The 115,343-nt window shown below is 37.4% G+C and carries 99 protein-coding genes and 13 pseudogenes (1 of these 112 running past the window's edge); 60 read left to right on the top strand and 52 right to left on the bottom strand.

All coding sequences use genetic code 11. From position 1 onward, the window contains the following. The 5 genes in view from KZ793_RS17680 to KZ793_RS17660 are tightly spaced (at most 8 nt apart) and all read right to left on the bottom strand, a layout consistent with a single transcriptional unit that may run on beyond the window. A protein-coding gene (locus tag KZ793_RS17680) for a pyruvate kinase (protein WP_225816523.1) crosses the window boundary here: on the bottom strand, nucleotides 1-996 show its 5' portion. 66 nt of this gene lie to the left of the window's left edge; the window shows 996 of its 1,062 coding nt (coding positions 1-996); its start codon is at nucleotides 994-996; the stop codon falls past the left edge of the window. After that, the gene (locus tag KZ793_RS17675; RefSeq protein WP_225816522.1) at nucleotides 984-2,087 is read right to left on the bottom strand and encodes an NAD(P)-dependent oxidoreductase; all 1,104 of its coding nucleotides are present in this window, start codon (nucleotides 2,085-2,087) and stop codon (nucleotides 984-986) included. The genes KZ793_RS17680 and KZ793_RS17675 overlap by 13 nt, the downstream gene beginning before the upstream one ends. Nucleotides 2,088-2,095: 8 nt before the next feature. Next, a complete protein-coding gene (locus KZ793_RS17670) occupies nucleotides 2,096-2,920 on the bottom strand; it encodes a methyltransferase domain-containing protein (RefSeq protein ID WP_225816521.1) in 825 nt (274 codons plus the stop codon). 4 nt (nucleotides 2,921-2,924) lie between these two features. Continuing rightward, on the bottom strand, nucleotides 2,925-3,716 hold the full coding sequence (locus KZ793_RS17665; RefSeq protein ID WP_225816520.1) for a phytanoyl-CoA dioxygenase family protein: 792 nt from the start codon (nucleotides 3,714-3,716) through the stop codon (nucleotides 2,925-2,927). Then, complete coding sequence (locus KZ793_RS17660; RefSeq protein ID WP_225816519.1) at nucleotides 3,713-4,777, bottom strand: hypothetical protein; 1,065 nt, start codon at nucleotides 4,775-4,777, stop codon at nucleotides 3,713-3,715. The genes KZ793_RS17665 and KZ793_RS17660 overlap by 4 nt, the downstream gene beginning before the upstream one ends. Nucleotides 4,778-5,036: 259 nt before the next feature. Between KZ793_RS17660 and KZ793_RS17655 the strand changes: the two are divergent. Next, a pseudogene (locus KZ793_RS17655) lies at nucleotides 5,037-5,528 on the top strand (IS1 family transposase). A gap of 606 nt (nucleotides 5,529-6,134) precedes the next feature. On the opposite strand, the gene KZ793_RS17650 reads toward KZ793_RS17655, so the two are convergent. The 5 genes and pseudogenes from KZ793_RS17650 to KZ793_RS17630 form a co-directional block, all read right to left on the bottom strand. Next, nucleotides 6,135-7,109 (bottom strand): nucleotidyltransferase family protein, encoded by a 975-nt coding sequence (locus KZ793_RS17650; RefSeq protein ID WP_225816518.1) that lies wholly within the window; start codon nucleotides 7,107-7,109, stop codon nucleotides 6,135-6,137. Continuing rightward, nucleotides 7,109-7,888 carry a phytanoyl-CoA dioxygenase family protein gene (locus KZ793_RS17645; RefSeq protein WP_225816517.1) on the bottom strand — a complete coding sequence of 260 codons (780 nt, stop codon included), beginning with the start codon at nucleotides 7,886-7,888 and terminating at the stop codon, nucleotides 7,109-7,111. Before KZ793_RS17645 ends, KZ793_RS17650 begins: the two co-directional genes overlap by 1 nt. A 587-nt stretch (nucleotides 7,889-8,475) precedes the next feature. Then, nucleotides 8,476-9,063, bottom strand: a complete 588-nt coding sequence (locus KZ793_RS17640) for a non-canonical purine NTP pyrophosphatase (RefSeq protein ID WP_225816516.1) — start codon at nucleotides 9,061-9,063, stop codon at nucleotides 8,476-8,478. 413 nt (nucleotides 9,064-9,476) lie between these two features. Continuing rightward, a pseudogene (locus tag KZ793_RS17635) lies at nucleotides 9,477-9,779 on the bottom strand (transposase); the annotation flags it as partial. Between the two features lie 810 nt (nucleotides 9,780-10,589). Continuing rightward, complete coding sequence (locus tag KZ793_RS17630) at nucleotides 10,590-11,897, bottom strand: AMP-binding protein (RefSeq protein WP_225816515.1); 1,308 nt, start codon at nucleotides 11,895-11,897, stop codon at nucleotides 10,590-10,592. Between the two features lie 154 nt (nucleotides 11,898-12,051). Between KZ793_RS17630 and KZ793_RS17625 the strand changes: the two are divergent. Further along, nucleotides 12,052-12,363 (top strand): annotated as a pseudogene (locus KZ793_RS17625) (DDE-type integrase/transposase/recombinase); the annotation flags it as partial. A 54-nt stretch (nucleotides 12,364-12,417) separates the two neighbouring features. Here KZ793_RS17625 and KZ793_RS17620 read toward each other — a convergent pair. The 13 genes and pseudogenes from KZ793_RS17620 to KZ793_RS17565 all read right to left on the bottom strand — a co-directional run bounded on the left by KZ793_RS17620 (nucleotide 12,418) and on the right by KZ793_RS17565 (nucleotide 25,044). Then, nucleotides 12,418-13,113 (bottom strand): hypothetical protein, encoded by a 696-nt coding sequence (locus tag KZ793_RS17620; protein WP_225816514.1) that lies wholly within the window; start codon nucleotides 13,111-13,113, stop codon nucleotides 12,418-12,420. Then, nucleotides 13,103-13,957 (bottom strand): methyltransferase domain-containing protein, encoded by an 855-nt coding sequence (locus tag KZ793_RS17615; RefSeq protein ID WP_225816513.1) that lies wholly within the window; start codon nucleotides 13,955-13,957, stop codon nucleotides 13,103-13,105. The genes KZ793_RS17620 and KZ793_RS17615 overlap by 11 nt, the downstream gene beginning before the upstream one ends. Nucleotides 13,958-14,531: 574 nt before the next feature. After that, nucleotides 14,532-14,864 carry an isocitrate lyase/phosphoenolpyruvate mutase family protein gene (locus tag KZ793_RS17610; protein ID WP_255619421.1) on the bottom strand — a complete coding sequence of 111 codons (333 nt, stop codon included), beginning with the start codon at nucleotides 14,862-14,864 and terminating at the stop codon, nucleotides 14,532-14,534. 660 nt (nucleotides 14,865-15,524) lie between these two features. Continuing rightward, complete coding sequence (locus tag KZ793_RS17605; RefSeq protein WP_225816512.1) at nucleotides 15,525-15,758, bottom strand: phosphopantetheine-binding protein; 234 nt, start codon at nucleotides 15,756-15,758, stop codon at nucleotides 15,525-15,527. Nucleotides 15,759-15,945: 187 nt separating this feature from the next. Continuing rightward, nucleotides 15,946-16,377: pseudogene (locus tag KZ793_RS17600) on the bottom strand (IS1 family transposase); the annotation flags it as partial. A 267-nt stretch (nucleotides 16,378-16,644) separates the two neighbouring features. Further along, nucleotides 16,645-16,923: pseudogene (locus KZ793_RS17595) on the bottom strand (transposase); the annotation flags it as partial. A 396-nt stretch (nucleotides 16,924-17,319) separates the two neighbouring features. Beyond that, nucleotides 17,320-18,078, bottom strand: a complete 759-nt coding sequence (gene dhbA, locus KZ793_RS17590) for a 2,3-dihydro-2,3-dihydroxybenzoate dehydrogenase (protein WP_225816511.1) — start codon at nucleotides 18,076-18,078, stop codon at nucleotides 17,320-17,322. Continuing rightward, nucleotides 18,075-18,443, bottom strand: a pseudogene (locus KZ793_RS22590) (phosphopantetheine-binding protein); the annotation flags it as partial. The gene dhbA and the pseudogene KZ793_RS22590, both read right to left, overlap by 4 nt. A gap of 25 nt (nucleotides 18,444-18,468) precedes the next feature. Further along, nucleotides 18,469-19,719 (bottom strand): condensation domain-containing protein, encoded by a 1,251-nt coding sequence (locus KZ793_RS17585; RefSeq protein ID WP_255619416.1) that lies wholly within the window; start codon nucleotides 19,717-19,719, stop codon nucleotides 18,469-18,471. A gap of 35 nt (nucleotides 19,720-19,754) precedes the next feature. Then, nucleotides 19,755-21,596 (bottom strand): ABC transporter ATP-binding protein, encoded by a 1,842-nt coding sequence (locus tag KZ793_RS17580; protein ID WP_225816510.1) that lies wholly within the window; start codon nucleotides 21,594-21,596, stop codon nucleotides 19,755-19,757. A gap of 68 nt (nucleotides 21,597-21,664) precedes the next feature. Next, nucleotides 21,665-22,012, bottom strand: coding sequence for a hypothetical protein (locus KZ793_RS17575; protein ID WP_225816509.1), 348 nt, complete (start codon nucleotides 22,010-22,012; stop codon nucleotides 21,665-21,667). Nucleotides 22,013-22,226: 214 nt separating this feature from the next. After that, nucleotides 22,227-23,315 carry a type III PLP-dependent enzyme domain-containing protein gene (locus KZ793_RS17570; RefSeq protein ID WP_225816508.1) on the bottom strand — a complete coding sequence of 363 codons (1,089 nt, stop codon included), beginning with the start codon at nucleotides 23,313-23,315 and terminating at the stop codon, nucleotides 22,227-22,229. Nucleotides 23,316-23,956: 641 nt separating this feature from the next. Next, nucleotides 23,957-25,044: pseudogene (locus KZ793_RS17565) on the bottom strand (ISAs1 family transposase). 1,139 nt (nucleotides 25,045-26,183) lie between these two features. Between KZ793_RS17565 and speD the strand changes: the two are divergent. Beyond that, nucleotides 26,184-26,705 (top strand): adenosylmethionine decarboxylase, encoded by a 522-nt coding sequence (speD, locus tag KZ793_RS17560; protein WP_317987483.1) that lies wholly within the window; start codon nucleotides 26,184-26,186, stop codon nucleotides 26,703-26,705. 134 nt (nucleotides 26,706-26,839) lie between these two features. Then, nucleotides 26,840-27,097, top strand: a pseudogene (locus KZ793_RS17555) (ISKra4 family transposase); the annotation flags it as partial. A 197-nt stretch (nucleotides 27,098-27,294) separates the two neighbouring features. Here KZ793_RS17555 and KZ793_RS17550 read toward each other — a convergent pair. Continuing rightward, nucleotides 27,295-27,423: pseudogene (locus KZ793_RS17550) on the bottom strand (ogr/Delta-like zinc finger family protein); the annotation flags it as partial. A gap of 54 nt (nucleotides 27,424-27,477) precedes the next feature. After that, a complete protein-coding gene (locus tag KZ793_RS17545) occupies nucleotides 27,478-27,726 on the bottom strand; it encodes a hypothetical protein (RefSeq protein ID WP_225816507.1) in 249 nt (82 codons plus the stop codon). A gap of 123 nt (nucleotides 27,727-27,849) precedes the next feature. On the opposite strand from KZ793_RS17545, the pseudogene KZ793_RS17540 reads away from it, so the two are divergent. Next, nucleotides 27,850-28,236 (top strand): annotated as a pseudogene (locus KZ793_RS17540) (phage integrase); the annotation flags it as partial. A 217-nt stretch (nucleotides 28,237-28,453) separates the two neighbouring features. Here the strand turns inward: KZ793_RS17540 and cpxP are convergent. Further along, nucleotides 28,454-28,948 (bottom strand): cell-envelope stress modulator CpxP, encoded by a 495-nt coding sequence (cpxP, locus tag KZ793_RS17535; RefSeq protein WP_225816506.1) that lies wholly within the window; start codon nucleotides 28,946-28,948, stop codon nucleotides 28,454-28,456. A 157-nt stretch (nucleotides 28,949-29,105) separates the two neighbouring features. On the opposite strand from cpxP, the gene cpxR reads away from it, so the two are divergent. The 35 genes and pseudogenes from cpxR to KZ793_RS17355 all read left to right on the top strand — a co-directional run bounded on the left by cpxR (nucleotide 29,106) and on the right by KZ793_RS17355 (nucleotide 71,514). After that, nucleotides 29,106-29,801: an envelope stress response regulator transcription factor CpxR gene (cpxR, locus tag KZ793_RS17530; RefSeq protein WP_118986089.1), complete on the top strand. Its 696-nt coding sequence runs from the start codon at nucleotides 29,106-29,108 to the stop codon at nucleotides 29,799-29,801. Then, nucleotides 29,798-31,168: an envelope stress sensor histidine kinase CpxA gene (cpxA, locus tag KZ793_RS17525; protein ID WP_225816505.1), complete on the top strand. Its 1,371-nt coding sequence runs from the start codon at nucleotides 29,798-29,800 to the stop codon at nucleotides 31,166-31,168. The genes cpxR and cpxA overlap by 4 nt, the downstream gene beginning before the upstream one ends. Before the next feature lie 400 nt (nucleotides 31,169-31,568). Further along, nucleotides 31,569-32,879 carry a nucleotide sugar dehydrogenase gene (locus KZ793_RS17520; protein WP_225816504.1) on the top strand — a complete coding sequence of 437 codons (1,311 nt, stop codon included), beginning with the start codon at nucleotides 31,569-31,571 and terminating at the stop codon, nucleotides 32,877-32,879. A gap of 14 nt (nucleotides 32,880-32,893) precedes the next feature. After that, on the top strand, nucleotides 32,894-33,943 hold the full coding sequence (locus KZ793_RS17515; RefSeq protein ID WP_225816503.1) for a Gfo/Idh/MocA family protein: 1,050 nt from the start codon (nucleotides 32,894-32,896) through the stop codon (nucleotides 33,941-33,943). A gap of 18 nt (nucleotides 33,944-33,961) precedes the next feature. Continuing rightward, nucleotides 33,962-34,549: an acyltransferase gene (locus tag KZ793_RS17510; protein WP_225816502.1), complete on the top strand. Its 588-nt coding sequence runs from the start codon at nucleotides 33,962-33,964 to the stop codon at nucleotides 34,547-34,549. Nucleotides 34,550-34,564: 15 nt separating this feature from the next. Next, complete coding sequence (locus tag KZ793_RS17505) at nucleotides 34,565-35,635, top strand: DegT/DnrJ/EryC1/StrS family aminotransferase (RefSeq protein ID WP_225816501.1); 1,071 nt, start codon at nucleotides 34,565-34,567, stop codon at nucleotides 35,633-35,635. Nucleotides 35,636-35,640: 5 nt separating this feature from the next. Beyond that, nucleotides 35,641-36,864, top strand: a complete 1,224-nt coding sequence (locus tag KZ793_RS17500) for a lipopolysaccharide biosynthesis protein (protein WP_225816500.1) — start codon at nucleotides 35,641-35,643, stop codon at nucleotides 36,862-36,864. A 1-nt stretch (nucleotide 36,865) separates the two neighbouring features. Next, nucleotides 36,866-37,972, top strand: coding sequence for a D-glucuronyl C5-epimerase family protein (locus KZ793_RS17495; RefSeq protein ID WP_225816499.1), 1,107 nt, complete (start codon nucleotides 36,866-36,868; stop codon nucleotides 37,970-37,972). A gap of 1,230 nt (nucleotides 37,973-39,202) precedes the next feature. After that, on the top strand, nucleotides 39,203-40,291 hold the full coding sequence (locus KZ793_RS17490; protein WP_225816498.1) for a glycosyltransferase family 4 protein: 1,089 nt from the start codon (nucleotides 39,203-39,205) through the stop codon (nucleotides 40,289-40,291). 5 nt (nucleotides 40,292-40,296) lie between these two features. Beyond that, nucleotides 40,297-41,367 (top strand): non-hydrolyzing UDP-N-acetylglucosamine 2-epimerase, encoded by a 1,071-nt coding sequence (wecB, locus tag KZ793_RS17485; RefSeq protein ID WP_225816497.1) that lies wholly within the window; start codon nucleotides 40,297-40,299, stop codon nucleotides 41,365-41,367. Nucleotides 41,368-41,411: 44 nt separating this feature from the next. Continuing rightward, nucleotides 41,412-42,602 (top strand): glycosyltransferase family 4 protein, encoded by a 1,191-nt coding sequence (locus KZ793_RS17480; RefSeq protein ID WP_255619415.1) that lies wholly within the window; start codon nucleotides 41,412-41,414, stop codon nucleotides 42,600-42,602. Further along, nucleotides 42,595-43,752 carry a DegT/DnrJ/EryC1/StrS family aminotransferase gene (locus KZ793_RS17475; protein WP_225816495.1) on the top strand — a complete coding sequence of 386 codons (1,158 nt, stop codon included), beginning with the start codon at nucleotides 42,595-42,597 and terminating at the stop codon, nucleotides 43,750-43,752. The genes KZ793_RS17480 and KZ793_RS17475 overlap by 8 nt, the downstream gene beginning before the upstream one ends. Further along, nucleotides 43,753-44,364 carry a sugar transferase gene (locus KZ793_RS17470; RefSeq protein ID WP_225816494.1) on the top strand — a complete coding sequence of 204 codons (612 nt, stop codon included), beginning with the start codon at nucleotides 43,753-43,755 and terminating at the stop codon, nucleotides 44,362-44,364. 9 nt (nucleotides 44,365-44,373) lie between these two features. Then, a complete protein-coding gene (locus tag KZ793_RS17465) occupies nucleotides 44,374-46,248 on the top strand; it encodes a polysaccharide biosynthesis protein (protein ID WP_225816565.1) in 1,875 nt (624 codons plus the stop codon). 277 nt (nucleotides 46,249-46,525) lie between these two features. Further along, nucleotides 46,526-47,485, top strand: coding sequence for a DMT family transporter (locus tag KZ793_RS17460; protein ID WP_225816493.1), 960 nt, complete (start codon nucleotides 46,526-46,528; stop codon nucleotides 47,483-47,485). A 671-nt stretch (nucleotides 47,486-48,156) separates the two neighbouring features. Next, nucleotides 48,157-49,641 (top strand): murein biosynthesis integral membrane protein MurJ, encoded by a 1,485-nt coding sequence (gene murJ / locus KZ793_RS17455; protein WP_225816492.1) that lies wholly within the window; start codon nucleotides 48,157-48,159, stop codon nucleotides 49,639-49,641. Continuing rightward, nucleotides 49,638-50,483: an aldolase/citrate lyase family protein gene (locus KZ793_RS17450; protein WP_225816491.1), complete on the top strand. Its 846-nt coding sequence runs from the start codon at nucleotides 49,638-49,640 to the stop codon at nucleotides 50,481-50,483. Before murJ ends, KZ793_RS17450 begins: the two co-directional genes overlap by 4 nt. Next, nucleotides 50,467-51,021 (top strand): sugar transferase, encoded by a 555-nt coding sequence (locus KZ793_RS17445; protein ID WP_225816490.1) that lies wholly within the window; start codon nucleotides 50,467-50,469, stop codon nucleotides 51,019-51,021. The genes KZ793_RS17450 and KZ793_RS17445 overlap by 17 nt, the downstream gene beginning before the upstream one ends. A 2-nt stretch (nucleotides 51,022-51,023) precedes the next feature. Then, a complete protein-coding gene (gene asnB, locus KZ793_RS17440) occupies nucleotides 51,024-52,796 on the top strand; it encodes an asparagine synthase (glutamine-hydrolyzing) (protein ID WP_225816489.1) in 1,773 nt (590 codons plus the stop codon). Between the two features lie 1,035 nt (nucleotides 52,797-53,831). Next, nucleotides 53,832-55,046 (top strand): UDP-N-acetylglucosamine 2-epimerase, encoded by a 1,215-nt coding sequence (locus KZ793_RS17435; protein WP_225816488.1) that lies wholly within the window; start codon nucleotides 53,832-53,834, stop codon nucleotides 55,044-55,046. A 7-nt stretch (nucleotides 55,047-55,053) separates the two neighbouring features. Continuing rightward, nucleotides 55,054-56,013, top strand: a complete 960-nt coding sequence (locus KZ793_RS17430; RefSeq protein ID WP_225816487.1) for a Gfo/Idh/MocA family oxidoreductase — start codon at nucleotides 55,054-55,056, stop codon at nucleotides 56,011-56,013. Between the two features lie 45 nt (nucleotides 56,014-56,058). Continuing rightward, nucleotides 56,059-56,838, top strand: coding sequence for an oxidoreductase (locus KZ793_RS17425; protein ID WP_225816486.1), 780 nt, complete (start codon nucleotides 56,059-56,061; stop codon nucleotides 56,836-56,838). Between the two features lie 30 nt (nucleotides 56,839-56,868). Further along, a complete protein-coding gene (hisH, locus tag KZ793_RS17420; RefSeq protein ID WP_225816485.1) occupies nucleotides 56,869-57,528 on the top strand; it encodes an imidazole glycerol phosphate synthase subunit HisH in 660 nt (219 codons plus the stop codon). Next, a complete protein-coding gene (locus KZ793_RS17415; protein ID WP_225816484.1) occupies nucleotides 57,522-58,331 on the top strand; it encodes a HisA/HisF-related TIM barrel protein in 810 nt (269 codons plus the stop codon). The genes hisH and KZ793_RS17415 overlap by 7 nt, the downstream gene beginning before the upstream one ends. Nucleotides 58,332-58,352: 21 nt before the next feature. Further along, nucleotides 58,353-59,627 (top strand): N-acetyl sugar amidotransferase, encoded by a 1,275-nt coding sequence (locus KZ793_RS17410; protein WP_225816483.1) that lies wholly within the window; start codon nucleotides 58,353-58,355, stop codon nucleotides 59,625-59,627. 5 nt (nucleotides 59,628-59,632) lie between these two features. Then, a complete protein-coding gene (locus KZ793_RS17405; RefSeq protein WP_225816482.1) occupies nucleotides 59,633-60,745 on the top strand; it encodes an N-acetyl sugar amidotransferase in 1,113 nt (370 codons plus the stop codon). Between the two features lie 48 nt (nucleotides 60,746-60,793). After that, nucleotides 60,794-61,924, top strand: coding sequence for a UDP-N-acetylglucosamine 2-epimerase (neuC, locus tag KZ793_RS17400; protein WP_225816481.1), 1,131 nt, complete (start codon nucleotides 60,794-60,796; stop codon nucleotides 61,922-61,924). Further along, on the top strand, nucleotides 61,893-62,522 hold the full coding sequence (locus tag KZ793_RS17395; protein WP_225816480.1) for an acetyltransferase: 630 nt from the start codon (nucleotides 61,893-61,895) through the stop codon (nucleotides 62,520-62,522). Before neuC ends, KZ793_RS17395 begins: the two co-directional genes overlap by 32 nt. Before the next feature lie 11 nt (nucleotides 62,523-62,533). Beyond that, nucleotides 62,534-64,000, top strand: coding sequence for an aminotransferase class I/II-fold pyridoxal phosphate-dependent enzyme (locus KZ793_RS17385; RefSeq protein ID WP_317987482.1), 1,467 nt, complete (start codon nucleotides 62,534-62,536; stop codon nucleotides 63,998-64,000). Nucleotides 64,001-64,036: 36 nt separating this feature from the next. Next, nucleotides 64,037-65,116, top strand: a complete 1,080-nt coding sequence (neuB, locus tag KZ793_RS17380) for an N-acetylneuraminate synthase (RefSeq protein WP_225816479.1) — start codon at nucleotides 64,037-64,039, stop codon at nucleotides 65,114-65,116. Nucleotides 65,117-65,160: 44 nt separating this feature from the next. After that, the gene (locus tag KZ793_RS17375) at nucleotides 65,161-65,853 is read left to right on the top strand and encodes an acylneuraminate cytidylyltransferase family protein (RefSeq protein WP_225816478.1); all 693 of its coding nucleotides are present in this window, start codon (nucleotides 65,161-65,163) and stop codon (nucleotides 65,851-65,853) included. Nucleotides 65,854-66,030: 177 nt separating this feature from the next. Further along, on the top strand, nucleotides 66,031-67,947 hold the full coding sequence (locus tag KZ793_RS17370) for a polysaccharide biosynthesis protein (RefSeq protein WP_225816477.1): 1,917 nt from the start codon (nucleotides 66,031-66,033) through the stop codon (nucleotides 67,945-67,947). Nucleotides 67,948-68,220: 273 nt separating this feature from the next. Then, a pseudogene (locus tag KZ793_RS17365) lies at nucleotides 68,221-69,248 on the top strand (IS630 family transposase). A 291-nt stretch (nucleotides 69,249-69,539) separates the two neighbouring features. Then, nucleotides 69,540-70,697: a hypothetical protein gene (locus KZ793_RS17360; protein ID WP_225816476.1), complete on the top strand. Its 1,158-nt coding sequence runs from the start codon at nucleotides 69,540-69,542 to the stop codon at nucleotides 70,695-70,697. Then, nucleotides 70,627-71,514, top strand: a complete 888-nt coding sequence (locus tag KZ793_RS17355; RefSeq protein ID WP_225816475.1) for an NHL repeat-containing protein — start codon at nucleotides 70,627-70,629, stop codon at nucleotides 71,512-71,514. The genes KZ793_RS17360 and KZ793_RS17355 overlap by 71 nt, the downstream gene beginning before the upstream one ends. 213 nt (nucleotides 71,515-71,727) lie before the next feature. Here KZ793_RS17355 and KZ793_RS17350 read toward each other — a convergent pair whose 3' ends face one another. Then, nucleotides 71,728-72,825 carry an acyltransferase family protein gene (locus KZ793_RS17350; protein ID WP_225816474.1) on the bottom strand — a complete coding sequence of 366 codons (1,098 nt, stop codon included), beginning with the start codon at nucleotides 72,823-72,825 and terminating at the stop codon, nucleotides 71,728-71,730. A gap of 175 nt (nucleotides 72,826-73,000) precedes the next feature. On the opposite strand from KZ793_RS17350, the gene galE reads away from it, so the two are divergent. Then, entirely contained in the window at nucleotides 73,001-74,029 is a 1,029-nt protein-coding gene (gene galE, locus KZ793_RS17345; RefSeq protein WP_225816473.1) for a UDP-glucose 4-epimerase GalE, read from the top strand. Nucleotides 74,030-74,198: 169 nt separating this feature from the next. On the opposite strand, the gene KZ793_RS17340 is transcribed toward galE, so the two are convergent. Then, nucleotides 74,199-74,384 (bottom strand): hypothetical protein, encoded by a 186-nt coding sequence (locus KZ793_RS17340; protein WP_225816472.1) that lies wholly within the window; start codon nucleotides 74,382-74,384, stop codon nucleotides 74,199-74,201. 341 nt (nucleotides 74,385-74,725) lie between these two features. Between KZ793_RS17340 and KZ793_RS17335 the strand changes: the two genes are divergently transcribed. The 3 genes from KZ793_RS17335 to KZ793_RS17325 all read left to right on the top strand — a co-directional run bounded on the left by KZ793_RS17335 (nucleotide 74,726) and on the right by KZ793_RS17325 (nucleotide 77,474). After that, the gene (locus tag KZ793_RS17335) at nucleotides 74,726-75,424 is read left to right on the top strand and encodes a class I SAM-dependent methyltransferase (RefSeq protein WP_225816471.1); all 699 of its coding nucleotides are present in this window, start codon (nucleotides 74,726-74,728) and stop codon (nucleotides 75,422-75,424) included. 310 nt (nucleotides 75,425-75,734) lie between these two features. Beyond that, nucleotides 75,735-76,223 (top strand): tRNA (uridine(34)/cytosine(34)/5-carboxymethylaminomethyluridine(34)-2'-O)-methyltransferase TrmL, encoded by a 489-nt coding sequence (trmL, locus tag KZ793_RS17330; RefSeq protein WP_225816470.1) that lies wholly within the window; start codon nucleotides 75,735-75,737, stop codon nucleotides 76,221-76,223. Between the two features lie 552 nt (nucleotides 76,224-76,775). After that, nucleotides 76,776-77,474, top strand: a complete 699-nt coding sequence (locus KZ793_RS17325) for a class I SAM-dependent methyltransferase (RefSeq protein WP_225816469.1) — start codon at nucleotides 76,776-76,778, stop codon at nucleotides 77,472-77,474. 212 nt (nucleotides 77,475-77,686) lie between these two features. Here KZ793_RS17325 and cysE read toward each other — a convergent pair whose 3' ends face one another. From cysE to KZ793_RS17305, 4 genes are all read right to left on the bottom strand, one after another. Then, entirely contained in the window at nucleotides 77,687-78,508 is an 822-nt protein-coding gene (gene cysE / locus KZ793_RS17320; RefSeq protein ID WP_112877805.1) for a serine O-acetyltransferase, read from the bottom strand. A gap of 44 nt (nucleotides 78,509-78,552) precedes the next feature. Then, nucleotides 78,553-79,575, bottom strand: a complete 1,023-nt coding sequence (gene gpsA, locus KZ793_RS17315; RefSeq protein ID WP_225816468.1) for an NAD(P)H-dependent glycerol-3-phosphate dehydrogenase — start codon at nucleotides 79,573-79,575, stop codon at nucleotides 78,553-78,555. Next, on the bottom strand, nucleotides 79,575-80,051 hold the full coding sequence (secB, locus tag KZ793_RS17310) for a protein-export chaperone SecB (protein ID WP_118986057.1): 477 nt from the start codon (nucleotides 80,049-80,051) through the stop codon (nucleotides 79,575-79,577). Before secB ends, gpsA begins: the two co-directional genes overlap by 1 nt. A gap of 69 nt (nucleotides 80,052-80,120) precedes the next feature. After that, on the bottom strand, nucleotides 80,121-80,558 hold the full coding sequence (locus KZ793_RS17305) for a rhodanese-like domain-containing protein (RefSeq protein ID WP_225816467.1): 438 nt from the start codon (nucleotides 80,556-80,558) through the stop codon (nucleotides 80,121-80,123). Nucleotides 80,559-80,914: 356 nt separating this feature from the next. Between KZ793_RS17305 and envC the strand changes: the two genes are divergently transcribed. Together envC and KZ793_RS17295 are read left to right on the top strand one after the other, a co-directional pair. Continuing rightward, entirely contained in the window at nucleotides 80,915-82,222 is a 1,308-nt protein-coding gene (gene envC / locus KZ793_RS17300) for a murein hydrolase activator EnvC (protein ID WP_225816466.1), read from the top strand. Nucleotides 82,223-82,226: 4 nt separating this feature from the next. After that, the gene (locus KZ793_RS17295) at nucleotides 82,227-83,138 is read left to right on the top strand and encodes a divergent polysaccharide deacetylase family protein (RefSeq protein ID WP_225816465.1); all 912 of its coding nucleotides are present in this window, start codon (nucleotides 82,227-82,229) and stop codon (nucleotides 83,136-83,138) included. Nucleotides 83,139-83,274: 136 nt separating this feature from the next. Here KZ793_RS17295 and tdh read toward each other — a convergent pair whose 3' ends face one another. Both tdh and kbl read right to left on the bottom strand, forming a co-directional pair. Beyond that, a complete protein-coding gene (tdh, locus tag KZ793_RS17290) occupies nucleotides 83,275-84,300 on the bottom strand; it encodes an L-threonine 3-dehydrogenase (protein ID WP_225816464.1) in 1,026 nt (341 codons plus the stop codon). A 9-nt stretch (nucleotides 84,301-84,309) separates the two neighbouring features. Continuing rightward, nucleotides 84,310-85,506, bottom strand: coding sequence for a glycine C-acetyltransferase (gene kbl / locus KZ793_RS17285; protein WP_225816462.1), 1,197 nt, complete (start codon nucleotides 85,504-85,506; stop codon nucleotides 84,310-84,312). Nucleotides 85,507-85,739: 233 nt separating this feature from the next. On the opposite strand from kbl, the gene rfaD reads away from it, so the two are divergent. From rfaD to rfaC, 3 genes are read left to right on the top strand one after another with little or no spacing between them, the layout of a single operon-like run. Continuing rightward, nucleotides 85,740-86,678 carry an ADP-glyceromanno-heptose 6-epimerase gene (gene rfaD, locus KZ793_RS17280; RefSeq protein ID WP_225816461.1) on the top strand — a complete coding sequence of 313 codons (939 nt, stop codon included), beginning with the start codon at nucleotides 85,740-85,742 and terminating at the stop codon, nucleotides 86,676-86,678. Nucleotides 86,679-86,688: 10 nt separating this feature from the next. Next, nucleotides 86,689-87,738: an ADP-heptose--LPS heptosyltransferase RfaF gene (rfaF, locus tag KZ793_RS17275; protein WP_225816460.1), complete on the top strand. Its 1,050-nt coding sequence runs from the start codon at nucleotides 86,689-86,691 to the stop codon at nucleotides 87,736-87,738. Continuing rightward, complete coding sequence (gene rfaC, locus KZ793_RS17270; protein WP_225816459.1) at nucleotides 87,738-88,703, top strand: lipopolysaccharide heptosyltransferase RfaC; 966 nt, start codon at nucleotides 87,738-87,740, stop codon at nucleotides 88,701-88,703. Before rfaF ends, rfaC begins: the two co-directional genes overlap by 1 nt. Before the next feature lie 374 nt (nucleotides 88,704-89,077). On the opposite strand, the gene KZ793_RS17265 is transcribed toward rfaC, so the two are convergent. From KZ793_RS17265 to rfaQ, 4 genes are all read right to left on the bottom strand, one after another. Further along, nucleotides 89,078-90,037 carry a polysaccharide deacetylase family protein gene (locus KZ793_RS17265; protein ID WP_225816458.1) on the bottom strand — a complete coding sequence of 320 codons (960 nt, stop codon included), beginning with the start codon at nucleotides 90,035-90,037 and terminating at the stop codon, nucleotides 89,078-89,080. A gap of 266 nt (nucleotides 90,038-90,303) precedes the next feature. Beyond that, complete coding sequence (locus KZ793_RS17260) at nucleotides 90,304-91,407, bottom strand: glycosyltransferase (protein ID WP_225816457.1); 1,104 nt, start codon at nucleotides 91,405-91,407, stop codon at nucleotides 90,304-90,306. Beyond that, entirely contained in the window at nucleotides 91,404-92,534 is a 1,131-nt protein-coding gene (locus KZ793_RS17255; protein ID WP_225816456.1) for a glycosyltransferase family 4 protein, read from the bottom strand. Before KZ793_RS17255 ends, KZ793_RS17260 begins: the two co-directional genes overlap by 4 nt. Continuing rightward, nucleotides 92,531-93,595 (bottom strand): putative lipopolysaccharide heptosyltransferase III, encoded by a 1,065-nt coding sequence (gene rfaQ, locus KZ793_RS17250; RefSeq protein WP_225816455.1) that lies wholly within the window; start codon nucleotides 93,593-93,595, stop codon nucleotides 92,531-92,533. Before rfaQ ends, KZ793_RS17255 begins: the two co-directional genes overlap by 4 nt. Before the next feature lie 229 nt (nucleotides 93,596-93,824). On the opposite strand from rfaQ, the gene waaA reads away from it, so the two are divergent. Genes waaA through coaD form a run of 3 tightly spaced genes read left to right on the top strand, consistent with a single transcriptional unit; the run spans nucleotide 93,825 to nucleotide 96,358 of the window. Further along, nucleotides 93,825-95,102 carry a lipid IV(A) 3-deoxy-D-manno-octulosonic acid transferase gene (waaA, locus tag KZ793_RS17245; protein WP_225816454.1) on the top strand — a complete coding sequence of 426 codons (1,278 nt, stop codon included), beginning with the start codon at nucleotides 93,825-93,827 and terminating at the stop codon, nucleotides 95,100-95,102. Then, nucleotides 95,103-95,876 (top strand): glycosyltransferase family 2 protein, encoded by a 774-nt coding sequence (locus KZ793_RS17240; RefSeq protein WP_225816453.1) that lies wholly within the window; start codon nucleotides 95,103-95,105, stop codon nucleotides 95,874-95,876. It abuts the gene before it with no gap. Further along, the gene (gene coaD / locus KZ793_RS17235) at nucleotides 95,876-96,358 is read left to right on the top strand and encodes a pantetheine-phosphate adenylyltransferase (protein ID WP_225816451.1); all 483 of its coding nucleotides are present in this window, start codon (nucleotides 95,876-95,878) and stop codon (nucleotides 96,356-96,358) included. The genes KZ793_RS17240 and coaD overlap by 1 nt, the downstream gene beginning before the upstream one ends. A gap of 92 nt (nucleotides 96,359-96,450) precedes the next feature. Here the strand turns inward: coaD and mutM are convergent, their stop codons facing one another. Further along, nucleotides 96,451-97,260 carry a bifunctional DNA-formamidopyrimidine glycosylase/DNA-(apurinic or apyrimidinic site) lyase gene (gene mutM / locus KZ793_RS17230; protein ID WP_225816450.1) on the bottom strand — a complete coding sequence of 270 codons (810 nt, stop codon included), beginning with the start codon at nucleotides 97,258-97,260 and terminating at the stop codon, nucleotides 96,451-96,453. A gap of 119 nt (nucleotides 97,261-97,379) precedes the next feature. On the opposite strand from mutM, the gene rfaL reads away from it, so the two are divergent. Next, nucleotides 97,380-98,597 carry an O-antigen ligase RfaL gene (rfaL, locus tag KZ793_RS17225; protein ID WP_225816449.1) on the top strand — a complete coding sequence of 406 codons (1,218 nt, stop codon included), beginning with the start codon at nucleotides 97,380-97,382 and terminating at the stop codon, nucleotides 98,595-98,597. A gap of 33 nt (nucleotides 98,598-98,630) precedes the next feature. On the opposite strand, the gene KZ793_RS17220 is transcribed toward rfaL, so the two are convergent. From KZ793_RS17220 to radC, 7 genes are all read right to left on the bottom strand, one after another. After that, nucleotides 98,631-99,806, bottom strand: coding sequence for a glycosyltransferase family 4 protein (locus tag KZ793_RS17220; RefSeq protein ID WP_225816448.1), 1,176 nt, complete (start codon nucleotides 99,804-99,806; stop codon nucleotides 98,631-98,633). Beyond that, a complete protein-coding gene (locus KZ793_RS17215) occupies nucleotides 99,787-100,905 on the bottom strand; it encodes a glycosyltransferase family 4 protein (RefSeq protein ID WP_225816447.1) in 1,119 nt (372 codons plus the stop codon). The genes KZ793_RS17220 and KZ793_RS17215 overlap by 20 nt, the downstream gene beginning before the upstream one ends. Continuing rightward, nucleotides 100,886-101,908, bottom strand: coding sequence for a glycosyltransferase family 9 protein (locus KZ793_RS17210; protein WP_225816445.1), 1,023 nt, complete (start codon nucleotides 101,906-101,908; stop codon nucleotides 100,886-100,888). The genes KZ793_RS17215 and KZ793_RS17210 overlap by 20 nt, the downstream gene beginning before the upstream one ends. A gap of 187 nt (nucleotides 101,909-102,095) precedes the next feature. Further along, nucleotides 102,096-103,217: a glycosyltransferase family 4 protein gene (locus KZ793_RS17205; protein WP_225816444.1), complete on the bottom strand. Its 1,122-nt coding sequence runs from the start codon at nucleotides 103,215-103,217 to the stop codon at nucleotides 102,096-102,098. A gap of 172 nt (nucleotides 103,218-103,389) precedes the next feature. After that, nucleotides 103,390-103,557: a 50S ribosomal protein L33 gene (rpmG, locus tag KZ793_RS17200; RefSeq protein ID WP_010847629.1), complete on the bottom strand. Its 168-nt coding sequence runs from the start codon at nucleotides 103,555-103,557 to the stop codon at nucleotides 103,390-103,392. Between the two features lie 11 nt (nucleotides 103,558-103,568). Further along, nucleotides 103,569-103,805, bottom strand: coding sequence for a 50S ribosomal protein L28 (rpmB, locus tag KZ793_RS17195; protein ID WP_011148921.1), 237 nt, complete (start codon nucleotides 103,803-103,805; stop codon nucleotides 103,569-103,571). A gap of 239 nt (nucleotides 103,806-104,044) precedes the next feature. Further along, nucleotides 104,045-104,737, bottom strand: coding sequence for a RadC family protein (gene radC, locus KZ793_RS17190; protein ID WP_049584959.1), 693 nt, complete (start codon nucleotides 104,735-104,737; stop codon nucleotides 104,045-104,047). Between the two features lie 195 nt (nucleotides 104,738-104,932). On the opposite strand from radC, the gene coaBC reads away from it, so the two are divergent. From coaBC to slmA, 3 genes are all read left to right on the top strand, one after another. Further along, nucleotides 104,933-106,150, top strand: coding sequence for a bifunctional phosphopantothenoylcysteine decarboxylase/phosphopantothenate--cysteine ligase CoaBC (coaBC, locus tag KZ793_RS17185; RefSeq protein ID WP_225816443.1), 1,218 nt, complete (start codon nucleotides 104,933-104,935; stop codon nucleotides 106,148-106,150). Further along, on the top strand, nucleotides 106,128-106,586 hold the full coding sequence (gene dut / locus KZ793_RS17180; RefSeq protein ID WP_225816442.1) for a dUTP diphosphatase: 459 nt from the start codon (nucleotides 106,128-106,130) through the stop codon (nucleotides 106,584-106,586). Before coaBC ends, dut begins: the two co-directional genes overlap by 23 nt. Before the next feature lie 112 nt (nucleotides 106,587-106,698). Continuing rightward, the gene (gene slmA / locus KZ793_RS17175) at nucleotides 106,699-107,298 is read left to right on the top strand and encodes a nucleoid occlusion factor SlmA (RefSeq protein WP_112877832.1); all 600 of its coding nucleotides are present in this window, start codon (nucleotides 106,699-106,701) and stop codon (nucleotides 107,296-107,298) included. A gap of 60 nt (nucleotides 107,299-107,358) precedes the next feature. Here slmA and pyrE read toward each other — a convergent pair whose 3' ends face one another. Next, nucleotides 107,359-108,000 carry an orotate phosphoribosyltransferase gene (gene pyrE / locus KZ793_RS17170; RefSeq protein ID WP_225816441.1) on the bottom strand — a complete coding sequence of 214 codons (642 nt, stop codon included), beginning with the start codon at nucleotides 107,998-108,000 and terminating at the stop codon, nucleotides 107,359-107,361. 85 nt (nucleotides 108,001-108,085) lie between these two features. Next, nucleotides 108,086-108,814 carry a ribonuclease PH gene (gene rph / locus KZ793_RS17165; protein WP_225816440.1) on the bottom strand — a complete coding sequence of 243 codons (729 nt, stop codon included), beginning with the start codon at nucleotides 108,812-108,814 and terminating at the stop codon, nucleotides 108,086-108,088. Nucleotides 108,815-108,939: 125 nt separating this feature from the next. Here rph and KZ793_RS17160 point away from each other — a divergent pair, with 125 nt between their 5' ends. The 3 genes and pseudogenes from KZ793_RS17160 (at nucleotide 108,940) to KZ793_RS17150 (ending at nucleotide 110,517) form a co-directional block, all read left to right on the top strand. Then, nucleotides 108,940-109,803: a YicC/YloC family endoribonuclease gene (locus KZ793_RS17160; RefSeq protein ID WP_225816439.1), complete on the top strand. Its 864-nt coding sequence runs from the start codon at nucleotides 108,940-108,942 to the stop codon at nucleotides 109,801-109,803. Between the two features lie 308 nt (nucleotides 109,804-110,111). Next, nucleotides 110,112-110,323 (top strand): annotated as a pseudogene (locus tag KZ793_RS17155) (type II toxin-antitoxin system prevent-host-death family antitoxin). Then, nucleotides 110,320-110,517 carry a hypothetical protein gene (locus KZ793_RS17150; RefSeq protein WP_225816438.1) on the top strand — a complete coding sequence of 66 codons (198 nt, stop codon included), beginning with the start codon at nucleotides 110,320-110,322 and terminating at the stop codon, nucleotides 110,515-110,517. The pseudogene KZ793_RS17155 and the gene KZ793_RS17150 overlap by 4 nt, the downstream one beginning before the upstream one ends. A gap of 249 nt (nucleotides 110,518-110,766) precedes the next feature. Here KZ793_RS17150 and fic read toward each other — a convergent pair whose 3' ends face one another. Both fic and KZ793_RS17140 read right to left on the bottom strand, forming a co-directional pair. After that, nucleotides 110,767-111,876 carry a protein adenylyltransferase Fic gene (gene fic / locus KZ793_RS17145; RefSeq protein WP_225816437.1) on the bottom strand — a complete coding sequence of 370 codons (1,110 nt, stop codon included), beginning with the start codon at nucleotides 111,874-111,876 and terminating at the stop codon, nucleotides 110,767-110,769. Nucleotides 111,877-112,111: 235 nt separating this feature from the next. Beyond that, nucleotides 112,112-112,258 (bottom strand): hypothetical protein, encoded by a 147-nt coding sequence (locus KZ793_RS17140; RefSeq protein ID WP_225816571.1) that lies wholly within the window; start codon nucleotides 112,256-112,258, stop codon nucleotides 112,112-112,114. An 11-nt stretch (nucleotides 112,259-112,269) separates the two neighbouring features. Between KZ793_RS17140 and KZ793_RS17135 the strand changes: the two are divergent. After that, nucleotides 112,270-112,553, top strand: a pseudogene (locus tag KZ793_RS17135) (helix-turn-helix transcriptional regulator); the annotation flags it as partial. Nucleotides 112,554-112,581: 28 nt separating this feature from the next. On the opposite strand, the gene KZ793_RS17130 reads toward KZ793_RS17135, so the two are convergent. Beyond that, the gene (locus KZ793_RS17130; RefSeq protein ID WP_225816435.1) at nucleotides 112,582-113,799 is read right to left on the bottom strand and encodes an MFS transporter; all 1,218 of its coding nucleotides are present in this window, start codon (nucleotides 113,797-113,799) and stop codon (nucleotides 112,582-112,584) included. 47 nt (nucleotides 113,800-113,846) lie between these two features. Next, nucleotides 113,847-114,767, bottom strand: a complete 921-nt coding sequence (locus KZ793_RS17125; protein WP_225816434.1) for a carbohydrate kinase family protein — start codon at nucleotides 114,765-114,767, stop codon at nucleotides 113,847-113,849. Nucleotides 114,768-115,343 lie beyond the last annotated feature (576 nt).

Raw genomic sequence — 115,343 nt, 5'->3', positions numbered from 1 at the left:
ATTATTCAAACTGCTAGTTTCCTTAGCTAACATAATACCATTAATACCGTCAAGAATAGCATACGTTAGACCTGAGATTTCTGCTCTGGCCGGCACATACCACTCACAGCTACTTTCAAGAATTTGTGTTGATAAAATAACTGGCATTTTGGCTCTCTTACAAGCATCAGTAAGAAGTTTCTGGTTAATACCAAGTCTGAAGTAATCTGCGCTAACAGCAAGGTCACCACGTGCAATAATAACTGCGTCAACTAATTCGATAAATTGATGAATATTATCTACCCCTTGCTGTGTCTCTATTTTGATAACGAAAGAGGTGTTTAGTCGTGTAATCCCGTATCGGGACATTATTTCGAAAGACTTAGTTAACTGCCGAACATCATTGATAAATGAAAGAGCGATCCAGTCAGGCCGAGTTTCCGCTACAAAAGCCAACATTTCCTCATCTATTTCTGCTTCAACGATATGCCCAAAATTAACCGACTTCTGGCAAGGAATAAAACCATCATTCAGGACAACTGCATTGAAGCTGTCATCTGACAGTTGCTGTTTAACCTTAAGAGCCAGTTCCCCATCACCAATGCTAATATCTTTCCCCGGTTCGACAAAACGTGCAATATTAGGGTAATTAACCGGAATAAAATCATGAAAATTAATACTTTCTTTGCCAGTTTTGAAGGTCAAAATTTCACCTTTCTTCACTGCATGCTTTCTTTCAGGCAACATTCCAATCCTGATTTTTCTTCCGGGAAATGGCAAATCGAGCATAATCGCAACATTACCTGCCTTGCCAGCTTTAGATATCTCGTCACGCGCCAGTTTTATTCTTCGACAGTGTTCTAAATAGCCTAAATCAGCTGCAATATTGTATCGCAATACATTTACACCATTTCGCAGAAGTAAATCAATTCCGTCAGGTTCACAGCATGGCATCCCAACCGTAGCAATGATAAATGGTTCACATTCTTGTGTGAGGCTTTTCTTTAAAAATTCCATTGTAGTATTTCCTGATGATGTTTAATTACACTATGAGTAACTTCTCCATTTGCGGTAATCATACCGTTGCGAAAAGTTTCACTCATTATTCCGCTGGATTGAATGTGTTGAAAGCACTCGATAAGATAAGGCCTGTAAACCTTGTTAGCATATGCCACACTACTAATAGGGGCAGCGGCTGGAAGATTGTCGATCTTGATATGCATTACATCATGTAGATAAAAATAGGGGTCACTCAAGTTTGTATTATGCGCAAAGGTTTCTATATATCCGGGACCATAACCGGCAGTAGCATCAATTAAGATTGAACCTCGCTTCATACTAATAACCATATCTTTGGAGATCATTGTTGGCGTATCATAGGTTGATATCAGTATGGCGCCAATCACAATATCAGCTACTTTAAGCATCTCTGTTAGGCGCTTAGGCTCATTGATATAAGCATTAAAATCGAAGTCAAACATCTCAGTTTTTAATTTATCCAGAGATCGTTCTCCAGATACTAAGAAAGTCACCTCACATCCATTCTCAATGAAAGTTTTGGCCGCAGCTTTTGCGACATTGCCGCTACCAATTATCAGGGCATTTGTCACTGGGTTAATTGACTTATCATTACAGATAATCTTGCCAGCTCTACCGCTTGGTAATAACGAGTGATAGAGTGCGTATATAGCCGCAATTCGTCCTGCCATGGCTCCGCCAGCTTTGGCAAGGCAGAAACTATTACCATCATGACAGAATTCAAGAGAAACCGCAGTAACCTTTTTTTCTAATAAGATCCGGATAAGATCTTCATTGTTTTCTGCATGAAAAATCGCAAATATATGCTGATTTTCCTGAATTCTGTTGTACTCTTCTGGAATAGGCGCTTTGTATTTAATGATGTAATCGCAGTTATTCCAAATCGTCTCCGCATCACTAATGTTAGCTCCTGCTAACATATACTCTTGATCAGAAATATTTATGGCCTCACCTGCACCTCCCTCAACAATCACAACATAGCCCAAATCACATAAAGCTTTTACAGTTTCAGGGTTGGCAATAACGCGACGTTCGCTGGTGATAAGTTCTTTGAGAATACCAATCGACATATCTACTCTCATACATTTAAAGGTTGAAGATTGGCGACCTTTTTTAGCCCCCAAGGCATTGACTCATTATTAATATTTGAATTGGTTATCTGATCATTAAAAACCTGAACAGGCGCTTCAAAGTTATTGATGCTATTACTTACTTTTTTGGCACAGAAGTAGACTAATAGCATTTTTTCAGATATTAGTTTCTTCCTGGAAATACTCCAGTCCCAGTGCCAAAATGTTTGCTGAGAATGATTTGTTTTTCTGACAGACATCTCGGCCAGGTAACAGTGCTGTATTTGATACCCACGAGATGAATAAAAGTCATAATATAACTGAGGGCTGATTTGATAGTAGCCATGATCCAAAAAACCATGAGCAGGTGTTATATGAACGACAAGGCCACCTTTTACTAACATCGCATCAATATTATTAAGAGCAGTACGGATATCATAAATGTGTTCGATAGTACCTGCGTCCAGTATAAAAGAAAATTTCTGTTCATAGCTATTGCCGACCTTATAATTAAGATCCTGCCTAAAGTCGACATAGGATTCGTCAGTAATGTCCATTACTTTTGGTGAAACTCCAAATAAGGATGATATTACAGCTTTATCATTACAGTATTGCGAATATGGTTCAATAAATTTTAGGTGTTCAAAGTCTTGGGAAAATTCACAACTCTTATTTGCATTGCAATTTAGCATATCTTTTTCTTTTAGCACTCTGTTTAAAGTATCATAATCGAAAAATACCATCTGTTTTCCAAGAGTTAATATATTTCCTTTTATATCGTGATTTTTCTTAAGTTCGCAAAGATAATTTAATGTCGAAATACTGATGCTCATTAATTCAATCCTTATTCAGATGACGGCGAAGGGGTCTTTCTATCCAGCGTGGTGCAAAAGAGCGCCAAGGATCATCAAATAATGAATATAACTGAAACTCAATTGGTTTTAAATTATTTTTAATTGTTAATAAGTTGCTATTATTCCATTTCGGCTCTAACCACCTGGGACCATATTCCATAAATATCACTTGCCGTATAATATCACTATGATTAGGACCTCTGCCATGTAACATTCTCGGATCAAACATTATCACGTCGCCGGCTTCTATTTTCAAACTGTACGTTTCGTCATTATTGCTTTCTACTTCACGATATTGTGTACCAGGGATTACTATAAAGTTCCCACGATTTAACTCCATACCGTCTGTTAGCCACAGTGCAAACTTTACGCCAAGATCTGGGAACGGATAACCTAAATTTTCATACAATTCACCGCCATCTCTATGAATGGACATTCCATTTTTTTCGGGTTTCTGTTTTGGATTTATCTGGGCACCAAAATAATTAATCTGAATATCATCACCTTGCAACAAGGTAGCAAGCTTTAATAGGTGATCGTTGAGTGCCAACTTTCTGAAGGCTGGAGAAATAAGTAAGGTATCACCATGAAGCTCGAGTTTAGTATGTGGTTTCTTATAACCTTCCTTTTGGTAATAAGCTTGCCATTTATTTGTTAAATAATCCGACATTATTTTCAGATCAGTGCCATTTACACATTTTTTTATTATGTAAAAACCATCTCTTTTATAGCATTCAACAATTTTTGATAGAGAATAGTGTTCAAATGGATTCATAGTTTACTCATTATTTCATTTATGGGAAGCGCATGAAATAATCTCTCCGGCATTTCAACCCACTGAGCGGTTAGTATATACAAAGTCCAGAGATAGGATTCCATGCCTAAATCGTCCAGCTTGGTTATGTCTAGAAGAAATGGTGGTATATCGCTGCCATATCCTTTATTCATATATATAGATTTGGATAGCTTTAAACCATTATTGGTGATAACCACTGGAGTATAAATCTTTTTGGGTATGTACTTCGTAGAAATACCTAATTTGCAATATCCGGGTAATATCACATCATGAAACCAGTTTCCAGACCAGTCGCTACCATCAATCATAATTTCGAGCGTACCGTTGTCTATACTATTCTTTGCTAACGTATACTGCTTAGCTATGTCTCGTGGCGCTGTTCCGGTATCTAAGAAAACAGGTTTACTCGATTTAACTATGGTTTCATGCGTGCCATGTATAGGACATATTGCACTAAGCTTTACTTCTTTATTTTCATTAAGCACGACAGGAGAGGACGATGGGTCTTTTTCAATTATCCCACATTCCGGGCAAGGAGCTCTGATATGAACAGACCTTCCACCCGGATTGGTTATTTTATTGAAATAAATGTTTTCGACTAACATTTCATTTAAAGCATAGTAGAAATTCGAATTAAGACAAAAATCACTGTAATCGCGAATTTTATAATCGACAGCCGAAAATGATGATAAAATTTCTAGGCAGTTATTATAGATCTCTCTATTAACTTCAAATATATTCAACCCATTATTACTCTGCTTCAACATATACTGATAGTCAACGCCATTAACCATCTTTCTTTGGCCTGGAGCATTATCTAATAAGTCGATGATGATATTTATTTTCTTAGCATACTTTTTTTTAAAATAATTTGCAATGTTAAAAACATATGAAAAAGTAAGTAATGTTCCAACATGAGGAGCACTATTGGGTTGTGAAGATGTTGTTAACGTGATACTTTCGGCGCTGTAGATTTCATCTAAGTATAAGTCTTCTATTCTTTCAATAAGATGTGTAACACCTACCCGAGGGAATTTCATTCTACTTCCTTATTAAGTTATAAATAATTACGTTTGAATAGTTTTATCGCGGAGTTCGATCTCAATCAATAAACCCTGCATTATTTTACTTCGCAATCTTAATAAGATTTTCACGCGATACAAAACTATTATCCATATTTATTCTTCTGGAATATCCACTGGCGAACAGCTAGTTGCCACCAATCAAATTCTCATGTTTCGGTCACGTATTCAATCAGTTGATTATTGTATATAACCGCCATTTTTTTGGAGAAATTAAATGGCGGCGGTTGAAGTAAAATGTCGATTTTGTCAACAAACGGAATTCGTCAAAAAACACGATAAAGGCGATGCGGGGCATCAACGCTATCGTTGTTTATCCTGCAAACGAACATTTCAACTTGAATACGCCTATCGAGCATGCCAAACAGGAATCAAAGAATAAGTCGTTGAGCTTGCTATGAACAACTCAGGTATTCGTGATACTGCCCGTGCATTACATATCAGTATTAATGCTGTCATGCGGGTTTTAAAAAAATTATCACGATTCAATATTGCTTTTTGGTGTACAGATAAGTTTAAAGCTTACAATATGTTACCTAAAAATAAACACCTCTTCAGGAAAAGTTTCACTCAACGTATCGAACGAGAAAATCTCACACTTCGTAACAGAATTAAACGCTTGAACCGTAAAACACTCGGCTACTCAAAATCCCCCGAGATGCATGACAAAATTATCGGTACTTTTATCGAAAGAGAATACTATATTTAAGGCAGATCAACGGATTGAATGCGTGACCAATTTTTCATTAATGATTGTCAGCGCGTATCTGAAACAGTCATTAAACCGCGTGTAATTTCCACATAAGCTAAGCACTCCAAATGCAGTTATCAGATCAGCTTTTTCACCATTTTCCCAAGGTTGGAAAGCATCGATAATTATAATGATCCGACATTCCGCACCGCATTCGTAATTTGTTGTTTTAATTAAGAATTCACAAATGCATGAGTTTTATACAAACGATTTAAAATCAGTATATTACAGATATAGCTGTGGAATGACGGATGATACTTTATGATTGGCGATTATCTTCTGATAATCGTCGATACCATTTTAAATTACCGCTTAGTGGTAACCTTTCTGAATTTTACGATTAATAATATGTCCAAGGAAAAATTTAAGTCTCTCCATATTACATATATGATATCAATATCCTACCACAACTTAATAGTGGCATAGATCAATACCCTTGCACCTAAATTAATCCAATAGCGTGGGCTTTTATCACGTAATAATTGGAATGTCTCCTCAACGTCTTTTCCTTTGAGGTGCCAGAGGCTGTATCGCCCATTATAATAATCTTTATAATGTTTTTTATCATACGTTATTATAGCTTGCAAAATACCATATCGTTTTTGTTTTAACTTTGTTAAAAACGTCACCATAATTTTTATCCAACAGATGCTTATCTAGGATATCAATATCCAGAAAATCATCAAGTATTCTAGAAACTATATTAACTTCTGGAAATAGGCTATCATAATAGTGATAATCAATATTTTTTCGTATTAGGGCCAGGTCGAGCAATCCTGATGCTCTGAAAGTTTTGGATTTTTTAGATGATCCACTAAACATCTCTCGATATAAATGGAAAGCACATTCAAGATAGTGGCCCCCCGCCGTCATGATATGTGTTCCTCCGTTTCTTTTCTGTTCTAGGTTTAAAACTTCGGCCAACCTTTCTTTATTATCATAATTATTCCAAGCAAGTGTAAATGCTGCATCAAGTCGTATATCTGTTCCGTCTTCTAAAATTTTAGTGTAGTGTGGAAGGTGATCTGGGCTCATTTTATAATATAAAATATCTTCTCTGCTGTGTTTGATTACTTTCCCTTTTTCACTGTTATAGATACCGCATTCGAAACCAGATTCTAACATAGCATCTTCAAACTTTATTTTATCACATTCAGAGATTAACAAATCAATATCATTATAGGTTCGGTGTGATATTTCTTTGTAATATTTCGTGTATGACATCCCTTTTCTTAACGCCCAACGTATACCTTTTTTCTTTAATTTATCAACTACAAAAGCATGAAAATACTCTTCAACCACACGCTGTTTACATGCTTGATACCTGTTATAGTGAAATATCATTTCGATATTCCTAGAATTTAACTCTTTAGTTCTTGAAAAACGACGTAAATGCCACTCAACTATTGGTAATAATTTATTAATATTGGCATGTTGTAGGTCTATATTTTCTGCATTCTTAATCACAAAATCATGGTCATGAATGTAAGATTTTATTAGTCTCCGAGAAAAATATAGTCTTCCAATACTCTGATTCATTAATAGCCATCCTGTTTATATAATTCCCAACCTTTTTGTTCGTTGCTGAACAAGCTAATATCAATCTCGTCATCAGTCACTTTAAAGTTCATTATTTGCTTCCGTTTGAGCCATTTAACAGAGTACTCGATGAAAATAACCAACCTTTCTTCTGAAAGAGAGTTAGGGGTTCGCGTATGCAAAATACGGCGGTCAAAGAAAGTGATGTCTCCTGGACTTGCCGTGATTTTTTTTAATTTATATTCCTCATTTTTTTTGGGGAAATCACGGTGACTTCCTTCAAGAAGCAATAGATTACCTCCGCCATCTTTCACTTCACTCAGCCATACAGCACATTTTATGCTTAATTTTTTTTCTCTCAATACGTTGTCGAAATGTTCATTTAAAATACCGCCGTCTCGGTGCCATCCTAAAAAAGTATCACTTGAAAACCCTTCTGCAATATTGATTTCCTCGTATTCTTCCTGACCGCTGCAAGCGCCCTCTATCATGGATACCCTAAAAGTATCTCCCAAATATTTTGCTATGTTATTTATTATAATTTTTTCCTTACATAGTGCACGGATAATTTCTTCTTGTGGATCAAGAACCATTACTTTATGTTTTTTTCCATAGTAATAGTCTTCTTTGGCGATTTCTCTAATTTTAGCTTTAAGTTTATCTATAATATTCGGTTCTATCGCAGAAGTTACATGGCAGTACCCCAATGCCTCTGTTTGTTCAGCTATATCCATTACGATATCACTCTGCCTGTAAGATGGTAAATTTGATTCGATCATTGAGAATTCCTCCTCAGTTTTGAGCTACTCTCCACTTATCTAGTGTAGTTTGTTTCATTCTTTTAAATAACATTTCTCGTGATTTTTTAAAGTCATTTTCGTACAGAGTGTATTTTGCTCTTTCAATATTTGTTCCACTCTTGAATATTTTCTTTTTCAATCTTAGCATTCTAAATAGCTATTTATGGAGGGCTTTAATATTTTGTAATTAGTGGTTGTTCTTTGAATCTGGTCAAATAGCGTTTTTATTTTAGCTTTGATGAATTCTTTAGCATCAATATTTTCACAAACAATTACGCCTGTCTTTTCTAAAATTTTGGCGCAAAGATCTACAATCTTGCCGATTTATGAACCCGAAAACATATGGATTTGTAGTAGTCAATAAAAATTGGCCACGGTTGTAGAGTTTTTCTAATATAACCATTCGGATTCGTTGGGGGTCGGACCACTATTATATTGATACTACCTGAGTTGGCTATAATAACCAATGACATAACGAATGATTTATCGAGTTCCAGTGACGATGAGCGATGACCTGCGTCTGCAAAATCTGTTTTCAATGATATGGTGCTGAGTATTCAGCTGTTTCATAACGCTATTTCATAGAGGTGATTTCTGAGCAGTTGAAAAGCATCAGTATTATTATTCTGTTGATTGAAAAGATGCTTATGCGCTTCAGTTAACTGGTTGTAGAACTGCTCTCCATCTGTTACTTTTAAGATCTGCCAAAGGTCAGACCAGCCTTCTTTCTTACTGCACACTAACGGAGTATGGGAAATCGATAGCCCCCGTGTAGTGCCTGAAAAAAAGACCACCTCATTATTTTCCGTTCTAAGCGCTAGATGATTGATGAAATAACACTCACGGTTATCTTTTCCTGCTAACAGATTAATAATTCCCTGAACGCCTAATGAAGACAAAATGTATTTAGTATACAGGGAGGGAAAACCATTAAGAACATCTATATGGAATGAGCTATCCTCAATAAAAACATAGGAAGAATCGATGTGTGGGATTTGGTTTAATTTAAATAGTAGATTTTCCCGAGTGTCTTCAGTTTGTAATTCCTTAAAATCGAAGCTCTTATGAACCAAGTTTATGTCAGCATAGCTGGAAAAAACAGATTGAGCATAAGTATATTTCTTTGTGTTGGAAGTATAAAAAGAGAGGTTCATAATCAAGTCACAATTCATCTACTTTACGTTTAGCATGAAAACTATTTAATCTCGCAGAAGCGCAATAAACGCCCGCATTCCGGTAAGTTTTTTGACAATTTCAAGTCGTCCCTTTTCACAATGGTACAGCACACCTAAAAGTTCAAGAGCGGTACATGAATTGCCGTAAACTCGAAGTGTTAAAAAGCTTATATGAATGCCAACTCAATTCAAGTAGGTAACCTATTTTTTTAACAAAAGTAGTCGCAAACATATATTCGGCTTCCAAGAACCCTGGTGAAAATCCGCACTCTCTGCCCTCATCACCCAAACAGCCTTGGTAAGCTATGGTTTTTTCCAGGTTCACAGAAAGTCGGTGCTACCTGTCAGTATATCAAATTATGAACTTCCACTTTAACCACATGATTCACTTGTTATCGGGGTTTATAAACCATTTGGTGGTGAATCAGCGCCCACTCAATCCGGGCATTTTTATTCGCTAACGCAACCACGGCCTTATTGATTCCACTACGAGCTATCAAACCTTTTAGCCATCGTTGTAACCCATTACATCGTTCATCAGGCAACGTTTTAAGCCGATAAACGACAGAACGAGCGCGGTGGATCAATAGGCTTCGTAAGTAAACATCTCCTCGTTTACTGATACCAAGTTGTTTGACTTTTCCACCGCTGCTGTGTTCTTTTGGCACCAACCCTAGATAACTGGCAAAATGGCGACATTTTTAAATTCCCTACTGTCACCTAGCGCTATCATCGACCATGATTTCAGGTGTGAGAATCGTGAAATGTATCACTGTTGACTCACTCCTTTTAATACCCCGCCGATTGCACTTAATATGTTAACTCAGCTAAGACTTCCGTTTCTAATTGGCCGCAAGGCGCGACTAAATATCTTCCGAATTCAAAACATGATTCAATATCAGTGCGTATATTGTCTAATTTACTGGACGAGATAGCTGGAACTCCGGAATTCATAAATGGCCACTCTAATCCCCCACCGTAATTAATATACTTTAATTTTTATCCGAACAATATTATTTATTTCATTCACTGAGATCCTAAATTCAAATTCATTTATCTTGGTGCCACTATAAACGTGAATTCCATACACAGGATATGTGGAATTTGAAATGCAATTCTCAATCTCGGCGTAAGTGATACCAAACTGTGAGTTTGGTGTCATCATATTTAATTTTCCTTTTTGCCAGAAATATATAACCACAAGATCCAATTAAAGGATTTTTTTATTTCTTTCAACATAATCAAGCCGTTCAAGTTCTGTGATTGACTCAAGGCTAAAATAAATTATACCTAATAGATTTCGAGTTGCATCGCGACGGCAAGGGAGCGAATCCCCGGGAGCATAGAGAACTATGTGACCGGGGTGAGTGAGTGCAGCCAACAAAGAGGCAGCTTGAAAGATAACGGGTATATCCCTTTATCTACAGCGTTGGAAATATATTCATAATAGTACTGTTCTATTTCGCCAAGGCGATAAACAAATCTTGTTGAATTACATAGCATAGTTAATCAATTCTCTTTAACTTGTAGTTAGAGGTCATTTCTAAATTTTCTGATACAGTTATAACTAGCTTTGTAGCAATTTCACCCAGTCTCATCATCAATGACTGACGAATATACTTTACTGTTATATTTTTTTCAGTGATACATTGCAGATAACATCCAACCTTATCCGCAGATACTTTGCATGTGATAACGCCAGAGATAGATAACGCCTCATTTTCAATTTCAATAGTACTTGTTCTTAAACCTAATATTTTTATTTGAGAGTCTATTCTTCCTAATACATATAGAAATCCATTGCTGTCTAGGTAGCCAAGATCTCCTGTCGCCAGCTTTCCATTGAAGTCTTGACGGGTTATAATTTTAGACGGATTTAATGAGAGAGTACCAAGCGCAACATTCTTGCCAGAAACTAGAATCTCTCCTACTCCTAGTGCATCAGGATTTTTTATAAATATTTTTGAGCAAGAGATTGCTCGACCAACAGAATCCTTATTATCTGGCTCATCATCCGGCAACAATATGCTCACTCTTTTGCATTCGGTAAGACCATACATTGTATAAAATTCGGCATCACCCAATATGCTTTTAATCTGGTTAATTAATCCATTTGAAATGGCTTCTCCTGTAGAGGTTATTTTTTTTATTGACTTGCCATTAAACTTTCTTCCAAATAAAGAAATGATAGCCGTAACCATTGACGGTACCAGAGGTAAAATCGAAGCATTTACAGTATCAATTAAACTTACTGTAGCAATCAATAATCCCTGATCAATGAGAAAAAGTGTCGCACCGGAATTTTTAACCAGCAAGTATTGATAAAAACCATAATCAAACTCCATCGGCAAGAAATTTATTACACGGTCAGATTCGGAATATTTTAACCTTTCCTGTATGCTTGCAACTGCCGAACTGATATTTTCATCAGACAGAAAAACCAATTTTTTCTCACCTGAAGAACCTGAGGTAAAAAAACATAGTTTAGCCACAGATAACCAATCTGAAACATCAAACGATTTACTGTTTTTGAATTGGATAATTTCTTTCTCTTTATAAACAGCAACAGAGAATGGTAGGGTGTTTATTAATAACGTTACCTGATTGAATCCGACAGATGTTGATAACGGTATAAAAGGAATACCCATCAGTCTCGCGGCTTCATAACAAATAATGTAATCTATCTTTTCAGTTGACCAGCAACATAAAGCAGAGATTTTTGAATCAGTAAGAATAGATAACGCTAGAGCCTTACTTTTCTCATTTAAATGATACTTGTTTAACTCAGTACCATCATCGGTTATAATTTTCACAGATATTGCTCCATGTTTAAATAATATTTATTTATCACTTACTCTCAAAACTTTAAAACTCAATTTTCATCATGTTGGGTGATATTATGAACGCTTTTCCAGCCATGAATAAGATTGCGGGCAATCGACGTGGGATTCTCATATACTGTAAATTTCATACGACTATGCCATCACGCGTTTGCTCAAAGAAGGACAGCTCCGAAGTGGTGCTAAGCAACAGCTGGTTAAATACCTCAATAACAGGATAGAATCCGCTCATGCCCCAATCAAAAAGCTTGTTGAGGCGACCGATAGTTTCAAATGGTCAAATAGAGTGTGATCAATGTTTCAAGGATTTAAATCACTACGGTAGGTCAATAAAGATCGATTTTATTTTTGGTTACGCTGTGATGAATAGGCAACTCGGGTACGGGAAAGCTCCACTTTGATCAATCGTTTCTTTTGTGTTGAGAGTGCTTTATCATAAATATTTTATTATTTATCCTTGAGCTTTCATGAAACAAATATTCCCCCAAAGACCTTAAACTTTAATAAGTTCGTAGACCAACACACTTTTATAATCCTTATCATTTAACTCAACAATAGCTGAGTTGGACAAGTATAGGCCAAAGTTGTTCAACGCATCGAACAACTTTAGATCATTCAAGTAATTATTATTAATATTTATCTTTTCAGAGTAGCTTTCTGACAAGATCCAATTAGCTCCTATGATAGAACCTCCCTTTCGTAAATTCTTCTCTGCATATTGAAAACATTTTAAAAATGAACCTAAAGAGCCAGAAAGGCTAAAAACTCCGAAACAAGTGATTAAATCAAAATTCTCACTTTCTATTTCCCATTCAGAGAATGCATTTATTACATGATATTTTTCAATCGCATTCTTAGCATTACTATAACGCTCATCTGCATTGATTATTTTACAACTATCAGCTGCCTGAGAGTAACCTCTTGGAATAGGTAAAGTACTGAACTTTTTTTTATGTAGTTCTAAACTAACATTGGAAAAATCAGAAATACTCAAGGAAATTATTTTATCAATAGCTAACGCCCAAAATAAAGACACTCCACCAGAACCAAGATCTAACCAATTCACCGGTTTATCAATGTTTTTTAATAGGTCAAAAATCTCTTCGACTCCACAGTCGGGTATAAACCTCTCATAATAATTATTGTAAAAATAGTTATTATAATAACTTTCATTATAATCAATTTTCATTTCTCGTGGCCACCAATATTATGTTCGGTGATTTTGGGTTAAATAGTCCAAATTTGTAATCACCGAAACTGTATTCGATTTTAAATCCTGAAGCCTCTAACAATTCAAATAATTCATGATAATCTATACATTTCATACTTATTTTTGTATAGAAGAAATTTGATGAGGAGTAAACTTTCACTTCGTATTTGAATGAGATTTCAATTGTTTTTCGTTTTTCCAAAAATTTAGACTTACTATATCTACTAATGAATTTGTTCTCTAGTTTTCTTTCCCAGTTTAGTAAATAATTATCACTAAAATTTGATACATATGAAGGTAGATCATTAGATGAAAAATTAACTATATCTATAACTAAACTTCCACCTATTTTTAAGTTATGGTATGCACTTCTAAATGTTGCAAATAACTCATCATTTGTTTTCAACAGTTGAAGCGCACCTTGAGGAAACCAAATTAAATCCACACGGTTAGCCAATTTAACATTCTGCATATCTGAAATGTAAAAATATGTGTCGGTATGGTTACATTTTTTACACTTAGCTTGATTTAGCATTTCTTCTTCTATATCAACTAAATGTAATTCGCTACATAAGTTTGAAATAAGGGTAATATTTCTTCCTGTAGCACAAGGAATTTCACATATTGACTTTACATTCAATTTTGAGATGCATTGTACAATAAATTCTTCGTCATAATTATTGTTATACTCTATATCGTAAAATAAAGCTCGCTCTTTGTAGTTAATAAACTTATGACCCATAATAACCAACGTACTTTTGTCGTGGTCAATAAAAATTGACCATGGTTGTAGAGTTTTTCCAATATAACCGTTCAGATTCATTGGGGATCAGACCATCGTTATATTGATGTGGCCTGAGTTAGCTATAATAACCAATGATTTCCTACTGAGCTTCTGTAACCAACACCCATTCTGTTTTTAATCTTCTAAAAAAATCGCTCCATTTTGGCTATTGACGCTCCTATATCAAGAATTATTATGAAATCTATTTTAGGTCAGCCAAAATAAGTGGCTACCTTGATCGCTATAGAACATCAACTTGCTAGGCTTTCCTCTTGATTCAAAAGTCATCAATAGCACTTTACCTCTCAATTTGCTGACGGGAGTCAAAAACATCGTCCAACCAACTGGCTTTTGGGAAAATAGGCCAATCACTACAGTAAGATACATCTAGTGTTGTCTTGCCTATATGTAAGTTACATCGTCTCTCCATCCTTGATTCGGGGATATAGTGGCGAATTATTGAGCTAAATAATTCGAGATTTCAATATGTTCTTGTGTCATTGTACCGAGATCGATGTTTAGGTGGCTGACAACTCACTAAATCTAGTTGTTTCATCAGGTTAGGAGCCCGATAACGAGTTAATTTAATTCCCGGGGAATATCGGTGCGAATATTAATGAATAGGTTGGAGATTTTCCGCAATCATAATATTGCTAAGCTCTCTTATCTTGCTGGCAAAAGTTACTGCATCCTCAATCAACCTGACACCGTTAATAACTTTGCTGTCTTCCAGATTTATACCAACGACCCCAAGACGTGCAATGTATTTAAGATTAGCAGCGATCTCATTTGCTGTTTCACCAAATCCCGCCTCGATATCGACACTTAAAGGTAAATCACTGACTGACTTAATGCGTCTGGCAATAAATAGCAGCTCATCAAAAGGTACTAATCCACCGTCCTCGTAACCTAGCATAGCTGCTATTGCCGCACTTGAGGTTCCCAGAGCAAGATAGCCAGCTTGCTGTGCTACAATCGCGCTGTCAGCATCCTAGACATTAGCAATGAGTAAGGGGTTGTTTTGATGATGTAGTGTAGTGAAGTCCATAACTATCTCCAGTTGCGATGTACAGCAGGAATATAGAGTGTCTAGTCAAACTCTCACAATCGAAAAATAGACGGCCATTTTTGGTTTACTCATCTAAAATCCCTAGCGGTGATAAATTTAGGATGACGGAATTTTGGACGGTTTCAGCTAGGAACTCCATTTAGCAAACTTTCTATCACATTCTGTCCAATAAAACCATTGCCGCCAGTGACGTGTATTTTCATCAGCATGATCCTAAAAATGCGGTATCAAATACAATTCACACACTAACTGATTGATAATAATTGTTTATTGTTTACACCACTCTTAATTATATGTTTGTTTTTCGTGACTTTTATCACAAATATTAATTATGCTAGATTTTATAAATTTTTTTCCAATCCAACATTGGAACGTTATTCTATTGTCTCCTGAAAGATAGAACCTGCTGTTTTGATATAATAAAAATAACCGCCACAATGAGTTCAAGAAAAGACGAAAATGATGTTAAATACCGTGACAATATTAATATTTCACATAAATTATTTTTGGTAAAAATTACGGCTTTATATAGATTACTCACCCTTTACTCAAATTTAACGCATTAGTTATGCTTCGAGGTGTTTCAAATGTTTCCGGACCTAGCAGTGCATCAGGAAGAATTACATCAAATTCATCTTCAAGTTGCAAAACTAATCGTACTAATGTCATACTATCGATTCCACTTTCATCTAGCTTACCATCTGGATTAACAGTAACACCATGAGCAATCGCTGAAATTTGTGCGCAAACTTCTTCTACAGTAATCACCATATAACCTCTTATACAAAAAAATAATATATATTTAAAACAATCAAAAATAACAATTCCATTTTAAAAACGGCATAAATTGATTTATCTTAAAATCATTATATTTACCTAATCCAAACCGAAAAAATAAAACAACTTGTTACTTCCAAAATAGCCTCTAAGGGTCACGTATTCAATCCGTTGAACTGCCTTAAATGTAGTATTCTCTTTCGATAAAAGTACCGATAACTTTGTCGTGAATTTCAGGGGATTTTGAGTAGCCCAGTGTTTTACGGTTTAATCGCTTAATTCGATTACGTAGGGTAAGATTTTCACATTCGATACGTTGCGTGAAATTTTTCCCGACGAGGTGTCTATTTTCAGTTAACCTATTCTAGGCTTTAAATTTATCTGTACACCAAAAAGTGACATTGAATCGAGATAATTTTTTCAGAAGCTTTTTAAGCATTTTCTTGTTCCACCTTCCAAACGTATGAACAATGATACGCTTTAGCCGAGGCTCCCAAGCGTACCATAATCAGCATTGGCATTTTTTATTTCCGACAAACGACCACATTTCGTCAACTTCGCAAATAAGCTGAACTTCGACATTATCCAGAGGGAGTGTCGTCACGCCTCGCGGTTTAAGTTTTTTAAACATATATGGACACTGGTCAAAATCAAGTGGGTGAATAATCTGTTCTGACAAAAGTAGTCGCAAACATATATTCGGCTTCAAAGATCCCTCATGAAAATCCGTACTCACTGTCCTCATCACGGACACAGCCTTAACGACTAAGTTTTAAACCAGGTCCACGGTGAACCGGTACTACCTGTCAGTCATCACATTGCGCATTTCTATCACAAAATTGAGTTCCGTGTATATCATTCATCGAGCAACATAATTCAACTATTGATTGACTAAAACCCAAGCGATCCTCGCATTCTGATTTGCCAATGCAACAACCGCCTTATTCAGTCCACTACGGGCTATCAATCCTTTTAGCCAGCGTTGCAATTTATTACATTGTTCATCAGGCAATTTCCTCAATCTGTAGATGACTGAACGAGCACCATGAATAAGTATACTTCGTAAATATCCATCTCCGCGTTTTGTGATCCCCAGCAATCTGGCTTTTTCGCAGCTGCCGTGCTCTTTCGGCACCAGCCCCAGGTAACTGGCAAAATGGTGATTTTACACAATCATCGACGGATTGAATACGTAATCTACATTTTAATATTCAAGCCTAACCACCACTCTCAAAAATATAATTTAAATTATCCTATTTACTTAATTAACAGAATACACCAAAACGAAAAAAATATAATAAGTCAAGACTTTTATCCAGATATTAAAATTTGCAAATCATGATTAACTTGGTAATAAAATATACCCCATATAAAATATAAAAAACAATATCAATCAAGTTTTCTAGATAGTTAAATAGAGATCATTATGCTCCTACTCACTTGTGAGCGTCCACAGCCTCTTAATTAAATTTAGGTTGAGCTTATAAAGCAGTTGATCATACGACTAGATATTGAATATAAACACAACTGTATCGGCCAACTAATGCTAGGGAAATTATATTCCCAACGATGAGCCGCCATCAATCGCAATATCCTGTAATGTTATATGGCTAGCCTGTTCAGATGCCAAAAATAGAATAGTAATAGCTATTTCCTGAGGCTGTGCAATTTTGCCTAGAGGAATACCTAACTTAAACTTCTGAGCATCTCCCTTAATACGTTGCTGTTCTGCATCCGGTACCATCCATATCGCACGCTGCATATCTGTATTAGTTGATCCGGGAGAAACGATATTACACCGCACTCCATATCGTGCCAGTTCTAGTCCTACAGTTTGTGCTAGACTTTTTAATGCTGCTTTTGAAGCACCATAAGCGGACATACCAATTCGCGGTATATATGCTGCATCGGATGCAATTGTCACAATCGCGCCGCCACATTGATGTCTGAATAAAGGTATCGTTTGCTGAAAAAGATAAAACGCCCCACTGACGTTAACATCAAAGGTCTCTTGCCAATTTTTTATTGTCAGTTGTTCAGTTACATCCATGTGCAAAATACCAGCAGCATTAACTAGAACATCAAGACGTTGTGTTTCACGAATAAGGCGTTGGCAAACTTGGGTAACTTGTTGAGCATCAGAAATATTTATCGTTTCTATACGATAGGGATAGGTGTTATACGGAAATGCCCTATCCAAACCGATCACATATGCACCAGACTGATGGAATGCTAGTGCAGTGTGATAACCAATCCCCTTACCAGCTCCCGTTACCCACACATATTTATCACTGAAGTCATATCCAGTTTTCATACGATTTCTTCTCTAGAAAGCAACGACCACCAGGCACCTAAGGTCGGATTTTTCGCCAACATAACAAAGTCAACATCACTATAGACCCGGCGCCAACGTGTAGATAATGCCATTATGCGTACGGAATCCAAACCATAATCGATCAGGTTTTCATCACCCCTAGGGAAATCAGATTCATCCAGTAGCGACAGGATTAATTCACGTAGTTGTACTTTGTTCTGAAGCACAAATAATAATTCATTGATCATCACTATCTTCCCTGCACGTCCAACAATATATTTCAAGACCATTAGGTGATCTTCACGACTGAAGTCAGCCACACAATCAGCCACTATAAATGGCTTAATGTCCCGCATAGAGGCATCCAATAATTAGACAATCTTTTTTAATCTACAAACCCATATCAATCATTATCTGAGCTATTTGCTTTAAGTCCTCTTCTTTATGTGCCACAGAAGAATGTGCCCAATTCATGGTGATAATATTATTTTCAACATAAAAAATAATTGATATATGAGAATACGCTGAGTGATCAATAGGAATACATGAAGGTAATTTAATTATTCTTGATATTTTTTTTGGATTGCTGCGTTTTCCCGAAAAGTGGCCTAGAAAATCCACTTTAAACTGTGGAGTGGGAATACTTTCAAAAAGACGCCGTTCATGCTCATTCCTTCCTTTAAAACATCCTAGTAGATAACCATACTTAGGTGGTGCTGTTGCTCTTATTTGCGCTATTTTTTTTGCACTCTCAAACAGAGAACCTGAGGACTTATTAATAAGAATAGGCCAAAAAGAAGCATGTGGACCAACAGAATATCTATCTTTAAGAAAATTTCGTCCATTATCCCATAGATTAACAGATAAAGAGGAAGAAAAAGAAGAGGAAGACATAAATTCAGAAACAGCCAAATTAAGCTTAGCCAACAGAAGATCAATTAATGTAACAGAAGTTCCTATTAAAGAAAGAAGATATTGGCTAGCTGAATGTGAAAATTGGATTTTCCAGCTTTTTCTAGTTGCAGGCTCAGTTTCAATATACTTAAATACCGGAAGATGAACAGATTTATTCCAGTCAGTATTTAGCCAATAGGAAGTATCTTTATAAAAATCATTATGTAAATAGTGTTTAACTTCAGCTGTCCAATCTATAAAACGACAATTAGGCAAGGAGGACCTCTTATTATAGAGTAATTTCCATATACAGGACTCTATATTTCTTAGAGATATTTTGTCATAGACAAGATGATTTCCAAAAAAAAGAAGGTTATATTTCATATTTTTTTTGATTAATAAAAAACGAGCCAATGGACCCTCAGATATATTAAGATGTAAATCATAGTTACGAAAAACCCTATGAGCTACATCCATAACTTTCTCATTTTCATGACACTCTATTTCTGAAAAATATAGAGAAAAATCATTTATATTCAAATCGGCATTCCATTCTCCAGAGATTTTATTAAACCTAGACTTTAATATAGGGAAAATATCAAAAACACCTAATACTGCCATTTTAACTTGCAAATCGGAAACATCATTAGGTAATTCATAAATAATTCCTATATTATGCTGCCTAGCAAGAAAAACCTTCTCATTCTCAAGCAAACAATATTGCAAAGGTGCAATATTCATTGTCATTGCGATACCTCCTTTGATGAAATTAAATACTGAACTCAGCTATATCCACCGGACTGGATTTTCCATAATCTACTATATATTCCTTTTGAATTAATCAACTGCTCATGAGTTCCTTGTTCTACAATTTCACCTTTGCGTAAGACTATTAGTCTATCCATTGAAGTAATAGTAGAAAGACGATGAGCAATCATAATAACCGTCTTCCCTCCCATTTTAGACAATATTTCTTTCTGAATAGTAGCTTCTATTTCACTATCTAAAGCAGAGGAAGCTTCATCAAATAAGAAAATTGATGCATCTTTTAGCATTACTCGAGCTATGGCTATTCTCTGTCGTTGACCTCCAGAAAGCTTTACACCTTTTTCTCCAACAAAAGCATCAAGACCTTTACGCTTTTTTTTATCTTCAAGGCTTGAGATAAACTCATCGGCTTTAGCAAGTTTTATGGCCTTTTCAATATCATTCTGACTAATATCGTCCCTGCCTAAAATAAGATTGTCTCGGACAGAACGGTGAATCAGCCCACCTTCTTGTGTAACAGCAGCTACCCGCTCACGAAGAGATATTTGTGTAACTTTAGCAATATCCTGTCCATCAATCAGGATCCGACCAGTATTGGGCTCGTAAAGACGTAAAAGTAAGTTAAAAACTGTTGTCTTACCTGCCCCAGATGGGCCAACAATACCTATTTTCTCGCCAGGTTTGATTTCAAGATTAAAATTTTTTATTATGGTTTTATCTGAATTATAACCAAAAGAAACATTTTCAAAAACAATACTTCCTTTGAATGCTTCTAGTTCCGTTGCTTCATGGCTATCGGTTATTTCAAGCGGATTTGATACCAGCTTGGCGGAACTTTGAAGTCCACCAATATAGCGCATAAGATTATTCAATTGTGATAACAGACTAGAAAGCATTGTATTTAACCGCAATACTAAGCCCAGTGTAAACGCAATTGATCCAATTGTTAAAATGTTATCTGACCAACTGACAAATGACATCCAAGTTGTCATAGTTATCATTAAACCTGATAATAATGTTATTAAACTAGTGGAATTTGCAATACTGCTAGTAAGCTGTTTTGTATCCGAATAATACTTATCAAAGCTATTTTTGACAAACCCTAATCCTTGAGCATTAGAGCCAAAAAGTTTTAATGTAACTATATTAGCAAAATTATCTACAATTGCTCCTTTTACTTTGGAACCACTATTAGAATGTTGTACCGCGTACTTGCGGATTCTAGGGACATAAAAGAATGCAATAAAAAAATAAATAACAATCCAAATAAGTATTACACCTGCTATTGTTGGTTCGGTTTTTCCAATTAATAATACCGTGGTTAACGTGTATATAATAATAAACCATAGTGTTTGAATGAGTGTATTAATTAAATTTACGATAGAACCACCTGACTCCCAAACTTTGTGTTCTATAGAACCAGCTAACTTACTATTAAAGAAGTTTAAACTTTGTTGAATTACGTAGGTATAAGCCTGCCAGCGTACCATCATGCCAAAATCAAGTGTAAAAGTTAAATTTTGAATTAACGCTAGTAACCAAGTAAATAGTGTTCTTAAAAAGACTACTATAATAGCCATTATTAAAATCTCAGGGCCATATAGTGACATTAATGTAGATAAATTTTTGGGAGAAGCATCGAGTATATCGATTATTCTACCAACAAAATAAAACATACCAGCTTCTATTCCAGCAACAAAACCACTCAACAGCAGCATAAAAAAAATAGGTGATTTTGCCTGCCTTAGGTAATAAATAATAAATTTAGCAGGTGAACTGGGGGGCATATCCCCAATAGAGTCAAAAGGTTTAATCCAATCAGAAAACAACTCATTAATTTTAAATTTTTTAAACATAGTAAGTATTATCTATAGTTTTGATTATAAAAAAACACAATTATTTATATATTGAAAAATATATTTAACTATACCATTTTTAAAATCCATAAATCGAAAATATCATCATTAATCATCAGACTAGCAGATCTAGCATCTCGACAAAACATTTCAGCGCCAAATTCATCAAAAGGAGTAATTATATATTTTGAGCCTAATACATCTTCAATAAGATGTGATGACTTACGAATATTTTTTGAAACTTCTGTCTTTACAATATTTAGAGAAAATTTACGAGAAGTACCAGAGATGTTGTAACTTTTACATAAACAGTCTTGGATAATACATCTGTTATTATATTCTAAAGCAATAATCTGAGATAGCCGATTTCTAAATGGGGATAATTTATGGATTATATTTATTTGTTGATTATGCATAACCTAACCAATAGACGCAGAAATAGAATACTTCCCAATAATAGACGCTATACAACTAAATAAGTTGGCAAATTCATAATCAGTGATGAGGTGATAAAGTGCATTATTTTTTAACTTATTAAAATAATCACTAGGAAACACACTATTATAATCACAATCTTGAAAATATTTTAGTCCAAACTCTCTAAGAATAGACTCATGAAGAATCTGAATATTATTCAATGACTATCTCCTGAGCAGGTTCTCGAATCAGAAAATTTGAAAGACCTGTATTAGCGGCATAAGCTCCACAATTATAGATTCTTAGAATATTTCCTGGATATAATTGTGGTAATAATGTATTTAGCGTTAAATAATCAACTGGTGTACACAGAGGGCCATATATAGCTGTAGGCAACATTATATTATCACTTTTATTGTTGAAAGTGTGAAACTCCGGTTGTTGTCTAATTAACCTACCACTTGCAGAAATTCCATTCATAATATTGATGCCGGCACTTATGATCAATATTTGATAGCCATTTCTTTTCTTAATATCTAAAATTTCTGTTTCTAAAATACCACATGATGCAACTAAATATCTTCCAAATTCAAAACAAGACTCAATACCGGATAAAATACCTTCAACCTTATCAGGTGTAAGAATTGGTTTTCCTGAATGCATAAATGGCCATTCTAAGCCACCTCCATAGTTAACATATTTTAACTTATAGCCTATTATAGACTCTACCTCAGATACGATTTTATTTGTTTTAATGACAGATGCTCTAAATTCAGATTCTTTTATTTGGGTTCCACTATAAATATGAATTCCATATACACTGTAATCACTATTTTTTATATACTTCCTTACTTCGTCAAGTGTGATACCAAATTTAGAATTTGGCATCATCATATTTAATCTCCCGTTATTATCAGGTACAAATAAGCGCAGAATACAATTAAGCTTTTTTCCTATTTTTTTCTCAACAAAACAAACTCTCTCGAGTTCATATAGTGACTCTAAACTGAAATAAACAACACCTTTTTCTGTTGCAGAATATATATCTTTAATAGTTTTTCCAGGTCCACCATAAACAATATAGGCAGGTTTAAATCCTGCATTTATTGCAGCACTCAACTCTCCTAGAGACGATACTTCAGCCTCCAATCCTAGTTGCGATATAAACGTTAAGATTTTAGGATTAGGATTAGACTTAACAGAGTAATAAATTCTATGTGCAGAAATTGACGATGTTAATTCATCATATCGTGCTTTAATTTCACTAAGCTGATAAATAAATCTTGTAGTAGAACACCTCATATTCAATCCGGCCTTTTAGATTTGTAGTTAGAAGTAATATCTAGATTTGTCAATATAGTAATAGCGATATTAGTTGCAACTGTACCTAACTGTTCGATCAAAAAATGACGAATATATTGTACTGTAATAGCATTATCAGTAATACATTGCACATAACACCCAAAAGCATCAGATGATGCCTTACAGGTTATCACACCAGAAACTGACAACGTCGCATTTTCTATTTCCACTATACTTATTCTTTGTCCAAGAATTCAATTCGTGCATATTTTCTCTCCTCAACATACAAAGAACCTTGCTGCTAACAAATTTCAAGATCCCAGTATTTAAAACTCCATTAAAATCCTTACGAATGATTTCTCCAGAAGGAATAAAAGAAAGTGTTCCTAAATAGCTTATATGGACACCGACTCAATTCAAATGGATGAGTAAATTTTTCTGACAACGTAGTCGCAAACATATATTCGGCTTCAATGAGCCCTGATAAAAATCCGCATTCTCTGCCTAATACCGCTCACTTAAGCACTTTTTTGAATAACTATTCATAAAAATGCTGACAAAGAAAATTTGAAGATCCCAGAATCACTAGCATTTTCAAATTTAGAAAATGACAGTTGACACCAGGACAACCTCATGAATGATCAAATATCGCTCACACTAGAAAAGCCAGCCTGCAATATTTTATCCAGAAATTGGGTTTTCATCCAAGCCCGTTTACGTTTCATTTTTATACTTAATTTAGTCTCTGCCTATTTCAGCATATTCAAGGCAATTCGTCTTAATAGGGCAATATTTTCTGCCGCGTTTTCTCGATAAATCTGGCAATCATCTTCACGAAAAGTGACATCTAATACCCAATTAAGATTATTTTCGATATGCCAATGACTCCGAGCTGCCTGAGAAAACGTTTCTTCGGTCAACACGGCTGAACTGATGTAGTAACGATACTCAAGACTGGGGGATTTTCCTTTTTCTTGCCTGTACCCAATGGTGACACCCAGTGTTTTTAATTCCGGCCATTCCGGGAAGTCAGCTTTGAGTGAATCGGCACTGATAACATGACTTTTTCTCTTATTGAGGGCGTGATACGCTGCACTTCCAAGGCTTTTTGGACTGCGCGATGGAGACGTTTCTGATTATCTTTCACATTTAACAAATAATCGGCACCGGCATCAATGATTTCCTGAGCGATTTGGGTTTGACACCCCATTGTATCAATGGAAATCAGGGCGCCTTTTAGCGCTAATAGTTTAATCATTTCGGGGATTGCCGTGATTTCATTGGATTTCTTTTGCGTTCTGACCTGCCCAATTACCAGTTTATTCGCTGCGGCATAGTCACTAACCAGATGCAGTGTAGAACGGCGCTCTTCACGATTGTAAGAGACACGTAATATTTTACCCTCAAGCACCACTAATTCTCCCTGAGTGAGTTCATGAACTGAACGCATCCAATTGATAAAAAAGAGGTTAAATTGTTCCGGATTAATGCGTGAAATAATGCGGGCAATGGTGTCATCAACTGGAACGCCTTCTTTGAACATACCATGTTTAAGAAACCAGTCATGATGGCCTTCCGCATATTCCTGAATATCACTCCATCCCTCTGCACCCGCAATTACCGCACAAAGTGTTGCAAACAAGATATCAAACAAAGGATAGGCTATTTTGGCTGTTCGACGTGGATCTTGAATCTCTGAAAAATGTTCTGTAAAACTGTCGAGGTACATGGTATTCGCTCTCAAAAAGAGAGTAAGATCACAGCTATCCTTTCGAATCAATGGATTTATCTTTGAGCAAAAAACGTTCGTAATCTTGCCCTGGTATTCAGTACCATCCGGCTTCTTCTCTATCATGCACACGAATGCGTGAATGAGCTATCAAACATGGGATAAAAATTACCTATCGTTTAATTCGAAAGAATGCTACCGCCCTTGAGGTAGAGCCTCAAAGCCTAAGTAGTTTTTGTAAATTTTTTTAAACCATAAATTGAAAATTAATACTTTTGACATTAATAAAGAAGCGAAATTACTATAACAAGTCATCAGCCATCGACTATTCATCGGTAGATAAAGATTAACAGACTGAAAATTCAGATACGCATAGGCTAAACGATGCATCCATTATTTATTCTGAGATTGTCATTCAGATCTAGCTCAAAATAAAGGTTCATATGTCCGGCGTCCGACTTACTATTCGTCTATCAGCACTTTGTGTCTATTAAAATAACATTCAATCACATGTGATTTTTATTCATCTATAAGATGCTACTAACTCTTTTTGAGTTAAAAAGAGTTACTAATTTAAAAAGATTTATCGCTCCTCATTAAAAAATTTCCAACAAAAAATACCCTTAAATAAATTTTATTTCAATTTTTTTTATTAAAAAATTAACATTTTTTGCCATCCATCACAACTAAATTAAAAAATCAACACAAAATATAACTTTTCACCACATGAAAGGCGATTGTAAATTAACCAATTAATCTTTTTGGGATCCATTTGCACATTCCTGTGAGTTATTAGGGCATATTGACGTTTGATTAGAAGAAATTTGAACAGCGCAATATTCTAGTATCATTATTTTCGCGAAAAATTAATTACCTCAGGAATAATTAGATTCCTTATTAATATAGTATTCACGATAAATGAAAGTTCCAATCTCTTTGTCATGCATTAAGAAGCAACTTCACGTCCGATTGCGTGAGAGCCTGCGGGTAAGATCCGATCCCCTGGAGTTATTAGATCATTTACTTTATATTTTGACATTAGCAACTTACTATTATACGATAGATTTAGTAAAACATTATAACTAATAATTAAATTACACACTGATCAAGTGTAAGGATAAAAATAATGGAATAAGAAGTTGAATTTTTTTGAAATAGATATTAACTATTACGATCTGAAAATCTCTGTATATATAATATGTGAGGAAGGCCAGTCCTTGCTTATTTTCTATTACCCATTATCGATAGAGGCTTTCACGGTGGACGATCGTGGATTTCACAATATCTGGGATATTGTTTTGCATGATAATGAAATATTATCTGATGCCAATACATTGAATACTTTTTTTCTCGAGGCTATTAAAAAAGCTGGATTTAGAATAATAGGACATATCTATCATAAATTTGCCGATGAAGGAGAAGGTGTCACCGGATTATTCCTTCTTTCTGAATCTCACCTATCGTTTCACACATATCCCGAGACAAATTATATAAGCATTGATGTTTACACGTGCGGTAAACAAGCTATATGTATACATAATGATATAGAAAACTTTTTCAAGAATAGTAAGAGATTTACTGTTCGCGGCCTAGAAAGAGGAAGTAGGCTAAATAGTTCTGTAGCATTAACAGAGAAAATACGAATGAAGATGAGAGCATAAAAATCTATAGGGTATTTTTATGCTCTCGTCATCTTCTTTGAGCGGGCAGGTGCTACGTTGTGCTGTGAGCGTAGCTGTCTCGTCCTGCGAGCTGCCATCGCTGATGCAACATCAAAAATCTGCTGGAATTTGTCAATAATCTGGTAATGATCCTAAATTATGGAGAACCTATTTCTTCTACGTTCGTTGAATCCACGATCAATGAAGTCATATCTAAGCACATGGTGAAAAAACAGCAAATGCAATTGAACCAACGGGGCACACATTATTTACTACAGACTCGAACAAAGGTATTAAATGGTGATTTAAAAGCCAAATTTGAGCATTGATATCTAGGTATAAAATTAAGTGAAGAAAAGGGTAACTATTTTACAGAAACTGTTGCAGCATAAGCGCCCCACATTTAATGTGGTATTTACCTGACAAACTCTTTAGTAACGTTATTAAATACTATAATATCTTTAATAGCTAAATGATCACTGTTAGTATCGTTAGCACTATATGATTCTTGTTGAGTAAATTTTGACAAGAAAGCACTAAGAAATATTAAATATATCGTCAGCTACATTTCTAATAACTGACGGTTAACTTTATGATTAACAAACGTTGAGCCACAATTAATATTCTGGCACTGGTTATAACGTTCCTTGGTTTGGGGCGTGTGTTCAAAACTGCTACGGGTGTGGGCGGCATAACCGCATAAGGGGCATCTCATCATAACGCGAGTACCTTAACAAACAGGTTGCCATAGCTGAAACTGGCGCTAAAGCAACTACACCATATCTGAATCAGAAATTTTCACTTCCAATTGCAAAGATGACGTTAATCCTCTGTCATCCAAAGTATAAGTGACGGTAACCAGAGTCCAGTCTGCCACATCAATTTCGGGCTTGAAGCCGCTCACCCTGATTTTCATTTCAGGGAGCAGCTCTGGCCTTCCCTTCGCCAATCTAATAGAGAATGACGCCACACCGCGCTGAATTTTCTCCCATTCTGCTTTAGCTGAACGTTCGGCTAGCATAGATGTGTTTCATCACAAAAACGTTGCCCTCACTGCCAACCAGATAATAGTCCTGTTTTTTCTCTTCTTGCTGCGGATTGGTCTTACTTCGCTTGCGTTTGACAGTGATGTTCTCTTTTCGCAGAGAACAGCACTATAGAAAAACGACAACTGATGAAGACAATCAGGCAGTTAAATGATCCATCTATAAACCGTCTCAACAAGCATGTTTTACTGGAACACCGCAGTAATCGCCTAGCTGATGGGATCAAAGTGTCAACGATAAATCGGGATATGTATCGTCTATCAGGAATGATAACGACATTGCAAAAACTTGAAGTTTTTAGCGGTAGCAACACACGTTCTACGCCACACATTCGCGAGTCACTTTGTGATGAAAGGTGGAAACATTGTTGCACTGCAACAAATACTCGGTCATGCCAATATACAACAAACTATGGCGTATGCTCATCTGGCACCCGACTATTTGCAACCACGTTAAATCCACTAAATGGCGGCATAGAAATTTAGCAGTAACAAGCAACCATAGCACTCAAAAGTGTCCACACTTAAAAATTTCCGCGCTACTTACAGTTGCTTGTAAAACTTTATCTAGTTGATTTTAAAGTGAATCAATCTTAGCCAGATAAAAAAATCCCGCCAGAAGGCGGGGGAAAAGACAGGGATGGTGTCTATGGCAAGGAAAAATTCTCATTTGCTACTACGTTGCTGCTATGGGTATTACAAATCAGTTCGGTAACTGAGACATACGCTGTCGATAATGTTGCTCCAATTGTGCTTGTTGCTCAGGCGTCAGCAGTTGGTACATCTGATGATGAATACGGACCATTTCTAGCTGACGTTCCACATTACATCTGACCATCTTTTCAACCAGAGCTTTTACTGCCACTTCATCAAAATCCTTCGCAGTGACCAGCTTGCGCATCTCTTCTCGCTCTGCGCGGCTCATTAATATCGATGAATGCTGTTGATGATTCTGCCCTACCAAATCACGCATTTGTTGACGCTGCTGCTCAGTTAAAGTGATACCGTTAAACATATGGTTGTTATCACCAATATCGTTATTATTACGATAATGATAGCTTCCTACATTTTTATAATCACAAGGTGCACAATTATCAGGTACCGTAGCAGCGTGGATTGTACTTGCTGTTCCAGCTAAAGATGCTGTCGAGCTAAGAACAAACATTGACGCTAAAGCTAACGCTGCTATGTTACGCATTAAACAACTCCTCGTTTCCCCGAACGATGTTATTAGGTCCAATGTGGACAACTATACCTACGCGGCTGCAAACTAGCGTCAAAGGCTTGTAAAAGAACGTAAAGTCGTGGAATAGCAAAGTTTGTTATCGTATTTTTGCTCTTGGAGGAAGTAATCGATGCATAAAATCCTATTAGTTGATGATGACCGTGAACTGACATCACTATTAAAAGAATTACTTGAAATGGAAGGATTTAACGTTGTGATCGCTCATGACGGAGAGCAGGCATTAAAATTCCTTGACGATTCGATCGACTTATTACTACTCGATATTATGATGCCGCGTAAAAATGGCATTACGACATTAAAGGAGCTTCGTCTGCACCATCAAACTCCAGTCATTATGTTGACAGCGCGAGGAAGTGATTTGGATCGTGTTCTGGGACTAGAATTAGGGGCGGATGACTATCTTGCCAAACCATTTAATGATCGTGAGCTAGTGGCACGTATACGTGCTATTCTTCGCCGCTCAAACTGGAGTGAGCAACAACAAACAGACAACGGTCCCCCCACGCTTCAGGTCGATAACCTACAATTGAACCCTGGCCGACAGGAAGCCAGCTTTGCTAATCAGATTCTCGATTTAACGGGTACTGAATTTACCTTGCTCTATTTATTAGCTCAACATTTAGGTCAAGTTGTCTCCCGCGAACATTTGAGCCAGGAAGTATTAGGTAAGCGACTCACCCCGTTTGACCGAGCAATTGATATGCATATCTCTAACCTACGCCGTAAATTACCTGAACGGGAAGATGGACTCGCCTGGTTTAAGACTTTACGTGGCCGAGGATATTTAATGGTTTCCGCGACATGATAAACAGTTTAACAGCGCGCATCTTCGCAATTTTCTGGTTTACTCTGGCATTAGTCCTGATGTTGGTATTAATGGTGCCGAAACTGGATTCCAGACAACTGACCTCTCTGCTGGAAAATGAATACCGGCAGGGAGTTATGCTGGAACAACATATCGAAGCAGAATTAGCTCAAGATCCCGCTAACGATTTACTTTGGTGGCGCCGCTTATTTCGCGCAATTGAAAAATGGGCCCCCCCAAGTCAACGCCTGATACTGGTCACCAGCGAAGGGCGAGTTATTGGGGCACAAAGAAGTGAAATGCAAGTTGTCCGTAACTTTATTGGACAATCCGATAACGCGGATCATCCTAAAAAGAAAAAATATGGCCGCTCTGAAATGCTAGGGCCCTTTTCCATTCGAGATGGAGAAGATCACTATCAACTTTATTTAGTTCGTCCGGCGAATAGCCCGCAATCGGATTTTATTAATCTGATGTTTGACCGGCCACTATTATTATTAACCGCCACCATGTTAATCAGTGCGCCATTACTGTTATGGCTGGCATGGAGTTTGGCTAAACCTGCCCGTAAACTAAAAAATGCCGCAGACGATGTTGCTAAAGGTAATTTACGCCAGCATCCAGAACTGGAAGCCGGCCCACAAGAATTTCTGGCCGCCGGTAACAGTTTCAACCAAATGATCAGTGTATTGGAAAGAATGGTCACCGCACAACAACGGTTAATTTCCGATATCTCCCATGAACTACGCACGCCTCTCACCCGCCTACAGCTTGCAACAGCATTACTTCGCCGCCGTCATGGTGAAAATAAAGAGCTGGAAAGAATTGAGACAGAAGCCCAACGGCTAGATAGCATGATTAATGATCTGTTAGTACTCTCCCGCAGTCAGCATAAAAACGAACTGCTGAGAGAAAACATCAAAATGACAGATTTATGGGACGATATTCTTGACAATGCCCGCTTCGAAGCTGAACAGATGGATAAAACCCTTGAAGCAACCTTACCACCGAGTTCCTGGACAATTTACTGCAATCCATTAGCACTTGGCAGCGCTTTTGAAAATATCGTGCGTAATGCCTTACGCTACTCCCACCACCATATTGCGGTTGCATTTCACACCGATAATCAAGGGATCACCATTACCGTTGATGATGACGGCCCGGGCGTCAACCCGGAAGACCGCGAACACATATTCCGCCCTTTCTACCGTACAGACGAAGCCCGCGATCGGGAATCCGGCGGCACTGGCCTGGGCTTGGCAATTGTTGAAACCGCGATTAACCAGCACCGCGGTTGGGTTCGTGCTGAAGACAGCCCACTCGGCGGCCTACGTTTGGTTATTTGGCTACCACTTCATGGCCGGTAATACAAATTTCTGCTAACCTCATTCTACAAATTCATTAAATAAATAAATTTTATTTATGCTTGACCCAGCAAGTCCGACGGTTTAATCTCTCCTGCTATTCATTAAAAATTCTTACCTTTCATTGCTTTCCTATTACAGCAGACAAAAGCATTGAAAAATCAAAACAGTAGATAAAATCATAACATTCTATGGAGTTCTGGGAACCAATAACCTAGTGCGGTAGCTTTGTTATTACCTTATTTATTATTTCAGCAATATATCTTACACAACCTATTTAAAAAGCTTGTTAAAGTTTCACTTGCCAAATAAAACTTATGAAAATAGATAGCACCCTATTAAAAACCAAATGTAATTTATTTTCACAATTTCATTTTTAAGTCATCATCTTAAAAGGCAAAATATGTCCTCACTCAACATTCTCACCGAGAAATTTGATAATAAAACCGCCACCATTGCCATTGTTGGCCTGGGTTATGTTGGCTTACCGCTCATGCTCAGATATAACGATATCGGTTTTAAAGTCATTGGTTTCGATATTGATAAAGAAAAGACAGAGAAACTCAATCAAGGCCAAAGTTACATTGAACATATTCCCTCTGCCAAAATCAGTAAAGCGATAAATACCGGTTTTGAAGCCACGACGGATTTCACCAAAATCGCTCAATGCGATGCCATTATTCTTTGCGTCCCAACGCCGTTAAATAAATACCGTGAACCCGATATTAGTTTCGTAATTAACACCACCGATAGGGTAAAACCGTATTTAAGAGTCGGGCAAGTCCTCTCCTTAGAAAGTACCACTTATCCGGGCACCACCGAAGAAGAATTATTACCCAGAGTTGAAGAAAGCGGGTTAACCGTCGGCGAAGATATCTTTCTGGTCTATTCACCCGAACGAGAAGACCCCGGTAACCCTGATTTCGAAACCCGCACCATTCCTAAAGTCATCGGCGGCCACACGGAAAACTGCTTAAAAGCCGGTATCGCCGTTTATCAACACGCGATTGACCAGGTGGTTCCCGTCAGTTCAACCAAAGCCGCCGAAATGACAAAACTCCTGGAGAATATCCATCGGGCGGTCAATATTGGCTTAGTCAACGAAATGAAACTCGTGGCCGATAAAATGGGCATTGATATTCACGAAGTGATTAGAGCCGCGGCAACCAAACCTTTCGGCTTTGTTCCCTACTATCCCGGCCCCGGATTAGGCGGGCACTGTATTCCGATTGATCCCTTCTATTTAACCTGGAAAGCCCGAGAATATGGTATCAATACCCGTTTTATTGAACTCTCCGGTGAAGTCAATTCCTCCATGCCCGATTATGTGGTCACTAAAACCGTATTAGCACTGAACAAAGCGAATAAATCCATTAATGGCAGCCGCATTTTAATCCTCGGCATCGCCTATAAAAAGAATGTGGATGATATGCGAGAAAGTCCCTCAGTGCATATTATGGAAAAATTAAGAGAATTAGGGGCTAATATTGAATATGCCGATCCGCATGTCCCAGTCTTTCCGAAGATGCGTGAGCATCATTTTAATTTAATCAGCCAGCCTATCACTGAAAATAGTCTCAAAACCTTCGACTGCGTTATTTTAGCTACCGATCACGACAAATTTGATTATGAATTAATTATCAATCACGCAAAATTAGTTGTTGATACCCGTGGCAAATATTCACCTAATCACACAAACATTATCAAAGCTTAACTTTAGGATAAGATATGCTGAGTATTATCAAAGACAGAAAGATAAAATTTGCTTTAGTTGGTTGTGGGCGGATCGCTAAAAATCATTTCAATGCGCTGGAAATACATCAAGACGCGGCCGAATTAGTCGCTATCTGTGATAACGATCAAGACGCATTAAACGCGGCAGTAGAAAAAACCGGCGTCCCGGGTTTCAACGACTTAAATACCATGCTGGATAACATCACCGCGGATATCATTATCCTGACCACCCCCTCTGGCCTTCATCCCGCACAGGCGATGACCTGCTTTGATAAAGGCTTTCACGTCGTCACCGAAAAGCCAATGGCAACCCGGCTGGCTGATGGGGAAAACATGGTTAAAGCAGCTGATAAAGCCGGAAAACACCTTTTTGTCGTCAAACAGAACCGCTTAAATGCCACCCTGCAATTACTGAAACGGGCAGTCAGTGAAAAACGTTTTGGCAAAATCCACATGGTTCACCTCAATGTTTTCTGGACCCGCCCCCAAGCCTATTATGACCAGGCCGCCTGGCGGGGCACCTGGGAATTTGATGGTGGTGCCTTCATGAATCAGGCGAGCCACTATGTTGATTTAATTGAATGGCTAATCGGCCCGGTCAAAGATGTTCAGGCCATGACATCGACCCACTTAGATATCGAAACGGAAGATACCGGGGTACTCAATATCCGCTGGCGGGATGGCACATTAGGCTCAATGGCCGTCACCATGTGCACTTATCCGCAAAATCTCGAAGGTTCAATCACCATCCTAGGAGAAAAAGGCACAGTCAGAGTGGGGGGGTTAGCCGTCAATGAAATCCAGGAATGGCATTTCGCTGACGAAAAAGAGTATGACCAACAAGTCAAAGCCGCCAATTACGAAACCACGTCGGTGTACGGATTTGGTCATCCGCTTTATTATAAAAATGTCATTGAGGTGATGAAAGGCGAAGCTCAACCGATAACGGATGGCCGGGAAGGCTTAAAATCCTTAGAGCTGCTTATCGCCGCCTATTTGTCAGCCAGAGATAACAAAACCATTTCTTTGCCTTTAACCTATTAAATCCTTGGAACCGGTCTCATGTCAGCAGAACACGTAATGATACATCCCAGTGCCATCGTTGATGACGGGGCCCAAATCGGCAAAAACAGCCGTATCTGGCATTTCACCCATGTCTGCTCTGGGGCTCAAATTGGCGAAGGCTGTTCTCTAGGCCAAAATGTCTTTATTGGCAATAAAGTCACTATCGGCAACCTCTGCAAAATACAAAATAATGTTTCTGTTTATGACAATGTTCATCTGGAAGAGGGGGTATTTTGTGGCCCAAGCATGGTTTTTACTAACGTTTATAATCCCCGCTCATTGATTGAAAGAAAAAGTGAATATCAAAACACACGGGTAAAAAAAGGCGCCACCTTAGGCGCCAACTGTACCATTGTTTGTGGCACCACCATTGGCGCTTATGCTTTTATTGGCGCTGGCGCAGTAGTGAATAAAGATGTCCCTGATTATGCCCTGATGGTGGGTGTGCCGGCCAAACACATTGGCTGGATGAGTGAATTTGGTGAACAATTAGACTTACCGCTACACGGGCAAGCCACTGCCACCTGTCCTCATACTCACCATATTTATCAGCTAGAGAATAATCGTGTCGTGCGAATAAAGTAATTAAAGGATAAAGGCATGCAATTTACCGATTTAGCAGCACAGCAACTGAGAATTAAAGATAAAATTGACGCGAATATCCAGAAAGTCCTCACACATGGAAAATATATTTTAGGGCCCGAAGTGGCCGAATTAGAAGAAAAGCTGATTGAATACACCGGGGCGCCATATTGTATTACCTGCGCCAATGGCACCGACGCCTTGCAAATTGCCTTAATGGCGATTGGCATTAAACCCGGCGACGAAGTAATTACCCCCGGCTTTACCTACATTGCCACCGCTGAAACCGTTGCACTACTCGGCGGGGTTCCGGTTTATATTGATATCAAGCCCACCACGTATAACTTAGATCCGGCGCAACTCGAAGCGGCGATTACCCTGAAAACCAAAGCGATCATTCCAGTTTCCTTATTCGGCCAATGTGCCGATTTTGACGAAATTAATGCCATCGCAGCAAAATATAACCTGACCGTCATAGAAGACGCGGCCCAAAGTTTTGGCGCGACTTATAAAGGTAAACGTTCCTGTAACCTCACCACCATCTCCTGTACCAGCTTCTTCCCCAGCAAACCGTTGGGGTGTTACGGTGATGGCGGCGCTATTTTCACCCACGATGAAGCGCTGGCGAAAATTATTCGTCAAATTGCCCGTCATGGACAAGACAGACGATATCATCATGTCAGAGTCGGGGTTAACAGCCGTTTAGATACCCTGCAAGCGGCCATTCTGCTGCCCAAACTGGAGATATTTGATGAAGAAATGGCACTACGTCAGACAGTGGCAAAAAACTATAATCAGGCGTTGAATGACATCGGCATCATGACCACCCCGTATATTGAGCCACATAATCTCTCCGCTTATGCGCAATATACTATCCGGGTTAAAAACCGTGATGAATTACAGCACAAATTAAAAGAACAAGGCATTCCAACCGCCGTGCATTACCCTATTCCTCTGAATAAACAACCGGCGGTAGCCAGCAATAGTGTTCTGCCTGCTGGAGACGACATTGCACAAGAGGTTATTAGTTTGCCGATGCATCCCTATTTATCCATAGATTTAATTAATAAAATTGCCAGTTCAATTTAAAATCTATGAATTATAAATTATTGAGGAATATATCTGGCTTATTACTCTCATCATTATTCAGCCAGATATTATTATTACTATCAACGCCTGTATTAACAAGATTATTTTCACCGGAAGAATTAGGTATTTATGCCTCATTTTCATCACTTTTAAGTGTTTTTGCCGTAGGCGCTTGTCTCCGTTATGAATTTTCAATAAGTTCATCAGAAAAAAATCGTGAAATTAATTCATTAGTCACATTATCTTGCATTCTTCCAATAGCCATTAGCCTAATAGTTATCACTGTTTTTGCAATATCTAACATTTCAGAAAAAATAATTATAGGAAACTATATATACTATATCCCACTAGGTATTATCACTTATGGGTTTTATCGGGCAGTAAGTTTCAAGAGTATAAGAGAAAAACAATACCATGCACTCTCTATCACTAAAATAACGCAAACCGTTGCCATGATTAGCACCCAAATCATTGGCGGCATTGCCCATTTAGGAGCAAGCAGTCTCATCTTAGGCCAAATATTAGGTCAATCATTAGGTGTCCTATTTTTAAGTAAAAGATCCAAATATCGTTTAATTACAGGCAAACATGAATTTAGAAAAATAAAACTGCTGACTCATAAATATTATAAATTTCCCGTTTATGATTTCCCTGCGGCTCTCATTAACACATTGAGTAATGAGTTACCTCAATTATTTATCATGTCCACCTATGGGCTAAAATCCGCAGGGTTTTATTTAATTGCCTCTAGAATATCAGGCGCTCCAATTACACTATTAACCCAAACCGTTTCGTCTATATTACAAGGATATTTGAAAGACACGACTGTATCCCCTTTCTTCAAGATAAAAAAAACATTTTATTACCTAACATTTATTGCTCTTTTATTTGCTATCGTGACCTACTTTGCGGGCATACCCATCATCACCTTTATTTTCGGTGAAGAATGGCATGAATCAGGTAAATATCTATTATGTTTAATACCACATTTATGCGGACAAATAATATACTCATCGTTATCGATATATTTATCCATTTATGAACATCAGAAAAGCAATTTATTTATTCAGACAACATCGATTATATTAAGACTAATAGCCCTCCTTACTGGATATCTATTAGGCGATATTTATCTGACCCTTTTATTATTTTCACTCACAAGTTTTGCTCTTTATCTGACGAGTACGGCTTATATTTTAAAATTATCTTTCATGCGTAAAGAAGGTTAACATGAAGAAAATCATAATAAAAATAATCCCCTATATCATTATCGTGATGATTGTCAGCTATGCATTCAATAAATATGCTTATGAGTTAGATGAATTCAATGGCAATGTGAGAAACTTAGTCATGAAAGGGAAATTCACGCAACGCGAATTTAATAGCAATGGCTTTCCATTATCGCATTCACCTCATATTCCCGAACCATTCTTATCCCCATTTTATGTTGTTCACTATGGCCTGATATACTCTTCTTTAGGCTTAAATAACGATAACGTCAATATATTATGGCGAACCGATTCCGCCTTACCCGGATGGAATGTACCACCACCTCAATTCAATCAAGACGAATTGATTAATAATTTTAAATTTTCAGCAGATTGGTTATTAAATAATATAAAATTATTTCATGGTGAAAGTCATTACTTATATGATTTTGATTGGTCATATAAAGGCTACAAAAACAATAAACTCTCTGCTCCCTGGTGGTCAGGATTAACAGATGCCTATGCCATTATTCTGTTATTAAGAGCTTATGACCATTTTGGCGATGATAAATATCTGCTAACGTCGAAATTACTATACCAATCATCACTAGCACCTATCCATAAAGGCGGCAGTTTAACCACATTAGACAATATGCTGTGGATTGAAGAATATGTTGATCCTCAAGCCAATTCAGACCAATTGGCTTTTGTATTAAACGGCATGATCTATTCTACTTACGGTATTGAGTCATTTGAAAATTATTTAAATACAGATGAAAATACCAGAATAGCCGATAAACTATATCAATCAATCAGCCATAATATATTTAAGTTCGACATAAAGAATGAATGGTCCAGCTATGATTTAATTGGCAACCCAAGTAATATTAAATATCATAAAATCCATACCCTTCTTTTAAAAGATCTGATAGAAAGAAATCAAAACTTTAAAAATAAAGAAATAATAGATTTATATAATAACTGGAATAAATCCGCCGCTAATAGCGGATATTATTACATAAAACATGGCCCTACGAGTTGGGCATACTATCAATTTATCACTATGTATCTCCTGTCTATCTTAGTATTATCACTCATTTACTTCTTTACCCGCAAAAATGCAAAATAATATTAAAATAATCCTGAAAATATTTATCTATCAGGTTATTATTTACCTGAATTCAGTGCTTATATTAGACACATTCCATGAGGTAAGAGGCTATGATATTTCCCCACAAGGTTATTTAAGTATTTTTTTCTGTTGGATATCATTTTTACCGCTCATTTTACTCAACAACCAGAAAAATCCCGTGATGGTTTTTTTATGGTTAATCTATATCACTTACATTATACCGGTATCCATTATATTCCCACTTATTAATTCAGCTTCTGTCTATTCAATCATTTTCGTATGCACAATAAACATATTATTTTTCTCATCGATATTATTTTTTCGGATAATAGATAGAATAACCATGCCGAAACTAAAAATCCCGTGGGACTTATATAAAATACTGATAATAGGCTGTGGTATTATTGTACTGTTATTCGTCATAAGTAATCCTGGATTAAGTTTAATACCTCCTAATATATTTAAAGTTTATTCCGTGAGACAGCACTTTAAAGACAACACACCGCTACTCACGATGTACATCATCACCAATGGGGGATATGTTATCTCACCATTACTCCTATTAGCTTCACTCTATCTCAGAGGTCCGATTAGATATATCCTCATTACAATAAGCATTTTGATTTCCTATTTAATCTACAGCTCTTCAGGATTAAAAAGCATAGCATTTATGAATCTCGCCGTTATTATTCTATACTTCTATATAAAAGGAACAAAATCGATAAGTAATTCGGTGATAAATATCATTCTCTATTTATTCCTTACCGCCGGAGTATTATATTTTATTTTCGATTTTTATGATCCACTGATACATTGGCTACGTAGAGTATTCTTCACACCGACATTAAATACCTATTACTTTTATGATTACATCTACAACAACAATAGTGAATTTACGACAGAGGCACCTCAAATCGTTTCTCAAATCTATTATGGTACCTCAGGATCGGCTAATACCGGCTTTATTGGCGACGGTATCGCCAGATACGGCACACTGGGTTTACTCATAAACTTTTTTATATTTAATATATTAATCTTTGCAATGAACCTGAGCTCAAAAAAGGTTCCATTTGAATTTTCAACGACACTCTATTTACCCTTTGTATACACGATATCAAACTCAGCGATTACAGCACTACTACTGACCTATGGGCTGCTGGCATTAAGCATATTATTATTTTTATTCCCTACGAAAACTAACAAAATATCCTTATGAAAATCACACATATGACCTCGGTACATTCGCGTTTCGACATCCGTATTTTCCTAAAAGAATGTTCTGCCTTACAACAAGAATGTGAGGTCTCCCTTATTGTCGCAGATGGTAAAGGTAATGAAGTCAAGAATAACATTGCTATCATTGATGTCGGCACATTACCCGGTCGATTAAATAGAATCTTTAAAACAACCGATAAAGTTTATAAAAAAGCATTAGAATTAAACTCTGATTTATATCATTTCCATGATCCGGAACTCATCCCTATCGGATTAAAACTCAAAAAGAGAGGTAAAATAGTCATTTTTGATGCCCATGAAGATGTCCCTAAGCAAATTTTCAGCAAGCCCTATTTAAATAAATTCACTAAAATTATTGTCTCTAAATTATTCGCCCTCTACGAGAAATATGCGGCGGCTAAATTTGATGGCATTATTACGGCCACCCCATCAATAAGAGACAAATTTTTAAAACTCAATAACAATACCATAGACATTAATAATTATCCCATATTAGGTGAATTACATAATAAGAACGCCAACTGGCATGAAAAAGAAAAACAGGTCTGCTATGTCGGCGGCATTTCCGACATCAGAGGTATAACCGAGATGGTTGAATCCCTCTCTCACCTCACGACGAATACAACAATGAAATTAGCGGGCAATTTTTCAGATAAAGATTTAGAGAATAAAACAAAGAGCATGAAAAATTGGCACAAAATAGACGCACTGGGATTTTTGAATCGCATAGAAACCAAGGAGCTTTTATCTAAATCTATTGCGGGTATCGTTCTATACCACCCACTACCCAATCATATTGATGCCCAACCCAATAAAATATTCGAATATATGAGTGCCGGCATCCCCGTTATCGCTTCAAATTTTACATTATGGAAAGATATTGTTGTCAAAAATCATTGTGGTATTTGTGTCGATCCATTAAACCCTAAAGAAATCGCTGATGCGATAGATTACTTATCAAATAACCCTGATATAGCAGAAGAAATGGGTAATAATGGGCTTCTGGCAGTCAATGAAAAATACAACTGGGATATTGAACAAAATAAACTAACTAAATTTTATCAACAAATTGGACGTTAATCGATATGAAAAAAATCATTACCGTATTAGGCGCCAGACCGCAATTCATTAAAGCAAGCCCAGTATCTCGCGCGTTAAAAAATCATAATAAATTTAAAGAAATTATCATTCATACTGGCCAACATTTTGATACTAATATGTCTGATATATTTTTTAATGAATTAGCCATTCCCAAACCGGATTACACACTCAATATTCATGGTGGCTCGCACGGTGAAATGACCGGAAAGATGCTAATTGAAGTTGAAAAAGTCCTTATTACAGAAAAACCGGATACCGTCATGGTATATGGTGATACAAACTCGACTTTAGCTGGCGCATTAGCCGCATCTAAATTACATATTCCGATTATCCATGTTGAAGCCGGTTTACGTAGTTTTAATATGAGGATGCCCGAAGAGATCAACAGAATATTAACCGATAATATCAGCTCAATTCTTTTCTGCCCAACAGACGCCGCCGTCAATAACCTGCAAGAAGAAGGCTTCAATTCAAAGCCGGTTCATATCAGAAAAGTCGGTGATGTAATGGAAGATGCCGCTTTATATTTCAGCCAAACAGCAAAAAAACCTGATGGGCTGGATTCTATACAAAACTTCATATTAACCACACTCCATCGTGCTGAAAATACCGATAATCAGGCACGTTTAACTGAAATAGTGAACGCATTGAATGACATACATAGAAGAATTGCTACTGTTATCATACCGATTCACCCAAGAACTAAAAAAATGTTAGCGCAATACGGCTTACATTTAGATGTCCATTTGATTGAGCCAGTGGGATATTTAGAGATGATCTGGCTACTCAAAAATACCGCCCTGATTATTACCGATAGCGGCGGACTTCAAAAAGAGGCTTTCTTCTTCCGAAAACCTTGTATCACCGTGAGAGATCAAACTGAATGGGTAGAATTAATTGCAGCAGGCGTCAACAAACTCTCAGAGGCTGAAAGTAACAAAATAACCCAATCAGTTCATGACATGATGGGTATTGATATAGGCTCGGTTCAATCCATGTATGGCGGCGGTATCGCTGCAACAAGAATTGCTGACGAATTAGAAACATTACTATGAATATCGTCTATATAAACCATTATGCCGGGTCGCCGGACCTGGGTATGGAATTTCGTCCATATCATTTAGGGCAAGAATGGATTAAATCGGGACATAATATTACGATACTCTCAGCCTCTTATTCTCATGTACGGACAAAACAACCCAAACTGATAGGCAATAAAAAAACCACCGAAAATATTAATGGATTAGAATATATCTGGTATCCCACCCCGAGTTATAATGGAAATGGATTATCCAGAGTCAAAAATATTTTCTCTTTTTTACGACAAATTTGGTTTGATAGCCATAACTTAGTCAAAAAATATCGACCTGATGTTGTCATTGCTTCAAGTACATATCCGATGGATATATGGATTGCAAAACGTCTCGCCAAAAAAGCTAATGCCAAACTGGTCTTTGAAATCCATGATTTATGGCCTCTTTCCCCCATAGAATTAGGAGGAATGTCACCTAAACATCCATTTATTCAATTATGTCAACTCGCGGAAAACGCGGCTTATAAATATCCTGATGTGGTCATTTCCATGCTGCCTAATGTACAAGAACATACGAAAGCACATGGATTAGAGCTCAGCAAATTACATATTATCCCTAATGGCGTGGTTGTAGAAGATTGGATAAATCAACTTACTCCGTTAAACAGTTCACTAGAAGAAATTATTGCAACCGAAAAAAATAAAGGGCATAAAATTGTATGCTATAGCGGAGCTCACGGGCATCCAAATGCGCTAGAAAAACTACTCAAAACCGCTTCACTGCTTCATGATAAACCGATGACATTCTTATTAGTCGGCACTGGCCTTGAAAAGGATAACTTAATAAATGAATCTCAATCACTGGGAACAAATAACGTTATATTCTTTGATCCGATCCCCAAAACTCAAATACCCACATTACTCAATAAAATTGACATTGCTTATATAGGACTACAAAAACAATCATTATTCAGATTTGGCATCAGTCCGAATAAACTTATTGATTATATGATGGCTGGAAAACCCATTTTATGTGCGATTGATGCAGGTAATGATCCCGTTTCTGACGTGAATTGCGGTATTACAGTTAAATCAGGCAAACCAAAAGACATTGCTCATGCCCTATTAAAACTCAGTGAGTTATCAACTGACGAATTAAACCAAATGGGGCAAAAAGGTAAAATTTACGCTTTAGAAAATCACGCTTATTCCGTATTAGCAGAAAATTTCATAAAGGCAATCATCAATCATGAATAATAAATTCCTTCCTTTTGCATTACCTGAAATTGGACAATCTGAAATTGATGAAGTTATTGACTCACTTAAAACCGGTTGGATAACCACCGGGCCTAAAACCAGAAGATTTGAACAAGATTTTGCCCAATATTTAGGGTCTGATGTTGAAGCCATTGCGGTAAATTCAGCAACGGCGGGATTGCATTTAGCGTTGGAAGCCATTGGTATTCAGCCGGGTGATGAAATCATCGTCCCAACCTATACATTTACGGCGACAGCAGAAGTTGTCCGTTATCTGGGGGCTCATCCCATTTTTGTTGATTCCTTACCTGATAGCCTGAATATTGATCCAATAGCAATAGAAAAAGCCATAACCGCCAAAACTAAAGCGATTATACCGGTGCATTTTGCAGGTTTATCCTGTGATATGGATGCCATCATTGCGATAGCTAAAAAATTTAATCTACGAATAGTTGAGGATGCCGCCCATTCATTTCCGACTTTATATAAAGGAAAGAAAATTGGCACGCTAGACACCGACGTCACTGTATTCAGCTTCTATGCGAATAAAACCATGACAACAGCAGAAGGTGGCATGCTAGTTTCCAGACATCCAGATATCATAAAAAGAGCAAAAATAATGCGTCTCCACGGCATTAGCAAAGACGCCTTTGATAGATATCAATCTAAAATACCTGCCTGGTATTATGAAGTAATTGAGCCAGGCTATAAATATAACATGCCAGATATTTGTGCATCCATCGGCATCCACCAATTACAGAAAATAGACACTTTTCACAAGAAAAGAGAGGAAATGGCTAAACTCTATGATGATGAATTAAAAGATCTACCCATTACCTTACCCACTAAACCTAAAGAGCCTAATAGCCAACACGCCTGGCATCTATATACCATTAGATTAAATAATGAAGTCAAAATATCCAGAGATGACTTTATCATAAAAATGGCAGAAAAAAATATCGGCTGCTCTGTCCATTTTATACCACTGCATAAACAACCCATCTGGAAAAATACCTATTCTCTTAATGAAAACAACTTTCCAGTCGCAGAAGAAAATTTTAAAAGAATTATCTCCATTCCTTTATATACCAAAATGACAAAAGAAGACCAAATCTACGTTATCAAAACAATTAAAGAGATCTTGGCATAAATGATGACATATTATTTAGCGATAAAAAGGCTTTTTGATTTTTTTTCTTCTCTCATTGGACTCATCCTATTACTCCCTATTTTAATAACTATTGCCGTCTGGATAAAAATGGATTCGAAAGGACCCATTTTTTTCCGACAAAAACGAGTGGGCCAATATAATCACGATTTTTATATTCACAAATTTAGGAGCATGAGCACTGGATCAGAGCAAAAAGGACAACTCACTATCGGTAATGATCTCCGTATTACCAACTCTGGAAAATTTATACGCAAATATAAAATTGATGAACTAGCTCAACTCATTGATGTTGTTCGAGGCAAAATGAGCTTAGTCGGGCCAAGACCCGAAGTCCCACAATTTATAGACAAATATCCAGATGATGTCAGAAACAAAATATTATCGGTAAAGCCGGGCATAACAGATTTGGCTTCCATAGAAATGATCGATGAAAATCAGATATTAAGCCAATATAAAGATCCTCATCAAGCCTATATTGACATTATTATGCCGATAAAAGCTAAGTACTACTTAGAATATATAGATAAAAAGTCATTTTTCTATGACCTGAAGATTATTTTTAAAACCATTTACAAAGTAGTTTTTAGGTAATTAACCATGATGAACAAGAGAATGTTTTTCAATCAAGATAGATTAATCAAAACCATCGTTCTTCTGATTGTAGATATATTTATCATCATTATTTCATACTGGCTAAGTATGTGGCTACGCCTTGATAGAGAAGTACCTATCTACAGCTTACAACATTGGTTAACGATTATATTCACCATACCTTTCACGCTATTCATTTTCTTAAGAATTGGCTTTTATCGGTCGATATTAAAATATGTCAACATGAGTATATTGAAATGGGCCATTGTTGGTTCATTTCTATCTACTCTACTATTAACCGCAATTTCCTTATATCAACAAGCATTTTTACCCAGAACGGTACCGATTATCTATTTTTCTTTCTTAGTGATCTCGCTCTGCGGCACAAGATTTGTCTATAGAACGCTACGTAATTTAATAAAATATAAAGGCGCTCCGGTTATCATATATGGGGCAGGAGAATCTGGCCGGCAACTCTTACCCATATTAAGAGAACATAGAGAATTCAACCCAATTGCTTTTGTTGATGATAATCATAAATTACATCATTTATCGATTCATGGGGTTTATGTCTTCCCGCCAGAGAAGATAACGATTTTAGTGGAAAAATATCATATAAAGAAAATATTATTAGCCATACCCAGTGCATCAATATCTAATAGAAAAAAAATACTTGAAAGACTGCAAAAAGAACATTGTGAAATCCTCACCATTCCAAGCTTCAATGATCTGGTTGAAGGCAAAGCGCAAATAAACTCACTGAAACGCGTTTCCATTAATGATCTATTAGGAAGAGAACAAGTTGATCCATTACAAAGCCTACTCAGTCAAAACATCAAAAATAAAAATGTTCTTATTACCGGTGCTGGCGGTTCAATCGGATCAGAGTTATGCAGACAAATCATCACTCAATCTCCATCTCATTTAGTCTTATTTGAATTAACCGAATACTGCCTTTATTCAATAGAAAAAGAGTTACAAAAGATAAATTCAGATAGAGATCTGAATATAACGATTATTGCAATTTTAGGTGATATAAAAGATTCAGACAAAATAAATAGAATAATCAATAAATTTAACATTAATACCATATACCACGCTGCGGCATATAAACATGTTCCACTGGTAGAAATGAATACCATAGAGGGCATTAATAACAATATCTTTGGCACCCTCTCACTAGCCAAAGCAGCAATCAATCAAAAAGTTGACAAATTTGTATTAATCTCTACCGACAAAGCTGTCCGCCCGACAAATACAATGGGCGCAACAAAAAGATTTGCAGAACTGATATTACAAGCCTTTGCTAAAGAGAACAGCCATACAAAATTCTCAATGGTTCGCTTTGGCAACGTCCTTGGCTCATCCGGTTCCGTTGTCCCCCTGTTCGAGAAACAAATAAAAAGTGGCGGACCAATCACCCTCACTCACAAAGAGATTACCCGTTACTTCATGACGATCCCAGAAGCTGCCCAATTAGTTATCCAAGCAGGAGCATTGGGCAATAATGGTGATGTTTTTGTTCTGGACATGGGAGAATCAGTAAAAATTTATGATCTCGCCCGGAAAATGATTCATCTTTCAGGACTGACAGTGAAAGATGAAACCAATCCTCATGGCGATATTGAAATCAAAATTACCGGATTAAGGCCCGGTGAAAAACTTTATGAAGAGTTATTAATTGGTGATAATGTCTCTGGCACTAATCACCCAAGAATCATGACAGCTAATGAAGTTTTTCTGACCTGGGATAAATTAAATCCGTTATTAAATGACCTAAAAACATCTTGTGAAAATTACGATTTTGAGAACATTAGGCAGATCCTTATCAATGCTCCTATTGATTTTCATCCTAAAGATTATATTTACGATCTTTTAAAATAGTATCTAAGCTTTCTAACAAGCTAAATAGAAAAGTTATATTGCCGACATTGGCCTTCTTGATAAACAATAATCCTATGAAATTTTTAACACACGAGAAATTAAAAGCCATATAATTCAGTAAATCAAATAACAAGCCAACAAAAACCTCATTATTAGATATATCATATGCATTATACTTCCTTCATTTATTCCTTCAACAAAGGAGAATGATTAAACATCTGTAATTATTGAGCTAGCCTCTCAGCATGAGTCCATAAATTTATGAAACAGTACCCAAATGGCTATATTCATCAACCGTAAAATAACAGCCAATGCCTATGGACTCTCCTCTGGAGTCTTCTGGGGGCTAAGTGGAGTACTTTTCGCATTATTACTAAAAAACACCGCACTTTCCTCTTATTTTTTTATTCCCATCGTACTTGCTTTCCTGAATGATATGATTTCATGCGGATATATGTTTATATATCTTTTAATTAAAGGAAAGTACCAAGAGATATGCCTTATCCCCAAGAACAAGAAAAACGGAATAATCGTACTGGCGGCCATATTTGGTGGCCCAATGGGCATGTCTTGCTATATCTTAGCTATTCAATACATTGGCATTAGCTACACAGCAACTATTTCAGCCACTTACCCTGCTATTGGCGCGTTAATTTCTTTTTTTCTACTTAAAGATCGTATCCACCTTATCGGCATATTGGGATTAATATTAGCTGTTGTGTGTACTATGATACTAGGTTACTCAGCATTAACTCAGACAATATCTGGTTGGATAGGCTTTCTTTTCGCTTTTATATGCGCACTAGGCTGGAGTTCCGAAGTTGTTATCAGCTCTTATGGCATGAATAAAGATATACCTGCTGATATTGCTTATTTTATAAGGCAATTATCATCCTCGGTGGGCTACTTAATCATTATCATATTATTCGTTCACTCTTTTCCTGAAGTTACACATATTTTTTCAAATATAGAATTATACTCCTTATTATTCTTCACTTCTCTGGTCGCCACGCTATCGTACCTCTTCTACTACAAAGCAATCAGCATACTTCAACCCATCCGAGCTATGAGTTTAAACATCACTTACGCTATCTGGGCGGTGATTTTTGCTTGTTTGCTGGTAGATGAACCCATCTCTATAAAACTGTTGCTCCTATGTGTAGGAGTCTCTGCTGGCTCATTCCTGACTGCTGTCAATCCACTGAATATTAAGAAATTGATTTTGACACTTAAATGAATGCGATTCTATTCGTAGCAAACTTAAGTTCGTTTTAATGCTATCGTTAAAGAAAAGCACTAAAGCTCTGCTGGCCGTCAATAATATATTGCCAAGTATTCTCGAACCTACACCAACCACTCTCCCCTCTTCTCTGACCTTTTAGATAACAATCACCACTGGGTTTACCTATACCTTCAAAGATTTTAGGTTGAAGAATAAGAACACCGTTATCTCACCAATCACAATGCTAAATAAGCATGATGTCACAATTAATCATTACTACCGAATGGATATCACGGAAATACTGCCGCATCCCAAGGCGAATAGAATAGATAGAAGGAAACCTGTTGAAAAACAAGGCATCATAGTACGTTGTTGGTAAGATCTAACCGCCATTCCATGAGCAGTAATACAGATTTCAACTAACTGTATTCTACCAATTAGTTAAACAAGTTGGCTGTTAAGCTTGACCCAGGTAAGTTTACAGTCTAATCTCCCCCCAACTAGTTACAAAATCTTATCCCCCATTACTTTTTGTTAAGACAGACAAAAGTATTGAAAAATCAGTGCAATAGATAAGATTTCCGAATATTACAGGCACTCTGGGGGCCCATAACCTAGTGCGGTAGCTTTGTTCATATCTATCATATAAGAATTTATGGCATCTAAATCAAAGATGAATATTATTAATGAATAAATTAGTTTTATCTGGAGTAATCGTATCTTTTGGTCTTTTTATCGGTAGAATCTCTGGTTTTTTTAGAGAAACTTTCATTGCATCTCACTATGGTGCTTCAGAACTAACAGATCTAACTATTTTACTATTAACAACGCCTGATATTTTAGTTAATTTATTAGTCGGTGGGGCGTTAGGTATGGCATTAATACCTGAGTTTAAACGGATTACAGAAAATGAGGCAAAAATACTTTATAAGCAAGTAATGTTATTATTATTGCTCTCCTTCAGCTTACTAACAATTACCCTAATTATTTTTTCAAGAAAAATAATGTTATCATTAGCTCCTGGAATATCGGAAAATATGATAAACATTAGTTTACATTATTTTAAAATAAGCCTAATTTCTATTCCATTAACTGTCGCTGCTGGTATAACAACAGCATATCTTAACTATAAAGGGCATTTTGGGTTGCCAGCTTATGGCACCCTAATTTTCAATATAATAATTATTATATTTTTACATACATCTACAACAGAAAATACGATACATACTCTACAAGTACTTTCATCAGGGATCATTGTTGCTTCACTATTTCGTTGGTTAATATTAGTTTTTTATAGTAAAACATCATTAATAAGCTCAAACTGCTTCAAATCCTTATACATAAATAGAGAACTCCTAAGAAGATATTTATATGGAGTTATCAATGGTGGAATCATATTTTTAATTCCTGTGCTTGTTCGTGCAATAGCCTCAAATTCAGGAGAAGGTATACTATCTCTAGCAAATTATTCATTAAAACTTATTGATTTTCCATTAGGAGTTGTATTAACTGTATTTTCGATAGTGTTTTTTCCTAAATTATCAGAAAGTTATACTAATGAAAACAAAGAAGAATTCGATGAAATTCTAAGAAAAATACTTATTGCAGTAATAACTATATCAATAGGAATTTTTATTCCTCTTTACTTCCTATCTGAAAATTTTATATCATTAATATATGATTGGGGAAATTTAAATCATGAACAACTAGCTATTATTGATAATATATTTAAAGCGGCTCTTATTTATCTTCCATTTCAAGGAATTAATGTATTATTTATAACTGCTTTTGCAGCAAGACGAGATACTCTGACCCCACTTCTCATATCAAGTATAGTTGTCATAATTTTCTTTTTATTTAATTTAACATATGAGAATGACATTTATACTGTTATTAACAGTATGGTATTAAGCTATATACTAATGACAACATTCTTATCGTTATTATTAAGGTTCAAACAGAAAGTTTTTATCTTTAATAAACGATTAATTATAGAGATAACCAAAATATCATTATTAACATTGCCTTATGGCTTAATAATTTCAAGTAATATCCTAAGTAATCTCAGCACATTACTTACTCTTATGATAACAACATTAATAGGTATTATCTTTATTTTCCTATGTTTCCTAATAAGTAAAGATTTTAAGCAGGCAATGAAATTCCAATGAAAAGTAATAATTTTAATTTAATTTTTATTACCAATAATGAAGAGCTTGTAAGATATGCCAGTAAATCTGGTGTAAATAGAATTTTCATTGATCTAGAAATTAACGGGAAATACGAGAGACAAGGACATTTGGATACTTTAATAAGTAAGCATTCAATAGATGATATTAAACCCATTCGTAATGCTATTACTAACTCTGAATTATTAGTGAGAATTAATCCTGTATTTTCAGGAACAGAGAAAGAAATAAATGATGTAATCTATTCTGGAGCAGATATTATTATGCTTCCCATGTATAAAACAGCAGAAGAAGTGGAATTTTGCGCTAAAATCATTAATAATCGGGTTAAATTTATACCCTTACTCGAAACAAAAGCAGCAAGCCAATGTTTAGAAAAAGTAGTAAAAATTCCAGGAGTTAGTGAAATTTATATCGGTTTAAATGATCTACATAGAGACTTAGGCCTTAATTTCATGTTCGAACCATTAGCAAATGGCACAATCGACCATCTAGCATCGATAATCAAAACCGCAAATTTACCTTTCGGATTTGGTGGAATAGCCCGCCTCGGTGAAGGAATACTACCTGCAGAACTCATTTTAGCCGAACATGCCCGTCTAGGCTCAAGTAGTGTTATTTTATCACGCACGTTCCACCGTCGTAGTGAATCATTAAGTGAGTTAGAAGCATTAATGTCTCTAGATAAAGAAGTTAATAAGATCCTTATTAAAAGGGATGAACTAGTAACTCGTAACTCAAAACAAATACAAGAAGATATGTATAAAGTAAAAAGAATAATTAATTCAATTATCAATAGGATGCATAATGAAGAGGTTGTTTGATATTTTAATATCTGGTATTTCATTATTATTTTTTTCTCCATTTTTATTCATAATATCCATAATGATTCGCCTTTCTGATAATGGCCCTATTTTCTACAAACAAAAAAGAGTAGGTTTAAATGGAAAAAGTTTTGAAATATTTAAATTTAGAAGCATGAAAATTAACTCTGATAAAATTGGCCCATATTTCACTTCAGATAATGATCCAAGGATTACCAAGATAGGGAAATTTCTACGCAAAACTAGCATCGATGAATTACCTCAATTATTAAATGTATTCCTTAACGACATGAGTATTGTTGGGCCACGCCCTAACGTTCCACAACAAGAGTCTTTATATACGCCCGATAACTGGAAGAAAAGAAACTCAGTTCAACCGGGTATTACTGGACTGGCTCAAGCGACACTACGCTCTAATGCAACAGAAGATCAACGTTTAAAAATGGACCTCGACTACATTGATCATTCCAGCTTATTGTTTGATATTAAAATTATTCTTATGACAATAATGCAAGTAATAAAAAAAGGCGGTAATTAATTATGTGCGGTATCTTTGGCTATGTTAGCTTCAATAATAATAATTTAACTGATCCCACAGTGAAAGCTATGGGAGATATAATTAAATATCGCGGTCCAGATGGTCAAGGAATATATTCATCAAAAAATGTAGCATTAGGTAATCAACGCCTTGCCATAATAGACATAGAAAATGGTAACCAACCATTCTATTCAGACGACAAAACTATCGTTGTTGTGCAAAACGGTGAGATATTTAATCATATAGAATTGGCAGAAGAACTAATTAATACCCCTTTTGAATGTAAAACACATTCAGATACAGAGGTCATTTTAAGGCTTTATGAAAAATACGGCCCTACTTTTATTTCTAAACTAAATGGAATGTTTGCAATTGCCATTTGGGATAGTAAGCTCCAACAATTACTATTAATTCGGGACCGAATTGGCGAAAAACCATTACATTACTATAAAAAAGAAGATTTTATTATCTTTGGATCAGAAATTAAGTCAATCCTTGCGGCTGGTATTGAAAAAAAATTAAATAAAAAAGCATTAGATACACTTTTAACTTATAATTATGTAATACCTCCTCTAACAATGTTCGAAAATGTGTACCATGTAATGCCAGGAACATATCTAAAAATAACCCGTAATAAATGCGAGACAATTACATGGTGGGATTTATCAAAGATTAAAGTCCAGATAAAAGACGAAGAAATTATAATTAATGAGTTTAACTCATTATTAGAAGATGCAGTAAATATACGCCTACGCTCTGATGTTCCTTTTGGAGCATTTCTCTCCGGTGGAGTTGATTCCAGTACAATTGTTGGATTAATGTCAAAACACTTAGAGCACCCCGTAAAAACATTCTCTATTGGTTTCCATGATCCACTATATGATGAATCTATTTTCGCTCAGCAAGCAGCAGATAGATTCAATACTGACCACATAATGGAAAAAGTCGAATCAAATCTACTCAATCTTTGGCCAAAAGCTACTTATCACTGCGATCAGCCACATGGTGATGTTTCATTCATGCCTACTTATCGAGTAGCTGAGCTAGCAGCTCATAACGTTAAAATGGTTTTAACCGGTGATGGTGCAGATGAGTTATTCGCTGGATATGATAAATATAAATCATTTTTCCAAAAAAATAATGATTCGCTGACAGATGAAGAATTTCGCACTAAATATATTGATAATATTTCTGTTTTTAAAAAAGAGCAAAGAAGTAGTCTCTATAATAAAAATTTCTATAAATCTCTAGAAGATTTCGATGCAAAGGAATTTATTAAGCCTTTATTCGACAAATCCAAAAATATGGATAGAATAAACCAAGTATTATATATTGATACAATTCTATTATTACCAGGAAATAATTTAGTCAAACCTGATAGAATGGGAATGGCAGTCTCTATAGAAAACAGAGCTCCATTTCTGGATTACCGTGTTATCGAATTTGCCTTCTCTATACCCGGTAATCTCAAGTTGAGAAATAATGAAACTAAATATATATATAAAAAATCCGTAGTAGATTTAATTGGTAATGATCTTGCTTATAGAAAAAAACAGATGTTCACAGTACCTGTTGGTGAGTGGCTTAAAAACGAATTAAAAGATTTAGTTAATGAATTATTATTTTCTGAAAAAGCAAAAAAAAGAAATATTTTTAACATCGACTATATTAATAGGATTTACAAAGATCATTGCAATGGTAAAAAAAATAACACGCGAGAGCTAAGATTATTACTGGCTATAGAAATATGGTTCAGAAAATTTATGGATAAATAATCCATTTCACCTCTTAGAAGAATTTAATAAAGATATAGAAAATATAGCTAAAATGAAAATTAACACTCAATTATTTTTATTTATAATATCATCTATCTTTTTTGTAATATTATCTAACTATTTCAATATAAGTATGTTTGATAATAACGCTGATGGGTTCAAATCCCAAATTTTCTATGTCTCGAAAATATTTAATGGTGAATTAGATTATGAGCCATTATTTTTTATACACTTAGTTAGGCTTATTATTATAATTCCATTCTATATAAATAATATATTAGGATTACCTAATTATATTGAATCACTAGGATTCATCTTATACCTAATTCCTTTCTTTAAAAAAAAATATCTACATATAGTAGGATATTTGCCGTGTTTATTTATTTTTCTTCCACTTTTTGTTAGCTACAGAACAGTTCTTGGAATGCTTAGTATGACATATTTATTCATTTTGTTATTCTGTCATATAAAAAGCTATTCTCTATTATTTTTCTCAGCTCTTTTATCTAACTTGAGCTCAGGTATCGTTCTATCTTGGATAATGGTATCATTAGGATCATTTTTTTATTTAAAAAAATCATACAAATATTTATTTCCATTGTTTTTAGTTATTTCCACAGGCCTAATTGGTTCACTCATAAATAAATTTTATTTCATGTTCACTACAAATGGAATTAAAGAAAATGGAAATATAATAGAAAGAAGTAATATTTATATATCTATAATCGATGGAAATTATTTCCGTCTTTTTTTCTACATATCCTTATGTCTCTCATTACTATTTTGTATATTTACTAGTTTATTAATAAATAATAAAAACATTAAAGATAGATTATTTGTTTTTTTTCTATCTGGTATTCCTGCAATATTTTTTGAAGGCCTAGGACTTATTTCATATTCAATGTGTTTCCTTATTTTTTATAAAATGTTTTTCAAGATCGATATGAAATCATGCCATGCGCATCATCTAAAAACATCGAATAAAATTAATTAACTCACTCAAAAACTAATAATAATTTTAATTAAGAGAAAATAATGAAAGAAATTCTTTTTATTTGCTATGGTGGTGGTCATGTGAAAATGTTATTACCCATTATCCAAAATATAAAAAATAATAATAAATATAAAATCAATATAATTGCTCTTACTACAGCTCGATCTGTACTCGATAAATATCAAATTAATTCATTGGGATTCAATGAGCTTTCTTTTTTAGTAAAAGATGATAGGTGGAAAACATTTGGAAAAGAGCTAGTTTATGAAAACCAAATATCACCTTTAATAAACTATAATGAATCAATTGCTTATTACGGAATAAATTATTTAGATTTGGTACTTCAATACGGTAGCCTAAAAGCAAAAGAAATTTATAAATATAAAGATAGACAAAGCTTTTATCCTATTAATTTTATATCAAAGATAATATCCTATTTCAATCCAGATCTAGTTATTGCAACAAACTCACCGCGTTCTGAAAAATGCGCAATTGATGTAGCAACTACAAACAATATTAAAAGTTTATGTATAGTAGACATGTTTGCTCTTCAAGAAATAAAATGGATTGGTAAAAATAACTTTGCAACAAAAATTTGCGTTCTAAATGATTCTATAAAAAATATGTTTGTCCAATATGGGCGAAAAGAAAATGATATTATCGTCACAGGTAACCCGGCTTTCGATTCTTTATTTGATATAGATAATGAAAAAATTAAACAATATCTTTGCCAGAAAAATTTATCAAAATCAAAAATAAAAATATTATATGCATCTCAACCAGAACCTCAAAAACACCCATTTAATAGTAAAATTGGTGATCCTAATTTACCACGTATTATTGAAAAAACCTTACGAGAATTTATTAAAGAAAATAAACAATACGAGTTAATCATACGTTATCATCCCAGCGAAAATATTATTTATAAAGAACAAAAAAATGTCAAATTAAGCAGCAAAGACGAAGACTTACACATATTACTACACTCCATAGATTTAATTATAGTTACCGCATCAACAGTAGGCCTTGAAGCTCATCTCATTGGGAAACCGGTTATTACAATTGACAATTCCATTTTCACTGACGATGCCCCATTTAGTAAAATGGGGATTTCTACAGGTGTTAAAGAAATATCAGAACTACCCAATATAATACATCGTATTGCATCCAAGTTATGTGAACCATACAATAAAAACTACAATTATTCTAGAGCAACTGAAAATATAATCTCTGTAATTAATAATATGCTTGAATAAAACTATCATGAAATATAAAATTCTATTAATTGGCTTTGGTTCAATCGGGAAAAGACACTATTCTTTATTAGAAAAAAGAAATGATGTTGAATGTGTTGATATTGTATCAACATATGCCGAAATAAAAACCGCAAGAATATTCACTTTTTTAGAACAGATATCACATTCAGATTTATCTAAATATCATATCTTTATAATCTGTACAGAAACATACAAACATGAAAAAAATTTAAAATATATAAATAATTTAGTTCAAAACAAAGTAATTTTAGTTGAGAAACCACTATCTAAATCATCAGTTGATTTAGAGACTAATAATCACAATAATATATTTGTAAGTTATAACCTTAGATTTCATCCTATTATTAATAAAATAAAAAAAATAATAAATAATAAAAAAATCTTAATTTGTAATGCAGTAGTTGGACAATATTTACCGAGCTGGAGAGAGAATAAAAATTATTTAGAAAGCTATAGTGCCTACCTGGAAAAAGGTGGTGGTGTATTAAGAGATTTAAGCCATGAAATAGACTTGGTGAAATACATTTGTGGAAATATAAAGCTTATATCTGCCTTATCATCCTCTCATTCTAATTTAAATCTAAAATCTGACGATATATGCACAATCCTTGCATCAAATAACCATTCTGCTCATATAGTAATTCAGATGGATTATTTAGCATTAACCCATAGAAGATTTGTATTCATACAAACCAACAATTTAACAATAAAAGCAGATCTAATTTCAAACATACTAGAAGTCACAGATATTCATAAGGGCCTAACAGTCTACAATTATGATTGGGTAGATCGTAACTACACATATAAATCCCTACATGATGAATTATTAAACCAATCAACTCCAAAGAGTACCATTACAACATTTGAAGATGGAAATCATACAATGAAGATCATTGATATAATCACTGATCAATATATGGAAAAAAGTTGGCTAAAGAATAGTTGATTATTTATAAATTTTCAAATTCAACATGAGATAAAACTTAATAAAATGAAAAGATTAGATAATAAAATTATAGTCATTACTGGTGGTGCAGGATTAATAGGCCAATCATTTGTTAAATCATCAATAGAAGAAGGAGCACAAGTTGTCATTGGAGAAATTGATTTAGCAAAAGCTGATTCATTTATTAAAGAATTAAACTACAATAATTATAATGTAGAAAAAATTGATATTGTGCAACTTGACATTACGAATATTGACAGCATAAATAAATGTATAAGTTATGTATCGGATAAATATGGTAAGATAGATGCCTTAATAAACAATGCTTATCCTAGAAATAACAACTATGGTAGAAAGTTTTTTGATATTACATACGATGATTTTTGCTATAACTTATCAATAAATGTTGGCGGGTATTTTCTTTGCTGCCAACAATTTTCCAAATATTTTATAAAGCAAGGAAATGGAAATATAATTAATATAGCATCAATTTATGGATGCATTGCTCCAAATTTTGATATCTATGAGGATTTATCTATAACAATGCCAGCAGAGTATGCAGCAATAAAATCAGCCATAATACATCTATCAAAATATATGGCCAAATTATTTAAAGGAAAAAATATTAGAGTTAACTGTATTAGCCCTGGGGGCATTCTTGATAATCATAATAAAAGCTTTACAAATAACTATTCTAAGTACTGCCTGAATAAAGGAATGTTAGACGCAAAAGATCTATGCGGTGGGCTTATTTACTTACTCTCAAATGAATCAATGTATATTAATGGCCAGAATTTAATTATAGATGATGGTTTTACACTATAAGAACATAAATGATTTTAGATGGATAATATTATGCAACAAGATTTAAAAATTGCTATTATTGATTATAATATGGGTAACATAAGATCCATTATCAATGCTATTAGACACATCAGCGATAACTATAAAATAACAGTAACTCATGACAAAGATGAAATTTTATCATCTAATTGTATTATATTACCTGGGGTAGGTGCCTTTCCTGATGCAATTAATAAATTAAAAGAAAAAGATTTAATAAATACATTACATACAGCAGTAATTGAAAATAAAAAGCCAACTTTAGGTATATGCTTGGGAATGCAATTATTATTTAGTTCATCAGAAGAAATAAAATTAACCAATGGCCTCGGTTTTATTCCAGGAAAAGTTAGCTATATAATTCCTAAAAAAGGATTACGAGTTCCTCATGTAGGCTGGAATTCATTAATAATAGAAAGAGACAATGAAATTTTTAATTCTTTAAAAGAAGATAAAGACTTCTATTTTGTCCATAGCCTACATGTAGAATGCGACGATGAATATATTCTCGCTAAATTCAACTATGGTGAATTAATGACAGCTGCGGTTAAAAAAGATAATATCATTGGCATGCAATTTCATCCTGAAAAAAGTCAACGTGTTGGATTATTAGCCATAAAAAATTTCCTAGAGTGGTCGATAAGTAAAATTAATGAGGATAATAAATGTTAAAAATACGATTAATCCCTTGCATTATCACAAAAAATGAATTAGTAGTTCAAAGTTTTAATTTTAATAATTATTTACCGATAGGTAACATTAAAACAGCAATTGAATTTTTTGTTAACTGGGATGTAGATGAAATTATAATAATAGATATTGATGCTACACGTGAAAAAAGAAATCCCAATATAGAGCTTGTGAAATGGGCAGCTTCCGAATGTTTTGTACCATTAACAGTCGGTGGTGGCATAAATAGCATTGATCATATAAATAATCTTTTAAAGGCTGGTGCTGATAAAGTTTGTCTAAATTCCGTTGCATCAAGAGATACAAATTTTATAACCAAAGCTTCTAATAAATTTGGTAGTCAATGTATTACAGTCTCAATTGACATAAAAAAAGATAATAATAAATATAAAGCCTTTGATCACCTAAGTAAAAAATATATAGAAACACCTCTTGATTATTTTGTGAAAAAAATAGAAGAAGCTGGTGCAGGTGAAATCCTTTTGAATTCGGTTGATCGTGATGGCTCCAGACAAGGTTATGACATTGAATTACTAAAAAAGGTAAGCTCATTAGTTAATATTCCTGTTATTGCTTTAGGTGGAATTGGCAGATTTGACCAATTAGCTAATGGTGTAACTCTTGGTGGATGCCAAGCTGTCGCTGCTGCAAATATATTTCAACATATGGAACATAGTACTATAGCTGCCAAGGCTCAAATGCGAGCTTCAAATTTAAATGTGAGGCTAAGTTCTAAAGTAAAATATGAAGATTTCACTTTAGATTTCCTAGGGCGACCGTATTAATTATTTAGTAGAGAAATTAAAATGAAATTTTGCAAAAGATGTCTTTATCCCGAAAATCATGCTCTTAATATTATTTTCGATGCTGAAAATATATGTAGCGGATGTAGAATTCATGAAGAAAAATATCAAATAAACTGGCTAGAAAAAGAAAAGGAACTTTTTTCACTTCTAAAGCAATATAAAAACAGACCAAATACCTCATATGATTGTGTAATTCCTGTGGTAGGTACTGGAGATGACTTTTTTATTGTCGATTTAATTAAAAACAAATATGGTCTTAATCCACTACTAGTTACATATAACACTCATTTTTCGACTAAAGTTGGTATAAGAAACTTAGCTCGGTTAATTACAAAACTAGATTGTGATCATATGATGTCAACAGTAGGCCCAGATACTGTCAAAGAAATCACCAAGATTACATTACGGAAGTTTGGAGACATATACTGGCATGTACTAGCAGGAAGTCAAACGTTTCCAGTGCAGGTTGCAACTAAATTAAACATACCTTTAATAATTTGGGGTGTTAATGGCTGGCTAGATCAAGTAGGCATGTTTAGTCATCACGATAGAGTTGAGATGACAAAAAAAGTTCGGAAAGAACATGCATTACGTGGTTACGATGCAGAATCTTTAATAGGCGAAAGCGATAAAATCACTAAAAAAGATTTACAAGCATTTACTTATCCATCAGACGAACAATTAGAAAAATCTCGTGTTCGTGGTATATATATAGGGAATTACATTTTCTGGGATTCACAAAAACAAATTGAATCCATGATAGATAGATTTGGCTATGAAACACATGAACAAGAAAGAACCTTTAATCTTTATGAATCAATATATTGTGTTAATAATGCAAGTTTACATGATTATATAAAGTATCTTAAATTTGGATATAGCAAAGTATCAGACCATGTTGCTAGAGATATACGATTAGGTAGAATAGATAGAAATAAAGCAATAGAATTAATCAATAAATATTTGACAATTAAACCAAAATCTCTACAACTTTTTCTATATTGGATTGGAATGGATGAAGAGGAGCTTATGACTCACATAGACAAACACCGAGATCCTAGAGCATGGCGAAAAAACAATAACCAAGAATGGGAATGCTATGGAAGTGTAATTAATAACCCTCTACCGACTAATACAAAAGATAAATTACTAATACATGATCCTAGAGAATACATTCAAACATCATTACTTGAAGAACAAAATTGGCTAACTGAATATATATTACTTGGACGTACTTATATGGATGAAGCAAACTTTAAAGCGAAAGAAGGATAATAATTATGAAATTTTGCAAAAACTGTGTTATGCCAGATACAAAACCTGGTGTTATATTTGATGAAAGGGGTTTTTGTAATGCATGCCGGACTAAAGAAATTAAAGAATCTATTAATTGGGATGAAAGAATAAAAGATCTAGATAGAATTATAGATGATATCAAGAAACAAAATCATCCCTTCTATGACTGTATTGTTGCTGTAAGCGGAGGAAAAGATAGTTGGTTTCAAGCTATAATGTTAGCTGAAAAGTATGGTCTAAAAGTTTTATGTGTTACATTATCTGCACATCTTCCAACTACAGAAGGAATAGATAATTTAAATAATATGATCACGGATTTGAACGTTGATCATATGAAAATTACAATTAAACCAAGTGTCTTTAGGAAAATTAGACGGAAATGCTTCTTACGTCAAGGAGAACCTAATTGGGCAGAGCATTGTGCAATGTTCTCAAGTGTCGTTAACACAGCTTTGATTTATGAAGTTCCTCTTGTTGTTTGGGGTGAAGATATATCATTTGAGTTTGGTGGGTTACAGCGTAATTATAGCAAACCATCAGCTATAGCAATAAATAAAAGTGACCTTATAAAAGAAAAAACTATTCTTGATTGGATTGATGATGACATCTCTGAGAGAGATATTTTTTTCTATAAATACCCTGATTACTCAAAACTAAATTCTGCCGGTATACAAAGTATTTATCTAGGACACTTTATACATTGGTATGGTCGTCGCAATTACGAAATTGTTAAAGCTAGGGGATTTACTGGCCGTAAAGCAGGACCTCTACCTGGTAACTACATTGATTACGACAATATTGATGAAAAATTATGCGAAATAAATATTTGGTTTAAATACATGAAATTTGGCTTCTGGAGAGCCACTGACCAAACATGCTATGACATATGGAATAATAGATTAACTCGTAATGAAGCCGTAGATATAGTTAATCGTTTACAAGATGAATTCCCATCAAATGATTATAAAGACTTTCTACGTTTCCATAACCTCACAGAAGAAGAATTCTGGTCAGTTGTTGAAAAATTTAGAAATAAAGACATATGGGATTACAAAGATGGAAAATGGGAATTGAAATATAAACTAGAGAAACTTTAAAAATATAGTCAATAATTATTTTTTAACCACATCTCAACATAGATATTTATGATGCGTAAAATTTGCTATATAACAGGAACCCGAGCCGATTTTGGTTTAATACAGTCAACATTAACGAAAATAAATCAACATCCTGAACTTCAATTAAGTCTTGCAGTTACAGGAATGCACTTAGATCCCAAATTTGGATTAACACAAAAAGAGATATTCGCATGTAAACTCGATACCTATGTTGTAGATTCTTGCCTGAACGACGACAGCCGTTTAAGTATCTCTTGTTCTATATCTGAACAACTAAAAGGATTATCGATTCTATTTACTAAATTAATACCTGACCTAATTCTAGTATTAGGTGACAGGGGAGAAATGTTAGCCGCAGCTATTGCTGCACTATACATGAATATACCAGTAGCTCATATCCATGGAGGGGAACGCTCTGGAACTATAGACGAATCTATTCGTCATGCAATATCAAAACTATCACATTTTCATTTTGTAGCAACAAATGAGTCAAAAACACGCCTAATCCGTATGGGAGAAAAAGAAGAGAATATATTTATAACAGGAGCTCCTGGATTAGATGACATTTTGAATATACAATTACCCACAAAGGGTAAAATTTTTAATTCTCTGCTCCTAAATCCTCAAGAAAAACTACTCACTCTCATTTATCACCCAGTTGTCCAGGATGCAGAATCTGCTGGTGAAGATATAAAAAAAATACTAAACTCTATACCCCAAGGATTGCAGACCATTATACTGCTGCCAAATGCAGATACTGGAGGTAATTTAATAAGAAGTGAAATTTTTAAATATGCAACTAAAAGGAATAATATAAAAATAGTTACGCATCTACATCGTGAATTATATCTTTCTCTAATAGCTTATTCAGATGTTTTAATGGGAAATTCAAGCTCAGGTATCATAGAAGCAGCTTCTTTTGGTACACGAGTAATCAATATTGGTGAACGCCAAAACAACCGAGAAAGGAATAGAAATGTCATTGATGTACCTATTGATACTCTATTAATATCAAATTACCTAGAAGAATCACTCAGCGCAGAAAAGATTATTACTTCAAATATCTATGGTGATGGCAATGCAGGCGAAAGAATAACAAATTTATTAGCTACATTGAGATTAGATAATGATATCACAAAGAAATGCAATACCTACTAAATTGACTATCATTGGTGCTGGAGGCCACTCTAAGGTAGTTATTGATACACTATTACAACTAAATTATAATGATTTTGTTGTCTGTGATATGAATATCAATAAAATTGGAGATAAAATTTTATCTAAAAAAATAACTTTCTTAGATAAAAAAATACATACTCCAGAATTCCACATTACCATAGGTAATAATAAAATAAGAGAAAATATCTATAATATATTTATAGAGAATTTAATTTTTAAAAATATATTTTCCCCCTTCTCAAACATATCTATGTTTTCTAATTTATCCTCAGGTATATTCGCGGCAGCAAACTCAATTATTGCAGCAGATAGTACTGTGGGTAAAGGAGTAATCATAAATCATGGAGCAATAGTAGAACATGATTGTATTGTAGGCGATTTTTCTCACATAGCCCCTAATGCTACATTATTAGGAGCAGTTAAATTAGGTAAGAGAGTTTTTATAGGCGCCAACGCAACTATTTTACCTGGTATTAACATTGCTGATGATTCAATCATTGGTGCTGGTGCTGTAGTCACTAAAGATATATTAAAGCCGTCTTGTACAGCTGTAGGTATACCAGCCAAAACACTTTAAGGAATATCCTAATGAAGTCTAATATATGTGTTTTTGATACAGATAACATTCATTACGCTTTATCTATGATTAATAAAAATAGCAAAGGTGCAGTTGTTGTTATAAATAAAAACGAAAAACTTATTCGTCTCTTAACTGATGGTGATATACGTCGTGCATTACTAAATGGGTATAATACAAATTCAATAATAAATGAATTACCTTCTCAAATAGAACCTACAACAGCTTCATTAGAATTAAATCCACATGATGCACTACGTATAATGAATGCGAAAGAAATAGATCATTTAATTATATTAGATGATTCTAATAAAGTTACTAGTCTTTGCCATCGACGCGATTTCTCACCAGTTTTACTCTCCACACCTCATCTTGGAAATGAAGAAGTAAGATTTGTAAATGAAGCCTTCAGAACTAATTGGATTGCCCCCTTAGGGCCTAATGTCGATGGTTTCGAAAATGAGCTTGCAAGCATGGTCGGTACAAAATACGCACTAGCTGTATCTTCAGGAACAGCAGCATTACACCTATCTCTTATTTTATTAGACGTGGGTTACAATGATTTTGTTTTCTGCTCATCATTAACATTTGCCGCAACTGCCAACCCTATCAGATATCAACATGCTATACCCGTATTTATTGACTCGGAACCAGATTCATGGAACATGTCACCCCAAGCATTAGAATCTGCATTAAAAACTTATAATGAGAAAGGATTAAAACCAAAAGCCATTATTGTTGTTAATCTATACGGACAAAGCGCTAATATGGATGCCCTAGTCGCCTTAAGTGAAAAATATAGCGTCCCTATAATAGAAGATGCAGCTGAATCTTTAGGTTCGAAATATAAAAACAAACATAGCGGTACCTTTGGGAAACTTGGTGTCTATTCATTCAATGGAAATAAAATAATTACTACTTCTGGTGGAGGAATGTTAGTATCAGATGACAAGTCATTAATAGATAGAGCTAGATATTTATCCACACAAGCACGCGAACCTGCTCCATTCTACCTTCATTTGGAAATTGGTTATAATTATCGAATGAGCAATGTTCTAGCCGGCATTGGAAGAGGTCAACTACGTGTATTAGAAGATAGAATAAAAAGAAGACGAGATATTTACCGATACTATGTTAGTAAATTGAAAGATATCCAATGTTTAGATTGGATATCTGATTTAGATGGATATTATTCAAATCATTGGTTAACTGCTACCATTCTGAACCCTAAAAAAACAGATATCCGTCCATCAGATTTAATTAATACATTAAAAGAAAACAATATAGAGGCTCGTCACGTATGGAATCCTATGCATAGACAACCAGTTTTCAAAAACTATGAATACTTTAAACATGGTGATATAAGCATTAGTGATTACTTATTTGATAACGGCATATGTTTGCCTTCAGGATCAAACATGACTCAACAAGAACACAATCGTGTAATCGATATAATTAGAGAAGTGCTTAAGAAATAAAAATCTAATTCACAATTAATAGTATATGGAATCAATATGCCTAAAACATATATCATTGCCGAAGCTGGTGTAAATCATAACGGAGATATATCACTCGCTCTCCAGTTAATTGATGCTGCATATTCTGCTGGTGCAGATGCTGTAAAATTTCAAACTTTTAACGCAAATAAACTGGTTACTGAATATGCACAACAAGCTAATTATCAATTAGCAAACACAAAAAAAGAAGAGTCACAGCTGAACATGCTCAAACGTCTTGAGCTTAGTTATGAATCACACAAAAAGCTAATTTCTTATTGCAAGAATTTAGGTATTGAATTTATGTCAACTGCATTTGACAACGAAAGTCTTAAATTTTTAGTTTCAGACCTTGGACTAAGAAATTTAAAAATCGCGTCAGGAGAGATAACTAACGCTCCATTACTCCTCCAACATGCCAGAACCAATTGTAACTTAATTTTATCTACTGGAATGGCTTCTTTGTCTGAAATTGAAAATGCATTAGCTGTTATAGCTTTTGGCTTCTTGAATGAAAAAAATATTAAACCTAATATTAATGCATTTCATTCTGCATACTGTTCTCCTGTCGGCCAAAAATTATTAAAAGAAAAAGTTATTTTACTACACTGTACTACAGAATATCCTGCACCACTTGATGACATTAACCTAAAAGCTATCGACACATTAAACTCAGCATTCAAACTACCTGTTGGTTATTCTGATCATAGTGAAGGCATTACTATTCCAATTGCAGCTGTATCCAAAGGCGCAATAGTAATAGAAAAGCATTTTACATTGGATAAAAATATGGAAGGACCTGACCACAAAGCATCTCTTGAGCCCTATGAACTTTCTAATATGATAAAAGCTATTAGAGCAGTAGAGAAAGCACTTGGCAACGGAATAAAAAGTCCACAGCCTTCTGAAATTGAAAACAAACTTGTTGCCAGGAGAAGTATCATTGCTGCTAGAATGATAAAAGAAGGCCAAGTTATTAGTGCTGATGATTTGGTAATAAAAAGACCTGGAACAGGAATGAGTCCTTATAGCTATTGGGATTTGATAGATAAAATATCTAAAAATTCATATAATCCGGGTGATATCATTAATGAATGATATTATAACTATCTAATATAAAATATTCCAAACTTTATAATCACATGAAAACCTATTCTTTTATATTCGCAAGAGGTGGTTCAAAAGGCTTACCTCGAAAAAATATCAAATTATTTTCTGGCAAACCATTAATTGTTTGGTCTATTGAAATTGCTAAGAACTGTTCATTAATAGATAAAGTTTTTGTATCTACAGATGATGAGGAAATAGCAAAAATTGCAAACAATGCTGGTGCAGAGGTCATTATTAGACCAAAAGAATTAGCAACTGATACATCTTCAGAATGGGATGCTTGGTACCATGCAGTAAATTTTGTCATAAATAAATACGGTATATTTGATTTATTTATTAGCTTGCCTGCTACAAGTCCCTTGCGTAGTGTTATCGATGTGAATAATGCCATCAATAAATTAAAAGAAACTCAAGCAGATATTTGCCTAGCAGTGACACCTTCTAATCGAAGTCCCTATTTTAATATGGTCAAAATTAACCATTTTGGTTTCACCGATCTACTGATTCGTACAGATTCAGCACCCTATAGAAGGCAAGACTCTCCTAAAACATATGATTTGACTACTGTAATTTACGTAACATCACCTAATTATATTCTCAAGAAAAAATCTATATTTGAAGGCAATGTCGTCAGCATAGAAGTACCTAAAGAAAGATCTATAGACATTGACGATATATTTGATTTTAAGTTTGCCGAATTATTATTTAAAGAATCACTCAGATAAAACAATAAAAATTTCATTATCTTTATCCATGGTTAGCATAGAGTGCTAATCTGTTATCATATAGATATCAAACATTTAATATTTTTCAAAGAATACCAAATAAACAATAAACATGTTCAATTTATTTACTCCCTTATTAATGCTTATAAATATTAATCTGCTATATTAGGTATATATATGTTTTTCAAACCACTATTATCTTTACCCAGAACAGCAAAAAGTATCATCATGATATTTAGTGATACAGTATTAGTCACATTATCATATTGGGGAGCTTTTTGGGTTAGGCTTGATAGACAAACACCGATTAGTAGTCTTCCACATTGGATACTTCTAGCTATTATTTTGCCCATCACCATACTTACTCTTACTAAACTTGGTTTATATCGAATTATTTTACGCTATATTAACTCTAGGATTGTTATTGGTGTCTTAGCTAGTATTATATTTTCATCTATAGTTTTTGTTCTACTAGCCTATTTTTCCAATACTTTCTTACCAAGAACAGTCCCGATAATATATTTTTCTTTTACTTTACTATTCATTTGTGGTTCTCGTTTTATTTTACGTTTATTATTAAATCAAAACGTAAAAACAAAATCTTCTATTGTGATCTATGGAGCAGGAGAATCCGGCAGGCAATTAATCTCCGCTTTAACCCAGACTAATCGTTTTTTTCCAGTAGCTTTTATTGATGATTCTCCTCATTTGAATAACTCTGTTATTCATGGGCTTACAGTTTATTCTCCCGACAAACTTGAATATTTAATCAAACGCTATGATGTCAATAAAATTCTGTTAGCAATGCCACGACTATCCGTTGAACAACGCAGAAAAATAATTTCTCATCTTGAATACCTATCTTGTGAAGTCTTATCTATTCCTAAGATGTCTGATTTAGTTGAAGGAAGAGCTAAAATTGATAGCTTAAAAAAAATCTCCATTGAAGAGCTATTAGGTAGAGATCCTGTACCTCCTGAACATAGTTTATTAAAAGAAAATATCACGAATAAAGTTGTAATGGTTACAGGAGCTGGGGGATCTATTGGTTCCGAATTATGTCGACAGATAATTAGAGCAAAACCTAGGAAATTAATACTCTTTGAAAGTTCAGAATACTCTCTCTATACTATTAATAAAGAAATTATTTCTATTTGTAATGATGAAATAATAAATGTTGAAATAATTTCATTATTAGGTTCAGTGCAAAAGAAAGATCAACTTCAGCAAACAATGGAAAATTTCAGGGTGAACACTGTTTATCATGCTGCGGCATATAAACACGTTCCTTTAGTTGAACATAATATAATCGAAGGAGTAAGAAATAATGTCTTTGGCACCCTATATTGTGCCCAAGCAGCTATTAACTCAAGTGTAAGCAAATTTGTCCTAATATCTACAGATAAAGCGGTCAGACCAACTAATACTATGGGTACTACAAAACGCTTAGCCGAATTAATACTTCAAGCACTATCTAAAGAGCAAAATAAAACAAATTTCTGTATGGTACGTTTTGGTAATGTTCTTGGTTCATCCGGTTCTGTAGTCCCTTTATTCCAAGAGCAAATCAACAATGGTGGCCCCATTACACTAACACATAAAGATATCATCAGATACTTTATGACTATACCTGAAGCAGCTCAATTAGTAATTCAGGCAGGTGCAATGGGAAAAGGAGGAGATGTTTTCGTCTTAGATATGGGAAAACCAGTTAAAATTTTCGACTTAGCCCACCGCATGATTCGATTAAATGGTTTAACTATTAAAGATGAAGACAATCCAAAAGGTAATATTGATATTGAAATTACAGGATTACGTCCAGGTGAAAAATTATATGAAGAGCTTTTAATTGGTAATGATGTAAAAGGAACTATTCATCCTAGAATTATGACTGCTAATGAAGTCATGTTAGAATGGCCGATATTACATTCATTGCTTACGGAATTAGATTCAGCATGTAATGATTATGATCACATGCAAATTCGCTCTTTGTTACTTAAAGCACCCGCAGCATTCCAACCTACCGATGAAATCTGCGACTTAGTATGGAAAACTCAACAACAGAATAAAAATACTAATCAACCTCAGTCCTGATTAAAAACTCATTAAATTCTGTAAGCTCTGAAAAGAGTTTACAGAATAGTATTATACCATCATCACGCTAGATATATTACATCGACTAGATTTAAACACTATTATTAATTTTTCAACATAAAGACAACTTTTTATTTAGTTCTACTAGCAGACAATTAATAATTTAGTTAATATGATACATATATTCGGTCAATATTAGGATTATCAAATATATATACCCGTGATTATTGAAACTGCTTGATTTTCCCCAAAATAAGGCTCATGGTATCCGTCATGAAAATATTCATTACCGATGAACAGAAAGCCGAACTCGAACACCTTCATCACACCTGCCGAAGAGGAGTGTGATCGCATCAAAGCGGTTCTGCTGGCTTCTGAGGGCTGGAGTTCTGTCATGATCGCTCAGGCCCTGCGCCTGCATGAAACGACGGTTAATCGTCATATCAGCGATTACCTTAATCACCGCAAACTAAAACCCGAAAATGGCGGCTCTCAGAACCACCTCAGCGAAACACAGACTCAGGAACTTATCAGCTTATCTGACCACGAATCTTCCGCCCACCACACAGGCGGTTATCCGCCTTATCGAAGAACGGTGGGATATCAGTTACACCGTTCCCGGCATAAATAAATGGCTGCACTACAATGGTTGCAGTTACAAAAAACCGACTGGCGTGCCACACAAGTTCAACGCGGAACAGCAACGGGCTTTTATGGAAACCTACGGGAAAATAAAACAGGAAGCCGGAGACAATGAACCCATCCTGTTCATTGATGGCGTTCATCCCACGCAGGGGACGAAACTCGCTTATGGCTGGATACGCAAAGGCCAGAAAACCGCGGTGAAAACAACGGGAAGCCGTACCCGCCTGAATCTGATGGGTGCCCTGAATCTGGCCGATATTAGCAAAACAGTCGTACGCGAATATGCTCGTATCGATAGTTATCACATCGCAAAATTTTTCATTGCCCTGCGTGAAACCTATCCGGTCAGTCAGAAGGTTCATATTATCCTTGACGGAGCCGGTTATCACCGGAGTGAGTGGGTGAAAGACTGGGCTTATGTGATGAATATTGAGCTTCATTACTTACCGCCATACAGCCCGAATCTGAATCCGATAGAAAGGCTGTGGAAAGTGATGAATGAAAAAGTCAGAAATAATCGTTACTTCGCCTCAACGGCCTTGTTCAGGCAGGCGATACATCGCTTTTTTACTGAAATATTACCGAAACTTACCGGGAACCTGTCATGCCGTATTAATGACAACTTCCAGATTCTGAATCCTGTATCTTCAAGTTAAGTGGGTATAAATACATAAAGGATCCCAGTGAACAATCATATTACTCAATTTTCGTAGATAGGAAAATAATATTTTAAAGATATAATCTTTAAAACAACCCAAAAAGCATCATATATTGAATATATATACATCACTATAACTCACTAAATTTTCTTCTGGGGGTTTCAGCAATGAACTAAATCTCATAATCAAATATTCAATAAAATGGATTGCTAAATTAAGATTTGAAATTAACTTACTATGATCTGAAATATATTATATTAAATTCAATAAGTCATCAGAGAATATTTCATGAAAAAACCAAACATAATCATTATATGCTGCTTATCATTACTTTTAATATTTTTATTCGGAAGAAATAATATAATATCAAAAAAAGAGGAACAAAATTGCTCATATGACAGAAATATCCAAAATATGAAATTATGCATAAGAAACGATCAGATATCAGATACTGATTTCCTTGATAAATCAGATAATAGATTCGGAATGGCTGACGATAATGCAAACTACTTATCTACTGGTATGTCTTTACCTACTGATTTTATTTACGAAAATAAAGCATGGAAAATAGCAACAATAAAAAACATATTCGAAGTAAATAAAGATAAAAGCATTCATAAATATGATTTTTCTGGAGTTGGCCTTATTGACAGCATTCCAGACGAAAAAAATAGGAAATTTAAAACAGTAATAGCTGACTCTAGGATGATTCAATTTGTTGATGATGAAATACTTAAATCAAACTCAAGATTAACAGGTGATCTTGTTTTAAAAAACTCATTAAAATACAACAATTATGAAATAACAAATTGTGGGAAAAACAAATGCATCATTATTAATAATGATGGAATACCACAACTATATTCAATCCCTGATATAAAGTTAATAAAATCATATAACAACATGAAAGGGTATGATATTGAAAATTTATCAATATATAAAGATATGACATTTTTTATAGCCAGAAATAATAAAGATAATAGCTGGTCTTTGTATAAAGAAAAAAATAATATAATAAACCACATATCTCATCTAAGAAATTATGCAAATGGTTTATTAGCTATAGATGAAAATAGAGTTATAGCAGGGAATAGGAATGATTTAATTTTATACAATGATAAGAATGGAATAAAAGAAGTAATGAATAACTTCACTCATATAATGAGGATAAAAGAAATTAATGGTGATATTTGCATCCTTGACTCAGATGACCCTCTACTAATCTGCTTAAACAAAGAAGAATTAATCGATACTAGTATATCATCCCCCTCTTTTAAAGTAATTGCTGGTAATATATTATCATATTCATCAATAGTTAGTATTGCAGATGGTAAGAAAAATAGAACTTTCATATCTACCAGACCTGGTGCAATATATGAAAAAGATTGGAAAACAGGAAAACAGGAAAACAGGAAAACAGGAAAAAATATGTGGAAATGGATCTAACGATTGGATTAAATCGAGTGTTCTAGCAATAAATTCTCCCATCTACTACCAAACTGGAATCGCATTTGACGGTAAATATTTATATATTGCTGAACAACATGGCATATATAGACTAAATCTGAATGATAAGAAAGAAATAAGAAAATTTGAACTATACGCTGGTAAACCTAAAGAATATGGATTTGTTGATAACACAAATAGGTTAGATGCAAGATTCTTAAACATAAGAGCACTTTCAGTAACGCCTGAGGGTAACCTCTTGATTGCAGATACAGGAAATAACAGGATAAGATCCATTGGTCACGATGGAATTGTCAAGACTATAGCCGGAAATGGAAAATCTGATAAGTTAGGTAAAATTGGAATTAGAGCTATTGATTTTCCACTAAAGGAACCTTTACATGCTATAAAATATAGTAATGGAGATACATACATAGCAGATTCTCTAAATAACGTTGTTGTTCGTGTCGATCAGGATGGTGTTGTTAGTGAAATAATTGGAACTCTAAACAAAACAAATTATCAAGGAATGAACACATCAAATAATGTTGGTGAGAATGATGATTATTTTAATACCCCATCATATATCTATATTAACAATGACAAGATAATTGTTACGGATGCATCAAGCGTTAAATGGGCAAATATTAATAAAGTGAAAGATAAATGTTGGATTAAAATTCCAGGTGATTGGTATTATCCTAATGATACATCCATAACATCAAGAGATATCATAGTAAATAACACAGGAAGCAACTCAATCATAAAATTAGATTACAACTTAACTTATAATGACAACATGAGTTATTGCAAATAGCTAATATATCCTGACTTTCTAGTTTAAGTCAGGATATACTAATAATTTAGATCAAAAATAGATTATATTGAGAGTCATAATCTTTTATTTAATAATGAAGTGATGCTATCCTGTCCATAAAAATTATCATCCTCAGAAACACCAAATAGATCAAGGAAAAAGAGACAAACTGATAATTCCATAGTTTTTTAGTCAACTGACCAGAGATTATCTTTATGCTGTCAACCAGCTTTTGACCTTTCTGGTTAGCTTTACTTCTGAGAATCTAGATATAATAAATGCAAGTAAATTTGAAGCAAAAAAACTGACAAAAAACTTCTCAATTCCACTAAGTCCAAAAAAATTATTTGCTATAAAATCAAGAATACTGTAGTGAATTAAATACAAACTAAAAGAATAACTTGCCAATATTTTAATAATCGATTTAAATTTACATATATTGATATTATTACTTAAATCAAGAAGAGAAAGCATCAATAAAAATAGATAAAATGCAAAGTAACTATCATATCCAGAAATCACACTAAATTGTCTATTTATACATAAAAATAGAAAAATAAAAGAGATAAGAGCTTTAATCCCTACATCTTTTATTGTCTCCTTGTATTTCGGATAGACAATACAGCCAAACATTCCTAACAACCAAAAAATAGCTAAAGCATTTCCTCGACCATCAAATAAATTACTTAAGAATACAACAATTGAAATTAGAAACAAAAATGCATACGTAAATTTGAATTTCTCTTTATTCATAAACAGAAAATAGACAAACCCGAAAAACATATAAATCCACCATTCTATAGATATAGTCCAGAGGACTCTAGCTGAGCCAAATGATGTTGGTATATCTACTATTGCTACAGGCTCAAATATCTTGAATATATTTATATTATTTATAGGAAAATCTTGCAGCATGAGTAAATTAGAAAAAAAAGTACTCATATTAAATGCCGAAAAATAGTGGTATCCAGATGGATTTATAAGCATCGTCGTATAATCTAATAGCACTATGAATATAATTGCAGGAACAAACCCTGAATATATTCTAGAAAATCTATCGATAAAAAACAACTTAAATGTATACTTACCATCTTTGTTTTTTATATTTATACTATATGTAATGACAAACCCAGACAATATGAAAAAAATTACGACTGAAATATTTTGCATCCATGGGAAATTAGGCTCATGAAGACACTCAAATAAAGAAAAATATGATATCGCATGTCCCACAAGGACTAACTGTGAGGCGATAACCCTGACTAAATCCAAATACAAAGACTCATTTTTAGTTAAATCATAATTATACATACCGTGCGTTCCACATAACGAGCTATGACTTTTACTATATTTTATACATTTTATTATAATCTTCCAATTCCTCATACCTTGTTGCCAAAATGCTATATGCTAACTGCTTGTTCCTTCGTAGGAAGCTAAACTACATCAACAAGGTAATACAACTATAACACTAAGTAGAAATAATATGACCATATTAATCACCGGCGGAGCCGGCTACATCGGCTCACATACAGTATTAGCACTTCTGAAAAAAGGAGCTGATGTTGTTGTTATCGACAATCTTTGCAATTCATCACCAGAATCTCTTCGTAGAGTTGAAAAACTCACTGGCAAATCCGTGAAATTCTATCAAGGCGATGTTCTTGACTTAAATTTACTAAACAAAATCTTCCAAGAAAATAACATTGAATCTGTGATTCATTTCGCAGGCTTAAAAGCAGTTGGTGAATCTACCAGAAAGCCACTTGAGTATTATCAAAACAATGTTATTGGCACTTTAGTTCTGTTGCAGGCTATGCGTGACAATGGCGTACATAAACTAATTTTCAGTTCGTCCGCAACGGTTTATGGTGATCCTGAATTTGTACCACTCACGGAAAATGCCGAAGTTGGTGGTACAACTAATCCTTATGGCACTTCTAAGATGATGGTTGAGCAAGTTCTAAAAGATTTTGCCGCTGCCGAACCAAGTTTCAAAATCACCAGTCTAAGGTATTTCAATCCTGTCGGTGCTCATTCATCAGGGATGATAGGCGAAGATCCTAACGGTATTCCCAATAATCTGTTGCCTTATATTACTCAAGTTGCTATCGGTCGTCTGGAATGTTTATCAGTGTATGGCAGCAATTACCCAACCAAAGACGGTACCGGTGTTCGTGACTATATTCATGTGATGGATTTGGCTGAAGGCCATATTGCCGCCATTGACTATCTGGATAAACAGCAATCCTATGAAGTTTTTAATTTAGGAACAGGTGCTGGTTACTCTGTACTTGAACTACTTCATGCTTTTGAAAAAGCATCAGGTAAAGATATTCCATATAAAATTACAGATAGACGTCCTGGGGATATTGCTGAGTGTTGGTCTGATCCGTCCAGAGCTCGCGATATCCTTGGCTGGCAAGCAATACGCAATATTGACGATATGATGCGTGATAGTTGGAATTGGCAGAAGAATAATCCTCATGGTTTTCGCTTAGGGAAAGAACGCTAAAAGCCTTTCACGATTGATTTAGCAACCTCTCAGTTACTCACAATCTTAGTCAAAACAGCAAATAACTATAAGCTGGCAGATATTCTGCCGTTAATAATTGTGACGTTATTTTACTGGCGCCAAAGTCTGGTAAGAAATTGAAGATTTTGGTGTCGAACGTTGAGGATAGTTAAAGCAATAGAGTGAATTTGAACAGGATATTCCAACTTATGACACCAAAAGCCGTTTCAGCTCCAAACAGTTCCAAAAGTGTTTCATTGAATGGATGAATATTTACCGTGAACTGACGAAAAGCTCTGGGAATACCACAGATGGAGAAACCGTCAGGCGCTCCCAATTCAAGCAGAGTTGCCATCTCGTATTATATCAAGATGCATCGCGACGGTAAGGGAGCGAATCCACCGGAGCATAGCTAACTATGTGACCGGAGTGAGTAAGTACAGCCAACAAAGAGGCAACTTGAAAGATAACGGGTATAAAACATATTGCAGTGAATGTACTGAATAACACGAAAATGTTTAAGGAGAAACCGACACAAAAACAACTCTGAGTACAGCCTATCTATCTAAAATTCTTGCTAAACAAGCCCTCCCATAATCTTTTGCTAGAATACCATCATTAAAAAATAATCTATCACTAGATCATAATAATTCACTATAAAAGTATTATCAAAATAATTAACCCATTGGTCATTTTATGAAAACAGAAAACTCAAGAGAGCTACTCAATGATGTCATAGAGTGGGATATATGTAATTGGAGTCATGCCTTACAATATTGGCAGGACCATTCTAACCTAGAATTAAAGTCAGCTAATATTCTAGAGCTAGGAAGCCGAAATGGTGGATTATCACTGTGGGCAGCATTAAATGGCGGTAATGTTTTATGTACTGATCTAAATGGCCCGACTCCAAAGGCTCAGGAGAAACATAAGCGTTATAATATAGAAAACAGAATCCGATATGGTAAATTAAGCGCATTAGATATTAAATATAGAAACCATTTTGATATCGTTATGTTTAAATCAGTATTAGGTGGCATTGGTTATAATTCAAATAAATCAGCACAAAAAAAGGCAATTAATCAGATTTTCCATTCATTAAAAGAGGGTGGTGAATTTTGGTTTGCAGAAAATTTGGTTGCATCGCCATTGCATAAATTTCTCAGAAAAAATTATGTTAATTGGGGGAATGCTTGGGGCTATGTTACTGTCAACGAAATGACCGAGTATCTGTCAGCATTTTCAAATGTTAATTATACAACATTAGGTTTCCTCGCTACGTTTGGCAGAAATGAATCTCAAAGAAAATTTTTAGGGAGCTTAGATAATAAAGTTCTAAATAAAGTCGTTCCTAAACATTGGCACTATATTATAATCGGTGTGGCAAAAAAATAATCCAGAAAATTTCTAAAAAATTTAGTATGTTGGATTATATCCAGTGATGTTTTTTTCACTTTTAAGTTTACTGACAATACAATCGAGTACTCCAATAAGGAAAGATTTTCTAACAAATATACCCTATGGATTTCAAGATGCATCGCGACGGCAAGGGAACGAATCCCCGGGAGCATAGAGAACTATGTGACCGAGGTGAGTGAGTGCAGCCAACAAAGAGGCAACGTGAAAGATAATGAGTATATGAAGATCCCCCCTGCATCTCCTCCTGATTTCTGCTAACCTGTGCCCCTTGTTTCTGGGGGGCATTATGCTAAACATCGTCTTATTTGAACCTGAAATCCCACCTAATACCGGTAATATTATTCGTCTTTGTGCTAACACCGGATTTCAATTGCATCTGATTCAGCCTCTGGGTTTTACCTGGGATGATAAAAGGCTACGTCGAGCCGGGCTGGATTATCATGAGTTTGCCAATGTTAAACAACATCATGATTATTTTGCTTTTTTAGAGAATGAAAAGTTAATAGGAGACTCTTCTGCTCGTTTGTTTGCTCTCACAACGAAAGGAACGCCGGCACATAGTGCGGTAAGTTATCAAGCAGGAGATTATTTAATGTTCGGGCCAGAAACCAGAGGGTTACCACCTTACGTATTGGATAATATGCCGCCACAACAAAAAATCCGTATCCCAATGCTGGCAAATAGCCGCAGTATGAATCTCTCCAATTCAGTTGCTGTTGTCGTTTTTGAAGCCTGGCGACAATTAGATTATCAGGGCGCTATCATCAGAAAATAGTGCATCAATAAATATGCCTAATATCGCTACACATTCCTGCAATGGTTTAACATGTTATTGACCATATCACGGCAGTTTTTTCCTCTTTGCGTGGGTCACAGAAGTACAGCTCTGTACCAGACCCACGGTGAGAACCAAACAACTATTTTCGTCATGTTTTCGGATAACGCATAGTACGGCCGCGATGGTTATCAGTTCAGTACTCCAATATCGCTTCCGACAAGAGATGGGCAGATTGGTGATGTAAGTGACAGAATTTACCCATAATGTATCGTTAGGAAAACATTAAGACATCAAGGGCATAGTTTTTATTCTAAGTTTTCTGAACAAGTTTTTGCGTTAAATCATAATTCATCACAAGACGTAGATGCTATGATTAGTATAAATTAACCCTATCGGGGAATTTTTTCCCTTTAGAAGTTGATTCATATAACTTAATCGGGGTTGATTCCCTCAAATAATCGACTATTTTATCAAACTATTTAGATCATAATAATTTAATAAAGTTAGTATTAAGACAACTCATTTTCATTGATATATATTGGTTACGCTATGAAAGCAATAAATTCAAAAGAATTTCTCCAAGATGTCATAGAATGGGACATATATAATTGGAGACATGCCTTAAAATATTGGCAAGATAATTCTGGCTTAGAATTAAAATCCGCTAATATTCTAGAAATAGGAAGTGAACATGGTGGGTTATCATTGTGGGCTGCATTGAATGGGGGAAATGTTTTATGTACCGACCTAAATGGCCCTACAACAAAGGCATTGGAGAAACATAAGCGTTATAATATAGAAGATAACATCCAATATGAAAGATTAAGTGCATTGGATATTAAGTATAAGAACCATTTTGATATCGTTATGTTTAAATCAGTATTAGGCGGAATCGGCTATAATTCAAACAAAACAGCACAAAAAGAGGCTATTAATCAAATATTTCATTCATTAAAAAAGGGTGGTGAGTTTTGGTTTGCAGAAAATTTAGTTGCATCACCATTGCATAAATTTCTCAGGAAAAATTATATTAAGTGGGGAAATGCTTGGGGTTATGTCACCGTCAATGAAATGACAGACTATCTATCAGAATTTTCAAATGTTAATTATACAACATTAGGATTCCTTGCTACTCTTGGCAGGAATGAATTTCAAAGAAAATTTTTAGGGGTGTTAGATAATAAAGTTCTAAATAAAGTCGTTCCTAAACATTGGCACTATATTATAATAGGTGTAGCAAAGAAATAATTTATAGAAGATTGAATAAATTAAGTATGCCAGATCATATTTTCACATTTAACATGTGAAAATATGACGAAGATCATTAATGCCTATACCTAATAGATTTCGAGNNGCAAGTGAATGAATCCCCAGGAGCATAGATAACTATGTGACTGGGGTGAGTGAAAGCAGCCAACAAAGCAGCAGCTTGAAAGATGAAGGGTATATATTTCGAGAAATCAAATCCCATCACCATACTCAAAACCGTGGTTGATACCATTAAAGTGCTGGTTCATATCCAGTGATGGCTTTTCGCTTTCTGGTTTACCGACAATACGGGCTGGCACTCCAGCAGCTGTTGTGTGTGGTGGAACAGAGCGAAGTACAACTGAACCCGCACCAATTTTTGCCCCACGACCAATTTCGATATTACCTAGTATTTTCGAACCTGCGCCAATCATCACCCCTTCCCTGACTTTTGGATGGCGATCACCCCCTGTTTTACCAGTACCACCAAGGGTGACGGATTGTAGGATAGATACGTCATTCTCCACTACCGCCGTTTCACCAATCACTATGCCTGTAGCATGGTCAAGCATAATGCCACAACCAATCTTTGCTGCCGGATGAATATCAACGCCAAAAGACATCGAGATTTGGTTTTGCAGATAAATAGCCAGTGCTTTACGTCCTTCTCCCCATATCCAATGGGCAATACGATAGGCTTGTAGAGCATGAAACCCTTTGAGGTACAGCAGAGGAGTTGAATATTTATCTACGGCGGGATCACGTAGACGTACCGCTATGATGTCGCGGGCAGCAGAGACAATCATCTTTTGATCTGAGCTATAAGCCTCTTCTACGATCTCTCTAACGGCAATAGCCGGCATAATCGGCGTAGCCAGCTTATTAGCCAGCATATAACTTAGGGCACTACCAAGATTTTCATGCTTGAGTAATGTTGCATGAAAAAAACTGGCCAACATCGGTTCACATTCAGCCAGTGCTCTCGCTTCTGTTTTTATGTTCTTCCAAACTTCGTCCAATTCCTCTAGCGACATATTTTTTACTCTCACATTTAGAACCTATCTCATTAGATTTTTATTTAAGAGCGCACATCATCGCTCTCATCCTTTCTCGCTCTTCCTAATAATGCCTGAGCAGCTTCTATCACATTTTTATTGCAATACAGTATCTGATAGATTTGTTCTGCAATCGGCATTTCTACATTGGCACGATTAGCCAATGCGCGCACTTCTTTGGTATTGCGGTAACCTTCAACAACCTGCCCAATCTGATTCTGAGCTTCTTCAACACTAATTCCCTGCCCCAGCATCATGCCAAAACGACGGTTACGTGATTGGTTATCAGTACAAGTTAAGACCAAATCGCCCAATCCCGCCATGCCCATAAAGGTAGAAGGATCAGCACCTAGCGCGGCACCAAGGCGACTCATTTCCGCCAATCCACGAGTTATCAATGCAGTACGAGCATTAGCACCAAAACCCATACCATCAGATATTCCCGCACCAATGGCAATCACGTTTTTTACGGCACCACCGAGTTGAACACCAATAAAATCAGGATTTTTATAAACCCGGAAACTTTTGCCACAGTGGAATAATTGCTGAAGTTCATCGCCAAAAGCAGATTCCGTCGCGGAAATAGCAATCGCAGTAGGCAAACCAGCCGCTAACTCTTTAGCAAATGTTGGCCCAGAGAGCACCGCTAACGGTATTTCATTGCCTAATATCTCACGGGCCACATCCTGTAGTAACCGACCAGTATCAGCTTCCAAGCCTTTAGTTGCCCAGACGATACGTGAATCAGGTCGTAGATGTGGTTTTACCTGCTTTAACACTTCACCAAACACATGGCTAGGTACCACAACAAGAATATCGCGGCTCGCTGTTAGTGCTTTTATTAGGTCTGTTTCAAGCAATAAACTATCAGGAAAGGAAACATCCGGCAGAAATTTCTGATTACAACGCGACTGTTGCAATGCCCCAACATGCTCTGGATTATGCCCCCAAAGTACAACATTATGACCATTACGAGCTAGCGTAATGGCTAATGAGGTGCCGTATGAGCCGGCACCGATCACTGTCATAGAAACAGTACTATTCATTAAGCTTCCTGTTCAGTTTGTTCACCACCCTGAGACTGTTCTGCCTGCTGTTGCAGGTAGTTCATGAACAGGGCATCAAAGTTTACTGGAGCCAGATTCAGTTGTGGGAAGGTTCCACGGCTCACCAAGTTAGTGATGCATTCACGAGCATATGGGAACAGGATATTCGGACAATATGCCCCCAAGCAGTGAGCTAGTTGAGTTCCTTCGATACCGTCAATAGAGAAAATACCCCCTTGCTGTACTTCACACAGGAATGCCGTCTCTTCTCCCAAAGCTGCTGTTACAGTCACACGCAGAACAACTTCATAAACCCCTTGAGCCAACTCACTGGAAGCTGTATCCAGATCCAGTTTTACTTCCGGCTGCCATTCCTGCTGAAACACTTGCGGTGCGTTTGGTGCTTCAAAAGAGATATCTTTGGTGTAGATACGTTGGATCTGGAAAGCCATTTCTGTATTGCTTTGTTCTGACATAATAATTGTTACCTTTAGATGTCCTTATTAAATTTTTTATGTGAATGTCGCCATTCACGCCCAAAATGATTACTTTTTACCATACGCTAATGGCAAGTTTTCGCCTGTCCAACCAACCAAACCTTCTTTCAAGGAACATACGCGTTCAAAACCAGCATGAATAAGATTCTCTGCCGGCGTACGAGATTCCGTGCCATTCGCAGAAACAACAATTACAGGCTGCTTTTTATGTTTTTCCAACTCAGCAAAATTGTTGTCTTTAATTTCAGAGGGAGTCAGGTTTACTGAACCAATAATATGCCCTTTGCGGAAATCTTCACGGGAACGTAAGTCCACGACAATGGCTTCTTCTTTATTGATCAGATTAATCGCTTGCGCACGAGTTATCTCTTTGGTTTTAGAGAATAAACCTCTCGTCGTAGTCACAATAACGGCAACCAGCAGTGCAATCCAGATGAGGCTTAAGGTCATATGCTGGTTAATAAATTGCATGATTTCTTGCAGCATGGGGGCAAAAACTCCCGTTGGTTAATAACAAATATCTAAGGTTCCAGAGTATACCTTTGTGTTGCGTCAATTACAGCCAAATAGCACAAGCTCAGTGCAAATTTTGCGGAGAGTTTCGAGAAAAAATAAAAATACCCTAAAAATGGAACACGTTAAGTGCATTATCAGCATCTGCTCTGTCACACTGGATGCATGCAGGAATTTCAACGATAAATAGGCTAATATGTTTATTATTATCCGATTTCGATGTTAAGACAGCATCATCTGAAAGTGTAAAAAATCAGCGTAGCATCTGGTAACGCTTTGTTCATCATGAAATAATCTAGTGCATACAGTAGCAAGGTATATTTACAGAAATGGCTGACAACAAGGAAATGCATAGCCGTCATTATCGGCGCAAGCAGAACTCACGGCGGAATAATATCTGTGCCTTATTGTTCTATGCTTTCCTGTTAGCTATTTTCAGCTTTAATACCTTTGCGAATCAAATTATCGCCAATAAAAATCAGCTGAAAGATCTCCAACAAAACATCGCGGAGAAAGAGAAAAGTGTGCAACAACAGCAGCAAAAACGGAGTTCTTTGCTAAATCAGCTGAAAGATCAGGAAAATACCATTTCCAAAATTGGTCAATCTCTACACAACACCCAAACTCAACTCAGTAAGCTGAATAAAGAGATTACCGCTCTAATCTCCAACATCAAAAAACTGGAAAAACAACAAAAAGCGCAACGAGATATGCTGGCACGCCAATTGGATGCGGCATTCCGTCAAGGGCAACATCAAGGGCTTGAACTCATGTTCAGAGGAGAAGAGGGTAAGAGGGGGGAGCGCATACTCGCTTACTATAGCTACCTTAATCAAGCCCGTCAGGACACCATTGTTAAACTTGAGCAAACAACAGTGGATTTAACTAAACAGAAAAAACTTGAGCAGCAGAAACAGGAAGAACAAAAACAAGTTCTGACTGAGCAACAACAACAGAAGCAGCAGATGGAAGTGGCCCGCAGCGCCCGACAAAAAACCCTAACTGAACTGGAATCTTCCTTAAAGAAAGACCAGAAAAATCTCGCTGAACTAAAACAAAATGAAACCCGTCTGCAAGATAAAATTGCCAAGGCAGAACGGGAAGCGAAAGCACGTGCTGAACGAGAAGCCAAAGAAGCTGCCCGTGTCCGTGCTCAGATTGCAGCGAAACAGAAACAAGCACAGCAAAAAGGCTCCAGCTATAAGCCAACTGAAGATGAACGCGCATTGATGGCACGTACCGGGGGCCTTGGCCGTCCTGCTGGTCAGGCAATCTGGCCTGTCCACGGTAAGGTGATACATCAGTTTGGTCAAGCGCTGCAAGGCGAATTACGCTGGAAAGGCATGGTGATTTCAGCCACAGAAGGCACTGAAGTCAAAGCGATATCCGATGGCCGGGTGCTGCTGGCTGACTGGTTACAAGGCTATGGGCTAGTTGTCGTTATAGAGCACGGTAAAGGTGATATGAGTCTCTATGGCTATAATCAGAGTGCTTTGGTCAGTGTTGGTCAGCAAGTTCGGGCCGGACAACCTATTGCATTGGTCGGAAACAGTGGCGGTCAGCAGCAACCCGCACTCTATTTTGAAATCCGCCGTCAGGGAAGAGCGGTAAACCCACAACCGTGGCTTGGGAGATAATCAGGTGAGACAACGCAAGTTCGCAAAACGCATTGGTACTACCGCCCTATTACTTTTGAGCCTACAAGCCAGTGCTGCCCGTTTGGCTATCGTTATCGACGATTTTGGCTATCGTCCTCATAATGAAAACAAAATATTGCAGATGCCTGTTGCAATCTCTATCGCCATTCTGCCAGATTCACCACATGGCAGGGAAATGGCTGAAAAAGCATACAAACAAGGGCGGGAGATCTTAATCCACCTGCCAATGGCACCTTTAAGCAAACAATTGCTAGAACCGGATACTCTCCAGCCAACCATGAGCAGTGAAGAAATTGACCGCATCATCCAGCGCGCAATACAAAAAGTCCCTTATGCTGTAGGAATTAATAACCATATGGGCAGCGCGATGACTTCGAGCTTGCCGGGAATGCAGAAAGTGATGCGCTCACTGTCTGGTTATAACCTCTATTTTCTCGACAGCGTGACGATTGGCAATACTCAAGTAACAAAGGCAGCACAAGGCACGCCTGTGCGCGTTATCCGTCGTCATGTTTTCCTGGATGATGTGCAATCAGAAGCAGAAACTCGCCATCAGTTAAACCGTGCAATTTCCATTGCCCGTAAGAATGGTTCCGCTATTGCTATCGGCCATCCTCATCCAACAACCATTCGCGCACTACAACAGATGCTGCCAACGCTTCCCACTGATATTGAGTTAGTCAGCCCAAGTAGGTTGTTAAGTGGCAAACCTGTTGGTGATAATCACTATAAATGGGGCAAGCTGTGTGAAATAAAAGAATCACCCGTCACAGTTAACAGCCAAGATTATCTGGCCGTTATTGGCGATACTCTGGTTGATAATCCTATTGTGAACACGGTGAGTCGATACATCCAGAAACTAGCCGGAAATAAATCTCAGGATAAAACAGAATAGAAATTCATCTTAAGAAATGGCTAATTATTTTATTATTTCTATTGATCGATGATAGCTTGCAATATTGCTAATGCCTCAAATAGGCGCTCAAGAGCTAAAAGCGCCTATTAATTTTAGTGATAACTGACTTGGTCGGTTAATCCCAGTTCAGAATAACTTTACCAGACTTCCCTGAACGCATGATGTCAAAACCTTGCTGGAAATCATCAACAGAGAACCGGTGAGTGATAATGGGGGTCAGATCCAAACCAGATTGAATCAATGTCGCCATTTTGTACCAGGTTTCAAACATTTCACGGCCATAAATGCCTTTAATAAACAAGCCCTTGAAAATCACCTGACTCCAGTCGATTGCCATATCTGATGGTGGAATACCCAACAACGCGACACGGCCACCGTGATTCATGGTATTCAATAAGGCACGGAATGCAGCGGGGGCACCGGACATTTCCAAACCAACATCAAAACCTTCCGTCATACCCAGTTCCGCCATGACATCGGTCAGATTCTCCTGGCTAACGTTCACCGCACGGGTAACACCCATTTTACGTGCCAGTTCAAGGCGATATTCGTTAACGTCTGTGATAACAACATGACGCGCACCCACATGTTTACAAACTGCCGCGGCCATAATACCAATTGGGCCTGCGCCAGAAACCAGCACATCTTCACCAACCAGATCAAACGAAAGCGCAGTATGAACAGCATTGCCAAATGGGTCAAAAATAGAAGCCAGTTCATCAGAGATGTTATCTGGGATTTTGAACGCATTAAATGCAGGAATAACCAGATATTGAGCAAAAGAACCGGGGCGATTTACCCCCACGCCAATGGTATTACGGCATAAATGAGTACGGCCACCACGACAGTTACGGCAGTGACCACAAGTAATATGCCCCTCGCCAGACACCCGGTCACCAATTTTAAAACCTTTTACTTCCTGACCAATCGCAACAACTTCGCCAACATACTCATGACCAACAACCATCGGTACAGGAATGGTTTTTTGCGACCAGTCATCCCAGTTATAGATGTGCACATCCGTACCACAAATCGCCGTTTTACGGATTTTGATCATCACATCATTGTGCCCCAACTCTGGTTCAGGCACATCGACCATCCAGATGCCTTCTTCTGCTTTTAACTTTGACAATGCTTTCATAGAGATGCCTTATGCAATTACATTTAATTGCTTACCAATTCGCGTGAACGCCGCGACTGCGCGTTCAATTTGCTCTTCCGTATGCGCTGCTGACATTTGTGTGCGGATACGGGCCTGATTTTTAGGGACTACCGGATAGAAGAAACCAGTAACATAAATGCCTTCTTTCAGTAATTCTGCGGCAAACTCTTGTGCTAATTTCGCATCACCTAACATGACCGGAATAATCGCATGGTCAGCACCCGCCAAAGTGAAACCTGCGGCTGTCATTTTTTCACGGAACAGGTTAGCGTTCTTCCACAGACGATCACGCAATGCATCTCCCTCTTTCAGCATATCCAGCACCTTGATGGATGCCGCTACAATCGCCGGGGCCAGTGAGTTGGAGAACAGATATGGGCGTGAGCGCTGGCGCAACCATTCAACAACTTCTTTACGTGCCGCAGTATAACCACCGGAAGCACCACCCAACGCTTTACCTAATGTGCCGGTAATGATGTCAATACGATCCATTACGTCACAATATTCGTGAGTACCACGACCATGAGCACCAACAAAACCAACAGCATGAGAGTCATCCACCATGACCATTGCATCAAATTCATCAGCCAAGTCACAGATAGACTTCAAATCAGCGATCACACCATCCATCGAGAACACACCATCGGTTGCAATCACAATATGGCGTGCATTATCTGCTTTGGCTTTCTCTAATTGTACTCTCAGTTCTTGCATATCATTATTAGCATAACGATAACGCTTCGCTTTGCATAAACGGACGCCATCAATAATAGAAGCGTGGTTCAGCGCATCAGAGATAATGGCATCTTCCGGCCCAAACAGTGTTTCAAATAGACCACCATTAGCATCAAAACAAGAAGAATAAAGAATGGCATCTTCCATACCCAAAAATTCTGCCAGTTTTTTCTCCAGCTCTTTATGAGTATCCTGAGTCCCGCAAATAAAACGAACAGATGCCATACCAAAACCGTGGCTATCCATTCCCGCTTTAGCAGCGGCAATAAGCTCAGGGTGATTAGCCAAACCTAAATAGTTATTTGCACAGAAGTTAATAACATGGCTGCCATCGGCTACAGCAATGTCAGCATTTTGTGCAGAAGTGATGATACGTTCATTTTTGAATAACCCCTCAGAGTGGGCTTGCTCTAATTGTTCATTAATTTGCTGATAAAATGATGCTGACATTTATTTTCTCCTGATTTATAAATGAAGGGTTGTGACATATTTTACTCATTGATCAGGCTACTGACGACACTATCAGGCAGATAATATTAACTTTGCTGTATCCGTCACGTCATGCAATCTGAATTACCATAATATTTCAGTATATTCCCCTGCTTAAGCTGCTGTCGTCATGGGTGTTAGATGTTATTATAGAAGCAATTTGCTTCATTAACCCGATTGTAGAGGTAAATCTAATGATCATTGTCACTGGCGGTGCTGGATTTATTGGCAGCAATATTATCAAAGCACTAAATGACGAAGGATATAAAGATATTCTGGTCGTAGATAATCTGAAAGATGGTACTAAATTCGCCAATCTGGCTGACCTGGATATTGCTGATTACATGGACAAGGAAGAGTTTATTGCCAGTATTCTAGCCGGTGATGACTTCGGTGACATTGATGCTATTTTCCACGAAGGCGCTTGCTCATCCACAACCGAGTGGGATGGCAAGTATATGATGGATAATAACTATCAATATTCAAAAGAATTACTACACTATTGCCTTGAACGCCGCACTCCTTTCCTATACGCCTCCTCAGCGGCAACCTATGGCGGCCGCACTGATAATTTTATCGAAGAGCGTCAATATGAGAAACCACTTAACGTTTATGGTTACTCTAAATTTCTGTTCGACCAATATGTCCGGGATATCCTGCCCCAAGCTGATTCACAAATTTGTGGTTTCCGTTATTTCAATGTGTATGGCCCACGTGAAGGGCACAAAGGTAGTATGGCGAGCGTTGCCTTTCATTTGAACAATCAAATCAATCAGGGACAAAACCCAAAACTATTCGCTGGCAGTGAAAGCTTCCAACGTGATTTTATTTATGTTGGTGATGCCGCAGCGGTTAATCTTTGGTTCTGGAAAAACGGCGTTTCCGGTATTTATAACTGTGGAACGGGCCGTGCTGAATCTTTCCAGGCAGTTGCCGATGCGGTGGTTGAATTCCATCAAGATAAATCACTCATTATTGAACATATTGATTTCCCTGAACATTTGAAAGGTCGTTATCAACGCTTCACGCAAGCGGATCTGACCAAGCTTCGCGCGGCGGGTTATGATCAGCCATTCAAAACCGTTGCCGAAGGAGTAACGGAATATATGCATTGGCTTAATCAGGATAAGTAATCTACTCGCTATGAAAATATTGGTGATCGGCCCTTCGTGGGTGGGTGACATGATGATGTCGCAGAGCCTTTACCGGACATTAAAGGCTTTGCATCCTAATGCAGAAATTGATGTGATGGCGCCAGCCTGGTGCCGCCCACTGCTGGACAAAATGCCGGAGGTCAATCAAGCATTAGCTATGCCATTAGGGCATGGCGCACTGGCATTAGGCGAACGCCGTCGTTTGGGGGTCGCCCTGCGTGAACGTAAATATAATCGTGCTTATGTGCTACCAAATTCTTTCAAATCTGCCTTGGTGCCTTTCTTCGCCAATATTCCTCTGCGCACCGGCTGGCGTGGTGAAATGAGATATGGATTGCTCAATGATATTCGTACATTGAATAAAGAAGCCTTCCCACTAATGGTTCAACGCTATGCGGCATTGGCTTACGATGCAAAACCTAGTTGTGCGGCAGATCTGCCTCAACCATTACTTTGGCCTCAATTAGATGTCAGTGATGAAGATATTGCTGAATCCACCGCAGCATTCAATATTTCTGATCATCGGCCTATCATCGGGTTCTGCCCCGGCGCAGAATTTGGCCCGGCAAAACGCTGGCCGCATTATCACTACGCCGCATTGGCTCAACAGCTTATTACTAAAAAGGGATATCAAATTCTGCTATTTGGCTCTGCCAAAGATCACGAAGGTGGAGAGGATATTCGCAAAGCACTGACGGAAGAAGCCTGTGAACACTGCGTCAATCTTGCCGGACAAACCTCTCTTGAACAGGCAGTCAATATTATCGCTGCCTGTGATGCCATTGTGACCAACGATTCTGGTTTGATGCATGTTGCCGCAGCACTTAATCGCCCTCTGGTTGCACTTTACGGCCCAAGTAGCCCAGATTTTACCCCACCATTATCCGATAAAGCGGAAGTTATTCGCCTTATTACTGGCTATCACAAAGTCAGAAAAGGTGACAGCGCACATGGCTATCATCAGAGTTTGATTGATATCCAACCAGAGCAGGTGATAGCTTCCCTGGAAAAATTATTACAAGCGGAGAACCAGAGTTAATGCGGGTTTTACTGGTTAAAACTTCTTCTATGGGCGATGTCCTCCACTCGCTCCCTGCACTGACTGATGCAGAAAGAAACTTACCTGATGTCCGTTTTGATTGGGTAGTAGAGGAAGGTTTTGCTCAAATCCCCGGCTGGCACAATGCGGTTGATCAAATTATTCCTGTTGCTATTCGCCGCTGGCGTAAAAACTGGTTTAGTCCAGAAATTCGCGCGGAACGCCGTTTATTCAAAGAAAAATTAAAATTACATCAATATGATGCCATCATCGATGCTCAAGGGTTATTGAAAAGCGCATTTTTGGTCACTCGATTAGCTTATGGCCCTAAGCATGGTTACAACCGTAAAAGTATCCGTGAGCCATTAGCAAGTTTTTTTTATGATTTCTGTCATGCAGTCAGTAAGCAACAGCACGCCGTAGAACGTATCCGGGAACTGTTTGCCGTCAGCCTGGGTTATACCAAACCGGCAGCACAGGGCGATTATGGGATTGCCCGTCATTTTCTGCATCAGCATCCAGAAAATCAGGGTAATTATCTGATTTTTCTCCATGCCACCACTCGCGATGAAAAACATTGGCCGGAAAGCTATTGGCGACAACTTATTGCTGAAATTCAGCCGTCAGGTGTACGAATTAAGCTCCCCTGGGGCGCAGAACATGAATACCAACGTGCGCTAAGGCTGGCGGAAAACTTTCCTCATGTGGAAGTGTTACCAAAGCTGACCTTGGCACAAGTAGCCCAAGAACTGGCCGGTGCAAAAGCGGTTGTTTCTGTTGATACTGGCCTGAGTCACCTCACTGCTGCATTGGATCGCCCGAATATCACGTTGTTTGGTCCGACAGATCCAGGACTAATTGGTGGTTATGGCAAAGAACAAATATCTTTAAAAGCGGAGGATGGAAATATCAAAAGTATTACGCCATCGAAAGTATTAGTTCATCTTCAAAAAAATATTGGTTGATTAATTATTAAATCTAAGGCGTTTCTGGTAGACGCCTGATTTTTTAATCATCAACTGAAAACAAATAATTTGCCATAAATCATATTCTATATTACCTATTCAAACGTTAAAATAAGCGATTTATAATAATAGATTTAAATAATTTCAAGTCATATTCCTCCATTAACCCAATGATATCAAATATATTATTTAAACTATTTTTATCGTAAACTATATTATACAAAAACTTCCTTTAAATTTAATCTTATTAATAATAATGAGTCCTAATTTAAACAAAATAATATATTTAATACTTAACCTAATTTAGGCAGTATTATCTGCCCAAAATTAAGCGAATCTCTATTAATATCTTTATGTTAATTCTATTTTATTAATCATGATGACGTCTTAAATTGATAATATTCAGCTAATGTCATTCCTCGAACCTGTGGCTGTAAGTAGTTAAATAATGCCTCCAAATCCTGATAAAGTAGTTCAATCTGTTCTTCATTTTTAAACGTCGGGCTACCACCAGGCATAAATTCAGATGAATGCAGCATAAACTCAACATAATCACAACCTTCTGCTAATGTCTGCTGGACCACTTTTTTCATCTGTTCCAGATTGCCCCCTTTTGGCCTTAGCCAGTTAACAGATGGAGAACGCTGTTTCCCACGTAAGCTGTCATATTTCTGTTTAAGGAAATTCATCAACGGAGGATGTTTATATTGAATGCTCATAGGGACTTCCAGCAAAGGAGAATCACCTTCTTTAGTAATATCCTGCAAATCCATAAAATAGGCATAAGATGGAAAATAACGATAATCAGTTCCACCTTTGCCATTAGGATCACCTTTGGTGAAACGCCAATTAACCCGTGGCGTTACTGAACAATCGACGTGATAACCATATTCCACCAGTAATTCAGCATAATATTCATTAAATGCCCAACGACCTGCCCGATGACTTAACATTTTAATCTGTAGTTTGTCTTCCAATAATTTAGTCATGAGATCAATTTTAGCTCTGACTTGTTCTTTCGGAAATTCAATCAGATAAGGTTTATAACGCATATCATCATCTGTAAGAGGAACAAGTGGTGGATTATTCCAGGCATGTAAATGCATACCAATTTCCCCCTGTCCTCTGGCAATAATATCTTTGGCAAATTCAATGTATAAATCATCCATTGCCATTTCATAGTTCGTCAACCAAACTGGTTTAAAACCAAAGCGCTCACATAAACTCTGAAATCTTGGTAAATAATGGGTGTTTTTTGTCGAGATCTGACCGTGATTTTGCCACAGGTCATCACCCTCAGTATCAATAGTGATAATAAATGCAGGTCGAGTCATCAGAATATGCCTACAATAGAATAAAATGATGCCTTTATAGTACGCAAATCTATAAAATAGTGCAATTATCCTATCATATATATAGCAGTTACATATCTCATTAAATCCCATATTTCATATCTAATCTTATCAATAAGAAACATTATGAAATGTTAGATCTTTAGGGAAGTTGTTTTTTCTTCTATTAAGTTCTCCTAATTTCTGAGACTTTTTTCATTCATTAATTTATCTAAATAATCATACTCAAAAAGCGCATATAACCACTCTTACTTCTTCATTAAGGATAGATATTTTGCCAAAATAATATCTAAATCAAATTTCTTATACATATCCTTTGTAATTACAGGCGGTTTATAATAGACACACTCCATTTTCTCTGCAAGCGAATCAACGGTCAGTGCTGATTTATATTTTTCCAACTCACCAACCATAATTTCATTAACGCCACCGGGACACATCGTGCTAACAATGGGGGTATCACAAATCAATGATTCAATCAGTACGTTACCTAATCCTTCACTGTCAGAACTCAAGACCACCGCTTTAGCTCCACGGATGACAGGTAATGGATTTTCAAGAAATCCGGTTAAAACAACTTTAGATTGTAGGTTTAAATCCACAATCTTCTGTTTTATTTGTTGAGTAATAGCCTCATCTCCGTGACCAACAATTAATAATTTACAGGGAATATTCGCTTTAACAAACGCTTCCAATAAACGATCATGCCGCTTAACCCGGTGAAATCTGCCAACATGTAATAAATAGGTCTCATCCGAATAGGGGTTATTTTGCAGAGATTTTTCTTTAATATCTGGGATATTGAAAGGATTATAAATCGTCACCATTTTATTAGGCGTAAGTAACAAATTATTTTCTAAATCTTTTCCTACCGCATCAGATACACAAATTAAATTCTGGTTATTGTATGTCCACTTGATTTTTTGTTTCTTGATCCAGCGAGATAATCCCGTTTTATTACCAAGATATGAGCTTGAAAATACGCCATGAATACAAAACCATACGTTTAATTCCGCTAATACTTTTGATCTCACGACAATGCGATCAGTTTTATGCAAGTTTGAGACAATCAACGAAGGGATTCCCTTACGAAGAAAAACTTTTTCTAAAACTTTATCCATAGATTTAGCCCGACGGCAAATCTCAGTCTGTCTTCTAAAAGGCCCTTTGTAGCTATCAACATCAATGATCAGTTCAATACCACCAGGCACTGAATATTCACACTTCTCTGCCAAAGAGAGCAGCGTAACAGCATATCCTCTCCGTTGCAGACCATCACAAAGCCGGATAGTGACATTTTCTGCACCACCTCCAGGTAATCCATCAATGATAAATAATATGTGTTCTTTCATGATGAGAGCACCCTTTCGTATAATCCAATAAGCTGTTGTGATAAATGTTCCGGTGTATAACAGAGTATTCCTGTTCTCGCTAATTCTGACATTTTATTATTCAAATGATCTGAAGGCGTATTCTGAATCGCTTCCGTAATATCTGAAATAGCCAGAGCATCACATACAAACCCGTTATTCCCATAGTTAACAAATTCAGCGCCACCACATGTCGTACTGGTTATTACCGGAAGTCCGCAAGCCATTGCCTCCAGTATCACATTTGGAAACGGATCATATAAGGTCGGGAGCAACAAACCATCTGCAAGCTGATAAAAAGGTAACGTCTTTTTTTGAACGCCCATAAACCTGATTCGTTCATCACATCCCTGTGAATTGGCAAACTGCTTATATTTTTTTTCTTCCTTATCCTGCCCTACAACTATTAAATAGGCATCAGTCGCACTCACTGCCTGAATCGCGGCTTTTAATCCCTTTCGCTCAAACCCCGAACCAACATAAACCAAACATTTAGCCTGTACGGGAAGGTTATGTTCTTTCCTTAATTGTATTCTCTGAGATTCCGTTGCCGGAAAAAATTGTTTATTGTCTATCGAATTATAAATAACCGATATTTTTTCCTCAGAAAGCCCAAAATCCGTCATGACCTCCCTTTTTACCATTTCCGAGTTACAAATAACCATTTTTAACTCTGGTGCCGAATACATCTTTTGCTCAGCATCCATCACATAACGATGGTAACGACTCGTAAAAAGTAATTTGCTTCGCCAAGGAGATAAAACACGCGCACGCTGCTGTAACCAACGCTGATGAACGCCGTCACCCGCACGATAAATATCGCAACCAGCAATACGTTCATGACTCTGAACAAGATCAAATTGCTCTTTTTCCCATATTGTTTTGGCAGCTTTGGCAAATCCTCTCTCACGGCTGATGCGTCCCCATTTATGAGGATTTGCTAAATGAACATGCCAATCAGGATTAATGTCTCCCTGCCAGGAACGCGTAATAACGTTGAGCTCCAGATTTTCATTCCCTAAAGCTTGTAAGGCGCGGGAGACAAAACGTTCTGCACCACCATCCGGACGATATTTCTGCCGAACAATCGCAAGACGTACTAATTTCATAATAAATTTCTCCGAGCGGCAGCAATAATCATCTCACTGGGAATGACATTCAGATAACGTATATCCGTTTTAGTATCAACATCATCAGGATCAGGTAAATCACCATAGTCACCAGCCCAAATAACTTCACCTTTCGCTTCCCACGGACGCCAGAATACTAATTTTGATGGCCCAAATAAAGCGATACCAGGTGTTTTTAACGCAGCTGCCATATGCATAGCAACGGAATCCATCCCTATGAATAAATTAGCCCCATCAATCAGCGCTGCAAGTTGAGGCAACGTTAATTGGCCGGCAAAAGAAATCACTCTCTCTTTTGGGCAATTTAATAAAATCTTCTCTACCATCTCTTCCTCCTTACGATCTGGCCCGGAGGTAACAACAATTATCCAACCATCAGACTGTAGTGCACTAATCGTTTCACTCATTTTTTTTTCATCCCAACATTTAAAAAACCAGCGGGATGTTGGTTGCACAACAATATATTTTTGATTTACACCATGCTTATCAAGAAGCACCAAAACAGCCTCTTTATCCTCCTGGCAGTAACTCATCGTCACTGTAGTGTTGATTAACGGAAGATTTAACAGCGAAAGAGTTGACAAATTTTGCTCAACAATATGCAAAAACTGACTATGCTCTGTCGGCACAAGATTTGTGAAACATTTTTTCCAAAATAGGCTGCGTCGTTTTGCTAAATCAAACCCAATACGCACTTTTGCGCCAGTAAATCGTGTCACAAATGCACTATACCATTGATCAGTAAGATTAATAACCAGGTCGTATTGACGATGTTTTAATCGTTTAAGCAATCTCCATTCATGACCAAAATGGGTTTTAATCCCTTGTTTCTTCCATTGTCTATCTATAGAAAATAGATTAGCCACAGCAGAAAAATCAGCCAATATTGGTTCAGTTTCTTTGTAGAGTAAAACATCAATTTCCACCGCGGGATAATTATCCTTAAGAGTATTAATAACCGGTGTAATTAATAATACATCACCATGATGTCGTAACTTTATTATCAGAATACGGTCAAATTGAGTTTGTAATTTACTCATTGCATTCCCAGTATAAAGATACAGATAAAAGAGAAAACTGCCGCAACTATGTGCAGAAGCTGCAAAAAATCCGCTCTACCTTCATATATAATAGAAGCACGATCTTACGCAAAAACCCTAATTTACCTCTCCAATTCTGTTCAGATCCTAGAAGCCATACGCATTTTCATACTTTCTTTGAAGCAATGTGATACTATTGACGCTAATTTATATAAGTGAATTTGATAGAATGTTACTGCGTTTATATCAGGTACTTCTCTACCTTATCCAACCTCTGATTTGGTTGCGTTTATTACTCCGCAGTCGCCAAGCCCCTGCTTACCGTCAGCGCTGGGGTGAACGCTACGGTTTCTGTGCCGGTAAAGTTGCCGCTGGAGGCATCCTGCTCCATTCCGTTTCCGTTGGTGAAACGTTGGCCGCCATCCCTTTAGTCAGAGCCTTGCGCCATCACTATCCTTTTTTACCGATTACCGTGACAACGATGACGCCAACGGGCTCAGAAAGAGTGCTTTCTGCTCTGGGAAATGATGTTAATCACGTCTATTTGCCATACGATCTCCCCGGTTCCATGGAGCGCTTTCTCAATCAAGTTAATCCAAAATTAGTCATTATTATGGAAACAGAACTTTGGCCTAATCTGATTTTCCAACTTCACCAACGTAACATTCCTTTGGTCATTGCTAATGCCCGCTTGTCTGCACGTTCCGCTGAGGGATATCAAAAAGTAGCGAGTTTCGTAAAAACAATGTTGCGCAGCATTACCTTAATTGCCGCTCAGAATCCGGAAGATGGTGAACGTTTTGTTGAACTGGGTCTAAAACGCTCTCAACTGACTATCACTGGTAGTTTGAAATTCGATATCTCAGTAACACCTGAATTGGCAGCCAAAGCAGTGACATTACGGCGCCAATGGGCTGCTCGCCGTCCTGTCTGGATAGCCACCAGCACCCATGATGGAGAAGAGAGTATTATTCTAGATGCTCATTGCAAGTTACTGAAACAATGTCCAAGTCTGCTGCTGATCCTGGTACCACGCCATCCTGAACGTTTTATTAAAGCTGAAGAATTAACAAAGAAAGCCGGACTCAGCTATATTCTTCGCAGTTCTGATAAAATCCCTGACGCCAATATTCAGGTCGTTATCGGTGATACGATGGGGGAACTGATGCTGCTCTATGGTATTGCCGATCTGGCTTTTGTTGGTGGCAGCCTGGTTGAACGTGGCGGCCACAACCCACTAGAAGCGGCAGCCCATGCTATTCCAGTGCTGATGGGCCCTCATACCTTTAACTTTAAGGATATCTGCACCAAGCTGAATCAGGCTAATGGTCTAATTACCGTTACGGACAGCCACTCTTTATTCACCGAGATCAACAGCTTACTGACTGACGAAGATTATCGTCTGTATTATGGCCGCCACGCAGCAGAAGTACTGCATGAAAATCAGGGGGCTCTTCAACGTCTACTTAAACTGCTGGAACCCTATCTCCCACCTCGGAGCCACTGAATGAGTGACAAAAAACGTCTTTCCGTTGTCATGATCGCTAAGAATTCAGCGGATTTGATAGCAGATTGTCTGGCTTCAGTCCGTTGGGCTGATGAAATCATCGTACTCGATTCTGGTAGTTCAGACGATACCTGCCAGATAGCACAGGCAATGGGTGCAAAAGTATTCTCCAATACTCGCTGGCCGGGATTTGGTCGTCAGCGTCAGCTAGCTCAGCAATACGCCTCTGGCGATTATATTTTTATGATCGATACTGATGAACGCGTAACATCAGAACTCAGAGCATCCATAGAACAGACTCTGGCACATATTGATCACAATAAAGTCTACAGTTGTGCCCGCCGGAACTTGTTCCTTGGCCGCTTTATGAAACACAGCGGCTGGTACCCAGATAGGGTTATTCGTCTCTACGCCCGTGATCGTTATCAATACAATGATAATCAAGTTCATGAATCTCTTGAAACTCATGGCGCTCCAGTCGTTATTTTGCAAGGAGATTTACTTCATCTTACTTGCCGTGATTTGATGGAATTTCAGAGAAAACAGCTAAATTATGCTAAAGCCTGGGCAGAACAGCGCTATGAACAAGGTAAACAGTGCAGTTATTTCTCAATTTTCAGTCACACTTTTGGCGCTTTCTTTAAAACCTGGCTGTTGCGAGCTGGCTTTCTTGATGGTAAACAAGGGTTAGTATTGGCTATTGTCAACGCTCAATATACGTTTAATAAATACGTCGCATTGTGGGAAAAGAGACAACGAAAGGGTAAAAATTGATGAAAACCAAAGCCATTTATCCCGGAACATTTGATCCTGTTACCTACGGTCATATCGATATCGTCACCCGCGCCGCAGATATGTTTGACCATGTTCTATTTGCTATCGCCAACAGTGCCAGAAAGAATCCTATGTTTACTCTGGATGAGCGCATTATCCTGGCAAAAGAGGTGACCTCACATCTGGATAATGTGGAGGTGGTAGGTTTCTGTGAATTAATGGCTAATTTTGCAAAAAAACAACAAGCAAATATTCTTATCCGTGGCCTTCGTTCAGTATCTGATTTTGAGTATGAATGGCAGCTTGCCAATATGAACCGCCACTTTATGCCCGAATTAGAGAGCGTTTTTCTGCTGCCATCACAAAATCTCTCGTTTATATCTTCATCCTTGATTAAAGATGTTGCTCTCCACGATGGCGATATCTCATCATTCTTGCCAGAACCTGTCGCCCAAGCTATGCTAAAAAAGCTAGGCAAGTAATTTACTCCGTTCACTGGAGGCGGCACAAGGTAAGATATTCCCTATGCAACGCCTCCCCCTAACTATCCAATATCAACTAAATCCGATATCAACTAATACTGACAGTGACGGCAAAAGAAAGTACTGCGCTGCCCAAGCTTAATACTCTCTATTTTTTCACCACAGATTCGGCATGGCTCTCCGACTCTGCCATAAACAAACAATTCCTGAGCAAAATAGCCCGGTTTACCATCAGATTGCAGGAAATCTCTGAGTGTCGTACCACCCTGCTCAATAGATCGTTGTAGAACCTTCTTAATCGTTTCTGCCAGTAAATTAGCTTCACACTCAGTTAAAGTATGCGCGGGACGATCAGGCTGAATATGGGCAGTAAACAACGCTTCATTCGCATAGATATTACCGACGCCAACAACCAGTTTGTTATCCATTAGCCAGGGCTTAATCAAGGTTTTTTTATTACTTGATCGGGTATAGAGATAAGAACCATTAAAATCATCAGAAAGTGGCTCAGGCCCTAAATGAGCCAATACCGAACACCGTTCGAGGTCATCACTCCATAGCCACGCACCAAATCGTCTGGGATCGGTATAACGCAAAACCTTACCATCCGCCATCACTAAATCCACATGATCATGTTTCTCCGCAGAGCGCTCCTCCGGCAGGATACGCAAGCTGCCCGACATCCCCAAATGGACAATAATCCAACCATCTGCCAGTTCAATCAGCAAATATTTGGCCCGGCGTTGAATGCTAAGCACACGCTGGTCATTCAACTTCATAATTTCTTCCGCCACCGGCCAACGTAACCGACCATTCCTGACTACCGCATATTGGATCACATTCCCTACCAGATGTGGCTCTATTCCCCTCCGGCTGGTTTCTACTTCTGGTAGTTCTGGCATGGTAATAACTCCTAATTATGTATATTGTTTCAACTCTATTGCATCTCAGCAGATTAAGATAATCTTTTCATGTATTATTTCCAACCAAACTCAACAAAAATGAAAGCAGATTGATACATATGTTTAATATTAAAAGTCGTGATAAAAGGTCATTATGGAATTTATCCATCATTGGGATTTATATAGCCCTGGTTTATCTGCCTGATATAACAAGATATAAAAATCTGGTTATCGTGCTTATTGGCATTACAGCACTAACCTATTTGGTGACAGATTTTCGTCAAGTGATGTGCTCCATGCGTAGTTCACTATTTCTATCCATACTGTTATTCATCGTAGCAATGTTCTATTCAGTGGCGATTTCCGTCGATCCCGCATTGAGTTTTCAAGAGATGAATAAACCTATCTTGAATGGGCTGTTATTGTTCAGTTTTACTTTTCCTGTTGTACTGTACAAAGAAGATAAAGAGAGTATTGCCAAGATGGTTCTGTATTCATTTGCCATTGGTATGCTGGCAATATGTCTAACTGATATTGGTAAATACATTATTAACTACAATAAAGGTGAAATGCCTTTTACCAACTTCAACCACAGAGAATTTTCTTACGGTTTTATTTTCTATTTTCCCGTCTTACTTTGTACTTGGGCATTGTGGAAGAAACATACCTTGGTGAGTTGGCTGATACTGGCTGTTGCTTGCGCTATCAGTCTGTTTTTGTTATTAGGTACCTTAGCCCGTGGTGCTTGGGTCGCCATTGCCGTCATCACTGCTTTTATCATCATCATTAATCGGGAATGGAAGCTGACCATAATAGCGAGTTTAATCCTTAGCTTTTCAATTGCGCTTTCTCACACTACGATAATAGCTAATGAAAATACTAAATTATTATTTTGGAAGCTTACTCAAACTGATAGCAGCCATCGTTATAAAAATGGCACACAAGGGTCTGCTCTTGAGTTGATTCAAGAAAACCCGATTAAAGGCTACGGTTATGGCAATAAAGTCTATCATAAGGTCTACAATGAACGAGTTGCTGACTATCCAGACTGGATATATCGCACATCCATTGGCCCCCATAATATCTTTCTGGCATTCTGGTTTGCCGGTGGAATCATCGGTTTGATCACAACCTTGCTGATGACTTTTTCAGCTCTGTACACAGGTAGCCATATTATTAGCCGTAACAATGGTGTAATAAAGCAGGCCAGTATTATTCTACTAACAGGATTTATCGGATTGTTTATTGTCCGAGGAGCCTTTGAAAATACCTATATCAATGAAATAGGTATTCTGTTCGGTCTGATGATCGTTCTATATAAGCAGAAAAACGATTAACCAGATATCTCGGCTATATTATCAAACCGATTATTATGCAGAAATATCCTTTGATATTGTCTGCATAATAAGCTTCGCTCGCTGTTCCCAATTAAAATGCTCTGTCACCAACATTTTTGCATAACTGACTTGTGACTTAACTTTTTCTGGATTATCTCTTATTAACTGAATCTGTTGAGCAAAACTCTCCGCATTTTCACTGTCAGCAAAACTGACCGCATTTTCATCAGCTACATCACGAATCGAAGGAAAATCGGAGATAACCACAGGCTTATCCATCGCCATATATTCAAATAGTTTCAGTGGCGAAGTATAGCGACTGCCAATGCTGGTTTTGGTTAATGGCAACAGACAAATATCATTATTTGCAATTATCTGAAAACGTAATTTAGGTTGAATAAACCCAAGAAAATTGATTTTATCGCCAACCCCCATTTGCTGAGCAATCTGCCGCAATTGCTGAATTTGCCCTGGTTCACCACCCGCAATATTCAATACTGCATTCTCAAGGTAAGCCATCGCTTTGATCGCCGTAGGAACACCTTTCCAACGATGCAAGCTGCCCAAATAAAGGATCTGGGTTGGTAATTCACCGTCGGCTGATACACGTTTATCTAATAATATCGACTCGACTGCCAGCATATCCACACCATCTGGCGCAACAACTATTGGCGTGCTGACATTATATTCACTAATAATATCATCACTGAGTAACGACGTCAGAACGAAAATAATCCTGGACTGACGATAAACAAGGTGTTCAATTTCTCTCAGCTTCTGATATTTACGCTGATTTTTATTTTTACTTAAATCATGCGACTCTTTAAATGATTGGGCAAAAATCTCATGACTTTCAAAAAATAGCGGAATTTCTGGATGTTCACATAATAAATATTTTGCCATTTTCAGATTACGGGTGAAAATGGCATTTACCTCATTTCTCTTCAACCAATGGGAAACCTGGAAATAGAACATTTTTTGGGTATTGAACGGAAAATACCATTTACGCCGAATATTGCGTAAAGATATCAGTCTAGCTGATAGTGATAATGAACGTCCCAGTATCTCCTCAGCGGTATTTTTACCTTCAGGCGTAACCAGATATACGTAGGCTCCTTGGCGAGCAAACGCATCAACATTTTGCAAAATTTGCAATGATGCTACCCGATAATCAGGAACCGGATAGGGATCAATATAGGCAATCTTCATTATTTATCGCTTTCAGTAAACGATTTGCCGAATGCTCCCAGGTATACATTGTTTCAATCCGTTGACGAGCTGATTTTCCCATTCTTTGCCCCCTGTCTGGTAGACACAATAAAAAATTAACCGCATTGGCAATTGCAGAAGCATCTCCTGGCGTGACTAAAATACCCGAATTGTTTTCGTTGCCGACAACTTCAGGTATACCGCCGATATAACTGGCAATGACCGGTCTACCACACGCCATCGCTTCCGCAATCGTAATCCCAAACGCTTCATCACCAATACTTGGGAAAATCCCTGCGTCACCAGCAACATAATATTCAGGCAACTGATCATGCCCTACCGGTGGATGGAAGATGACCTGTTTTTCCAGCCGCAATGCCGCAACCCGCTTTTCCAAACGTTTCAGATCTTCACCTGACCCGATGATCAGCAATTTAACATCTTTATCCTGTAGCTGAGCCATTGCATCAATAGCCACATGCATGCCTTTCCAGCCAACCAACCGCCCGGCAAAGGTCAGCAAAAATGTTTTATCACTGATCCCAAGACGAGTTCTGACAGAAGAATCTATCGGCCTGAATTTATTAATATCAACACCATTGTAAATCACCTTCGGGAATTGTTTAAAATGGTGCTGAATCTGCCAGGCATTAAAATGGCTGCATGCCACCCAAGCTGAAATTCGCTTACTCAGTTTTCTATCACCCCTGAAAAAACTGGTACCACCGCTCATATAGCAAAATTTAGTGCGGCTCTCTTTTGGCATCATTCGAGGCCAGAAAAAATCAAATGGCTTAGTCAGAATAACCCAATCAAAATCCTCAGTAACAACCGTATCACGAGCATGGCGAGCAAATGAGTAACGTTCAATAATACGTTGAAAACGTCGACCAATATTAATCACTTTCTCTCTGGGAATGAATGGAAAAGTGTGAACCTCGATTGCTCTTCCATTGAGTTCTGGCTGGACATCACCCTTTCCACCAAAAATATGGATCTCATGACCAGCATCAGTCAACGCTTTCGCAAGTTCCCAGACTGCCGTCTGAATACCACCGTAAGACATCGTTACAGTGACATCAACCAAACCTATTTTCATCTTTTCTTCCTGATGACTTAGTTTCTAGTAACTTTTGCGTTGCCTGCCAGACTTGTTCAACAGATATTGCAGACATCGGGTCTTTGCGTGTGGCTTGCATATAGTGAACCGGATGTTCAATAACCACCAAATGCGAATGCTGTTGAGGTGCCAAAAAGCGGCCTGGGTGGAAACTATGATACATAGCAACCATCGGGATACCTAATGCACCGGCTAAGTATGTCGGCCCTGTATCAACACCAATGTACAAATCAAGTTGACTCATTATTGCTGCATTTTGTCGCATTATCAGTCTACCAACCAATGAAGTACACTTTTCAGCCCCTAACCTTTTTGCCAGTGACTGTGCAGCAATTTTACCGTCAGTACTGCCCAATAACATAATATGCGCATGGGGATAACGGCTATAAATGTATTGCGCTAATCGATAAAAATGTTCAACCGGCCAGTCACGATAAGCTTTTGCCGGGAAACTTTGTAACTGAAAACCAATCAGGAGCCTGTTTTCTAAATGATACTGCCGTATAAAACCATCGGCAAAGTGTAACTCCTTTTCACTCACACAATAATTCAACCGCCAGTTATTCACCTCAACATCTACCGCACTAGCAAGCATGGCCCGTTCCTGTTGAGCTGGCATCAACGTCTTTGGTTTTTCCACAGTCAGCCAATCAGATTGCAACGTGGACTTATCTGAAAATGAAACTGTTAAGCGTGATTTACGTTTCGCATACTGCAATAAAGGTTTACCATCACTATATACTAAAGCCAGATCATCATGTTTACAGGTAAACCAACCACACCATTTTGCCTTACCTTTCGAAAAAGCAGTCAATTTATTGATATCACTTATATTTTCAAGGATCTGTTTAGTCCTTTTATGAGCCATAACATCAATATTCGCACCAGGCCATTTCTGTTTTAAAGCACGGATCACCGGCGTTACCAATAAGGTATCACCGAAACGTGCTATAACAATGATCAGAATATTCTTAAGCTGCATAAGACAATTATCTAATTAATATGCCATAAAATTCAACAAAATATACAAAAAAACCATTTTGCATACGATTCATCGCAACAGGGTGATTTAACTAATAATCAACTTTAAAGTAGTTCAATATCAATAAGCTGACATTACCCAAAACCATAAACCAAAGAATAAGGACCAGAATAAATCTTAAAGAATGCTAATGTTTTTTACCTTTAATGCTGCGAAAAAAGATATTTTCCATTTTATCTAACATATTATCCATGCCAAATAAAGCCATTGCCCGTTCTAATGAAGAATGCCTGAATTGCAAACGCAGTTCATTATTATGAATCAACAACTCTAAACTTTTCGTCAATAACTCTGTATTTCTGGGTTCCACGATATAACCCGTTTCACCATCAACTACCGCTTCGGTAATTGCACCAACGGAGGTTGATACAACAGGTACCCCACACGCCATTGCTTGCATAATGCCTTGTGGCACACCTTCATTACCAAAAGAAGGTAATGCAAATAAATCCATCGCATTCAAACAATCAGGAACATCCTGACGGTTACCTAAAAAAATGACACTGTCCGACAAACCTTCTCGCTTTACTAAAGGTTCCAGTGACTTACGTTGTGGGCCATCACCCACAAACAAAAGTTGCCAATCAGGATATTTCTGGTGCAGCACTTTCCAGCTTTCCAACAGATAGCGATGCCCTTTCCAGGTTCTCATGGTCGCAACGACACCTAATGTCGGTTTATCTTGAATCCCAATCCGCTGACGGCAAACTTTCTTATCTTCCGGTCGGAAACGATCTAAATCGATGCCGGTAGGCACTGATGTCATATGTTGCAATGGATAACGATTATTGGCATGCAGATGTTGGCGTAGTTTTTCACCTGTAGTCGCAATGTGCCGACACGCTTTCAGATATAACCAACGAGTTGATATTGAATTAGAAACATGGGTAGAAACATGCCTGGTTCTGACCATTGGCGGCATATGCCTTAATGTTGCACAAGCCGCTGCAACCAGCCATGCATCTGTTGAACTGTGTGTATTAATAACGTCAAATTGACGGCCTTCTTTTTTCAACCAACGACGCATAGCAAGAAAGCAGGACAGCCGCTTTTTCTCAATAGGCAGGGCTATTGCTGGCACACCATAAGATTTCGCTTCACGGTAGATATTAGAACCAGGACAACAGACAATAACCACCTTGTGTCCACGTTTTATCATTCCTTGGGATTCCGTCAGAATTCGGATCTCCTGACCACCCCAACCACAAGATGATTCTGTATGTAAAATATTTAGTTTTTCTTTAGCCATTTCGGTTTCATATCCAGCCTACCGGAAGGCATTAGTATAGCGAAACAGCATCTTACGTCTACGAATAACAGGATATATATGAAATGTAGAGAAGAATCAGTGAATATCGGTTAAAACTCTTCAGACAACAAAAAACCCGACCTAAGCCGGGTTTTTATCAAATCAACCAAAATTATTTAATCTTGGCTTCTTTATACATGACATGCTGACGAACAACTGGATCAAATTTTTTCATTTCCAGTTTCTCAGGCATAGTACGTTTGTTCTTCGTAGTGGTATAAAAGTGACCAGTACCAGCCGAAGAAACTAGCTTAATTTTATCGCGAATACCTTTAGCCATTTTTCAGCTCCTTAGTACTTCTCACCGCGGGTACGAAGCTCAGCCAAAACTGCATCAATACCCTTCTTATCAATCACACGCATACCTTTAACAGATACACGCAGAGTTACAAAACGTTTCTCGGACTCAACCCAGAAACGGTGGGAATGCAGGTTAGGCAGAAAACGACGCTTAGTCGCATTCAATGCATGAGAGCGGTTATTACCACTCATCGGGCGTTTGCCAGTAACTTGGCAGACTCGGGACATGTCTATTCTCCAAAAATCAAATCAGCTCGAGCTTTGTATTGGGTATGGCCGCCTCGTCAGGCTTAGGAGCCCATCTCAGCAAATTCCACTGAAAAGACTCACATTTACTCAGAAAATGTGCTGAGATAGGCTCTTCTCGCCAAACCAAAGATCCTCAAAGGTGGCGTAGTATACGCCCTCAATCGCTGACGCTCAAGTCCCGCACAACCAAAGATCCATAAGGATCTTGAAAAAGTTAGCTAAATCCATCCTCGCTCAGCAAATGAAACACAACATTGCCGACCAATAACCAGATGATCCAGCACTTTTACACCAACCAAATTACAGGCATCAATCACTTTATCTGTAACAATCTTATCTGCCAAACTTGGTTCTGCATGACCTGATGGATGATTATGAGCCAAAATAACGGATGAAGCATTCACCTTTATCGCCGATCGGACAATTTCACGAGGATGGACTTCAACTTTATTAATGGTGCCTTTAAACATCTCCTCATGACAAATAACTCGATTTTGATTATTGAGAAACAACACAACAAATATTTCCCTATCGCGCCCTGATAATAGATTTTGCAAATACTCTTGAGTCACACTTGGACTACTCATAATATCCTCATGCATGAATTGACTGGAAAAAAAACGCTTTGCCAGTTCTGCAATAGCCTGTAATTGTGCATACTTAGCCAATCCCATCCCTTTATGAGAACAAAAAGTGTCATAATCAGCAGAGAGTAAATGGTACAAAGACCCAAATTCTTTCAGTAGAAATTCAGCCATTCGTAAAACAGGAAGTCCTCTGGTCCCGGTACGTAAAAAAATAGCCAGTAACTCAGCATCTGTCAGGGACACCGAGCCATAAGCCAACAATTTTTCTCTGGGAGCTAAATTTGAATATATTTCTCCTGTATTTTCAGCGATATCAACTCCCATATTCATCTCCCTGCTCTGTTTCACCTGATGCAAACAGTATTCCATGCCTTAAATATAAGGGCGAATATCATATTCAAGAGCTGCGTAGCCGCTCGCAAACTTATCCTTTTTTACAATCAAAGCTCAGACTCTGCTCAACTCTGTAATCTCTTGTGATAAAATCTTGGCCTCTTGCAACTTAATATTCGGACAATCATGATGGCAGGACTTTCCGGCAAACAGATTGTGCTCGGTATCAGCGGAGGAATAGCCGCTTACAAAACTCCCGAGCTAGTACGTCGCCTGCATGATCGCGGCGCACAAGTACGTGTAGTGATGACACCAGCAGCAGAAGCGTTTATTACACCCATGACGTTGCAAGCGGTTTCTGGTTATCCCGTTTCCGATGACTTGTTAGATCCGGCGGCAGAAGCGGCTATGGGGCATATTGAACTCGGTAAATGGGCTGATCTGATTATTCTCGCCCCAGCTACCGCTGATTTACTGGCACGCCTGGTAGTCGGTATGGCAAATGATCTCGTAACAACTGTCTGTTTGGCCTCCCCAGCCCCAATTGCCGCAGTGCCCGCAATGAATCAACAAATGTTTCGAGCTCAAGCAACACAACATAATCTCAAGCGCCTTGAAGAACGAGGCGTTCTCCTGTGGGGACCGGACAACGGCAGCCAAGCTTGTGGTGACGTTGGCCCCGGCAGGATGCTAAATCCCATGGCGATTGTCGAACTCGCTGAACAACATTTTCAAGCAAACCAGGACTTAGCTCACCTAAAACTTGCTATTACCGCCGGACCAACCCGTGAAGCATTGGACCCTGTCCGCTTTATCAGCAATCACAGCTCCGGCAAAATGGGGTTTGCTATCGCTCAGGCTGCGGCAACACGTGGTGCAGAAGTCACCCTGATCACTGGCCCCGTTAATTTACCGACACCACCGGGAGTCAAACGAATCGACGTCACCAGCGCTCTGGAAATGAACAAACAAGTACAGGCAGTAGCGGGTTCACAGAATATCTTCATTGGTTGTGCTGCGGTTGCAGATTATCGCGCTAAACAGGTTGCCACAGAAAAAATTAAAAAACAGGGTGACGAGATTACTTTTACCTTGATCAAAAACCCGGATATTGTTGCCAATGTAGCAGCAATGCAAGAAAACCGCCCTTTTGTGGTTGGATTTGCGGCGGAAACCCAGAATGTGGAAGAATACGCACGAAAAAAACTGAACCAAAAACATTTGGATCTGATTTGTGCAAATAATGTATCCCTTACTAGCCACGGCTTTAACAGCGATACTAATGCATTACATTTGTTCTGGCATGAGGGAGAAATCCGCTTACCTCATAGTAATAAGTTATTACTCAGCCACCATTTATTAGACGAGATAGTCAGACGCTATGATGAAAAAAATCGACGTTAAAATTCTTGACCCACGTATCGGGAAGGAATTTCCTTTACCAACTTATGCCACGCCTGGCTCCGCAGGTTTAGATTTGCGGGCTTGCCTTGACAAGGCGATAGAATTGGTTCCAGGACAAACTGAGCTTCTTCCAACCGGGCTTGCTATTCATATTGGAGATGAACAACTGGCGGCCGTTATTCTGCCTCGTTCAGGTCTTGGACATAAACATGGCGTCGTTCTGGGTAATTTGGTGGGTTTGATCGATTCCGATTACCAAGGTCAGCTAATGGTTTCCGTCTGGAATCGTGGTGATAAAGCCTTCACTATCCAACCAGGCGAACGTATCGCTCAGATGGTTTTTGTACCCGTCGTCCAGGCTGAATTCAATCTGGTAGAAGATTTTGAAGCCAGCAAAAGAGGCAGCGGCGGTTTTGGTCATTCCGGTCGCCAATAAATCTCTGTAAAACCTAATACCATTTAATATCATATTCTTTGCTCAAAATACCATTGAGCAAAGAATTACTGATTTGTTTGTTTTGCTGTTCTTAACAAAGGTCTTGTCAGACATGGCAGAAAACGAAAATACGAAGAAAAGAAACAGGCGCGAGGAGATCTTGCAAGCGCTGGCGCATATGTTGCAATCCAGTGACGGTAGCCATCGAATCACTACCGCCAAACTAGCCGCCAACGTAGGCGTTTCTGAAGCTGCCCTATACCGGCATTTTCCTAGTAAAACCCGGATGTTTGACAGCTTGATCGAGTTCATTGAAGACTCATTAATTTCACGGATTAACCTGATTCTGCAAGATGAGAAAGATACCATCACTCGTATTCGCCTGATATTGATCCTGATTTTGGGTTTTTCAGAAAAAAACCCGGGTCTGACCCGCATCATGACAGGTCATGCCCTGATGTTTGAACAAAACCGACTGCAAGGGCGAATAAATCAATTATTTGAACGCATTGAAGTACAGATCCGTCAAGTTTTAAAAGAGAAAAAATTACGTGATGGGCAAGGTTTCAGTTATGATGAGTCGTTATTAGCTTCTCAGTTACTCGCATTTTGTGAAGGGATGCTATCACGTTTTGTACGCTCTGAGTTCCACTATCGTCCAACACAGGAATTTGAAGCACGCTGGCCATTATTACTGGCTCAGTTACAATAAGTTATTCTACTACTCACCCCGCCCGTTATTGGGCGAGGGCTTTTTTTTAAAGCTTATCTATCAGATACCGTACTGTGCACGATAGGCTTTCACTGCACCCAAATGATCTTTCATCTCTGGCTTCTCCCCCAAATAATTAATCAAATCATTCAAGGTAATAATAGAAGACACTTTGCAACCATAATCCCTTTCAACTTCCTGAATTGCCGAGATTTCACCGTTCCCACGTTCCTGACGATCAAGACAAATCATCACGCCGGCAAGCGTCGCATTATGCTGCTTGATAATCTCCATCGATTCACGGATAGCTGTACCTGCGGTAATAACATCATCAACCAGAACAACATTGCCTTTAAGCAGGCTACCAACCAAAGTACCACCTTCACCATGATCTTTAGCTTCCTTACGGTTAAAACAATATGGCATATCAATATCATGATGCTCTGCCAGTGCCACCGCCGTTGTCGTTGCAATTGGAATCCCCTTGTAAGCAGGCCCGAATAACAAATCGCACTGAATACCGCTATCCAACAATGCTGCTGCATAAAAACGCCCGATTAACGCCAAATCACTCCCAGTATTAAACAGCCCGGCATTAAAAAAATACGGGCTTTTACGTCCTGATTTCAGGGTGAATTCCCCAAATTTCAGTACCTGTTTTTTTAGCGCAAGCTCGATAAATTCGCGCTGATAGGCTTTCATTGGTGCCTCTCCTCTCTCTTGGTCATGGTTATCCGCCATACAACAGGCATAAAAAAGGCGACTATCACGTCGCCTGATCAACTTATTATTTTAATGCATTTTGTTTTAACGCATTTCTCTGCGCATCAAAAATATCCCCTAATCCTCCCTTGGCAAGGGCCAATAAGGATAACAACTCATCATGACTAAATGGCTCGCCTTCCGCAGTGCCTTGCACTTCAATCATCCGGCCATCTTCCATCATCACGACGTTCATATCAGTTTCAGCGGCGGAATCTTCCACATATTCCAGATCACAACGACCTTCACCATCCACAATGCCAACAGAGACCGCAGCAACCATTGATTTCAGAGGACTCTCTTTCAGCTTACCTGCTTCAACCATTTTATTTAATGCATCAACTAGCGCTACACAAGCACCAGTAATAGAAGCTGTACGGGTACCACCATCAGCCTGAATAACATCACAATCCAGTGTAATGGTGTATTCACCCAGTTTTTTCAGATCAACAGCAGCACGTAACGAACGAGCGATTAAACGTTGGATTTCCATCGTGCGCCCGCCTTGTTTGCCTTTGGCGGCTTCACGAGCATTTCGGGTATGAGTAGAACGGGGTAACATGCCATATTCCGCCGTCACCCACCCCTGTCCCTGACCTTTCAAGAAACGAGGAACGCCTTCTTCAACGGAGGCATTACATAACACTTTGGTGTCCCCAAACTCTACTAGAACCGAACCTTCCGCGTGCTTAGTATAATGACGGGTTATAGTGATAGGACGCACTTGTTCTGCCGCTCTTCCTGTTGGGCGCATAGTGTTATCTCCGTTGTTAAATCATTATTGGGGGCGCATTATACGGCCTAACAGGGCTAATTCCTATCCTGCATCTACAACGAGCGTTATAATCTCTTAATCTTTTGTTTAAATGGGAACGAATCATGATCCGTAGTATGACTGCTTTTGCACGGCGAGATATCAAAAGCAAATGGGGAAATGCAGCTTGGGAACTGCGCTCGGTTAATCAGCGTTATTTAGAGACTTATATCCGCCTACCAGAACAATTCAGAAGCTTGGAACCGGTGATTCGTGAACGGATTCGTTCCCGTCTGACTCGCGGAAAAGTTGAGTGCAACCTGCGTTTTGAACTGGACTCACGCACTCAAGGCGAACTTATCCTGAATGAAACTTTAGCAAAACAGCTAGTCAATGCGGCGAGCTGGGTCAAGCAACAGAGCAACGAAGGTGAAATCAATCCGGTTGATATTCTGCGTTGGCCTGGCGTTATGGCAGCAGAAGAGCAAGACTTAGATGCTATCAGCACCCAATTATTGGAAGAGCTGGATACAACACTGGATGCCTTTATTCAAAGCCGTGAAGCCGAAGGCAATGCACTCAAAATTATGATTGAACAACGTTTGGACGCGGTGACCGAAGAAGTCAGTAAAGTTCGCCAACAGATGCCTGAAATCATGCAATGGCAGCGGGAACGCCTGCAAACCAAACTGGAAGAAGCACAAGTACAGCTTGAAAATAACCGTCTTGAGCAAGAGTTGATTTTATTGGCTCAACGTCTTGATGTGGCAGAAGAGTTAGATCGCCTTGATGCCCACGTCAAAGAAACCCGTAATATTTTGAAGAAAAAAGAAGCGGTCGGCCGCCGCCTAGATTTTATGATGCAGGAATTCAACCGCGAATCTAATACGCTTGCCTCCAAATCTATCAATGCCGACATCACTAATTCAGCTATTGAATTGAAGGTGCTAATCGAGCAGATGAGAGAGCAGATTCAGAATATTGAGTAAGTTTTCATACTGACTCATAAAATCCAACGCATATTTCTGGTGTACTTAAAAGAGCACTTATCAGGTTTTAAGTACACCTCTTGAAACGCCAGTGGATATAGCGGAAAACTCACAGACACACCAATTCGAACATGGATAAAGGAATGAAGAATCTTTGCTAAGAACCCGGACAGAACAAACTATACCTGTGCTAATTGTAAAATTTGTACAGCTATAACAGTTCCATTATTGATGCTTCATCCTTTTGGCTGATTGAATAATACGCAATTTAAATGTACGTTTAACATGTACATTTTAGGAGAAACAACATGCGCACATATATATCAACCCAAGCCAGAGAGAATATTTCAGCTGTGTTGGACACAGCCGTCAACGGTGAGTCGGTTGAAATCACGGCAGCGCTGCTGCGGTAATCAGCAAAGCTGAATATGAGGCTTATCGAAATGCTAAACTGGATGCCGAGTTTGATCACATTATGCAGTGCCACGGACATACTGTAGAGGCGTTGACTGACCGATGATTTGGGTAAATGCGCAGGAAATTATCGCATTCCACGATCATATACTTCATCGTAATGGCATACATATCTTTAATAACGACAATACACTGGAAAATCTGACTATAGATGCCGCTGCCGCTACTAGTGAGAAAGCATTAACCAGCTGGCACAACATTTACGGAATATTGGTAAAAAACACTGGCTCACTCAGCTAAGCAACCCTGTTTTTCCCGTATTTAAATTTAAACTCTCCTTTTAGGAAGAGGAGTGTCCACATTAATATCAATGTAGTCTAAGTTATCAACATAGAAATTAACATACTCTTTGTTATTAGTTTTAGATCTCACTATTTCAGGCCGCCCATAAATAAAAACAAATGCTGTGGACCTTTGTGTCTGTATTATTTTTGACAACCTCTTGATGACAAGTTTTTTTACATGACGGATTCGACTAATAAGTACTTTTCAGACTGTGTAATAACTCAATTTATTACTATCCTTGGTCATTAACTGCACCAGTTTAGGGTGAACAAATAACTTTTCTTTCCCGGCCTGAATTTCTCGTAATACTCCAATATCACACAATTGTTTTAAATAAACCGAAGCAGTTTGGCGTTTAGCAATATCACACTCAACCAAATTACTAATACGGCAGTAAGGTTGTTCAAATATCACCTGTACCAACTCATGACTGTAAATTTTAGGCAGGCTTTGCTTTATATACTCACTGGTATGTTCAATCAGTTCTCTTACCGCAGCAATTTTATCCGTAGTCCATTTAGCCGTTTGTTCTACTGCGGTTAACATATAGATAATCCACTCTTCCCATTTACCAGCAGCGGTAACCTGGGAAAGTAGCCGATAATAATCACTCTTATGTTGTACAATGTAGCGACTTAAATAAAGAATTGGCAATGTCAAAAGCTGCTGTTCAATAAGATAGAGAATATTCATGATACGGCCGGTACGTCCATTGCCATCAGTAAATGGATGAATAGCCTCAAACTGGTAGTGAGCAATAGCCATCTTGATTAATGGGTCGATTCCATCTTCTACATGAAGAAATTGCTCCCAATTGCTGAGTAAATCACGTATCTGAGATTCTCCCTCTGGCGGTGTATAAATAATCTCACCCGTTGCCTGATTACTAAGGGTTGTACCAAGAACTTTGCGAATATTCATATCAACAGCTTTTAGTCGGCTACAAACTTCAATAGCTGTATTCGTGCATAGTGGCCGCCGAGTTAATTGTATGAACCCTTCATAAAGTGCAGTACGGTAGCGTAGTGCTTCTTTCGTTGCAGGATCAGCCAGACTGTCTTCTTGTGCATATTGGAACAGTTTGTCTGAAGTCGTAACAATATTTTCGATTTCTGAGCTGTCTTTTGCTTCCAGCAGTGGCAACAAGTTAATGAGTAACCCCTGATTAGGCAACAATTCACCAGCTTGCTTAAGCTCAGCCAGTGCAGCTCTGGCAGGTATACAAGCTTTTAATACAGCAATGGACTCCACCACCTTTATGGCTGGTGGCAATAAGGGAATAGCATTAAAAGGTGCATCGGGCTGCCATATCATGTTTATATTTCCTATTTTTTTCGACACGTTGCGAGTATATGTTGACGGTATCGACACGTAAAGGGTTCATGTCGATAAAATCGATAAATTTCGACATGTGCTAGCAATATGTCGATGGAATCGACATACGGAAATCATAAGTCGAAAAATCAAGAAAATATCGGCGCGTCATCAACAAGCGTCGATATCATGAGCTATTTTTCACACCATAAAATAAAACTACTCAGCCACCAACCTAATCTTCGCTGCTCTCCACGCCGTAAACAGCACCAGCAATATCTTTATCCCGATCTGATGAAACCAGTAATATGCAAGTGAGCAAATGCGGCCAGCCAAAACCAAATCCCACCAAAGTCAGTGCAATCACGATGGGTATCATCACTTGCGAATGTCCAACTCATGAATGGAACAACCAGTCTACAAGAACGAGTCGAACGGTTGGTTGCTATAAATGCCGTGAAGGTTACATGGCTCAATGGTCATCTACCGAAGATGGCGCTATTTTGCTGGTGGAAAATCATTGCCCCATTTGCGCTACCGCCTGTCAAGGTTTTTGCCACGCTGAGCTCAACGTATTTCAGGATATACTCCAAGCTCAGGTAGAACGCGTGGAGTATATGCTCACCAATTCACGGCGCTGCGCTTATCGCATAACTAGCAACATTCAACCGGAATAACGCGATATCTTTGGCAACATCAGCCTGATTAAACCGCTCTGCTACTTTCTCGGCTACCTTCTCCGTTAAAGATAAAAAATAGCGCGCCAGTCAGTAATATCAATCCACCAGATATCATCAAAAGAGTTTGAATATTAATATAGTCAGCAATTGGGCCAAACAACACCATACCTAATGGCAAAGAACAGGACAAAGCGATCTGAACTAAACTGAATACCCTGCCCATCATCTCAGGTTCGACTCTTTCCTGAAAAACTGCTGTTATCGGTGCGTTAAAACAAGGTGTTACCATGCCTAAAAAGACATTGAATACTAGATAAAGTGGGAACCAATAGGCATTACCAAGAGCGATCATAAATATGCCAAACAACGCGCAAGCTACCGCCGTTATACGCATTTTATTTTTATATTCACTCCAGAAAGAAATCAGCAATCCGCCTAAAACCGCGCCGGCACTAAATGTCATTTCATTAATGGCTAAACGCCACGGCTCTTCCCCAAATGTCCTATTAACTAATAAAGGTGTCAAAAATGCAGCCGGACTAATCAAAAAGCAGACACAAATCAAAAAAATCAAAAGATTTCTGATTAATTTATTCTCTTGCAGATAACGGAAACCCGCTAAGATTGCCTGAAATTTATTATCCGGCATGGAACCAGCAACAACTTTGGGAATAGGAATAAACGCAACAATACTAATGCCGATAATGGCAGTCGTTACGTCCACTAAAAAAATATTTTCCATCGAAGTCTGAGAGTACAAAAAGCCACTGATAGCTGGAGATGCCAGCATCATCAGTGAAGTCAAAGAAGCATTAATACCATTAACCCGTAGTAATTTCTCTTTCGGGACGAGTTGCGGAATAATAGCATTAACTGCCGGTGTCTGGATGCCCGTTCCCAATGAACGGGCAATCAGTGCGACAAATAACAGCTCAAGACTCTTAAATCCGAGCATAAAAGAGATAGCCAAACCAAGCGTTACTAATGCAATTAACGCATCAGAGGCAATACTGAGCCACTTACGGTTATAAGTATCCGCCCAAACACCGGCAAATAAAGAGATCAATACCTGAGGAAGAAATGCACAGAGTACCGAAACAGCCAGCATTTCTCCCGATGAAGTACTTAGGGTGATATACCAGACGATAGAGAACTGGACAATGGAAGAACCTAGCAAAGAAATTGTTTGAGCTGATAAAAATAAAGCCGTTTTGCGTTTCCAACCTGGAAGTAATGCACTCATTTTAACTACGCCCCTTAAAATCTAAGAGGCGTAGTGCCTGAAAATAATTATTCAAACACAAACTCCTCTAGTTCTTTTATTGTTGGTGCACCAGCAGCACCAGAACGGTTGACGACAATAGCAGCAACACGATTGCCAAGTTCAACAGCATCTCTTAGCGACATTCCCTGCGATAACCCCGCAAGCATGCCACCACTATGAGCATCACCAGCGCCGATGGTATCCACCACTTTCACTTTATAAGCAGCAACATATTCTGGATCACGATCAGACAGGCATATCCATGTACCCTGTGAACCTAACCGGCAGATAATAGTGATTTTTCTTTCGCTGGAATAACGGCTAGCTTGGACGACAGGATCACCTTCTCCGCACAATATAGCAACTTCATCACGGTTCAGTGTCAGAATGGTCCGGTCAGCAGGTAATGCATCAAGGAAAGCGGGAGCTATCTCTGGTAAACGTGGGCCAAAATCCAGCAATAACGTCTGCCCAGATGGTGACGCCAGTAACCAGTCACATAAAATCGCCGTTGATTTACTCGCCATGACATAACCACTGGAGTAGATATACCCCCTTTCCGGCAAAGCAATAGAAGAGAGCATTGCCTTACTCCAGTCAACTTCACAACCACTCACGGAGACAAAACTTCTTTCACCGTCCGGTTCAACCATTGCCAAACACCAACCATTATCAAGAGATGAATTGGCCAATGTGACCTCAAGCCCAAGGTCCCGCATCTCTTTAGTTATCTGCTCACCCCAGCATCCGTTACCAACCGGTATACCATTAATCACAGGGATTTGCAGGCGGACCAAAGCCCGAGCAACATTAAAACCAGAACCACCAATCTGCCGATCAATTTCTTTGGCTTCCTGATCTGCTCCGCTACGAGGAAGCCTCGGTAAGCTAAGAACAATATCTCCCGCCGCCGCACCAATTACAGTAATCGGCAGTAAACCCGTCATCAGGCTCTCCTCTTACCGGCCCAAATATCAGCCATAGCCCCATCAAATTGAAAAAGAAACAGATAAATTGCTCAGGAAAGAAAGCTTGCAGCAATTATTGCTGAATTTATACACATAAGAAATATTTATACTTTAACATTAATCAAGTTCAATAAAAGTCAGCCTATATCAATTATGTGATACCAATGTGACTGATCTCCGACTTATCGGTCATAGCGCGATGACAATCCCGGTGTGAAATAGTGACACGTAACCATTGTCATCAAGATATATGAAAACTCATGGAAAAAGTTGATGAATTCATAAAATTAGCCTCATGAGGAGAGCCAAAATGAATAAAAAAGCCAAGTGTCCCAAAATTATAAAAAGTTATTTAATCGATGAAAGTATTAGCACGTTTCCGTCCAGCCGTATTTAAATGCGAAATGTGTTCAAAAGCTAACATTTTTATCTGATTACTACCCAAATACACTTTCATGGCAAATAAAATAGCCCTATTGGGATAAACAGTTAGTCGATTTTATTATATTTTCAGTATAAAATAAATTTTTATAATTTTATACCTAATAGATTTCG

Origin of the sequence: Photorhabdus antumapuensis, from assembly GCF_020387775.1 — a bacterium.
In the GTDB taxonomy this organism is placed as follows: domain Bacteria; phylum Pseudomonadota; class Gammaproteobacteria; order Enterobacterales; family Enterobacteriaceae; genus Photorhabdus; species Photorhabdus antumapuensis.
Note: the sequence above shows the minus strand (reverse complement) of the source record. Positions and strands in the feature narration are given on the sequence as shown.

Bases quoted from the DNA above. Each gene is read 5' to 3' on its own strand.
- KZ793_RS17255 (WP_225816456.1), bottom strand. From the start codon at position 92,534: ATGAAATTAGTACGTCTTGCGATTGTTCGGCAGAAATATCGTCCGGAT.
- KZ793_RS17495 (WP_225816499.1), top strand. From the start codon at position 36,866: ATGAAGAAAATCATAATAAAAATAATCCCCTATATCATTATCGTGATG.
- KZ793_RS17520 (WP_225816504.1), top strand. From the start codon at position 31,569: ATGTCCTCACTCAACATTCTCACCGAGAAATTTGATAATAAAACCGCC.
- asnB (WP_225816489.1), top strand. From the start codon at position 51,024: ATGTGCGGTATCTTTGGCTATGTTAGCTTCAATAATAATAATTTAACT.
- KZ793_RS17150 (WP_225816438.1), top strand. From the start codon at position 110,320: ATGATTTGGGTAAATGCGCAGGAAATTATCGCATTCCACGATCATATA.
- envC (WP_225816466.1), top strand. From the start codon at position 80,915: ATGGCTGACAACAAGGAAATGCATAGCCGTCATTATCGGCGCAAGCAG.
- cpxP (WP_225816506.1), bottom strand. From the start codon at position 28,948: ATGCGTAACATAGCAGCGTTAGCTTTAGCGTCAATGTTTGTTCTTAGC.
- KZ793_RS17130 (WP_225816435.1), bottom strand. From the start codon at position 113,799: ATGAGTGCATTACTTCCAGGTTGGAAACGCAAAACGGCTTTATTTTTA.
- neuB (WP_225816479.1), top strand. From the start codon at position 64,037: ATGCCTAAAACATATATCATTGCCGAAGCTGGTGTAAATCATAACGGA.
- KZ793_RS17125 (WP_225816434.1), bottom strand. From the start codon at position 114,767: ATGACGGGTTTACTGCCGATTACTGTAATTGGTGCGGCGGCGGGAGAT.
- KZ793_RS17325 (WP_225816469.1), top strand. From the start codon at position 76,776: ATGAAAGCAATAAATTCAAAAGAATTTCTCCAAGATGTCATAGAATGG.
- KZ793_RS17205 (WP_225816444.1), bottom strand. From the start codon at position 103,217: ATGGCTAAAGAAAAACTAAATATTTTACATACAGAATCATCTTGTGGT.
- KZ793_RS17445 (WP_225816490.1), top strand. From the start codon at position 50,467: ATGAAGAGGTTGTTTGATATTTTAATATCTGGTATTTCATTATTATTT.
- KZ793_RS17475 (WP_225816495.1), top strand. From the start codon at position 42,595: ATGAATAATAAATTCCTTCCTTTTGCATTACCTGAAATTGGACAATCT.
- dut (WP_225816442.1), top strand. From the start codon at position 106,128: ATGATGAAAAAAATCGACGTTAAAATTCTTGACCCACGTATCGGGAAG.
- KZ793_RS17410 (WP_225816483.1), top strand. From the start codon at position 58,353: ATGAAATTTTGCAAAAGATGTCTTTATCCCGAAAATCATGCTCTTAAT.
- rpmG (WP_010847629.1), bottom strand. From the start codon at position 103,557: ATGGCTAAAGGTATTCGCGATAAAATTAAGCTAGTTTCTTCGGCTGGT.
- cpxA (WP_225816505.1), top strand. From the start codon at position 29,798: ATGATAAACAGTTTAACAGCGCGCATCTTCGCAATTTTCTGGTTTACT.
- coaD (WP_225816451.1), top strand. From the start codon at position 95,876: ATGAAAACCAAAGCCATTTATCCCGGAACATTTGATCCTGTTACCTAC.
- KZ793_RS17645 (WP_225816517.1), bottom strand. From the start codon at position 7,888: ATGATCGAATCAAATTTACCATCTTACAGGCAGAGTGATATCGTAATG.
- rfaC (WP_225816459.1), top strand. From the start codon at position 87,738: ATGCGGGTTTTACTGGTTAAAACTTCTTCTATGGGCGATGTCCTCCAC.
- KZ793_RS17575 (WP_225816509.1), bottom strand. From the start codon at position 22,012: ATGCATAATCAACAAATAAATATAATCCATAAATTATCCCCATTTAGA.
- wecB (WP_225816497.1), top strand. From the start codon at position 40,297: ATGAAAAAAATCATTACCGTATTAGGCGCCAGACCGCAATTCATTAAA.
- KZ793_RS17510 (WP_225816502.1), top strand. From the start codon at position 33,962: ATGTCAGCAGAACACGTAATGATACATCCCAGTGCCATCGTTGATGAC.
- KZ793_RS17260 (WP_225816457.1), bottom strand. From the start codon at position 91,407: ATGAAAGAACACATATTATTTATCATTGATGGATTACCTGGAGGTGGT.
- KZ793_RS17425 (WP_225816486.1), top strand. From the start codon at position 56,059: ATGAAAAGATTAGATAATAAAATTATAGTCATTACTGGTGGTGCAGGA.
- rfaF (WP_225816460.1), top strand. From the start codon at position 86,689: ATGAAAATATTGGTGATCGGCCCTTCGTGGGTGGGTGACATGATGATG.
- murJ (WP_225816492.1), top strand. From the start codon at position 48,157: ATGAATAAATTAGTTTTATCTGGAGTAATCGTATCTTTTGGTCTTTTT.
- KZ793_RS17370 (WP_225816477.1), top strand. From the start codon at position 66,031: ATGTTTTTCAAACCACTATTATCTTTACCCAGAACAGCAAAAAGTATC.
- KZ793_RS17215 (WP_225816447.1), bottom strand. From the start codon at position 100,905: ATGAAAATAGGTTTGGTTGATGTCACTGTAACGATGTCTTACGGTGGT.
- pyrE (WP_225816441.1), bottom strand. From the start codon at position 108,000: ATGAAAGCCTATCAGCGCGAATTTATCGAGCTTGCGCTAAAAAAACAG.
- KZ793_RS17650 (WP_225816518.1), bottom strand. From the start codon at position 7,109: ATGAATCAGAGTATTGGAAGACTATATTTTTCTCGGAGACTAATAAAA.
- KZ793_RS17545 (WP_225816507.1), bottom strand. From the start codon at position 27,726: ATGCTAGCCGAACGTTCAGCTAAAGCAGAATGGGAGAAAATTCAGCGC.
- gpsA (WP_225816468.1), bottom strand. From the start codon at position 79,575: ATGAATAGTACTGTTTCTATGACAGTGATCGGTGCCGGCTCATACGGC.
- rph (WP_225816440.1), bottom strand. From the start codon at position 108,814: ATGCGCCCAACAGGAAGAGCGGCAGAACAAGTGCGTCCTATCACTATA.
- KZ793_RS17160 (WP_225816439.1), top strand. From the start codon at position 108,940: ATGATCCGTAGTATGACTGCTTTTGCACGGCGAGATATCAAAAGCAAA.
- KZ793_RS17615 (WP_225816513.1), bottom strand. From the start codon at position 13,957: ATGAATCTGAACGGTTATATTGGAAAAACTCTACAACCATGGTCAATT.
- galE (WP_225816473.1), top strand. From the start codon at position 73,001: ATGACCATATTAATCACCGGCGGAGCCGGCTACATCGGCTCACATACA.
- KZ793_RS17360 (WP_225816476.1), top strand. From the start codon at position 69,540: ATGAAAAAACCAAACATAATCATTATATGCTGCTTATCATTACTTTTA.
- KZ793_RS17585 (WP_255619416.1), bottom strand. From the start codon at position 19,719: ATGACAATGAATATTGCACCTTTGCAATATTGTTTGCTTGAGAATGAG.
- rpmB (WP_011148921.1), bottom strand. From the start codon at position 103,805: ATGTCCCGAGTCTGCCAAGTTACTGGCAAACGCCCGATGAGTGGTAAT.
- KZ793_RS17505 (WP_225816501.1), top strand. From the start codon at position 34,565: ATGCAATTTACCGATTTAGCAGCACAGCAACTGAGAATTAAAGATAAA.
- waaA (WP_225816454.1), top strand. From the start codon at position 93,825: ATGTTACTGCGTTTATATCAGGTACTTCTCTACCTTATCCAACCTCTG.
- KZ793_RS17415 (WP_225816484.1), top strand. From the start codon at position 57,522: ATGTTAAAAATACGATTAATCCCTTGCATTATCACAAAAAATGAATTA.
- KZ793_RS17470 (WP_225816494.1), top strand. From the start codon at position 43,753: ATGATGACATATTATTTAGCGATAAAAAGGCTTTTTGATTTTTTTTCT.
- KZ793_RS17375 (WP_225816478.1), top strand. From the start codon at position 65,161: ATGAAAACCTATTCTTTTATATTCGCAAGAGGTGGTTCAAAAGGCTTA.
- KZ793_RS17430 (WP_225816487.1), top strand. From the start codon at position 55,054: ATGAAATATAAAATTCTATTAATTGGCTTTGGTTCAATCGGGAAAAGA.
- KZ793_RS17220 (WP_225816448.1), bottom strand. From the start codon at position 99,806: ATGAAGATTGCCTATATTGATCCCTATCCGGTTCCTGATTATCGGGTA.
- radC (WP_049584959.1), bottom strand. From the start codon at position 104,737: ATGGGAGTTGATATCGCTGAAAATACAGGAGAAATATATTCAAATTTA.
- KZ793_RS17335 (WP_225816471.1), top strand. From the start codon at position 74,726: ATGAAAACAGAAAACTCAAGAGAGCTACTCAATGATGTCATAGAGTGG.
- tdh (WP_225816464.1), bottom strand. From the start codon at position 84,300: ATGAAAGCATTGTCAAAGTTAAAAGCAGAAGAAGGCATCTGGATGGTC.
- KZ793_RS17480 (WP_255619415.1), top strand. From the start codon at position 41,412: ATGGAATTTCGTCCATATCATTTAGGGCAAGAATGGATTAAATCGGGA.
- KZ793_RS17385 (WP_317987482.1), top strand. From the start codon at position 62,534: ATGAAGTCTAATATATGTGTTTTTGATACAGATAACATTCATTACGCT.
- rfaD (WP_225816461.1), top strand. From the start codon at position 85,740: ATGATCATTGTCACTGGCGGTGCTGGATTTATTGGCAGCAATATTATC.
- KZ793_RS17490 (WP_225816498.1), top strand. From the start codon at position 39,203: ATGACCTCGGTACATTCGCGTTTCGACATCCGTATTTTCCTAAAAGAA.
- hisH (WP_225816485.1), top strand. From the start codon at position 56,869: ATGCAACAAGATTTAAAAATTGCTATTATTGATTATAATATGGGTAAC.
- fic (WP_225816437.1), bottom strand. From the start codon at position 111,876: ATGATATGGCAGCCCGATGCACCTTTTAATGCTATTCCCTTATTGCCA.
- KZ793_RS17605 (WP_225816512.1), bottom strand. From the start codon at position 15,758: ATGGTGATTACTGTAGAAGAAGTTTGCGCACAAATTTCAGCGATTGCT.
- KZ793_RS17435 (WP_225816488.1), top strand. From the start codon at position 53,832: ATGAAAGAAATTCTTTTTATTTGCTATGGTGGTGGTCATGTGAAAATG.
- neuC (WP_225816481.1), top strand. From the start codon at position 60,794: ATGATGCGTAAAATTTGCTATATAACAGGAACCCGAGCCGATTTTGGT.
- KZ793_RS17620 (WP_225816514.1), bottom strand. From the start codon at position 13,113: ATGAAAATTGATTATAATGAAAGTTATTATAATAACTATTTTTACAAT.
- dhbA (WP_225816511.1), bottom strand. From the start codon at position 18,078: ATGAAAACTGGATATGACTTCAGTGATAAATATGTGTGGGTAACGGGA.
- kbl (WP_225816462.1), bottom strand. From the start codon at position 85,506: ATGTCAGCATCATTTTATCAGCAAATTAATGAACAATTAGAGCAAGCC.
- KZ793_RS17265 (WP_225816458.1), bottom strand. From the start codon at position 90,037: ATGACTCGACCTGCATTTATTATCACTATTGATACTGAGGGTGATGAC.
- KZ793_RS17570 (WP_225816508.1), bottom strand. From the start codon at position 23,315: ATGAGGTGTTCTACTACAAGATTTATTTATCAGCTTAGTGAAATTAAA.
- mutM (WP_225816450.1), bottom strand. From the start codon at position 97,260: ATGCCAGAACTACCAGAAGTAGAAACCAGCCGGAGGGGAATAGAGCCA.
- KZ793_RS17350 (WP_225816474.1), bottom strand. From the start codon at position 72,825: ATGTATAATTATGATTTAACTAAAAATGAGTCTTTGTATTTGGATTTA.
- KZ793_RS17305 (WP_225816467.1), bottom strand. From the start codon at position 80,558: ATGCTGCAAGAAATCATGCAATTTATTAACCAGCATATGACCTTAAGC.
- coaBC (WP_225816443.1), top strand. From the start codon at position 104,933: ATGATGGCAGGACTTTCCGGCAAACAGATTGTGCTCGGTATCAGCGGA.
- KZ793_RS17465 (WP_225816565.1), top strand. From the start codon at position 44,374: ATGAACAAGAGAATGTTTTTCAATCAAGATAGATTAATCAAAACCATC.
- KZ793_RS17450 (WP_225816491.1), top strand. From the start codon at position 49,638: ATGAAAAGTAATAATTTTAATTTAATTTTTATTACCAATAATGAAGAG.
- cpxR (WP_118986089.1), top strand. From the start codon at position 29,106: ATGCATAAAATCCTATTAGTTGATGATGACCGTGAACTGACATCACTA.
- KZ793_RS17515 (WP_225816503.1), top strand. From the start codon at position 32,894: ATGCTGAGTATTATCAAAGACAGAAAGATAAAATTTGCTTTAGTTGGT.
- KZ793_RS17210 (WP_225816445.1), bottom strand. From the start codon at position 101,908: ATGCAGCTTAAGAATATTCTGATCATTGTTATAGCACGTTTCGGTGAT.
- KZ793_RS17240 (WP_225816453.1), top strand. From the start codon at position 95,103: ATGAGTGACAAAAAACGTCTTTCCGTTGTCATGATCGCTAAGAATTCA.
- trmL (WP_225816470.1), top strand. From the start codon at position 75,735: ATGCTAAACATCGTCTTATTTGAACCTGAAATCCCACCTAATACCGGT.
- KZ793_RS17670 (WP_225816521.1), bottom strand. From the start codon at position 2,920: ATGAGCATCAGTATTTCGACATTAAATTATCTTTGCGAACTTAAGAAA.
- rfaQ (WP_225816455.1), bottom strand. From the start codon at position 93,595: ATGAGTAAATTACAAACTCAATTTGACCGTATTCTGATAATAAAGTTA.
- rfaL (WP_225816449.1), top strand. From the start codon at position 97,380: ATGTTTAATATTAAAAGTCGTGATAAAAGGTCATTATGGAATTTATCC.
- KZ793_RS17395 (WP_225816480.1), top strand. From the start codon at position 61,893: ATGATATCACAAAGAAATGCAATACCTACTAAATTGACTATCATTGGT.
- KZ793_RS17460 (WP_225816493.1), top strand. From the start codon at position 46,526: ATGGCTATATTCATCAACCGTAAAATAACAGCCAATGCCTATGGACTC.
- KZ793_RS17340 (WP_225816472.1), bottom strand. From the start codon at position 74,384: ATGGCAACTCTGCTTGAATTGGGAGCGCCTGACGGTTTCTCCATCTGT.
- KZ793_RS17355 (WP_225816475.1), top strand. From the start codon at position 70,627: ATGAAAAAGATTGGAAAACAGGAAAACAGGAAAACAGGAAAACAGGAA.
- KZ793_RS17580 (WP_225816510.1), bottom strand. From the start codon at position 21,596: ATGTTTAAAAAATTTAAAATTAATGAGTTGTTTTCTGATTGGATTAAA.
- slmA (WP_112877832.1), top strand. From the start codon at position 106,699: ATGGCAGAAAACGAAAATACGAAGAAAAGAAACAGGCGCGAGGAGATC.
- KZ793_RS17665 (WP_225816520.1), bottom strand. From the start codon at position 3,716: ATGAATCCATTTGAACACTATTCTCTATCAAAAATTGTTGAATGCTAT.
- secB (WP_118986057.1), bottom strand. From the start codon at position 80,051: ATGTCAGAACAAAGCAATACAGAAATGGCTTTCCAGATCCAACGTATC.
- KZ793_RS17500 (WP_225816500.1), top strand. From the start codon at position 35,641: ATGAATTATAAATTATTGAGGAATATATCTGGCTTATTACTCTCATCA.
- cysE (WP_112877805.1), bottom strand. From the start codon at position 78,508: ATGTCGCTAGAGGAATTGGACGAAGTTTGGAAGAACATAAAAACAGAA.
- KZ793_RS17660 (WP_225816519.1), bottom strand. From the start codon at position 4,777: ATGAAATTCCCTCGGGTAGGTGTTACACATCTTATTGAAAGAATAGAA.
- KZ793_RS17405 (WP_225816482.1), top strand. From the start codon at position 59,633: ATGAAATTTTGCAAAAACTGTGTTATGCCAGATACAAAACCTGGTGTT.
- KZ793_RS17640 (WP_225816516.1), bottom strand. From the start codon at position 9,063: ATGAACCTCTCTTTTTATACTTCCAACACAAAGAAATATACTTATGCT.
- KZ793_RS17675 (WP_225816522.1), bottom strand. From the start codon at position 2,087: ATGTCGATTGGTATTCTCAAAGAACTTATCACCAGCGAACGTCGCGTT.